Annotated in this window: 95 protein-coding genes (2 of these 95 running past the window's edge); 48 read left to right on the forward strand and 47 right to left on the reverse strand. The window is 67.1% G+C overall.

Going from position 1 to position 115,343, the window contains the following annotated elements:
* Positions 1 to 4,364 carry the end of a calcium-binding protein gene (locus tag J2848_RS15720; protein ID WP_149231833.1) on the forward strand. It extends 15,403 nt beyond the left edge of the window, so only the last 4,364 of its 19,767 coding nucleotides appear in the window; its start codon lies beyond the left edge, outside the window; the stop codon is at positions 4,362 to 4,364.
* A gap of 411 nt (positions 4,365 to 4,775) precedes the next feature.
* Here J2848_RS15720 and J2848_RS15725 read toward each other — a convergent pair whose 3' ends face one another.
* Positions 4,776 to 5,912 (reverse strand): hypothetical protein, encoded by a 1,137-nt coding sequence (locus tag J2848_RS15725; protein WP_149231832.1) that lies wholly within the window; start codon positions 5,910 to 5,912, stop codon positions 4,776 to 4,778.
* Between the two features lie 284 nt (positions 5,913 to 6,196).
* On the opposite strand from J2848_RS15725, the gene J2848_RS15730 reads away from it, so the two are divergent.
* The 5 genes from J2848_RS15730 (at position 6,197) to J2848_RS15750 (ending at position 12,682) form a co-directional block, all read left to right on the forward strand.
* Positions 6,197 to 6,859, forward strand: coding sequence for a calcium-binding protein (locus tag J2848_RS15730; protein WP_149231831.1), 663 nt, complete (start codon positions 6,197 to 6,199; stop codon positions 6,857 to 6,859).
* 331 nt (positions 6,860 to 7,190) lie between these two features.
* On the forward strand, positions 7,191 to 8,975 hold the full coding sequence (locus J2848_RS15735) for a type I secretion system permease/ATPase (protein WP_149231830.1): 1,785 nt from the start codon (positions 7,191 to 7,193) through the stop codon (positions 8,973 to 8,975).
* A complete protein-coding gene (locus tag J2848_RS15740; protein WP_149231829.1) occupies positions 8,972 to 10,282 on the forward strand; it encodes an HlyD family type I secretion periplasmic adaptor subunit in 1,311 nt (436 codons plus the stop codon). The genes J2848_RS15735 and J2848_RS15740 overlap by 4 nt, the downstream gene beginning before the upstream one ends.
* Before the next feature lie 593 nt (positions 10,283 to 10,875).
* The gene (locus tag J2848_RS15745; RefSeq protein ID WP_149231828.1) at positions 10,876 to 11,400 is read left to right on the forward strand and encodes a PAS domain-containing protein; all 525 of its coding nucleotides are present in this window, start codon (positions 10,876 to 10,878) and stop codon (positions 11,398 to 11,400) included.
* Between the two features lie 712 nt (positions 11,401 to 12,112).
* Positions 12,113 to 12,682, forward strand: a complete 570-nt coding sequence (locus J2848_RS15750) for a methyl-accepting chemotaxis protein (protein WP_246193929.1) — start codon at positions 12,113 to 12,115, stop codon at positions 12,680 to 12,682.
* Positions 12,683 to 12,772: 90 nt separating this feature from the next.
* Here J2848_RS15750 and J2848_RS15755 read toward each other — a convergent pair whose 3' ends face one another.
* The 6 genes from J2848_RS15755 to dapA form a co-directional block, all read right to left on the reverse strand.
* Positions 12,773 to 13,189 (reverse strand): DUF3830 family protein, encoded by a 417-nt coding sequence (locus J2848_RS15755; protein ID WP_042700347.1) that lies wholly within the window; start codon positions 13,187 to 13,189, stop codon positions 12,773 to 12,775.
* A 50-nt stretch (positions 13,190 to 13,239) separates the two neighbouring features.
* Positions 13,240 to 14,664: a dihydropyrimidinase gene (hydA, locus tag J2848_RS15760; RefSeq protein ID WP_149231826.1), complete on the reverse strand. Its 1,425-nt coding sequence runs from the start codon at positions 14,662 to 14,664 to the stop codon at positions 13,240 to 13,242.
* Between the two features lie 62 nt (positions 14,665 to 14,726).
* Positions 14,727 to 15,416 (reverse strand): GntR family transcriptional regulator, encoded by a 690-nt coding sequence (locus J2848_RS15765; protein ID WP_149231825.1) that lies wholly within the window; start codon positions 15,414 to 15,416, stop codon positions 14,727 to 14,729.
* Positions 15,417 to 15,430: 14 nt separating this feature from the next.
* On the reverse strand, positions 15,431 to 16,126 hold the full coding sequence (locus J2848_RS15770; RefSeq protein WP_149231824.1) for an amino acid ABC transporter permease: 696 nt from the start codon (positions 16,124 to 16,126) through the stop codon (positions 15,431 to 15,433).
* Between the two features lie 94 nt (positions 16,127 to 16,220).
* Entirely contained in the window at positions 16,221 to 17,048 is an 828-nt protein-coding gene (locus J2848_RS15775) for an ABC transporter substrate-binding protein (protein WP_211103154.1), read from the reverse strand.
* Between the two features lie 34 nt (positions 17,049 to 17,082).
* A complete protein-coding gene (gene dapA / locus J2848_RS15780; protein WP_149231823.1) occupies positions 17,083 to 17,976 on the reverse strand; it encodes a 4-hydroxy-tetrahydrodipicolinate synthase in 894 nt (297 codons plus the stop codon).
* A gap of 139 nt (positions 17,977 to 18,115) precedes the next feature.
* Between dapA and J2848_RS15785 the strand changes: the two genes are divergently transcribed.
* From J2848_RS15785 to J2848_RS15795, 3 genes are all read left to right on the forward strand, one after another.
* Positions 18,116 to 21,070, forward strand: coding sequence for an FAD-dependent oxidoreductase (locus J2848_RS15785; protein WP_149231822.1), 2,955 nt, complete (start codon positions 18,116 to 18,118; stop codon positions 21,068 to 21,070).
* A 47-nt stretch (positions 21,071 to 21,117) separates the two neighbouring features.
* Entirely contained in the window at positions 21,118 to 21,846 is a 729-nt protein-coding gene (locus J2848_RS15790) for an amino acid ABC transporter ATP-binding protein (RefSeq protein WP_149231821.1), read from the forward strand.
* Between the two features lie 131 nt (positions 21,847 to 21,977).
* Positions 21,978 to 22,658: a GntR family transcriptional regulator gene (locus J2848_RS15795; RefSeq protein ID WP_246193903.1), complete on the forward strand. Its 681-nt coding sequence runs from the start codon at positions 21,978 to 21,980 to the stop codon at positions 22,656 to 22,658.
* 20 nt (positions 22,659 to 22,678) lie between these two features.
* Here the strand turns inward: J2848_RS15795 and J2848_RS35925 are convergent, their stop codons facing one another.
* From J2848_RS35925 to J2848_RS15815, 5 genes are all read right to left on the reverse strand, one after another.
* Positions 22,679 to 22,804 carry a hypothetical protein gene (locus tag J2848_RS35925; protein WP_281288582.1) on the reverse strand — a complete coding sequence of 42 codons (126 nt, stop codon included), beginning with the start codon at positions 22,802 to 22,804 and terminating at the stop codon, positions 22,679 to 22,681.
* Between the two features lie 81 nt (positions 22,805 to 22,885).
* Positions 22,886 to 23,380 carry a DoxX family protein gene (locus tag J2848_RS15800; RefSeq protein WP_246193902.1) on the reverse strand — a complete coding sequence of 165 codons (495 nt, stop codon included), beginning with the start codon at positions 23,378 to 23,380 and terminating at the stop codon, positions 22,886 to 22,888.
* Between the two features lie 27 nt (positions 23,381 to 23,407).
* Positions 23,408 to 24,187 (reverse strand): HvfC/BufC N-terminal domain-containing protein, encoded by a 780-nt coding sequence (locus tag J2848_RS15805; protein WP_149231819.1) that lies wholly within the window; start codon positions 24,185 to 24,187, stop codon positions 23,408 to 23,410.
* On the reverse strand, positions 24,177 to 25,061 hold the full coding sequence (bufB, locus tag J2848_RS15810) for an MNIO family bufferin maturase (protein WP_149231818.1): 885 nt from the start codon (positions 25,059 to 25,061) through the stop codon (positions 24,177 to 24,179). Before bufB ends, J2848_RS15805 begins: the two co-directional genes overlap by 11 nt.
* Positions 25,062 to 25,109: 48 nt before the next feature.
* Positions 25,110 to 25,448, reverse strand: coding sequence for a BufA1 family periplasmic bufferin-type metallophore (locus J2848_RS15815; RefSeq protein ID WP_149231817.1), 339 nt, complete (start codon positions 25,446 to 25,448; stop codon positions 25,110 to 25,112).
* A gap of 145 nt (positions 25,449 to 25,593) precedes the next feature.
* Between J2848_RS15815 and J2848_RS15820 the strand changes: the two genes are divergently transcribed.
* Positions 25,594 to 26,544 (forward strand): LysR family transcriptional regulator, encoded by a 951-nt coding sequence (locus J2848_RS15820; RefSeq protein ID WP_170307050.1) that lies wholly within the window; start codon positions 25,594 to 25,596, stop codon positions 26,542 to 26,544.
* A 4-nt stretch (positions 26,545 to 26,548) separates the two neighbouring features.
* Here the strand turns inward: J2848_RS15820 and J2848_RS15825 are convergent, their stop codons facing one another.
* The 6 genes from J2848_RS15825 to J2848_RS15850 all read right to left on the reverse strand — a co-directional run bounded on the left by J2848_RS15825 (position 26,549) and on the right by J2848_RS15850 (position 36,871).
* Entirely contained in the window at positions 26,549 to 29,242 is a 2,694-nt protein-coding gene (locus tag J2848_RS15825; protein WP_149231815.1) for an MGH1-like glycoside hydrolase domain-containing protein, read from the reverse strand.
* 3 nt (positions 29,243 to 29,245) lie between these two features.
* The gene (locus J2848_RS15830; protein ID WP_211103153.1) at positions 29,246 to 31,309 is read right to left on the reverse strand and encodes an amylo-alpha-1,6-glucosidase; all 2,064 of its coding nucleotides are present in this window, start codon (positions 31,307 to 31,309) and stop codon (positions 29,246 to 29,248) included.
* 14 nt (positions 31,310 to 31,323) lie between these two features.
* On the reverse strand, positions 31,324 to 33,417 hold the full coding sequence (locus J2848_RS15835) for an FAD-dependent oxidoreductase (RefSeq protein WP_149231814.1): 2,094 nt from the start codon (positions 33,415 to 33,417) through the stop codon (positions 31,324 to 31,326).
* Between the two features lie 99 nt (positions 33,418 to 33,516).
* The gene (locus J2848_RS15840) at positions 33,517 to 35,133 is read right to left on the reverse strand and encodes an FAD-dependent oxidoreductase (RefSeq protein ID WP_149231813.1); all 1,617 of its coding nucleotides are present in this window, start codon (positions 35,131 to 35,133) and stop codon (positions 33,517 to 33,519) included.
* 34 nt (positions 35,134 to 35,167) lie between these two features.
* A complete protein-coding gene (locus J2848_RS15845; protein WP_211103152.1) occupies positions 35,168 to 36,019 on the reverse strand; it encodes an MIP/aquaporin family protein in 852 nt (283 codons plus the stop codon).
* A gap of 3 nt (positions 36,020 to 36,022) precedes the next feature.
* A complete protein-coding gene (locus tag J2848_RS15850) occupies positions 36,023 to 36,871 on the reverse strand; it encodes a glucose 1-dehydrogenase (protein WP_149231812.1) in 849 nt (282 codons plus the stop codon).
* Between the two features lie 1,200 nt (positions 36,872 to 38,071).
* On the opposite strand from J2848_RS15850, the gene J2848_RS15855 reads away from it, so the two are divergent.
* From J2848_RS15855 to J2848_RS15900, 10 genes are all read left to right on the forward strand, one after another.
* The gene (locus J2848_RS15855) at positions 38,072 to 38,998 is read left to right on the forward strand and encodes a sulfotransferase family protein (protein ID WP_211103151.1); all 927 of its coding nucleotides are present in this window, start codon (positions 38,072 to 38,074) and stop codon (positions 38,996 to 38,998) included.
* 61 nt (positions 38,999 to 39,059) lie between these two features.
* Positions 39,060 to 40,736 carry a methyl-accepting chemotaxis protein gene (locus J2848_RS15860; protein WP_149231811.1) on the forward strand — a complete coding sequence of 559 codons (1,677 nt, stop codon included), beginning with the start codon at positions 39,060 to 39,062 and terminating at the stop codon, positions 40,734 to 40,736.
* Positions 40,737 to 40,772: 36 nt separating this feature from the next.
* On the forward strand, positions 40,773 to 41,738 hold the full coding sequence (gene cysD, locus J2848_RS15865; protein ID WP_149231810.1) for a sulfate adenylyltransferase subunit CysD: 966 nt from the start codon (positions 40,773 to 40,775) through the stop codon (positions 41,736 to 41,738).
* Complete coding sequence (cysC, locus tag J2848_RS15870; protein WP_149231809.1) at positions 41,738 to 43,699, forward strand: adenylyl-sulfate kinase; 1,962 nt, start codon at positions 41,738 to 41,740, stop codon at positions 43,697 to 43,699. Before cysD ends, cysC begins: the two co-directional genes overlap by 1 nt.
* A gap of 6 nt (positions 43,700 to 43,705) precedes the next feature.
* Entirely contained in the window at positions 43,706 to 44,683 is a 978-nt protein-coding gene (locus tag J2848_RS15875; RefSeq protein WP_149231808.1) for a methyltransferase domain-containing protein, read from the forward strand.
* A 506-nt stretch (positions 44,684 to 45,189) separates the two neighbouring features.
* The gene (locus J2848_RS15880; RefSeq protein ID WP_149231807.1) at positions 45,190 to 46,341 is read left to right on the forward strand and encodes an ABC transporter substrate-binding protein; all 1,152 of its coding nucleotides are present in this window, start codon (positions 45,190 to 45,192) and stop codon (positions 46,339 to 46,341) included.
* 97 nt (positions 46,342 to 46,438) lie between these two features.
* Positions 46,439 to 47,314, forward strand: a complete 876-nt coding sequence (locus J2848_RS15885; protein WP_149231806.1) for a branched-chain amino acid ABC transporter permease — start codon at positions 46,439 to 46,441, stop codon at positions 47,312 to 47,314.
* Between the two features lie 3 nt (positions 47,315 to 47,317).
* Positions 47,318 to 48,343, forward strand: a complete 1,026-nt coding sequence (locus J2848_RS15890) for a branched-chain amino acid ABC transporter permease (protein WP_246193901.1) — start codon at positions 47,318 to 47,320, stop codon at positions 48,341 to 48,343.
* Positions 48,337 to 49,101 carry an ABC transporter ATP-binding protein gene (locus J2848_RS15895; protein WP_149231805.1) on the forward strand — a complete coding sequence of 255 codons (765 nt, stop codon included), beginning with the start codon at positions 48,337 to 48,339 and terminating at the stop codon, positions 49,099 to 49,101. Before J2848_RS15890 ends, J2848_RS15895 begins: the two co-directional genes overlap by 7 nt.
* Before the next feature lie 5 nt (positions 49,102 to 49,106).
* Positions 49,107 to 49,859 (forward strand): ABC transporter ATP-binding protein, encoded by a 753-nt coding sequence (locus J2848_RS15900; protein ID WP_149231804.1) that lies wholly within the window; start codon positions 49,107 to 49,109, stop codon positions 49,857 to 49,859.
* Between the two features lie 70 nt (positions 49,860 to 49,929).
* Here J2848_RS15900 and J2848_RS15905 read toward each other — a convergent pair whose 3' ends face one another.
* Positions 49,930 to 51,273, reverse strand: a complete 1,344-nt coding sequence (locus tag J2848_RS15905; protein WP_246193900.1) for an alginate export family protein — start codon at positions 51,271 to 51,273, stop codon at positions 49,930 to 49,932.
* A gap of 556 nt (positions 51,274 to 51,829) precedes the next feature.
* Between J2848_RS15905 and J2848_RS15910 the strand changes: the two genes are divergently transcribed.
* Positions 51,830 to 52,318, forward strand: a complete 489-nt coding sequence (locus tag J2848_RS15910) for a MarR family winged helix-turn-helix transcriptional regulator (RefSeq protein ID WP_246193899.1) — start codon at positions 51,830 to 51,832, stop codon at positions 52,316 to 52,318.
* A 22-nt stretch (positions 52,319 to 52,340) separates the two neighbouring features.
* On the opposite strand, the gene J2848_RS15915 is transcribed toward J2848_RS15910, so the two are convergent.
* The 8 genes from J2848_RS15915 to J2848_RS15950 are packed head-to-tail and all read right to left on the reverse strand — an operon-like array spanning position 52,341 to position 59,139.
* The gene (locus J2848_RS15915; RefSeq protein WP_149231802.1) at positions 52,341 to 52,865 is read right to left on the reverse strand and encodes a flavin reductase; all 525 of its coding nucleotides are present in this window, start codon (positions 52,863 to 52,865) and stop codon (positions 52,341 to 52,343) included.
* A gap of 12 nt (positions 52,866 to 52,877) precedes the next feature.
* Entirely contained in the window at positions 52,878 to 53,858 is a 981-nt protein-coding gene (locus tag J2848_RS15920) for a PDR/VanB family oxidoreductase (RefSeq protein ID WP_149231801.1), read from the reverse strand.
* The gene (locus J2848_RS15925; RefSeq protein WP_149231800.1) at positions 53,855 to 54,607 is read right to left on the reverse strand and encodes an SDR family NAD(P)-dependent oxidoreductase; all 753 of its coding nucleotides are present in this window, start codon (positions 54,605 to 54,607) and stop codon (positions 53,855 to 53,857) included. Before J2848_RS15925 ends, J2848_RS15920 begins: the two co-directional genes overlap by 4 nt.
* A complete protein-coding gene (locus J2848_RS15930) occupies positions 54,607 to 55,101 on the reverse strand; it encodes an aromatic-ring-hydroxylating dioxygenase subunit beta (protein ID WP_149231799.1) in 495 nt (164 codons plus the stop codon). The genes J2848_RS15925 and J2848_RS15930 overlap by 1 nt, the downstream gene beginning before the upstream one ends.
* Positions 55,098 to 56,390, reverse strand: coding sequence for an aromatic ring-hydroxylating oxygenase subunit alpha (locus J2848_RS15935; protein WP_149231798.1), 1,293 nt, complete (start codon positions 56,388 to 56,390; stop codon positions 55,098 to 55,100). The genes J2848_RS15930 and J2848_RS15935 overlap by 4 nt, the downstream gene beginning before the upstream one ends.
* 27 nt (positions 56,391 to 56,417) lie before the next feature.
* Positions 56,418 to 56,783: a hypothetical protein gene (locus J2848_RS15940; RefSeq protein WP_149231797.1), complete on the reverse strand. Its 366-nt coding sequence runs from the start codon at positions 56,781 to 56,783 to the stop codon at positions 56,418 to 56,420.
* Between the two features lie 54 nt (positions 56,784 to 56,837).
* Entirely contained in the window at positions 56,838 to 57,974 is a 1,137-nt protein-coding gene (locus J2848_RS15945; RefSeq protein ID WP_149231796.1) for an acyl-CoA dehydrogenase family protein, read from the reverse strand.
* The gene (locus tag J2848_RS15950; protein ID WP_149231795.1) at positions 57,937 to 59,139 is read right to left on the reverse strand and encodes an amidase; all 1,203 of its coding nucleotides are present in this window, start codon (positions 59,137 to 59,139) and stop codon (positions 57,937 to 57,939) included. The genes J2848_RS15945 and J2848_RS15950 overlap by 38 nt, the downstream gene beginning before the upstream one ends.
* 522 nt (positions 59,140 to 59,661) lie before the next feature.
* Here J2848_RS15950 and J2848_RS15955 point away from each other — a divergent pair.
* A complete protein-coding gene (locus tag J2848_RS15955) occupies positions 59,662 to 60,240 on the forward strand; it encodes a nuclear transport factor 2 family protein (RefSeq protein WP_149231794.1) in 579 nt (192 codons plus the stop codon).
* 46 nt (positions 60,241 to 60,286) lie between these two features.
* Here the strand turns inward: J2848_RS15955 and J2848_RS15960 are convergent, their stop codons facing one another.
* Positions 60,287 to 61,210 (reverse strand): LysR family transcriptional regulator, encoded by a 924-nt coding sequence (locus tag J2848_RS15960; protein WP_149231793.1) that lies wholly within the window; start codon positions 61,208 to 61,210, stop codon positions 60,287 to 60,289.
* 260 nt (positions 61,211 to 61,470) lie between these two features.
* Between J2848_RS15960 and J2848_RS15965 the strand changes: the two genes are divergently transcribed.
* From J2848_RS15965 to J2848_RS35930, 5 genes are all read left to right on the forward strand, one after another.
* The gene (locus J2848_RS15965; protein ID WP_149231792.1) at positions 61,471 to 61,815 is read left to right on the forward strand and encodes a Dabb family protein; all 345 of its coding nucleotides are present in this window, start codon (positions 61,471 to 61,473) and stop codon (positions 61,813 to 61,815) included.
* Between the two features lies 1 nt (position 61,816).
* Positions 61,817 to 62,908, forward strand: coding sequence for a maleylacetate reductase (locus tag J2848_RS15970; RefSeq protein ID WP_149231791.1), 1,092 nt, complete (start codon positions 61,817 to 61,819; stop codon positions 62,906 to 62,908).
* Between the two features lie 10 nt (positions 62,909 to 62,918).
* A complete protein-coding gene (locus J2848_RS15975; RefSeq protein ID WP_149231790.1) occupies positions 62,919 to 63,764 on the forward strand; it encodes an intradiol ring-cleavage dioxygenase in 846 nt (281 codons plus the stop codon).
* A gap of 86 nt (positions 63,765 to 63,850) precedes the next feature.
* Positions 63,851 to 65,359, forward strand: coding sequence for an aldehyde dehydrogenase family protein (locus tag J2848_RS15980; RefSeq protein WP_149231789.1), 1,509 nt, complete (start codon positions 63,851 to 63,853; stop codon positions 65,357 to 65,359).
* 39 nt (positions 65,360 to 65,398) lie between these two features.
* Positions 65,399 to 66,703: a methyl-accepting chemotaxis protein gene (locus J2848_RS35930; RefSeq protein ID WP_149231788.1), complete on the forward strand. Its 1,305-nt coding sequence runs from the start codon at positions 65,399 to 65,401 to the stop codon at positions 66,701 to 66,703.
* 7 nt (positions 66,704 to 66,710) lie between these two features.
* Here J2848_RS35930 and J2848_RS15995 read toward each other — a convergent pair whose 3' ends face one another.
* Positions 66,711 to 67,787, reverse strand: a complete 1,077-nt coding sequence (locus tag J2848_RS15995) for an AraC family transcriptional regulator (RefSeq protein ID WP_149231787.1) — start codon at positions 67,785 to 67,787, stop codon at positions 66,711 to 66,713.
* Positions 67,788 to 67,913: 126 nt separating this feature from the next.
* On the opposite strand from J2848_RS15995, the gene J2848_RS16000 reads away from it, so the two are divergent.
* Entirely contained in the window at positions 67,914 to 69,362 is a 1,449-nt protein-coding gene (locus J2848_RS16000) for an APC family permease (RefSeq protein ID WP_149231786.1), read from the forward strand.
* 63 nt (positions 69,363 to 69,425) lie between these two features.
* Here the strand turns inward: J2848_RS16000 and qhpR are convergent, their stop codons facing one another.
* From qhpR to J2848_RS16020, 4 genes are all read right to left on the reverse strand, one after another.
* The gene (gene qhpR / locus J2848_RS16005) at positions 69,426 to 70,439 is read right to left on the reverse strand and encodes an AraC-like transcriptional regulator QhpR (protein WP_149231785.1); all 1,014 of its coding nucleotides are present in this window, start codon (positions 70,437 to 70,439) and stop codon (positions 69,426 to 69,428) included.
* A 187-nt stretch (positions 70,440 to 70,626) separates the two neighbouring features.
* Positions 70,627 to 71,922, reverse strand: coding sequence for an NAD(P)/FAD-dependent oxidoreductase (locus J2848_RS16010; RefSeq protein ID WP_149231784.1), 1,296 nt, complete (start codon positions 71,920 to 71,922; stop codon positions 70,627 to 70,629).
* A gap of 51 nt (positions 71,923 to 71,973) precedes the next feature.
* Positions 71,974 to 72,396, reverse strand: coding sequence for a RidA family protein (locus tag J2848_RS16015; protein WP_149231783.1), 423 nt, complete (start codon positions 72,394 to 72,396; stop codon positions 71,974 to 71,976).
* A gap of 47 nt (positions 72,397 to 72,443) precedes the next feature.
* Positions 72,444 to 73,583, reverse strand: coding sequence for an ornithine cyclodeaminase family protein (locus J2848_RS16020; protein WP_149231782.1), 1,140 nt, complete (start codon positions 73,581 to 73,583; stop codon positions 72,444 to 72,446).
* Positions 73,584 to 74,349: 766 nt separating this feature from the next.
* Here J2848_RS16020 and goxA point away from each other — a divergent pair.
* Both goxA and goxB read left to right on the forward strand, forming a co-directional pair.
* Positions 74,350 to 76,368: a CTQ-dependent glycine oxidase GoxA gene (gene goxA, locus J2848_RS16025; protein WP_149231781.1), complete on the forward strand. Its 2,019-nt coding sequence runs from the start codon at positions 74,350 to 74,352 to the stop codon at positions 76,366 to 76,368.
* On the forward strand, positions 76,365 to 77,471 hold the full coding sequence (gene goxB, locus J2848_RS16030) for a glycine oxidase maturase GoxB (protein WP_149231780.1): 1,107 nt from the start codon (positions 76,365 to 76,367) through the stop codon (positions 77,469 to 77,471). The genes goxA and goxB overlap by 4 nt, the downstream gene beginning before the upstream one ends.
* A 59-nt stretch (positions 77,472 to 77,530) precedes the next feature.
* Here the strand turns inward: goxB and J2848_RS16035 are convergent, their stop codons facing one another.
* Entirely contained in the window at positions 77,531 to 78,382 is an 852-nt protein-coding gene (locus J2848_RS16035) for an AraC family transcriptional regulator (RefSeq protein WP_149232051.1), read from the reverse strand.
* Between the two features lie 198 nt (positions 78,383 to 78,580).
* Between J2848_RS16035 and J2848_RS16040 the strand changes: the two genes are divergently transcribed.
* From J2848_RS16040 to J2848_RS16090, 11 genes are all read left to right on the forward strand, one after another.
* A complete protein-coding gene (locus tag J2848_RS16040) occupies positions 78,581 to 80,635 on the forward strand; it encodes an FUSC family protein (protein WP_376992983.1) in 2,055 nt (684 codons plus the stop codon).
* Positions 80,632 to 80,847 carry a DUF1656 domain-containing protein gene (locus J2848_RS16045; protein ID WP_149231778.1) on the forward strand — a complete coding sequence of 72 codons (216 nt, stop codon included), beginning with the start codon at positions 80,632 to 80,634 and terminating at the stop codon, positions 80,845 to 80,847. Before J2848_RS16040 ends, J2848_RS16045 begins: the two co-directional genes overlap by 4 nt.
* Positions 80,844 to 81,725, forward strand: a complete 882-nt coding sequence (locus J2848_RS16050; RefSeq protein ID WP_149231777.1) for an efflux RND transporter periplasmic adaptor subunit — start codon at positions 80,844 to 80,846, stop codon at positions 81,723 to 81,725. Before J2848_RS16045 ends, J2848_RS16050 begins: the two co-directional genes overlap by 4 nt.
* A gap of 162 nt (positions 81,726 to 81,887) precedes the next feature.
* Entirely contained in the window at positions 81,888 to 82,652 is a 765-nt protein-coding gene (locus J2848_RS16055; RefSeq protein WP_149231776.1) for an enoyl-CoA hydratase/isomerase family protein, read from the forward strand.
* A complete protein-coding gene (locus J2848_RS16060) occupies positions 82,645 to 83,415 on the forward strand; it encodes a creatininase family protein (protein ID WP_149231775.1) in 771 nt (256 codons plus the stop codon). Before J2848_RS16055 ends, J2848_RS16060 begins: the two co-directional genes overlap by 8 nt.
* A 168-nt stretch (positions 83,416 to 83,583) precedes the next feature.
* Positions 83,584 to 84,723: an LLM class flavin-dependent oxidoreductase gene (locus J2848_RS16065; RefSeq protein ID WP_149231774.1), complete on the forward strand. Its 1,140-nt coding sequence runs from the start codon at positions 83,584 to 83,586 to the stop codon at positions 84,721 to 84,723.
* Positions 84,724 to 84,755: 32 nt separating this feature from the next.
* Positions 84,756 to 85,544 (forward strand): enoyl-CoA hydratase/isomerase family protein, encoded by a 789-nt coding sequence (locus J2848_RS16070; RefSeq protein ID WP_149231773.1) that lies wholly within the window; start codon positions 84,756 to 84,758, stop codon positions 85,542 to 85,544.
* Entirely contained in the window at positions 85,525 to 87,453 is a 1,929-nt protein-coding gene (locus tag J2848_RS16075; RefSeq protein WP_253568665.1) for an AMP-dependent synthetase/ligase, read from the forward strand. Before J2848_RS16070 ends, J2848_RS16075 begins: the two co-directional genes overlap by 20 nt.
* A gap of 21 nt (positions 87,454 to 87,474) precedes the next feature.
* Positions 87,475 to 88,602: a 3,4-dihydroxy-2-butanone-4-phosphate synthase gene (ribB, locus tag J2848_RS16080; RefSeq protein WP_149231771.1), complete on the forward strand. Its 1,128-nt coding sequence runs from the start codon at positions 87,475 to 87,477 to the stop codon at positions 88,600 to 88,602.
* A gap of 91 nt (positions 88,603 to 88,693) precedes the next feature.
* Positions 88,694 to 89,224, forward strand: a complete 531-nt coding sequence (locus tag J2848_RS16085) for a flavin reductase family protein (RefSeq protein WP_149231770.1) — start codon at positions 88,694 to 88,696, stop codon at positions 89,222 to 89,224.
* 324 nt (positions 89,225 to 89,548) lie between these two features.
* On the forward strand, positions 89,549 to 90,871 hold the full coding sequence (locus tag J2848_RS16090) for a spinster family MFS transporter (RefSeq protein WP_246193897.1): 1,323 nt from the start codon (positions 89,549 to 89,551) through the stop codon (positions 90,869 to 90,871).
* 117 nt (positions 90,872 to 90,988) lie between these two features.
* On the opposite strand, the gene J2848_RS16095 is transcribed toward J2848_RS16090, so the two are convergent.
* A complete protein-coding gene (locus tag J2848_RS16095) occupies positions 90,989 to 91,867 on the reverse strand; it encodes an AraC family transcriptional regulator (protein ID WP_149231768.1) in 879 nt (292 codons plus the stop codon).
* Between the two features lie 239 nt (positions 91,868 to 92,106).
* On the opposite strand from J2848_RS16095, the gene J2848_RS16100 reads away from it, so the two are divergent.
* Positions 92,107 to 92,607 carry an Lrp/AsnC family transcriptional regulator gene (locus J2848_RS16100; protein WP_246193896.1) on the forward strand — a complete coding sequence of 167 codons (501 nt, stop codon included), beginning with the start codon at positions 92,107 to 92,109 and terminating at the stop codon, positions 92,605 to 92,607.
* A gap of 174 nt (positions 92,608 to 92,781) precedes the next feature.
* Here J2848_RS16100 and J2848_RS16105 read toward each other — a convergent pair whose 3' ends face one another.
* Positions 92,782 to 94,164 carry an aminotransferase-like domain-containing protein gene (locus tag J2848_RS16105; protein ID WP_149231766.1) on the reverse strand — a complete coding sequence of 461 codons (1,383 nt, stop codon included), beginning with the start codon at positions 94,162 to 94,164 and terminating at the stop codon, positions 92,782 to 92,784.
* A 245-nt stretch (positions 94,165 to 94,409) separates the two neighbouring features.
* Here J2848_RS16105 and J2848_RS16110 point away from each other — a divergent pair, with 245 nt between their 5' ends.
* Both J2848_RS16110 and J2848_RS16115 read left to right on the forward strand, forming a co-directional pair.
* On the forward strand, positions 94,410 to 95,702 hold the full coding sequence (locus J2848_RS16110) for a hydroxymethylglutaryl-CoA reductase, degradative (protein ID WP_149231765.1): 1,293 nt from the start codon (positions 94,410 to 94,412) through the stop codon (positions 95,700 to 95,702).
* A gap of 62 nt (positions 95,703 to 95,764) precedes the next feature.
* Positions 95,765 to 96,994 carry an ABC transporter substrate-binding protein gene (locus tag J2848_RS16115; RefSeq protein WP_318605033.1) on the forward strand — a complete coding sequence of 410 codons (1,230 nt, stop codon included), beginning with the start codon at positions 95,765 to 95,767 and terminating at the stop codon, positions 96,992 to 96,994.
* Between the two features lie 10 nt (positions 96,995 to 97,004).
* Here the strand turns inward: J2848_RS16115 and J2848_RS16120 are convergent, their stop codons facing one another.
* The 11 genes from J2848_RS16120 to J2848_RS16170 form a co-directional block, all read right to left on the reverse strand.
* On the reverse strand, positions 97,005 to 98,759 hold the full coding sequence (locus J2848_RS16120; protein ID WP_149231764.1) for a M14 family metallopeptidase: 1,755 nt from the start codon (positions 98,757 to 98,759) through the stop codon (positions 97,005 to 97,007).
* On the reverse strand, positions 98,756 to 99,610 hold the full coding sequence (locus J2848_RS16125; protein ID WP_149231763.1) for an ABC transporter permease: 855 nt from the start codon (positions 99,608 to 99,610) through the stop codon (positions 98,756 to 98,758). The genes J2848_RS16120 and J2848_RS16125 overlap by 4 nt, the downstream gene beginning before the upstream one ends.
* A 5-nt stretch (positions 99,611 to 99,615) precedes the next feature.
* Positions 99,616 to 100,539, reverse strand: coding sequence for an ABC transporter permease (locus tag J2848_RS16130; RefSeq protein WP_149231762.1), 924 nt, complete (start codon positions 100,537 to 100,539; stop codon positions 99,616 to 99,618).
* A gap of 44 nt (positions 100,540 to 100,583) precedes the next feature.
* A complete protein-coding gene (locus J2848_RS16135; protein ID WP_149231761.1) occupies positions 100,584 to 102,119 on the reverse strand; it encodes an ABC transporter substrate-binding protein in 1,536 nt (511 codons plus the stop codon).
* Positions 102,120 to 102,169: 50 nt separating this feature from the next.
* On the reverse strand, positions 102,170 to 104,035 hold the full coding sequence (locus tag J2848_RS16140) for an ABC transporter ATP-binding protein (protein WP_211103150.1): 1,866 nt from the start codon (positions 104,033 to 104,035) through the stop codon (positions 102,170 to 102,172).
* 146 nt (positions 104,036 to 104,181) lie between these two features.
* The gene (locus J2848_RS16145; protein ID WP_149231760.1) at positions 104,182 to 104,367 is read right to left on the reverse strand and encodes a hypothetical protein; all 186 of its coding nucleotides are present in this window, start codon (positions 104,365 to 104,367) and stop codon (positions 104,182 to 104,184) included.
* Positions 104,364 to 105,515 carry a PepSY-associated TM helix domain-containing protein gene (locus J2848_RS16150; RefSeq protein WP_149231759.1) on the reverse strand — a complete coding sequence of 384 codons (1,152 nt, stop codon included), beginning with the start codon at positions 105,513 to 105,515 and terminating at the stop codon, positions 104,364 to 104,366. Before J2848_RS16150 ends, J2848_RS16145 begins: the two co-directional genes overlap by 4 nt.
* A gap of 35 nt (positions 105,516 to 105,550) precedes the next feature.
* On the reverse strand, positions 105,551 to 108,019 hold the full coding sequence (locus J2848_RS16155) for a TonB-dependent receptor (protein WP_246193895.1): 2,469 nt from the start codon (positions 108,017 to 108,019) through the stop codon (positions 105,551 to 105,553).
* Between the two features lie 168 nt (positions 108,020 to 108,187).
* Positions 108,188 to 109,213, reverse strand: coding sequence for a FecR family protein (locus J2848_RS16160; RefSeq protein ID WP_149231758.1), 1,026 nt, complete (start codon positions 109,211 to 109,213; stop codon positions 108,188 to 108,190).
* A 101-nt stretch (positions 109,214 to 109,314) separates the two neighbouring features.
* Positions 109,315 to 109,839 carry an RNA polymerase sigma factor gene (locus J2848_RS16165; protein ID WP_149231757.1) on the reverse strand — a complete coding sequence of 175 codons (525 nt, stop codon included), beginning with the start codon at positions 109,837 to 109,839 and terminating at the stop codon, positions 109,315 to 109,317.
* A gap of 396 nt (positions 109,840 to 110,235) precedes the next feature.
* Positions 110,236 to 110,898 carry a helix-turn-helix domain-containing protein gene (locus J2848_RS16170; RefSeq protein WP_149231756.1) on the reverse strand — a complete coding sequence of 221 codons (663 nt, stop codon included), beginning with the start codon at positions 110,896 to 110,898 and terminating at the stop codon, positions 110,236 to 110,238.
* Between the two features lie 235 nt (positions 110,899 to 111,133).
* On the opposite strand from J2848_RS16170, the gene J2848_RS16175 reads away from it, so the two are divergent.
* The 4 genes from J2848_RS16175 to J2848_RS16190 all read left to right on the forward strand — a co-directional run.
* On the forward strand, positions 111,134 to 112,660 hold the full coding sequence (locus J2848_RS16175) for an amidase (protein WP_149231755.1): 1,527 nt from the start codon (positions 111,134 to 111,136) through the stop codon (positions 112,658 to 112,660).
* 167 nt (positions 112,661 to 112,827) lie between these two features.
* Positions 112,828 to 114,060, forward strand: coding sequence for an MFS transporter (locus J2848_RS16180; RefSeq protein ID WP_149231754.1), 1,233 nt, complete (start codon positions 112,828 to 112,830; stop codon positions 114,058 to 114,060).
* A 73-nt stretch (positions 114,061 to 114,133) separates the two neighbouring features.
* A complete protein-coding gene (locus J2848_RS16185; protein ID WP_149231753.1) occupies positions 114,134 to 114,481 on the forward strand; it encodes a RidA family protein in 348 nt (115 codons plus the stop codon).
* A 4-nt stretch (positions 114,482 to 114,485) separates the two neighbouring features.
* A protein-coding gene (locus J2848_RS16190) for an NAD(P)/FAD-dependent oxidoreductase (RefSeq protein WP_149231752.1) crosses the window boundary here: on the forward strand, positions 114,486 to 115,343 show its 5' portion. The gene runs 387 nt beyond the window's last position; 858 of the gene's 1,245 nt are visible here — the first part of the coding sequence; the start codon lies at positions 114,486 to 114,488; the stop codon falls past the right edge of the window.

A 115,343-nucleotide genomic window follows, 5' to 3' on the forward strand; every position in this document is an offset into this window, starting at 1 on the left:
CGGAGACCCTGTATGGCTACAAGGACGACGACAGCATCGATGGCGGCGGCGGCAACGACACCCTCTATGGCTATGCCGGCGATGACCTGCTGACCGGCGGGGACGGCAACGATGCGCTGTATGGCGGGACCGGCGACGACACGCTGTCGGGCGATGCCGGGGCCGATTACTTCGAAGGCGGCGACGGCGCCGACAGCCTGTCCGGCGGTGCCGACAATGACACGCTGTATGGCGGCGGCGGCAACGACACGCTGTCGGGTGGCGCCGGCGCCAATTCCATCGATGGCGGTGCCGGCAACGACCGCATCCTCTACGAAGGCGGCGCCGATACCGTGGTCGGCGGCGGCGGCAACGACGAGCTGGTCTTCGGCGAGGGCTACAGCCAGGCCGGCCTGCGGTTCGAGCGCTTCGGCGCAGACCTGCATCTGGTCTTCGACGATCTCGGCAAGCGGATCGTCGTCGCCAACCGCTTCAACGGCAATGGCGAGGGCGCCAACTACGTGCAGACCCTGCGCTTCGCCGACGATACCACGCTGGATCTGTCCCGGACCGATCTGGCGATCGCCACCCGCGACAGCAATGTCGGGCATGTGCTGGAAGGCTACAATGCCGGCGACGTGATCCGCGGCAATGGCGGCACCGACGCCATCTATGGCTATGGCGGCAACGACACGCTGTATGGCGGGGCCGGAGCCGATGCCCTCTATGGCGGTGACGGCAACGATCTGATCGACAGCCGGGACGAGACGGCCAGCGGCGACGTTGCCTATGGCGAAGCGGGCGACGACACGCTCTATGGCGGCGCCGTCAACGATGCGCTCTATGGCGGGGCCGGCGACGACCTGATCGAGGGCAATGCCGGCAACGATTCCATCGAAGGCAATGCCGGCAGGGACAGCCTGTCCGGCGGGGCCGGTGTCGACAGCCTGCTCGGTGGGGCTGACGACGACAGCCTGGATGGCGGCGATGGCAACGATTACCTGAACGGCGAGGCCGGCGACGACAGTCTGCTGGGCGGTGCCGGAGCCGACACCCTGTATGGCGGCGCCGGCGCGGACATGCTGTCGGGCGGCGACGATGCCGATACGCTCTATGGCGAGGATGGCGACGACACGCTGGCCGGCGGGGCCGGCGCCAACTGGATCGTCACCGGGGCCGGCGACGACCTCGTGCTCTATCAGGGCGGAGCCGATACCGTGGTCGGCGGCGGCGGCAACGACAGGCTGTCCTTCGGCGACGGCTACAGCCGCGACGACCTGCGGTTCGAACGCTACGGCAACGATCTGCATGTCCGTTTCAACGGCAAGCCCGACCGGATCGTCATCGCCAACCGCTTCAGCGGTGCCGGCAACGGCGCCAATTACCTGCAAACACTGCTGTTCGCCGATGGGAGCACCGTCGACCTGACCAACCCCGGTCTGGTGATCGACACCCGGGACGATGCCGCCGCCCACACGCTGGAAGGCTATGCCGCATCGGATACCATCCACGGTGGCGGCGGCAACGACGCCATCTACGGCTATGGCGGTGACGACAGCCTTTATGGCGGGGCGGGGAGCGATCTGGTCCGCGGCGGCGCCGGCAACGACCTGATCGACAGCAGCGACGACGACGCCAGCCATGACTCGCTCTATGGCGAGGATGGCGACGACACCGTGTCGGGTGGCGGCGGCGAGGACGCCCTGTATGGCGATGCCGGCAACGACCGGATCGAGGGGCTGGGCGGCCGTGACTATATGGAGGGCGGCAGCGGCGACGACACGATGGACGGAGGTGCCGGCGACGACACCCTGTTCGGCGGCGACGGTGCCGACAGCCTCGATGGCGGAGCCGACAACGACGTCCTGAAGGGCGATGCCGGTGCCGACGAACTGTCGGGCGGACTGGGCAATGACACGCTCTATGGCGGGGCCGACGGCGACCGCCTGTCGGGCGGCGACGGCAACGACATCCTGTATGGCGATGCCGGCAACGACACCCTGATGGGCGGTGCGGGCGACGATGCCATCGACGGCGGCGCCGGCGACGATCTGGTGATCTATGACGGCGGCCGGGACACCGTCCTGGGCGGCGGCGGCAACGACATGCTGCTGTTCGGCGAGGGGTTCGAGGCCGATCAGCTCTATTTCGCCCGTTTCGACAACAATCTGGTGCTGCGTTTCCGCAACCGGCCGGAACAGGTGGTGATCTCCGACCGCTTCAAGGATGGGGGCGACGGCAGCAACTATCTCCAGACCGTCCGCTTCCAGGACGGGACGGAGGTGCTGTTGTCGAATCCGGCCCTGCGGCTGGAGACGGTCGGCGGCGATGGCGGCGAGGCTCTGCTCGGCTATGCCAACGGCGATCTGATCGATGGGCGGGGCGGCAACGACCTGCTGGCCGGCTATGGCGGCGACGATACGCTGGTCGGCGGCACCGGCCGTGACGAGTTGCATGGCGGCGACGGCAACGACCTGCTGGACAGCCGGGCCGATCTCGCCGGCTCCGGCGACTATGACGTCGCCTATGGCGAGGGGGGCAACGACACCCTGCTGGGCGGCGGCGGCAACGACAGCCTGTCGGGCGGCGACGGCGACGACAGCCTCGACGGCGGCGGGGGCAACGACATGCTCTCCGGCGGTGCCGGCGACGACCGGCTTGCCGGCGGCGACGGCGGCGATACGCTGGTGGGCGGCATCGGACGGGACACGCTGATGGGCGGCGACGCCAACGACACCCTGTCGGGTGAGGACGGCGACGACAGCCTCGACGGCGGCGACAGCAACGACGTGCTTGCCGGTGGTGCCGACGACGACCGGCTTTCCGGCGGTGCCGGTGCCGACACGCTGGTGGGCGGCACCGGGCGGGATGTGCTGGAAGGCGGCGACGGCAACGACAGCCTGATCGGCGATGCGGGGTCGGGAAGCGGCACCTACATGTTCGAGACGATGACGACGGTGTTCAGCGGTGCCTTCTCCGTCACCTGGACCTCGCAGGACTATGTTCCCCGCCTGACCGGTGATGTGAACGGCGACGGCCGGGCGGACATCGTCGGCTTCTCCAGCACCTCGGTTCAAATCGCCCTCGGACAGGCGGACGGTAGCTTCGGACCCGTGAAGGTCGCCTACAACGGGGAGTTCACGCCGACCTATGGCGGCTGGACCAGTCAGAACGTCAATCCCCGGCAACTGGCCGACGTCAATGGCGACGGCCGGATGGATATCGTCGGTTTCGCAAGCGGCGTGGTGCGGGTGGCCCTGGGCCAGGCGGACGGAACCTTCGCGTCCGCACAGACGGCGCTGAGCGGGAATCTGACCTCCGGTACGACCTGGACCAACATGGGGCAGTATCCCCGCCTGACCGGCGACGTGAACGGCGACGGCATGGCCGACATCGTCGGTTTCTCCAGCTCCTCCGTGGTCATCGCCCTTGGACAGGCGGACGGAACCTTCGGGACTGTGAAGGTCGCTTACAATGGCAACTTCACAACCGGCTACGGTGGTTGGTCCAACGAAAATGACTATCCGCGCCTTCTTGGCGATGTTGATGGCGATGGCATGGCCGACATCGTCGGCTTTGGTTCCTCCCAGGTCTACGTTGCCCGTGGCCGGGCCGACGGCACCTTCGGCCCGATCATCACCGCCTACAGTGATAATTTCACAAAAGGTTCGGGAGGCTGGACGACCCAGGACCAATATCCCCGTGAACTGGCCGATGTGAATGGCGATGGCCGGATGGACATCGTCGGCTTCGCCACCAATGGGACCTACGTGTCTTACGGCCAGGCGGACGGCACCTTCAGCCGGTTGCGTCTGGCCAGCAGCGACTATGGCTATAACGGCTGGAGCAACTACAACACCTACCCACGGCAGGTCGCCGATGTCGACGGCGACGGACGTGCCGACATCGTCGGCTTCGCCTCCAACAGTGTCGTGGTGTCCAGGTCGGTGGTCAACGACGACACCTTGAGCGGCGGGGCGGGGGACGACACGCTGGCCGGCGGGCTGGGCGACGACGTGTACCGCTTCGGACGCGGGGACGGGCGGGACCGCATCGTCGAGAATGACAGCGACGTCGGCAACGACCGGCTGGTGTTCGAGTCCGGCATCGATGCCCACCAGCTCTGGTTCAGCAAATCAGGCAGCGATCTGGAGGTGCAGGTGGTCGGCACGGCCGACAAGGTGACCATCGCCGGCTGGTACAGCGGTGACGAGCACCATATGGACAGTATCGAAACCGCCGATGGCACCGTGCTGCTGGATTCCATGGTGGACGGGCTGGTCCAGGCCATGGCGGGGTTCGCCCCGCCAACGGCTGGGACGATGAGCATCGACCCCGATCTTTATCCGTCCGTCGAGCACGCCATTACCGCCGCATGGCGGTAATGGGGGATTGACCAGGACAGTGGGAATGGGCATGCCCCTTGGACCGATCCGTCACCGACCGGCACGGGGCTTTGCTCATTTCATACGATGACCGGCATGGACAACCCACATGACAGCCAAGCGCAGAGTTTGGTCGAACGGGCGCTCTTGACCAACCAAGCCGGCGTCCTGGGACGCGTTCTCGGACGTCGATGCCTTCGTCGAGGAGATGCTGGTCGAATTGACCGTCATGGCGGCGGATGGTACGCGACCGTCCCGTCCCTTTTCTCCGTCATTGGGCCGGATCGAGAAATTTGGCTCAGGCTCTCATTGCATTCACAGGAAAGACGCGTTCATGCGCCCCGCTCGTCGGCCTGTTCAGTCCGGGAAGACCGGCCGAGAACCTTCCTCAGCCTCGACCACCAATGTCCGTCAGCTCTCGATCTTGACGGATGGAGAGGACGACGCCCCTCCAGCCTTCAAAGTTTCCATCAAAGATGCGATGCCGGCATCTGCCTCTTCGTCAGTGGTGGCGACGAGGATGCCCCCAGCTTTCCTTCCGGCACCATTGCTCTCCAAGGCATCCCGCAGCATCGAGAGAGCCGCTTTGGCCTTGCCCGGATCGGCGATGGTCGTCGGGGTTCCCGCCGATGGCGATGTGGTCACGGAGGATGCCGAATCGGCGGCACCTGCCGGGGCGATGCTTGCGGGGGTGGCGGGTTCGGTCGGATCGGATGGCGCTGCTTGCGAAGCCGTAGAAGAGGATTTGCGACCGATGCCCGGCACATCCACCGTCGCGGCGAAGTCGTCGAAGGCCGAACCGAACATCTCCGGGCCGAAGCCGAGTTGGAACAGCTTGGCGCCCGCCGCCTTTCCCTCCGAAGAGGTCGGGTTGACGAAGCCGTCCTTGTCCGTGCCGACGGCCATGGCGGCATTGAACCCGTTCACATTCTTTGCGAAACCGCCATCATCCCCCAAATTGGCCAAATCGGCGTCGCGGTCCGCTTTGCCGTATTGGGAATCGAGTTCCTGGGCGGAGGCGTCGAAGCCAGCCTGCAGTGGAGCCAGCTGCTCCTGCATTCCGGCCTCGGACAGCAAGCCGGCAGCCTGCTGTTCGTGCAGTTGGTCCCGCGCCGCGCCGAAAGCGGTGCGTGCGGTTTCAAGGCCGCCCAGATAGGTCTGCATCCGGTCGGAGACGGCGTTCGACGCGGCGAGCCGCCGCTTGTCCTCCTCATCCTGGGGACGCTCGGCGACATACCGGTTGAAGGTCGCTTCACTGGCAGCCGAACGTAGCCCCAACGCCACTTCATCTGCGCTGATCTTGCCGGAATTGACAAGTTTTTCCAGGAATCCCTTTGCCTTGCCGTTCAAATGGTTGAAGGCATCGGCGGCAACTCCCGTCAAGGCTTGGCCGAGCTTGCTGACCGAGACCTGATCGGTCTGTCCCTGTTTCAGCGCGCCAAGCACCGCAGCGCCGTCGTTCCCAGGGCCGCTTCCGCTCGACACCGGTTTCCACGTTGCCGTGGCCGCCGACTGAGCGGCCTTGGTGGTTGCCGAGAAAATGTTCATCCCAACCTCCCTGTGGGGCAGGCGCCCTGCTCAAGCGAATGAACGCGCGATGCCGATCATTGGAAGATCATCGCGAAAAGTTAAAAAACATTGAATCCCAACAATTCAGTTGGTTAGATCTCTAACAATTAGCATTCTAATTTTAAAGTTTCGCAAATGAAGCTTTTCACTTTGATGCATATGCATACGCAGATATTTACGGCCCACTTTGGAGTTTGGCATTGACACGTATCAGAATCTCTGGGATTTGCTTATTGTTTTTGATATTTACCGGAGAAAACATCATGACTACCATTTTTGATGACAACGATCCTCATAATCTTGTCGGATCGACCGCCGCGGACGCCATCTATGGAAATGGTGGAAACGACACCATTGACGGAGATTCAGGAAACGACAGCCTTTACGGTGATGACGGTGATGATCTGATCTGGGGTTGGACGAACGACGACTTGCTGAGCGGGGGAAATGGCAACGATACTCTCGTTGGAGAGTATAACAACGACACTCTTTATGGTGGCGCCGGTAACGACATTCTGTATGGCGATTATAATGGCGATGGCGGCCAAGATGTCTTGTATGGGCAAGCCGGCAATGATGTTCTTTACGGAGGACAGATGAATGATTTTTACGGTTTTACTTTCAACTCCGACGGACGGGACGTGATATACGATTCCCAAGGTGAGTATGACACCCTGCGAATTGACGGCGTTTCAAACATTACGCAACTCACGATCAAGTCTGCATCTGTCATTGGCCATAGCTCAAACCACGTCATTATCTATACGGATGTCGACGCCCAAGACGGGAATCTTGATGAACTGGTCGAGGTGCAGAACTTCTATAATGGAAGTGCTTTTGGCGCAGGGCGTATTGAATATCTGAACGTTAACGGAACCAATTACTGGTTCAGCGACTGGATAAATGTTCCGAATGTAACCGCATAAAAAAATCGCATGCTCACCATCGAAGGCCGTTCGGAGGTCATCATTCGCACCGAAATACGTCCGTATTTCCGAGTGTAGCATGCGGCTTGCTTCAGCCTCGGCATTCGTCGGTCTTCGATGGCATGCGCGGTCAAAAATAAGAACTCCCAATCGGAATGATCGATCCGGTTGGAGTCCGATCCAAACGATCGCCGCATCCCAGTCAAGGAAGAGATAGGTCAAAAAGCAACAGAGGGCCACAACTTACCGGAAGGCCAGTCCTATTGTGTTTAATGCCAATATTACGGAACAGCCGGGGCATCCTGGCAACGTAACAAGCGTGGAAGAAGGCATGGGCGATCTCCTGTCCCGTTGCCGGCCCCCCTTGATCTGGGCAACGGGATTCAGCCTGCTGATCAACGTCCTGATGCTGACCTCGTCACTCTACATGATGCAGGTCTACGATCGTGTTCTGCCCTCCGGCAGCCTGCCGACGCTGCTGTTCCTGTCGCTGATCACCGCTGGTGCGCTAGCCCTGCTGGGCGCACTCGATTTCGTGCGGACCCGGCTGCTGGGCACGCTCGGCGACTGGCTGGAGCGCCGCCTCGCCCCGCCGATCCTGGAACGGATGGTCGAGGGAACTCTGCTTGGACGGCGGGAGGGAACCGCCCTGCTGAAGGACATTGGCACGCTGCACAGCGTTCTCGGCAACGGCGCCACCTTCCTGTTCGATGTTCCGTGGGTCCCGGTCTACCTCGCACTGATCTACGCGCTCCACCCCGTGCTGGGGCATCTGGCGGTGACCTCCGCCGCGCTGCTGTTCATCCTGGCGCTGATCAACGACCGGATCACCCGCGCCTGCCTGCGCAATGCCACGGCCGCCAGCAACCGCGCGATCGCCACCGCCGAGGCGGCCTTGCGCAATGCCGAGGTGGTGGACGCCATGCATCTGCTGCCCGGACTTGCCCGCCGCTGGGGCCGCGACCACAGCCATGCCCTGGATGCGCAGGACCGCGCGCATCGCCGCGGCGCGGTATTGCTCAACATCACCAAGTTCGTGCGCCAACTCGTGCAGGTGGCCTTGCTCGGCGCCGGGGCTTGGCTGGTGGTGCGCCACGAGATGGGAGCCGGTTCCATGATGGCCTCCTCGCTGGTGGTCGGGCGTGCCCTGTCTCCGGTCGAGCAGGCCATCGGCGGCTGGCGGCAGGTCAGCGCCGGGCGGGAAGCCTGGCGGCGCCTGTCCGCCGCCTTCAGGCGACCTCGGCGCCGTGTGCCCGGATTGCCGCTGCCGGAGCCGGCAGGGCAGCTCGCCGTGCGCAACGTGGCCTTCCGGATCGGCGACGGGGGATCGGGCGGGGGATCGGGCGGCGCGGCACCGGGACGGACCGTGCTGCACAACATCTCCTTTGACGCCCGGCCGGGAGAAGCCCTGGCAGTCATCGGACCGTCGGCCGCCGGCAAATCCACGCTGGCGCGCCTGCTGGTCGGATTGCACCCGCCGCTTGCCGGGGTGGTGCGGCTCGACGGGGCGGACCTGTTCCAGTGGCGGCGCGACGACGTCGGCCGGCATATCGGCTATCTGCCGCAGGATGTAGAGCTGTTCGCCGGCAGCGTGGCCGAGAACATCGCCCGGATGGGCGAACCCGATCCGCAGGCCGTGGTGGAGGCCGCGACCCTGGCCGACTGCCACGCCATGATCCTGCGTCTGCCGCAGGGCTACGACACCCAGGTCGGCGACGGCGGCGCCTTTTTGTCCGGCGGCCAGCGCCAGCGGGTGGCGCTTGCCCGCGCGCTGTACGGCGCCCCGAAGCTGGTGGTGCTGGACGAGCCGAACGCCAGTCTCGACGCCGAAGGCGAGCAGGCGCTGAACCGCGCGATCACCGCCCTGAAGGAACGCGGGGCCTGCGTGATCGTCATCGGCCACCGCCCCGGCACGCTGGCCCAGGTCGACCGCATCCTGGCCCTGCGCGACGGCCGGGTCGAATCCTTCGGCCCGCGCGCCGAGGTTCTGGAAGCCTTGAAACGCCGGACGATGCATCCGGTGGCGGCCCAATCGGCGCTTCCTAAAGGTGCAGGCGACCGTCCTGGACCTCCGGCGGCACCGGCACCGAAACTGCACAGCGTGGAGCCGGAATGACCTGTGATCCATTGGCGCACCCGCCGGTCGGGCGCCTCGTCGCCGCAGGGCTGGGGCTCGCGCTGGCGGGCTTCGGCGGCTTCTGCGCCTGGGCAGCCCTTACGCCGCTGGCCAGCGCCGCGGTCGCTTCGGGAACGATCACTGCCGACAGCAACCGCAAGGCCGTGCAGCATCTGGACGGTGGCATCATCACGGCAATCCTGGTGCGGGACGGCGACCGGGTCACCGCCGGACAACCCCTGATCCGCTTCGACGATCTGGAGGCCCGGTCCACCGTGACGCTGCTGGATGGGCAACTCTGCTCCCTGCTGGCTCAGGAGGCCCGCCTGCTGGCCGAACGCGACGGTGCCCTGTTCCTTGCGCCAATCCCGCCCTTGGCGCAACGCCTTGCCGCCGGCGATCCGGCGGTGGCGGAAATCGTCGCCGGACAGGAGCGCATATTCACCAGCCGCCAAGCCAGCCTGGAGGGGCGCATCCTGGTGACCCGGCAGCGCATCGCGCAGCTGGAGGCGCAGATCGCCGGGTTGGAGGAACAGCGCAAGGCCGGGGTCAGGCAGCTGGCCCTGATCCGGGAAGAGACCGACGCCGTCGCCGACATGGTCGGCAAGGGGCTGGAGCGCAAGCCGCGCCTGCTCGCCCTGATGCGGCAGGCGGTCGAGCTGGAAGGCGGACAGGGCGACCTCGCGAACCGGATCGCCCAGGCGCGCGAAGGCATCGCCCAGGCCGAACAGGAGATCCTCACCCTGCGCGACGACCGGCAGAGCGAGGTGGCGGCGGATTTGCGCGATGTGCAGATCCGCCGTGCCGAGACGGAGGAAAAGCTGTCGGCCGCCCGCATCCGCCTGGAGCGGCGCGACCTGCTGGCACCGGAAGCCGGCACGGTGATGGCCTTGCGCCGCTTCGCCTCCGGAGCCGTCGTGGCGCCGGGGGAGACGGTGCTGGAACTGGTGCCTCTGGATGACCGTCTGGTGGTCGAAGCCCGTGTCAGCCTGACGGACATCGACGTGGTCCATGCCGGCCTGCCGGCCAAGGTGGTGTTGAGCGCGTTCAAGAGCCGGACGACACCACAGCTGGACGGCACGGTGTTCCGCGTCTCTGCCGACGCGGTGACGGACGAGCGGACCGGACAGCCCTATTACCAGGCCCGCGTCGCCGTCGATGCCGGCCAGCTCGACCGTCTCCCGGACATCCATCTTCTGCCGGGGATGCCGGTCGAAACGCTGATCGTCACCGGCGAACGCACCCTGCTGCACTACCTCGTGCAGCCCATCGAGGACGGCTTCCGGAAAGCGTTCCGCGAGGAATAGGGAGCAGCAGGCTGGTCTTCCGCTATGCGCTCTCCGCCTTCCATAGAGTCTGTCTGGTGCTTATTGGAGCACCAGACCTTGTTACATGGAGTGGTCAAAGGCCGGCCGGTCGTTGACCTCCTGCGCGACCGCCTGTTTCCTCTTGGCGCGCCCTTCTTATACCAACGGCTCTTGATCCTGCCTTGTCAGGATCAAAAGCTTCGGCGACATGACCGGGGAATGCAGGATCCCATGCCGGAACCGGCTCCCCCTGCGCGACACGCTCGCCATTGCGCGGAGCACCGCACGTCCATGACTTGGATCAAATATTGACCAATTATCACAGCCGGATTTGAAGGAAGTTCCGCCCCGCTGGAAGGGAGATGGGTTTTTGGAAATATGAAATAACCAAACGGAAATACTGGCTTCAGAAACGAAACATGGGAACATTACGGTTCAGTCAGGATTGAAGCACTTGGTTAAGAAAATATTACTTTCCTATTGCGAATTTTCTTATGGAAACCCGATTGGTTCCTATTAAAAATCGATATGGCTTTTGATTGGATCGGCTTGCCGATTGGACGCAAACAAGGTGGTTCTTGGGGGAGGGGCGCATGGTTCGTCCAGTGATCACGCCAAGCGGCGTTGAGAGTCCATTTGGCGAAAATGAAATCATCGTCAGCAAGACGGATCTGAAAGGCCGAATCACTTACGTCAATGATGTGTTCCTCCGGGTGTCGCGGTATGATTTCAAAGAAATCGTCGGAGCCCCGCACAACATTATCCGGCATCCGGACATGCCGGGCTGTGTGTTCAAGCTGATGTGGGACACCATCCAGAACGGCGGCGAGATGTTTGCCTATGTTCTCAATCTGGCCAGCAACGGCGATCATTATTGGGTGTTCGCCCATGTGACACCAAGCCGGGACGTGGATGGCAGGATGATCGGCTTCCACTCCAACCGACGCAAACCCACGCCCGAGCAGGTTGCCCGCATCGCGCCGTTGTACCGGATGCTGCGGGAGCAGGAGGAGCGGTGGCCAAATCGCAAGGATGGGATGGCGCAAGCCCATGCGACGCTGATGGCAACCCTGAGCGAGCGGGGACTCAATTATGAACAATTCGCCTTCTCCATCTAAAATCCAGTGCCTGCTGCTCGGCGCCCTGATGGTGATGTCCGTGCAGGCCCTGCTGTCCGCCGTTGGAGAGGGGGCATCCCTGACGACGGTCGGTTTCCCGCTGCTTGCCGGATCCCTTACGGCGGTGGCGGCAATGATGGTCGGACGCACCGACCGTGCTCTTCTCCGGATGACGGCGGTGTGCATCAAAGCATCGCAGGGCGACCTGGAATCAAGGGCCCTCGGCGCGCCGGACTCCGGTGCGGTCGGCCTGCTGCACCGGAACCTCAATGCCCTGCTTGATGTCACGGATGCCTTCGTGCGTGAGGCAAGCGGCTCGATGGTGGCGGTGAGCCAGGGCCGCTATCATCGCAAGGTCCTGCTGCGCGGGCTGCCCGGAGCATTCCGGGGCGCTGCGGTGGACATCAACCGGGCCGGCGACCTGATGGAGGCGCAGGACCGGGAACTGAAAGCGAGTGCCGACCGCTTCGAGAACGGCGTCGGCCTGGTGGTGACCAACGTCACCCGGGCGAGCCAGAAGATGCGCCAGGACGCCGAGCAGATGTCGGGCATGGCGACGGAGGCCAGTCATCGGGCGGGACACATCGCGGCGGCGACCGAACAGACCTCCGCCAATGTGCAGACCGTGGCGACGGCAACCGAGGAGCTGGCCGCGTCCGTGGCCGAGATCAGCCGGCAGGTGGCGCTGGCCTCCGGCATCTCCGAGGCGGCCATGCAGCGCGCGGAGCATACGAATGTGGTCATCCAGGACCTTACCAAGGTCACGCGCCAGGTTGGCGACATCGTTCAGCTGATCAATGCCATTGCCTCGCAGACCAACCTGCTGGCCTTGAATGCCACGATCGAAGCCGCCCGCGCCGGTGAGCACGGCAAGGGCTTCGCCGTGGTTGCCGCCGAGGTCAAGGCGCTGGCCCGCCAGACCTCCGAGGCGACCGGGGAGGTCAGTGGCAAGCTCGACGCCATCGGCTTCGCGACCGCGCAGACGGTCTCGGCCATGCAGGACATCAGCCGCACGGTCGGCGAGATGAGCGGGGTCGCCCAGACCATCGCGTCGGCCATCGAGGAGCAGCGCGCCGCCACCGAGGAGATCGCCCGCAACATCCAGCAGGCCGCGGTCGGCACGCAGGAAATCGCCACCAGCGTTGTCGGCATGAGAAACGCAGCCGTCGACACGGGAACGGCCGCCCATCAGGTCTTGGCCGGCGCCTCCGGCCTGTCCGATGAAGCCGACCGTCTGCGGCAGAATGTCGACGACTTTCTGCTCAAGGCGCGTGCGATGTGACCGGCCCAGCCGAGCCGACCAGCGCCGACGCGACCTCAAGGTCGGCGCTGCTGCGGGAGAAGGTCGTGTGATCCGGAACCGGCTTCGCCATCAGCGGGCCAGTTCGAAGCGGATCGGCTGCGCCCCCTGCCACAGGGTGCGCTTGCCGAGTTCCGCCAGATTTTCGAGCCCGTCGGTGATGGTGATGAAGTGGTTGCCGGCGAGCTGGCCCATCTTGCTGGAGAACTGGACGCCGCCATAGGCCAGCAGGATCTCGGTCTCGCTGATGCCGCCGGGATAGAGGATGATCTGGCCCGGCGCCGGATGGCTGGTGTGGTTCTCGTAGCCGAGGCCGAAATCGGTGTCGCCCAGCGGGATCCACACGCCTTCGCCGCTCCAGCGGACATGGACGATCTGCCCCTCGTAAGGCAGCAGGCTGCGGAATTTGGCGCAGGTCTTCGGCGCGGCGGCCGTCTCGAAACGGGCGCCGAAGGTGAAGGGGCCGGCGGTGATGGTCAGGGCGTCCATGCTTGGGTGCTCCTCACATGTTGTGGTGATCGGGTGGGGTGACTGTCTCTTCAGGCGGCGCCGACCTTCGGCCGTGCCAGATCCGGCGTGTCGCAGCGCAGGAAGGCGCCGCGGCCGGGCTGGGCCATGCAGGCGCCGCCTTCCACCACCACCTCGCCGCGCGACAGCACGGTCTCCGGCCAGCCGGTCACCTCCAGCCCCTCGTAGGGGGTGTAGTCGACATTGTGGTGGAGCATGGCGTTGGTGATGGTCACCTTGCGGTCGGGATCGTAGATCACGATGTCGGCGTCGGCGCCGATGGCGAGGCTGCCCTTGCGCGGATGCAGGCCGTACATCTTGGCCGGGTTGGTCGAGGACAGCTCGACGAAGCGCTGCAGGCTGATGCGGCCCTTCTTCACCCCTTCGGAGAACAGGATCGGCAGCCGCGTCTCGATGCCCGGAACGCCGTTGGGGATCCAGTTGAAGGGTGTGTTCGCGCCGTGCAGCATCTTGCCCTTGGGGTCCTGGTAGCGGAACGGGGCATGGTCGGACGACACGATGTGGAAGGTGCCGCCGGCCAGTGCGTCCCAGACCGCCGCCTGGTTGGCCTTGTCGCGCGGCGGCGGAGAGCAGATGCACTTGGCCCCCTCCATGCCGTGGCCGTGCAGGTCATGCTCGGTCAGCACCATGTATTGCGGGCAGGTCTCGGCGTAGATGCGCATGCCGCGGCCCTGCGCCCAGTGGATCTGCTCGATGGCCTCGCGGCCCGAGACATGGACGATCAGGATCGGCACGTCGGCCAGCTCGGCCATGGCGATGGCGCGGTGGGTCGCCTCGCGCTCCACCAGCATCGGCCGGGAATCGGCATGGTAGCGCGGCGCGGTGTGGCCGGCGGCGAGCAGCCTGTCGGTCAGCCAGCCGATGAAGTCGGCATTCTCGGCATGGATCATCGCCATGGCGCCGTCGCGCCGGGCGACGCCGAGCAGCTCCAGCACCTGCCGGTCGTTCAGCTTCATGTCGTCGTAGGTCATGTAGATCTTGAACGACGTGTAGCCGTCCTGGATCAGCGCCGGCAGATCCTGGCCGAGGAGCTGGTCGGTCGGATCGCTGACGATAAGGTGGAAGGCGTAGTCGATCACCGCCTTGCCGTCGGCGCGGCGGTGGTAGTCGGTCACCGCGTCGCGCAGCGACTGGCCCTTGAACTGGCAGGCGAAGGGGATGACCGTCGTGGTGCCGCCGCAGGCCGCCGAGCGGGTGCCGGTCTCGAAATCGTCGGCCGATTGCGAGCCGTCGCTGGTCGGCTGGTCGAGGTGGCAATGGCCGTCGACGCCGCCGGGCAGCACCAGCTTGCCGGTCGCGTCGATCTCGCGGGTGCCCGGCCCCAGACCGGCCCCGATGGCGGCGATGCGTCCGCGGATCACGCCGAGGTCGGCGGCGAACACGTCGGACGCGGTGGCCAGCGTACCATGGCGGATTACGGTATCGAACTGCGGCATGGAACTCTCCCTGGGTCCCGAAGGACGGGTTTTGCGGTTGCCGAGATCACGGAAAACTGAAATTACAGGAAATAGCCGGCCGGATTGGCTTCGGCGGCGATGGCGCGGCGGGCGTCGTCCTGGAGGTTGCGCAGATGCGCCAGCATGGCGGCCTTGGCGGCAGCGGCGTCGCGCCGCTCCACCGCATCCAGCACCGCCCGGTGCTCCGCGTCGATCTCGCTCTTGCGGTGGAAGGCGCTGGAGATGCGGAACAGGCGGGCGACCACCCGCATGCGCGTAATGGTCTCGGCCAGCGTCGCGTTCCCGCTGACGCGGGCGAAGAAGCTGTGAAAATGGTTGTCGTAGAGCCAATGCTGCATGTCGTCCTCGCCGCCCTCCAGCGCGTCGAGCCCGCGCCGCAGTTCGGCAAGATCGGCATCGCCGACCAGCGGCACCGCGGTTTCGATGGCGTGGCACTCCAGCAGCTCGCGCATCTGCATGCATTCGAAGAACTCGCGGGCCGAGACGACGCGGACGCGGTAGCTGCGCTCGCTGGTGCGCTCCAGCAGCCCCTCGCCGACCAGCCGGACCAGCGCCTCGCGCATCGGCGTGCGCGACACGTTCAGCCGCTCGGCCAGCCTCCCCTCCGGCACCTCGGCGCCGCCGGGAATCTGGCGGCTGAGGATCAGCTCGCGCAGGTGCGCGAAGGCCCGGTCGCCGAGGTTGGCGGTCCGGGAGGATGGCGGGAGGGCCGGGGAGAGGGGAGAACTCATGGCCGAACGCCTTTTCACTGGCCGTCGACGATGGCGATGTTGCGGTAGGCGCGGCCGAAATGGCGCTCGATGCGGCGCTGGACGATGTCCCACAGCGAAGTCATCAGCAGATAATAGAGGGCGGCGACCGTGAACAGCTCCAGCACCATGAAGCGTTCCTGGATGAGCAGCTGGGTGCTGCGCAGCAGCTCCTCCATCGAGATGACGGAGGTCACCGAGGTCGTCTTCAGCAGCCCGTTCACGCTGTTGCCCAGCGCCGGGATGATGATGCGCGTCGCCTGCGGCAGCACGATGTAGACCATCACCTGGGCCGAATTCAGGCCGAGCGCGCGGCCGGCGTTGCTCTGCCCGGCGGCGACGCCGAGGATGCCGCCGCGGATGATCTCGGCCAGATAGGCGGCCTCGTTGAGGATCAGGCCGATCAGTGCCGATTCCGTGACCGACAGCTTGATGCCGATCTGCGGCAGGCCGGTGTAGATGATGATGAGCTGGACCAGCAGCGGCGTGCCGCGGAACACCCAGATATAGGCCTGCGCCACCCGCGCGACCCAGCGGTAGGGCGACAGCCGCAGCAGCGCCAGCAGGCAGCCGACCACGAGGCCGCCGGCGATGCCCGCCAGGGTCAGCCACAGGGTGGTGATTGCTCCGCTGAACAGGTACCCGTTGAACAGGTACTCGAAGAAACCGTCCCAGTTCCAGCCGCTGGTCATTCCGTCACCTTTTCACTCTTGTCCGATGCGCGGGCGGCGGCGGGGAGAGGTCCCTTCCGCCGCCGCCCGCGTTCCCCCTCCCTTGGCCCGCGTCTCACATGCCGGGGCCGTTGACCTTGAAGGCACCGTCGTTGGGCAGCAGGCCGTACTCATCCATCAGCTTTTTGTACGAACCGTCCTTCTGCATGTCGTTGAGGACGCCGACCACGGCCTCGCTCAGCGCCTTGCTCTTCATCGCCAGGGCGACCGGGGTCGGGAACAGGCCGTGCAGGGCGCGGTCGAAATCGCCGCGCTTGGCGTATTCGGCCGCCGTCGGGTCGATGGCCACCGACGCCTCGGTCTGACCGGCGCGCAGCGCCTGATAGGCGGTGGCGAAATTGTCGAAGGTCTTGATCTCGATCGGCTTCAGCCCCTTGGCGGTCACCATCTTGTCGAGTTCGCGCAGCTTGCGCTCCTCGAAGCCGCCCAGCTCGACGCCGACCGGACGGCCCGACAGATCCTCCGGCTTGGTGATCTTCAGCGGGTTGCCCTTGGCCACCGAGATGCTGACCGCCTGCGATTCATAGTTGATCATCGGCATCATCTTGGCCCGCTCCTCGGTCCAGAAGATGCCGGTGTTGATCAGGTCCCAGCGGCCGGCCTGGAGGCCGGGGATCATCGCCGAGAACTCGATGCGGACATATTCCGGGGTCAGGCACAGGCGCTTGGCGATCTCGTTGCCCAGCGTGATGCGCATGCCCTTCAGCTGGCCGTTCGAATCAACGAACTGCATCGGCGGCAGGGTCGGGTTGGTCGACATCACCAGCGTGCCGGGCTTGACCAGCTCGGAATCGGCGACCGCCGGCTTGCAGGCGGTCTGTGCAGCAGCAGGAAGAACGAACAGGGTCAGGCCGGCGGCGATCAGCAGCGTGCGAATGGTCATCGTGGTCCCCTTCTTTCGTGTTCGGGCGAAATGATCAGGCGAGGGAATCGATCAGGCCGTAGGCCGCCAGATCGGCGCGCAGGGCCTCGGCATCGGCCTCCGGCAGCGGCAGGCGCGGCGCGCGGGGGGCGCCGACCGGCAGGCCCATCATGCCCAGCCCGGTCTTCGAGGCGGCGACGTAGCGGTGGCCGCCGACCCAGCGGACGATGGGCAGCATCTTCCTGTAGAGCGCCAGCGCCTGGTACTTGTCGCCATGGTCGGCCACCAGCTCGAACAGCCGGGCGGAATCGCGCGGGATCAGGTTGGAGCAGACGGCGACCCAGCCCTGGGCACCGAGCCAGAAGGATTCGTAGCCGAGGATGCCGGCGAACACCGTCATGCGGTCGCCGCACAGTTCGATGATGTCGCGGACCCGCGTCACCTCCAGCGTCGATTCCTTGATGTAGAGGACATTGTCGATCTCGCTGAGCCGCGCGACGATCGGCGGGGTGAGGTCGACATTGGCGGTCGCCGGGTTGTTGTAGATCATCACCGGCAGCGAGATCGCCTCGCCGATGCGGCGGTAATGCTCGAACAGCTCGTCGGGCGTGGGCGAGCTGTAATAGGGCGGGATCACCATCACCCCGTCGGCGCCCATGCTTTCCGCCTCCTTGGCGAGAGCGACGGCGTCGCGCGTCCATTCGGCGCCGGTGCCGATCAGCACGGGCACGCGGCCCGCCGCCTCGGTCACGCAGATCTCGATGACCTGGGCCCGCTCCTCCGCGGTCATCGACAGGAACTCGCCGGTGCTGCCGAGCGGGATCAGCCCGTGGATGCCCTGCTCGATCTGCCAGTTCACCAGCGTCTTCAAGGCCGGAACATCCACCGCGCCGCCATCGGCGGTGAAGGGGGTGATGAGGACCGTGTAGGTGCCGCGCAATGCCGTCATGGGTTCCCCCAAACTCCTGCCTAATTTTTAACCTTGCCTAAATACTACTCGTATACTATCTGTATACAGGAATCCAGCGCAATTTGACGCACCCTCGAAAAGCCGCTTTCCACCGCAATCCGGACACAGCCGACCGCCCATGCGCCTCGAACATCCAAGCGTCCGCCGCAATGGCGCTCCCATCGAGATCACCTATGACGGCGAGCGGATTCCCGCGCTGGCGGGGGAGACGGTGGCGGCGGCCCTGGCGGCGCACGGTGTCGCCGCCTACCGCCACAGCCGCGACGGCGGCCGGCGCGGCCTCTATTGCGGCATGGGCGCCTGCTTCGAATGTCTGGTGACGGTGGACGGCAAGGCGAGCCAGCGCGCCTGCCTGACCAAGGTGGCCGACGGCCAGACCATCCGCTCGCAGCCGCCGGCCGGCACGCCGGAGGATCCGCTGGCCCCGCTGGTGCCGCCGCCGGAGGGCGGGGCGCCGGAGGAGCGGGTGGTCGATGTGCTGGTGATCGGCGCTGGTCCTGCCGGTCTGGCGGCGGCGGAAGCGGCGGCGCGGCGTGGCGCCGGGGTGGTGGTGCTGGATGAGCGGCCGCAGAGCGGCGGGCAGTATTTCAAGCCGCTCGCCCCCTCGCACCGATCCGATCGGCCGACCGACCGCCAGTTCCGCGCCGGCCTCGCCCAGCTCGACGCGGCGAAGGCGGCCGGCGTCACCATCGATCAGGAGGCGACGGTGTGGGGCGCCCATGCCCCTGACGAGGTCGTCGCCGTCGTCGCCGGGCGCGAGATCGTTTACCGGCCGCGCCGGCTGGTGATCGCCGGCGGCGCCTATGAGCGGCCGTCCCCCTTCGACGGCTGGACGCTGCCCGGCGTGATGACCACCGGGGCCGGCCAGACCCTGGCGCGCGCCTATCGCGTGGCGCCCGGCCGCCGGGTGCTGGTCGCCGGCAACGGCCCGCTCAACCTGCAACTGGCCTGCGAACTGGTGGAGGGCGGGGTCGAGGTGGCTGCCGTGCTGGAGAGCGCGCCGCGTCCGTCGCCCGCCCAATGGCGGCAGATGCTGACGGCACTGCGCGCCGCTCCCGGCCTGATCGGCGACGGCGCCCGCTATCTGCTGAGGCTGCGGCGCGCCGGGGTGCCGGTGCTGTGGGGGCACGGCATCGTTGCAGCGGAAGGGGAGGGCCGGCTGGAGCGGGTGCGCTACGCTCCGCTCGCTGCCGATGGCGCTCCCCGGCTGGATGAAGCCGTCACCGCTGCGGCCGATGCGCTGTGCCTGGGCTACGGCTTCATTCCTTCGACCGAGATCGCCCGCGCGCTCGGCTGCGCCCACCGGTTGGCCGACCGCCATCTCGGCTATCTCGCCACCGAGATCGCGGTGGATGGCGCCACCAGCGTGCCGGGGGTGTTCGCCGTCGGCGACGGCGTCGATCTCGGCGGGTCGAAGGTGGCGCAGGCGCGCGGACGCCTCGCCGGCATCGCCGCCACCACCCAGCTCGGCCTGAGCGACAGCGACCCGGAGGAGGGCCGGCGGGCGCTGGCCGACCTGCGGCGGGCCGAGGGGTTCCAGGCGGCGCTGTGGTCGATCTACCGGGCGCCGCCGCCACGGCTGGACATTGTGCCCGACGAGGCGATGCTGTGCCGCTGCGAGGAGGTCACCTTCGGCCGGGTCCGGGCCGAGATCGCCGCCGGCCATGACAGCCTCGCGGCGCTGAAGCGCAACACCCGGCTCGGCATGGGGCGCTGCCAGGGCCGCTATTGCGCCGCGACCGCCGCCCTGCTGCTGGAGCAGACGACCGGACGGCCGCGGTCACCCGACCAGTATCTGGCGCCGCGCCTGCCGGCCAAGCCGACGCCGGCCGGGGCCTTCGCCTTCGAGAAGCCGGAATGGGGCGGCCACCAGCGCGCCATCACGCCGAACCTTGCCCGCCCGCTGGAGGACGGCCCGCTGCCCGACCAGGAGGCCGAGATCCTGATCGTCGGCGGCGGCGTGGTCGGCTCCTGCCTCGCCTATTACCTGACCCAGGCCGGCCGCGACGTGCTGGTGGTCGAGCGTGGCGACACCAACCTCCAGGCATCGGGCGCCAATGCCGGCAGCCTGCATGTCCAGCTGCTGTCCTTCGATTTCGGCGTCAAGGCCGAGGCGGGCGGCGGGCCGGCGGCGGCGACGCTGACGCTCGGCCCGCGCTCCATCGCGCTGTGGCGGGAGCTGGAAAAGGCTTGCGGCGCCGACTTCGAACTGGCGGTCACCGGCGGGCTGATGGTGGCGGACAGCCCGGCCGGCATGGAGTTCCTGCGCGCCAAGGCGGCGCTGGAGCGGCGCTACGGCGTCGAGAACGCCATCATCGACGCCGCCGAGCTGCGCCGCCTCGCCCCCGCCTTGTCGGACGGGCTGATCGGCGCCGAATACGCCCCGCAGGAGGGCAAGATCAACCCGCTGCGCGCGACCTACGCCGTGCTGGAGCAGGCCCGCCGTCAGGGTGCCCGCTTCCTGCGCGGGGTCAACGTCACCGGCATCGCCGCCGCTCCGGCGGTCGAGGGCGGCGGCTGGCGGGTCGAGACCTCGCGCTGCCGCATCCGGGCCAGGCAGATCATCAACGCCAGCGGCCCCTGGGCGCGCGAGACCGGTCGGCTGGTCGGCATCGACGTGCCGGTCCACAGCGCGCCTTTGCAGATGATCGTCACCGAGCCGGCGCCCAAGCTGGTCAGCCAGCTCGTCGCCCATGCCGACCGCCATCTCAGCCTGAAGCAGGCGGTCACCGGCGGGCTGATCATCGGCGGCGCCTGGACCGCCGTCTTCGACCCGGCGCGCCGCTTCAACACGGTGTCGCGCTCCAGCATCGAGGGCAATCTGTGGGTCGCCCGCCATGTGCTGCCGCAGATCGCCGGGCTGCATGTGGTCCGCGCCTGGGCGGCGATGAACATCAACATCGACGGCGCGCCGATCCTCGGCCCGGTGCCGGGGTTGCCGGGATTCTTCAACACGGTGACGTCCAACGGCTTCACCCTGGCGCCGGTCGTCGCCCGCATGACCGCCGACCTGCTGCTCGACGGCCGCACCGACATCGACCCGACCCCCTTCCTGATCGACCGGTTCGGCTGAGCCGTGCCCTCACCCGTCCAACGCCCCCATCGCCAAGAGATTCCCCCATGATCGCCATCGAGAATGTCAGCAAGAACTATGGCACCTTCCAGGTCCTGAAGGACTGCACGACCACCGTGCGGAAGGGCGAGGTGGTGGTGGTCTGCGGCCCCTCCGGGTCGGGCAAGTCGACGCTGATCAAGTGCGTCAACGGGCTGGAGCCCTTCCAGTCGGGCCGCATCCGGGTGGACGGCATGGATGTCGGCGCGCGGGGTACGAAGATGTCGGCGCTGCGCGCGCGCGTCGGCATGGTGTTCCAGAATTTCGAGCTGTTCCCCCACCTGACCATCATGCAGAACCTGACCCTGTCCCAGCGCAAGGTGCTGGGCCGCCGGACGGACGAGGCGGAGGCGAAGGGCGAGGCGCTGCTGGCGCGGGTCGGGCTGGCCACCCAGGCGCACAAGTTCCCCGGCCAGCTTTCCGGCGGCCAGCAGCAGCGCGTCGCCATCGCCCGCGCCCTGGCGATGGACCCCATCGCCATCCTGTTCGACGAGCCGACCTCGGCGCTCGATCCGGAGATGATCAACGAAGTGCTCGACGTGATGGTCGAGCTGGCCAACGAGGGCATGACGATGATCTGCGTCACCCACGAGATGGGCTTCGCCCGCAAGGTCGCCCACCGGGTGATCTTCATGGACCATGGCAGCATCATCGAGGACTGCACCAAGACCGAGTTCTTCGAGACCCAGCGGTCGGAGCGCGCCGCCCAGTTCCTCGCCAAGATTTTGCAGCACTGAAACCCGCCCGGACGCGGCGTCGCCCCCTACCCCGGCGGACAGGCCGATCAGAACCTTTGCAGGACAACGGTTCGTCTGCTTTGTTAGGGGAAGATCAGCGTCAGGTGGCAGGACTTGGTATGAGCATGGACATGGACGATTCCAAAGCCGCGACGCCGGCCGCAGCAGGTGCGAATCCGGCCGGCGTGAATCTGGCGAGCATGGCCTACCGCACCATCCTGGAGATGATCCTCGACCGCCGCATCCCCAGCGGCGAGGTGATCGTCGAAGACCGGCTGGCCACCGCGCTCAGCATCTCGCGCACGCCGATCCGCGAGGCGCTGGTGCGGCTGGCCAGCGAGGGGCTGATCCGCAAGGAGTTCAACCGCCCCTACCGGGTGCGCGAGGTCTCCAACCGCGAATATTTCCAGAGCATGCGCCTGCGCGAGATCCTGGAGGGGGAGGCCATCGCCGCCGCCGCGTCGCGGATCGATCCGGTCCGGCTGCAGGCGATGAAGGCAGAGATGCTGCGGCTGCGCGACGAGCCCAAGATCCGCTTCGAGGACCATTGGGCGGCCGACGAGGAACTGCACACCCTGATCGCCGAGGCGTCCGGCAACGCGGTGCTGGCGCAGATCATCCGTGACCTGCGGGTGACGACGCGCCTGTTCGAGCTGTCCGGCCTGCCGTCGCGTATCCGTCCCGACTGCGACGAGCATCTCGACGTCATCGCAGCACTGGAGACCGGCGATGCGGCGGAGGCCAGGGCCGCCATGGAGCGGCATATCCGCAGCCTCGCCAAGGATGTGCTGGGCGAGATCGCCAAGAGCTGAGCGGTCCCCGGCTCTGGCCTTCAGGCCGCTTCGCAGGCACGGTAATGGGCGGAGATCTCCGCGCCGGTGGCGATCCAGACATCGTCCCTGGCCAGCACGTGACGCAGGAAGTCGCGCAGCAGGTGCCATGCTTTTCCGTTCCACAAGACGGCCCGGCCGCGGAGTGCGTGCCGGGCTTGCCGTGGTCCCTGCCTCCGGGAGCGTTCAGCCTTGATGCGCAACCCGGGTCATGAGCGGGTGATCCGGTTTCGGATCATATGGTCGAGCGAGAGGCGGCCGGGTCCGTGCACGAGGATCGCCAGCAGCAGGAACATCCAATAAAAGTGCTCGATCGAATTGTAGGCCGGATTGGCGGCGCCCAGCACGAACTGGATGACGAGCGACATGCCAAGCAACGGGAGCGCGGCCACCCGGGTCATCAGGCCGGCGACGAGCAGGATGGGCATTCCGAGTTCGAAGGCTGTGCCGAGCAGTGCGGCCAGGTCCGGTGGCAGGAGTGGAACCTTGTACTCTTCCTGAAACAGCAGGACGGTCGTGTCCCAATCCTGGATTTTCGTCAGGCCGGAATTGAAGAAGACACGCGCGATCCACAGCCTCAGGGCGAGTTGCAGGAGCGGCGCTCCCCAGGCGTTCAGGCGGCCGATTGCGGTGTCCATCAGGGCGGACACCTCACGGAGGGCGCGCCGGTTGCGAAGACGACGGTCGATGGCAACGTGCGACATGGTTTGTTCCTCACGCAGCGGTGGGCCTTACAGCGGGGCCTCGGCCAGGGGGTCGGTGAAGGCGGTGAAGGTTCCCAACTGCAGGTGCGTCAGGAACGTGACTTGGAGATCAAAACCGGCTTCCGTTTCGGACGCCGCCATGGCGGCGTGGGCGAGGTCCGCGCCGGCCGACAAGGCCATGAGCAGGGTCAGCTCACCCTGCCCGAGCATGACGGACTGCACCTCCAGCAGCGGGCGGACGACCAGGATTTTCTGCGGCCGCGCGGCGGGCGCCACGCTTTCACCACGCTGCAGAGCGTCCCACAGTTCCAGCGCAGGGTAGGCGCAGGTCAGCAGATGGGCCGACGGGTGCAGCGCCAACCGCAGCGTGGGATAGCGTTCGGTCGGCAGGGCGCGGACGGCGGCCACATTCAGGACCGGCGCATCAGCCGCAAAATAGGCGGTGTTCCACGCCCATTCGAAACGGGCCAGGTCTCCGGCCGCCGGTGAAACCACGGTTGGGCGGGCCGCGGCCTTGCGGTCGAGGTGATCGGGAAAGCGGTCACCGTAGGCCAGAAGCTGCGGCACGCGTGGCGGATGCCGACGCACGAACCGCAGGGCCTCGGTGCGGAAGGCGGGTCGCCCCATCAGCCTTGTCGTCATCGGAAAGGCCGCCTCCAGCACCGCCACCAGCGAGCCGACGACGTTGTTGGCGTGGATCGCGAAGCGTACCGGCGCCGGAATGGCGTCCCCGACCACGCCGGGTGGCAGGCCGGTCCCGGCGCTCAGCAGCTCGCGCCGCATGGCGGCTTGCAGGTCACGCAGCATCGCGAGCCTCCTTGTCGATGCGGGCGAGCAAGCGGTCGGCCGTCGCGGCTTCGTCCAGCAGGACCGGCAGCTCCGGCACGCGGGTGTCCCATTCGACCAGTACCGGACGCGGGCCGGTTCGGCGCAAAGCTTGGGCCAGCAGGGTCCAGACCGGATCGGCGACGGCGCTGCCATGGTCGTCGATCAGCAGGGTGCCGCAGCCGGTGTCGTGCACCGCGTGTCCGGCAACATGGATTTCGCCCACCGCACCGGCGGGGATCGCGGCGAGGTAGCCCAGCGGATCGAAGCCGGTGTTGTGGGCGCTGACATGGATGTTGTTGACGTCCACAAGCAGGCCGCAGCCGGTGCGGCGGACCAGTTCGGCCAGGAACTCCGCTTCCGGGATGGTGGATTGTGCGAAATCCAGGTAACGCGAGGGATTCTCGACCAGGATCGGGCGCTTGAGGGCTTCCTGCACCCGCTCCACGTTGCGGCGGACGATTTCCAAAGCTTCGTCCGTATAGGGCAGCGGCAGCAGGTCGTTCAGGAAGGTTCCCCCCGCCGTGCTCCAGGCCAGATGGTCGGAGACCAGGTCCGGCTGGAGGCGGTCGTACAGTGTCGCCAGCCGGTCCAGGTGGCGGGGATCGATCCCGTCGGCGGAGCCCAGCGACAGGCCGACCCCATGGCAGCTGAGCGGGTAATCCCGACGGATCGTCTCGAGCGCCCGCAGGCGGGGGCCGCCGGCCGCCAGATAGGTCTCGCTGTGCACCTCGATCCAGGCCACGTCGGGAGGATCGGTGAGGAAGTCCGCGACGTGACGGTGCCGCAGCCCGATGCCCGCACGCGGGGGGATGGAGACGGACGGGACGGTGGCTGCGTTGGTCGAGGGAAGCATGGCGGGGGGTCTCCGGCGGTCGGCGGTGGTCCGGGACTGCGGTCCGGATCAGCTCTTCTTCGGGGCGGCGGGGGTCGCCGCCCTGGTCATGTCCTTGGGCATGCCGACGCCGTTGAAGGCGGCGAGCTTGCCGCCCATCTCGGTGCAGACGCCGGCCCGGACGGCACGCCACTCACCGCCGTCATAGTCCTTGGCCGACTGGCCGGCGCAGGAATGGGTGCCGGCCTCGTTGGCGCAGCTGTTCTGCCCCGCCTTGGAAATGCCGTAGCATTTCTCCAGCCCGCCGGCCTCGGCCGCGGCGGCGCCATGGGCCGGCAGCAGGGACGCCATGGACAGGGCACCGGCCAGAGCGGCGGCAATCGTCAGGCCATTAATCTTTTCGGACATTGCTCATCTCCTTTGGTTGTTTCTCCCGCCATGGGGAGTGGTTGACGAAGCCAAAGTATTCGTTGTCCGGACCTGCATGAAATGCTTTGGTCCTATTGTCCGCATAGCCGTCGGCTATGGGCGAACCAACCGCTTGGAGGTTGCGATGGAGATGCACCAGATCCGCTACTTCCTCGCCGTTGCGGAAACGCTCAACTTCACGCGCGCGGCGGAGCAGTGCAACGTCACCCAGCCGTCGCTGACCCGCGCCATCCAGAAGCTGGAAGACGAAATGGGCGGCCCGCTGTTCAGCCGGGAGCATCACAACACCCACCTGACGGAACTCGGCCGGCTGGTGCAGCCGCATCTGGAGGCGATCTACAGCACCAACGCCGCCGTGCTGGCCGAGGCGAAGCAGTACCGATCCATGGACCGCGCGCCGTTGAAGCTCGGCGTGATGTGCACGATCGGTCCGGCGCGCCTCGTCGGCTTCCTGGAGCAGTTGCGGACCCGCATCCCGATGCTCGACCTGATCATCCGGGACATGCCGGCGAAGCCGCTGGTGGAAGCGCTGCTGGCGGGCGACCTGGACGTGGCGCTGGTGGCGCTGCCCTCATTCCCGGAACGCTGCACGGCCAAGCCGCTCTTTTCGGAGCGTTACCTGATCGCTTTTCCGAAAGGGCACCGGTTCGAGGGCATGAACGCCGTTCCGCTCGGCGAACTGGATGGCGAGGATTACCTGCAGCGCGTCCACTGCGAGTTCCGCTACCATTTCGAGGCGCTGGGCATCCCGAAGCGGCACAGCGTGAACATCCGCTATCACAGCGAACGGGAGGACTGGGTACAGGCGATGATCGCCGCGGGCATGGGCTGCGCCGTGATGCCGGAGCATCTGCCGATCCTGCCGGGCCTCTCGACGCGGGTGATCATCGAACCGGAGGTGTCGCGGACCATCCATCTGGTGACGGTCGCCGGCCGCCGCTTCACCCCCGTGGAGCAGGTCGCCATCCGCATGGCCCAAAGCTATCGCTGGGACGCGACCGAGCCGAGGGGGGCAACTCCCGGATGGTGCGACTTGGTGACGGACACCCTATCCCCCGGAGGGGAGAGGGCGTGAACCGTCAGGCTCCCACCACCTCCACGCTCCGCGCCTGCGCCCTCCAATAGTCCGGAATGTCCGTCCGGTGGCGCCGCATCACGAGGTTGGCGAGCAGACCCGTCCAGCCGGTCTGGTGCGCGGCCCCCAATCCCTGCCCGGTGTCGGCATGGAAATATTCGTAGAACAGCAGAAGGTCGCGCCAGTGCGGGTCTTCGTGGAAGTTCGGCTGCGTGCAATAGACCGGCCGCCGGCCGGCCCCGTCGGGGCGGTAGAGCGATACCAGCCGGTCGGCGATCAGCGTCGCGATCTCCTTCAAGGTCAGCTCCCGGCCGTCCAGGCACGGCACCGGCACGCGGTAGGCGTCGCCCAGGAAGCGGTGGAACTTCTCGATGGACTGTACCAGCGTGTAGTTCACGGGCATCCACACGGGACCGCGCCAGTTGGAGTTCCCCCCGAACAGGCCCGAGGTTGACTCGCCCGGCACATAGTCGATCAGCGCCTGTCCGACGCCGGGCAGATCGCCGAGGTGCCGGTGCTCCGCGTGGATGCGGCTGACGCTGCGGATGCCGTAGTCGGACAGGAACTGGTCGCGGTCGAGCAACCGTTGCAGGATGCGCGGCAGCATGGTGTGGTCGACCAGGGCCAACAGATGCTCGCCGCGGTCGTTCTCCCAGTCCGGGCAGGCGCAGACATAGCTGCCCTGGAACTTGCCGCCCTTGTGGGTCGTGAGCATGCGGCGGAAGCGCGGCACCCGCTCCAGCAGGCGGCGGTCCACCACCTCCGTGGCGAACAGCGGGATCAGCCCGACCATGGAATAGACGTTCACGCGCGAGACCTTGCCGTCCGGGCACACGATCAGGTCCTTGAAGAAGCCGTCCTCTTCGTCCCACAGCGACACCGCTCCCGGCACATGGCCGCCGATGGCATTCGCGATGCCGAGAAACTGCTGGTAAATCTGGATGGCGATGTCCTCGTAATCCGGATCCTCCGCCGCCAGTTCCAGCGCCATCACCACCATGTTCAGCGCGAACATGGCCATCCAGCCGGTGGCGTCGGCCTGCTTCAGGCTGAAGCCGGGCGGAAGCGGCTGCGAGCGGTCGAAGACGGAGATGTTGTCGAGGCCGAGGAAGCCGCCCTCGAACACGTTGTGCCCGTCGGCGTCCTTGCGGTTCACCCACCAGGCATAGTTCAGCAGCAGCTTGTGGAAGACGCGATGCAGGAAATGCGTGTCGCCCTCGCCGCGCTGCACCCGCTCCGCCCGGAAGACCTTCAGCGCCGCCATGGCGTGCACCGGCGGGTTCACGTCGCCGAAGGCCCACTCATAGGCCGGGATCTGGCCGTTCGGGTGCAGGAAGCGTTCGGACAGCAGAACCTCGATCTGGTCCTTGGCGAAGTCCACGTCCACCAGCGCCAGCGCCGCGCAGTGGTAGGCGAGATCCCAGGCGGCGAACCACGGATACTCCCAGGTGTCGGGCATGGAGATGATGTCGGACGATGCCAGATGCCTCCAGGACCGGTTGCGTCCCCCCTTGCGGCCGTCCGGCGGCGGCAGCCGGTCGCCGTCCAGCCAGCGCGCCACGTCGTAGTGGAAGAACTGCTTGCACCAGATCATGCCGGCCAGCGCCTGCCGCAGCACCCGCTTGTCCTCCGCATCCGCGTCGGGCAGCAGGGCGTCATAGAAGGCGTCGGCCTCGCTGCGGCGTGCGGCGGACACGGTGGCGGTGCAGGCGAAGGGCTGGGGCAGGGGGGTGGCGGAAAGCACGAGGTCCACGGCGCGGGCCTCGCCCGCCGGCACGTCGAGGACATACCAGGGGGCGGCCTTGGTGCCTTCCCGTGCCGGATTGACCGCGCCGGTCTCGCCCTGGATCACGCGGCGATGGAAGCCGTCCTTCACATAGGGCATGGCGTTGGGGATGCCCCACAACCGCTCCGCGTTGCTGTCATTCTCGGTGAACAGCAGCTCGGCCGGGGCGGCACCGTAGAGGTGGTAGGCGCCAAGCTCCGGATGCTCCGCCCGGATCGCCCAGGCGGCGCCGGCCGGCGGGTCGATGGCGCGGAGCCGCGGGCGCGGCGCTCCGTCGGTCCAGGACCATGTGTTGCGGAACCACAGGGTGGGCAGCAGGTGCAGGGTGGCGGGTTCGGGGCCGCGGTTCGCGGCCTCGATGCGGATGTGGATCTCGTCCGGGCCGGCCTTGGCGTGGGTCACTTCCACATCCCAGTTGCGGCCGTCATCGAACACCCCGCTGTCGAGCAGCCCGAAGGGCGGGTCGGTGCGCCCGCGCATCCGGTTCTCGAAGATCAGGCGGCCGTAGGGGAATTCGGCCTGCGGGTATTTGTAAAGGTAGCGCAGCCAGGAATGGCTCGGCGTGGCGTCGCGGTGGAAATAGAACTCCTTCACATCCTCGCCGCGGTTGCCCTCGTTTCCGGTCAGGCCGAAGGCGCGCTCCTTCAGGATCGGGTCGCGGCCGTTCCACAGGGAGAGCGCGAAGCACAGCCGCTGCCGGTCGTCGCTGATTCCGGCCAGTCCGTCCTCGCTCCAGCGGTAGGCGCGGGATCGCGCCTGATCGTGGCTGAAGTCCTCCCAGGCGGTGCCGTGGGGGCTGTAGTCCTCCCGCACCGTGCCCCAGGCCCGTTCCGACAGGTAGGGGCCCCACAGCCGCCAGTTCCCGGTGCCGGAGCGCTGGGCTTCGAGCCGTTGCCGTTCCGCGTTTCGCATGGTTCAGATCCTCCCGTTCGATGATTTTGCTTGTTCCAGCCGCCACCACGCCTCCAGCACGCAGGCGGCCGACCAGGCCTGGACGGGGCAGCCGCGCGGCGTGTGCGGCGGATTCCCGTCGAAGATCTCGCTGACCTGACCGAGGGCCGCGTCGGTCAGGTGGTCGGCGATGGGCTCCAGAAGGCGCTGCGCGGCCTCCGCATCACCGGTGACGCGATGTACGGCCAGCGCGAAGGGACCGAGCAGCCACGCCCAGACCGGTCCCTGGTGGTAGCCGCCGTCGCGCTCCCACACGCCGCCGCGGTAATGGCCGCGGTAGTCGGGATGGTCCGGCGCCAGGGAGCGCAGGCCGTGGCTGGTCAGAAGCTCCCGCCGGCATTCCGCGACCACGCGGGCCTGCACGGCGGGCTCCAGCGGGGAGTGCGGCAGGCTGACGGCAAAGATCTGGTTGGGGCGGATGGAGGCGTCGTCGCCGTCCGGTCCGTCGATCACGTCGTAAAGGCCGCCGCACGATCGGACGAAGCGCCCGAAGGAACGCCGCACCCGCTCCGCCGCCTCGCGGTAAACGGCGGCGGGTTGGCCGAGCCGGTCCGCGAAGCCGGCCATGGCACGCAGCGCGTTGAACCACAGCGCGTTGATCTCCACCGGCTTGCCGTGGCGGGGGGTGACCACCCAGTCGCCGATCTTGGCGTCCATCCAGGTCAATTGCAGCCCCGGTTCCCCCGCGCGCAGCAGGCCGTCGGCCGGATCCTCGCCGATGCCGTAGCGGGTGCCGCGGCGGTGTTCGCCGATGAGGCCCGCCAGCACCGGGAAGGCGCCGGCCAGGGCCGTCACGTCGTCGGTGGCGTCCAGATAGGCCCGCCACGCCTCGACATACCAGAGCGCCGCGTCCACCGTGTTGTAGTCGGCCCGCTCCCCGGCGCCGGGGAAGACGTTGGGCAGCATGCCCCGGTCGATGAGGCGGGCGAAGGTCTCCAGGATGCGCCGCGCGCTGTCGGCCCGCCCGGTGGCGAGCGTCAGGCCGGGCAGGGCGATCATCGTGTCGCGGCCCCAGTCCCCGAACCACGGGTATCCCGCGATCACCGATTGCCCGTCCGGCACCCCCGGCAGGGGCCGCGCGAAGAGGAAGCTGTCGCAGGCCAACACCAGCCGCCGCACCCAGCCGGGGGACGCGGCCATGTCCGGCAGCGCGTCGTCGGCCGTCGCCAGCACCGCGGCCTCCTGTGCGCGGCGGCGGGCAAGGGATGCGGCGATGTCCATGTCGGCCTCCGCCTCCAGGCTGCCGACCACGCCGACCCAGTGGCCGGGGCGCAGGTCGAAGACCGCCTCGCCCACGCACAGGTGATGGTCCACGGGCGGAAGGCCGCGCTCCTCCTCCACGGGCAGCAGGAAGTCGGCGTGCCAGTCGCGGCGGGGCTCGATCCGTCCGCCAGGGGCGTGGAGGGTCAGCGTGAATCCGCCGGGCTCGACCACGCGCAGGCGGTCGGGGCCGTCCACGCGGACATCCGGGGTGAAGCCGTGGCGGTCGGTGGTGCCGTGGTGGTCGCGGCCGTTGACCAGCAGGGACACGCGCAGGGAGACGCCGTTCCCGTCGTCCGTGTCGGAATGCAGGCGCCACGCGGCGGTGACGGTGTTGGCGCCCTGCTCCAGCCACACCCGCGCCTCGACCCGCCGGCCGGCGATGGCGAAGGTCCAGGCCGGGATGCGCCCGTCGAGGTGGAAGCGCTCCATATGGTCGTATCCGGCCGGGACCACGGCACCGCTGGCCCAGCGGTTGGTGGAGAGCGGCCAGTCATGGCCGTCGGCGACCAGCGTGGCGTCGGCCTTGGCGAAGACCAGCCGGCGACCGAGCGGCGGCTCCACCGGGGCGACCAGCAGGCCGTGGTAGCGCCGCGTCAGGCTGCCGGCGATGGTCCCGGCGGCGTATCCGCCGAGCCCGTTGGCGAGCCACCATTCCCGCCGTTCCGCCTGGGGCAGGTCGCCGCAGACCGCACGGCCGAAGCGGATCGGCATCATGTCCAGGTCGTCGGCGAGGGTGGATGGGGGACGCGTCATGACCAGCGTCATGGCCCTTCTCCTCTCTATGAAGCGCGTTCGAGCGCGGGGACGGGCGGGGCGGCGGCGGCCGGATTGGGCGCGCGTTCCGCCGGGCCGGTGATCAGGCGGGTCCCTCGTCGCAAGGTAAGGTAGGCCCAGAACCACTCCACGGCCACACCCAGCCGGTTGCGCATGCCCGACAGGAACAGGATGTGCACCACACCCCACAGCCACCAGGCGGCGGCCCCGGTCAGGCGGACCCGGCCGAACTCGGCGACCGCCGCCTTGCGTCCGATGGTGGCGAGGCTGCCGGCGTGGCGGTAGCGGAAGGGCGCCGGGGCGGGGCGGCCCTCCAGCCGGGCACGGATGACCTTGGCGACATGGGCGCCGCCCTGCTTGGCCGCCGGGGCGAGGCCGGGGACCGGCTGGCCGTCCCAGCCGTGGCTCAACGCCGTGTCGCCGATGGCGAAGACCTCCGGCAATCCGGGTACGGACAGGTCGGGGCCGACCGGCACCCGGCCGGCGCGGTCGGCCGCCACCCCCAGCCAGCGCGCGGCCGGCGAGGCGACGACGCCGGCAGCCCAGAAGACGGTGCGCGCCGCGATGCGCGTGCCGGAGACGGTCACGCCGCACCCGTCGACCGCCTCCACCGCACTTCCGGTCAGGACGGTGACCCCCAGCGATTCCAGGGACGCGGCGGCCTTTGCCGACAGCGGTTCCGGGAAGGTCGGCAGAAGGCGCGGGGCCGACTGAACCAGCAGGACGCGGGCGTCGGCCGGGTCGATGGCGCGGAACTCGCCCATCAGCCCATGGCGGGCCAGCTCGGCGATGGCACCCGCCAGTTCCACGCCCGTGGGGCCGCCGCCGACCACCACGAAGGTCAGGAAGGCGCGGCGCAGATCCGGGTCATCGCTGTTCTCCGCCTCCTCGAAGGCCAACAGCAGGCGGCGGCGGATCTCCGTCGCGTCCTCGACCTTCTTCAGGCCGGGGGCCAGGGGCTCCCACTCCTCGCGGCCGAAGTAGCCGTGCCGGGCGCCGGTGGCGAGCACCAGATGGTCGTAGGGCACCGTGCGCCCGTCCTCCAGCCGCACCGTGCGGGCGTCGGTGTCCACGCCGACCACGCGGCCGAGCAGCACGCGGGCGTTCGCCTGGTCGCGCAGCAGGCTGCGGATCGGCGTCGCGATGTCCGCGGGCGACAGGCTGGCGGTCGCCACCTGGTAGAGCAGCGGCTGGAAGAGGTGGTGGTTGCGCCGGTCGATCAGCGTCACCCGGCAGGGCGCCTGTGCCAGCCCCCGCGCCGCCGCCAGCCCGCCGAACCCACCGCCGACCACGACAACATGCGGCGCGTCCTCCGGCAGCGGCGGCGTGACCCCGGCCAGCCGCGGCCAGCGGCGGGCAATGGCGCGACCGATGATATGGTCGAGCGACAGCGGTCCCGGGCCGAAGACCGCGATCACGCCCAGCAACAGTGGCAAGGAGAGAGCCGCACCCGCCGTCACCAGCCCGACCAGGGTCAAGGCGACCAGCCGCGAGCCCAAGCCAAGGGCGAGCAAGGCTGCGCAGGCCAGGGCGACGGGGGAGGCGGAGCGTGCGACGATGCCCGCCAGCAGCAGCCGCAGCGCCATGTGGACAACGGGCCCGCCATGACGCGTGACCGCCTTCAGCAGATATGCGGCGGGTTTGGCGAAGGGCAGGGCGCTGTCGGGCAGGCCACGCGCCAAACGCCGGTCGAGCGACAGCGACCCGGCGCCCATGACCATCAGCCGGGTCAGCAGCGCCGCCTGCACGAGATGCGCGTCGAGCGGCCGGTAGGCGAACTGGGCGACCAGCACGAGCGCCAGCATGGGCAGCGCCGCGAGGCGCGTGGCGAGGCCCAGCGCCAGCAGCGGCGGGCACAGCAGCTCGATCCCCGCCCCGGTCCAGGCGGCGGCCACCGGGTCCAGCCAGGACACCGGATATTCGGACCGGGCGAGATAGAGCGCCTGGTCCCAGTCGTGCAGCTTGACGATGCCCGACACCCAGAAGGCCTGGGCCAGCCACAGCCGGACGGCAAGGTCGAGCGCCGGCCCGGCCGCCTTCCGGGCAAGCGACAGAGTGTCGCGCGTTATGACGGCGGTGCGGAGGAGGCGGTCACCCATGGCTCAACTCCGTGCGCAGGGTCTGCGCCCCGACGGCCGCAGCCGACAGCAGGACGACGAAGCCGGCGAGGAAGAGGACGGGAAGGGGGGAGCGCCGCGTCATGCCGCACCTTCCTGCACGCCCAGGCACGCGGTAAGGGGTTGCGCGCCAAGACGCGCGGCAATGGTTTGCGCGCCAAGACGCGCGGCCAGATGGTCACCGACGCGCAGCGCGTTGGCGATGATGGTCAGCGTCGGATTCACCGCGGCGCTGCTCGGGAAGAAGCTCGCGTCCACGACATAGAGGTTGTCGAGGTCATGGGCCTTGCAGGTCACGTCCAGCGCCGACGTTTCCGGGTCGTGCCCGAAGCGGATCGTGCCGTTCTGGTGCCCGGTGCCGGCGATGGGGATGCGCTTGCCGAAATAGGCCTCGCGCGGGATCAGCGTGCGCTCGCAGCCGATGTGGCGCAGCAGCTGCTTCAGCTTGGCGGTCAGCCGCTCGTGCGCCTCGACGTTGTTGGGGGTGTAGCGCAGGGTGATGCGCCCGTCGCGGCCGACCTCCACGCGGTTGTCGGGGTCGGGCAGATCCTCCGACGTCAGCCAGAAATCCAGCGCGTGGGAGGCGAAGCGCTCCGCCGCACCGGCCGGCAGCAGGCCGTGGCTTTCCGCGGAGACCATCGCCGCGTCGGTCTTGCCCAGCATCTGGATATGGCCGAGCGGGAAGTCCCAGTCGTCCGCCCCGAAGTAGAAGTCGTTGAGCCCCAGCGTCTTCTGGAAGCGCGTCGGGTTCGGCCGCCGCGATACGGCGATCAGGGCGGAGTTCAGGTGGCACATGTAATGCCGCCCGACCACGCCCGACCGGTTGGCGAGCCCGTCCGGATGCCGGTCGTTGGCGGAGCGCAGCAGCAGCGCCGCGGAGTTGATGGCGCCGCAGGACACCACGACGATGTCGGCCCGGTATGTTGCCTCCAGGCCGTCGCGGCGGACCACCACGCCGGTGACCTCCCGCCCCGATGGGCTCGTCTCCAGCCGGTCCACATAGGCGCCGGTCAGCAGCGTGACGTTCGGGTGCTCCAGCGCCGGGGCGACGCAGGTGACGTGCGCGTCGGCCTTGGCCTGGACGAGGCAGGGAAAACCGTCGCAGGTGGAACAGCGCACGCAGTCGCTGCGGTGCGGGCGGGATTCGTCCAGACGGATGCCGACCGGCAGGGGGAAGGGACGGTGGCCGGCGCGCCTCAGGTCGTCGAACAGCGCCTGGATGCGTGGCTCATGGCTGACCGGCGGGTGCGGGTAGGGATCGTCGCAGGGCGGCTCGGTCGGGTCGCTGCCCCGCTCTCCGTGCACGGAATAGAGCCGTTCCGCCCGCGTATAGTAGGGGGCGAGGTCGGCGTAGCCGATCGGCCATGGCGGCGAAACGCCACCCTTGTGGTACAGCGGTCCGAAGTCCCGCTCCCGCAGGCGGAACAGCACGGCGCCGTAGAACTTCGTGTTGCCGCCGACGCAGTAATGGATGCCGGGGTGGAAGGCGTGGCCGTTCTTGTCGGTCCAGGTTTCCGGCGCCTTGTACCTGCCCTCCACCACCACGGCGCGGGACTCCCAGTTCTCGCGCTCGCGCGGCAGATGTTCGCCGCGCTCCAGCAGCAGGATGCGCTTGCCGGTCGGGGCCAGATGGTAGGCCAGCGTGCCGCCGCCGGCGCCCGAGCCGATGATGATCACGTCATAGCGGTCCGTGGGCATGGGATCTTTGGACCCGGAATCACTGGACCCGGAATCACTGGACATGGACTCCTCCCTGTTCGATTGGCTTTTCGACGCTGTGCAGCGGGCTGCGGGCCGGCTGGCCGCAGAAGATGCAGCGGCTGCGCGGGTCGTGGTTCAGCTTGGCGCAGCGCACCGGCCGCCGGCCGGGCAGGCGCCGGTACAGCTCCACCGCCAGCAGCATCCCCAGCGGCGGCGCCACCCCGTAGATCCAGGCGCCGGTCCACAGGCCGCTGGGGATCGCGGAGGCCAGCGTGCGGGCCGGGTTGATGCTCATCCCCGACAGCGGCGCCGCCGCGGTGATGAAAAGCGCGACCAGAAGGCCGGCGCCGACACCGGTGAAGCGCTCCCACCCCGCGCGGTTGGTGGTGATCAGCACCATGCCCATCAGCAGGAAGGCCATGGTCACCTCCGCCGCGAAGGCGACGGCCGGGCCGGCCACGCCCGGCACCGTGGCGATGGCGGCGACGGGCGGGCTCGTGAAGCGCCGCCCCAGCAGTGCCGCCACCAGCAGCGCGCCGGCCAGCCCGCCCAGGCACTGGAAGGCGATGTAGAAGGCCGCGTCCACCGCCCGGACCTTGCCCAGCCGCAGGAAGCTCAGCGTCACCGCCGGGTTGATGTGCGCCCCGGACCGCCGCCCCCAGGGGGAGAGGATGATGGCGACCGCGGTCAGCCCCATCGCCGCCCCCATCAGCGCGCGCCGCAGCAGGGGCGAGGGCAGGGCCGCGTGCAGCGGCGAGCCCGGATGCTCCAGCAGTGTGGCGCACAGCCCGGCGGACACCATGAACAGGCCGAGCCCCGCAGCCTCCATCAGGTATTCGGGCCAGTGGTTACGGAACGGGTGGTTTCGGAGCGGATCGGCCATGGCTCAGCCTCCCGCTTCGAAGCCGGGGTAGAGCGTCATGCCGCCGTCCACGAACAGGGTCGTGCCGGTGATATAGTCGGCGGCGTCGCTGGCCAGCCAGGCCACCGCATGGGCGATGTCCTCCGGCTCCCCGATGCGCTTGGCGGGAATCAGCTTCAGCAGTTCCGCGTAGGCTTCCGGCGTTTCCCAGGCCTCGCGGTTGATGGGGGTGCGGACGGCGCCCGGCGCCACGCCGACGACGCGGATGCGGTCGGCCGCCAGTTCCTGCGCCAAGGTCTTCATCATCAGCATCACGCCTCCTTTGCTGGCCGCATAGTTGACGTGCCCGGCCCAGGGGATGACCTCGTGGACGGAGCTGACGCAGACGATCTTGCCGAGCGCCCGCGACACCTCCGGCCGGAGCCCCTGGCGCTTGAAGGCGCGCACGGCGGCGCGGGCGCACAGGAACTGGCCGGTCAGGTTGACGCCGATCACCGTGTTCCACTGCTCCAGCGTCATCGATTCCACAGGCGCGTCGCGCTGCAGGCCGGCGTTGTTGACCAGGATGTCCAGGCCGCCGAAGGACTCGACGGTGCGGGCGAACAGCGTCTCGACCTGATCCTCCCGCGATACGTCGGCTTTGACGGCCAAGGCTTTGGCGCCGGAGGCGCGGATGCTCTCCGCGACCATCTCCGCGGCTTCGTCGCCCGAGACGTGGTTGACGATGACGTCCGCCCCGGCCGCACCCAGGGCCAGCGCGATGGCGCGCCCGATGCCCGAACTGGCGCCGGTGACCAGCGCCCGCTGCCCCGCGAGCGGACGCAGCTTCCCGATCGCCGGCCCACGGTGGGCCAGCCCGAAATTGCCTTCCATGTCTGTCTCCCTCGGACGTTCCGGTTGGGTTATGCGGCCGTCACAGCAACCAGGTGGCGGGGGACACCAGAGCCACGACGGCGAAGACCACGGCGGCTTCGCGCTCGGCCTTCGACCAGCGGGCCCAATCGCGGGCGAAACTGCGCAGGATGCTCATGACGCCCTCCCTTCGGTGACCATGTCGTCATGTCCCAAGGGTAGGACGGGGGCGGGGCTCGTGTGAAATCGCCTTGATCAATCGGTTCGATGCAGGGCGGCTATGCCCATGCCCAGCCTCTATGCAGCCAATGGGTACCGTCGGCTTTGCCACGGCAACCGAGTTGGTGGATAGAACTTGCGAAATTCGCAACTCCGGGTCGGCCCGGTGCTGAGCCATCCGCTTCTCAAGCTCAAGGATTGCCCCGGAGATCTCGGCCCGCTTCTCCCGCAAGGCGCTGACGACGTGCGGCTCGCCCATACTCCATGCCCCTCCCGTTCGGCTTCGGGGCGACAGGGTCGCTGCCAGGGCGGCGACTCTATGGATTTTTTCATACAGCAATTGATCAACGGTCTGATCGTGATCGGCTGCATGATTCTTATCGGGCGTCCCGGCTGCCGGACGGACGAGCCAAGCCCCCGAAATGCGCAAGGCTGAAGATCATTTTCAGGCTGCGTCCCCCTTTGCCGCGTGGGCAGCAGGGGGAAACACACGAGTACAACGTTCAAGACATTGATGTCACAACCCTGACATGCCGTCTTCGGCAGCATGCTTATTCAACATTTTTAATGGCTTATAGGAACAGCAGGCGCGCAAATGAATACAAGTTTATGCGACCCGCTCATGGCAAAGTAGATAATAAATAATGTCGCACAAATGTTATGTTTCCAGATCAATATATAATCCCGATAACTGATTGTTAATAAAAATGGTCAATCATCCGCATGGCGGCTCGCCATAATTATAGATTTTCCGCAACCAGATTTACGTCAAAGAATATGGCGTAGTTTGCGCTGAAATTTTTATTCATAATTTGTAGTTCCTTGATTCGAGGCGGCCAGGCGTTCCAATATCAAGGAGACATGATCATGAGTGTCCTTACGACGCGTTTTGGCGATCTCAATCGTTTGGCGGAACTCATGCGCCGGGACGATGCTTCCCTTCTTACGTCATGGCTTGAACCTGATGGGAAGTACCAACTGCGCCGGACCAGGCTCGACAAGGTGACGAACGGCATCGCCGGATCGCTGGCCGAGGTGTTCCGCCGCATCCCGTCGGAGGAGTTTCCGATGCTGCATTATGGCTGGGGGCGCTGCCGCGTCGGATCGACGGCGCTCGCCAACCTGTTCGGCGTCGCCGGTCTGCCCGCCTATTTCCAGCCGGTGAAGGCGGCCATGCGCAACTTTCTCACCGACTGCCCGCAGACGCCGTGGGTGCCGCCGTCGGCCGCCGACCAGCCGCATCTGTTCAGCAAGGAGGTGGCCGGCCCCTACCTGATGGCCGAATGTCTGTTCATTCCCTTGCAGATCCTGATCGAGGCCGGCTATCCGGCGGATCGCCTGCACCTGATCATGCTCGATCGCGAGCCGGCGCTGTCGCTCTCGTCCTGGTTCACCAAATGGAGCGACCGGGTGCCGCGCAGCCGGTTGCTGAAACATTTCGTCATCGCATCCCTCAACGCCATCCGCGTCGAGGCCTACGCCCGGCGGGAGGGTGTGCGGACCACCCACTATGTCCATGAGGCGAGCCGCCAGCCGGAGAAGGCCGCCGCCGCCCTCTTCCGCCGTCTCGGCCTGTCCGACCGCTTCTCCGCCGGGGCGGTGACCGACTGGAACGGGATCGAGGAGTTCACCTCCGACCGGTCGAGCCTGATCTTCACCAGGGAGCCCGACGTCTATTTCGTGCCGGGAGTCCATCGCGCCGGCGGCAGCTATCGCTACCTCGACCGCGGTCTCGGCTCCGTCACCGACGGCGATCTCGACCTGCTGGACCGCATGGGCATTCAGGATCTCTACCGGGCCAGCGCCGACGCCTGTGCCCGCGAACTCCGGATCACCCTGGAACCGGCCGGCATCACCGCGCTCTTGCCCGGCCCCGGGATGACGGCGATCCGGCCGCGACCAGCCGGATCGCCGATCGCGGCACCCTGATCGCCCCATCGCGATCCTTGCATCCAACCTCGCTTCCAGCCGCAAGAGTAGAGAGACGTCCATGCTCAAGAATTTGCGCATCTCCCATCGCCTGATGCTCTTCATCCCTCTTCTCCTGATCACGCTGGTCATCGTCACCGGGTTCAGCCTGAGCGTCCTGAAGGACAGTCTGCTGGAAGACCGCAAGGAGCAGCTCCGGCAGACGGTCGGCGTGGTGCGCGGCATGGTGGAAGGCTGGTACGAGAAGGAGAAATCCGGACAGCTCACCCGCGAACAGGCCCAGCAGGCGGCGCGCGACCAGCTGCGGCCGCTGCGCTTCGGGGCGGGCGATTATTTCTTCGCCACGCGGTACGACGGCGTCACCATGGTGCATGTCAACCCCGCCTTCGAAGGCAAGAACCGTCTCGACTTCAAGACGGTCGACGGGGTGCCGACGGTGCGTCTGCAGATCGAAGCGGCACAGCGCGGCGGCGGCTTCTACAGCTTCCGCTTCCCCCGCTCCGGCCAGAGCGAGCCGGTGGACAAGATGGCCTACGCCGCCGGTTTCGAGCCCTGGCAATGGTCGATCGGCACCGGCCTCTATCTGGACGATGTCGATGTGATCTATAACCGCATCCTGGAAATCTACATCGGGATCGCGGCGGTTGTCATCGCGGCGGGCGGCGGCTTCGCCTTCATGCTGGCCCGCAGCATCAGCCGCCCGGTGTCGACCATGGCGGAGAGCATGGGGGCGCTCGCCGACGGCGACCTTTCGGTCGAGATCCCGCACATCGACGACAGGCACGAGGTCGGCAAGCTCGCCCGTGCCATGGAGGTCTTCAAGACCAGCCGCCGCAAGGCCGACCAGCTGGTCGCCGAGCAGGAAATCGAGCATGCCGCCAAGGAGCGCCGGCAGGCGGCGGTCGAGCGGTCGCTGGCCGATTTCCAGCAGCGGACGGCCGAAGTGGTCACGGCGGTGGTCGCCGCCGCCGAGCAGGTCCGCTCCCACGCCGGCAATCTGGCCACCATGGCCCAGCAGAGCCGCAGCATGATCGCGACGGTGAACCACGCCGCCAGCGACACCACCGGCAACGTGCAGACCATCGCCAGCGCCGCCGAGGAGCTGTCGGCGGCGGTCAGCGAGGTCAACCATCAGGTCGCCCGGTCGACCGACGTCGCCGAACGCGCCGTGCAGGAGGCCGAGCAGACCAACGTCACCATGAAGGGGCTTGCCGAGGCGGCGATGCGGATCGGCGCCATCGTCCAGGTGATCCAGGAGATCGCCACCCAGACCAACCTGCTGGCGCTGAACGCCACCATCGAGGCCGCCCGCGCCGGAGAGGCCGGCAAGGGCTTCGCCGTGGTCGCCAGCGAGGTCAAGGTGCTGGCCAACCAGACGTCGCAGGCCACCCAGGAAATCCAGACCTACGTCGGCGGCATCCAGGATGAGACGCAGCGTGCCGTCCTGGCGATCTCCTCCATCGGCTCGATCGTCGCCGACATGCGGACGATCTCGATCGGCATCGCCTCGGCGATGGAGCAGCAGGGCGCCACGACCCAGGACATCGCCCGCAACATCGGCCATGCCGCCGACGGCACGCGCGAGGTGTCGGCGAACATCACCGGCGTCGCCGATGCGGCCGAAGTCACCAGTTCCGCCGCCAACGACCTGCACAGCGCCTCGGACTCCCTGCGGCGCGAGGCTTCGGTGCTCAACGATCAGGTCAACAGCTTCTTCAGCCAGCTGCGCGCGATCTGACCGGGACGGACCATGGACGGAACGGAGGAACGGGGTATGACGGCATTGGCGACGAGGCCGGCGGCGGCCGGCCGGACATCGCAGGCCACCACGTCCGGGCACCGCCTGGACGGCCACCTGCAAAGGCTGGAGGCGGAGAGCATCCATATTCTGCGCGAGGTCGTGGCGCAATGCCGCAACCCGGTGCTGCTCTACTCCATCGGCAAGGACAGCGCGGTCCTGCTGCATCTGGCGATGAAGGCCTTCTACCCGGCCAAGCCGCCCTTTCCGCTGCTGCACGTCGACACCGGCTGGAAGTTCCGCGAGATGATCGCCTTCCGCGACCGGCGGATGGCGGAGCTGGGGCTGCGGCTGATCGTGCATCGCAACGAGGAGGGCGTGCGCCAGGGGATCGGCCCGTTCAGCCACGGTGCGGCGCTGCACACCGACGTGATGAAGACGCAGGCGCTCCGGCAGGCGCTCGACGCCCACGGGTTCGACGCCGCCTTCGGCGGTGCCCGGCGCGACGAGGAGGCCTCGCGCGCCAAGGAGCGGGTCTTCTCCTTCCGCACCTCCTCCCACCGCTGGGATCCCCGCAACCAGCGGCCGGAGCTGTGGCGCCTCTACAATGGGCGGGTCAATGCCGGCGAGAGCATCCGCGCCTTCCCGCTGTCCAATTGGACCGAGCCGGACGTGTGGCGCTACATCCTGCGCGAAGACATCCCGGTGGTGCCGCTCTATCTGGCCAAGCCGCGCCCGGTGGTGGAGCGCGACGGCACCCTGATCATGGTCGACGACGACCGCATGCCGCTCGGCGCGGGCGAGGTGCCGGCGATGCGCTGGGTCCGCTTCCGCACGCTCGGCTGCTACCCGCTGACCGGTGCGGTGGAGAGCCGGGCCCAGACGGTGGCGGACGTGCTGCGCGAGACGCTGACGGCCACGGTGTCGGAACGGCAGGGCCGCACCATCGACCATGATCCGGCCGCGTCGATGGAGATGAAGAAGCAGGAGGGATATTTCTGATGCCCGATGGTCGCGGTATCGGTCCAGCCGATGACGGTCCCCTCGACGGCCTGCCGGGTGGGTCGCCCGGATCGTCGCCCGGATCGCCGCAGCGCGGTCTACTGCGCTTCATCACCTGCGGTTCGGTGGATGACGGCAAATCGACCCTGATCGGCCGCCTGCTCTACGACAGCCGGCAGCTGTTCGACGACCAGATCACCCAGCTCGACGGGGCATCCCGGCGCTTCGGCACCACCGGCAGCGGGCAGCTCGATCTGGCCCTGCTGGTCGACGGGCTGGCCGCCGAGCGCGAGCAGGGCATCACCATCGATGTCGCCTACCGGTTCTTCTCCACGTCCCGCCGCGCCTTCATCGCCGCCGACACGCCGGGGCATGTGCAATACACCCGCAACATGGCGACCGCCGCCTCGACGGCCGACGTCGCGGTGCTGCTGGCCGATGCCCGCAAGGGCGTGTTGCCGCAGACCCGCCGGCACAGCCTGATCGCCCATCTGCTGGGCGTCCGGCAGATCGTCCTGGCGGTCAACAAGATGGATGCGGTGGACTGGGATCCCGCGGTCTTTGAAGCCATCGCGGCGGAATACACCGATTTCGCCGGGCGGCTCGGCATCGGTGCCGTGACCTGCATCCCGCTGTCGGCGCTGACCGGCGACAATGTCTGCTCCCCCTCTCCGGCAGTCGGCTGGTATCGCGGGCCGTCGCTGCTGGGATTCCTGGAAACGGTGGAAAGCGCCGATGGACCGGCCGGACCGTTCCGCATGCCGGCACAGTGGGTGAACCGGCCGCACGCCGATTTCCGCGGCGTGGCCGGCACCGTGGCGGCGGGGCGCGTGCGGCCGGGCGATCCGGTCGTCGTCCTGCCCGCCGGCCGCGCCGCCACGGTGGCGCGCATCGTCACCATGGACGGCGACCTGGACGAGGCGGTCGCCGAACAGGCGGTCACCCTGGTGCTGGCCGAGGATGTCGATGTGGCGCGCGGCGACCTGCTGGCCGCCGCCGAAGCACCGGTTCCGGTGACCGACCGCCTCGAAGCCCGCATCCTGTGCCTGGACGACGGCGCCCTGCTGCCCCACCGCTCCTATTTGCTACAGATCGGCACGGCGATCGTCGGCGCGCGGATCGCCGCCTTCGTTCACGCCATCGATGTCGACACGCTGGAACAGCGGCCGGCCGGGGAACTGGCGGCCAACCAGATCGGGCTGTGCCGTGTTGTCCTCGACCGTCCGGTGGCATGCGAGACCTATCGGGAGAGCCGCGACCTCGGCGGCTTCATCCTGATCGACCGCGTGAGCAACGCGACGGTCGGCTGCGGCATGGTCACCGCCACCCGCTGGGCGGCATCGGACCTGCACCCGCACCCGATGGTGGTGGACCGCGCGGCCCGTGCGGCAGCCAACCGCCAGCAGCCGTGCGTGCTCTGGTTCACCGGCCTGTCGGGGGCCGGCAAATCGAGCGTCGCCGACCGGGTGGAGCAGGAGTTGCACCGGCGCGGCCACCGGACCATGAGCCTGGATGGCGACGCCCTGCGCCACGGTCTGGGCCGCGATCTCGGTTTCACCGACGCCGACCGCCGCGAGAATGTCCGCCGCGTCGCCGAGGTGGCCCGTCTGATGGCCGAAGCCGGCCTGATCGTGCTGGTCAGCCTGATCGCCCCCTTCCGCCGCGACCGCGAGGCGGCACGGCTCTGCATCGGCGAAGGCGATTTCATCGAGATCTTCGTCGACGCGCCGCTCGACATCTGCGAAGGGCGCGACCCCAAGGGCCTGTACCGCAAGGCGCGGGCCGGCACGCTTCCCGGCTTCACCGGCATCGACAGCCCCTATGAAGCCCCGGTCGAACCCGACCTTCACCTTCACGCCGACCGCGAGACGCCCGAGCAGCTCGCCCGGCGGGTCGTCGCCCATCTCGACGCGCGCGGCGCCCTGGCCCCCTTCCCCCAGCCGATTTCCCATCTGGAGTGACATCCCATGAGCGACCAGTCTGTCGATACGCCGGCGCCCCCGCCGGTGCACGATGTCCATTTTTCCGTCGCGATGCATCTGAGGAACCTTCTGCGGCTCGACCGTACCTTCAGCATCAAGCAGGCGGTGCGGGCGGCGGTGAAACCCGGCGACCGGGTGCTCGACGCCGGATGCGGCATGGGGATCCTGTCTTTCCTGGCGCTGGAGGCCGGCGCGTCCGAGGTGATCGCCGTCGACCGCGATCACGTCGATCTCGCCCGTGCGCTGGCGCGGGCCAACGGCTATGGCGACCGCATCCGCTTCCTGGAAGCGGATCTCACCACCGTCGACTCCTCTCAGGTGCCCGGCCTGTTCGACGTGCTGTTCGCCTTCATCTACACCAACCACATCGTCGTCGACGAGCCGCGTTCGGCCACCGTGTGCGCCCTGCGCCGCCGCTTCGGCAAGCCGGGCTGCGTGACGGTGCCGAACCGCGTCCGCTATCTGGCGATCCCCTGCGACTGGCCGCAGATCGACGCCTTCTCCGAACTGGCCGATCTGCGGCGGTCCGTCACCGATCTGGAAAACCGCTACGGCCTCCGGTTCGGCCCGCTGCTCGACGCGATGACCACCGAGCTGTGCTACAACCGGTCGCGGCCGGTGACCTTCGGCGATTATGACTGGTCGCCGGGATTCACCAACGGCGGCTACCGCCATCGGCGCGGGGGCGGGCGCTTCCTGGGGGATCCGACGCCGGTCGAGGATATCCGCTATGACACCGGGGCTTCCTTCGCGCGTCTGCCCGAGCGTGCTTCGCTCACCATCCAGTCCGCCGGCACGTTGAACGCGGTGATGTGGGTGCAGGAGCTGTGGTTCAACGACTTCCTGATCTGGTCGACCGAAGTGTTCAGCCCGCTCGCTTCCGCGGTTCCGGTGCGCGCCGGCGAAAAGGTGGCGGTGGCGCTGGACGACGCCTGGCGCTCGACCAACAGCCTGTCGATCTGATTTCACATCTGATTTCAATGGCGAGCGTCGGCCCGGCCGTCACCTGGACGGCCGGGCCGCTGTTCTTGCGCTTGCCGCCGTGACCCCGATCCAGGAAATCCCTTCCTCAGTCCTGGTCCGCACACGGGCCGCCTTCTTCCGGAATTTTCCCAGCGGTGCGCCCCCACCGCACAGTGCGGCGGGATGCCCCGCCCTGCTCCCGCAGGCCGGAAGCAAGACTATATTTTTGCAGATCGAGAAAAACTGGTTCCCATAATTTTAAAATCCGAATTCTTGACAGACCGCAGTGTCGATTCGGAAAATGAACTCCCTTCCGCCTGGAGGCGGAGGATCGGGTTTTACCCGCTTCATCAAGAAGATGCGGCCGGGCCTGCCACGGGTACGGCTTCGGACAAGCACCAACGACGCGATCCACGGTTGGACGGCTCTCCATCGGAGGCCCTCGCCGAAGGATCTTGCATGAACGAACGGGGCTTTCGGGCGTCCTTCAGGGAGACAAGAGATCCATGCGTTTTTTCAATATGATGGTGGGCGTCGTCTGCGCGCTGGCGATCGGGGCGTCGGCCGCGCAGGCGCCGGCCGCGGACCCGGTGAAGGTCGGGGCGGTCCTGTCCCTGACCGGCAGCGCGTCGAGCCTGGGCGACCCGGAACTGAAGACCCTGGAAATGATGGTCGACCAGACCAACAGGGCCGGAGGTCTGCTGGGACGCCTGGTCGAACTGGTCCATTACGACGACGGCAGCGAGCCTGGCAAGGCCAATGTCCTGGCCAAGCGCCTGATCGAGGACGACAAGGTTGACATGCTGATCGGCGGCACCACCACCGGCGCCAGCATGGCGATGTACCCGCTGATCGAACGGGCGCAGATCCCGTTCATCTCGCTCGCCGGCGCCCTGGTGATCGTCGAGCCGGTCAAGCGCTGGATGTTCAAGCCCGCCCATCACGACCGGATGGTCGGCCAGCGGGTGATGCTGGACATGAAGGCCAGGGGCTACACATCCATCGCCATGCTGTCGGACACCAGCGGCTTCGGCCAGTCCGCCCGCAAGGAGATGCTGAACGTCGCCCAGAAGGTCGGCATCACCGTGGCGGTGGACGAGACCTTCAACCCGAAGGACACCGACGTCACCACCCAGCTGGCGAAGATCAAGAACACCCCCGGCGTTCAGGCCCTGTTCGTCGTGACCTTCGGCCAGGGTGCGGTGGTCGTGACCAAGAACATCGCGCAGCTCGGCATCGAGTTGCCGCACTATGAAACCTCGGGCGTGGCAACGCGGGAATATATCCGTCTCGCCGGGCCGGCGGCCGAAGGGGTGCGCCTGCCGGCACCGGTGCTGATGGTCGCCGCCGACCTGCCCGACAGCGATCCGCAGAAGAAACTGTCCGTCGATTACGTCAGGGAGTACGAATCCCGCTACCAGACCGACGTGTCGTCCTTCGGCGCCTATGCCCGCGATGCCTGGCATATCTGGGTCAATGCGGTGACGCAGGCCAGAAGCGTCGACAAGGCCAAGGTCCGGGATTTCATCGAGAACACGACGGGCCTGCCCGGAACGTCCGGCATGATCAACATGTCGCCCCAGGACCATCTGGGCCTCGACATCTCAGCCTTGAAGATCGTCACGGTGAGGAACGGCAAATTCGCGATCGCCGACTGAGCCGTCTTCATCGTCCGCTCCCGCTCCGGTCCGCCGCGCCTGCCGGGACGCGGCGCGAGGGGACGCGCCGGCACGTCGCCGAGAGGAAAAGGACCCCATGCTGCCAGAGCTTCTTCAATTCATCCTGTCGGGCATGACGCTGGGCGCCATGTACATGCTGTCGGCGCTCGGCTTCTCAATGATCTACAACGCCAGCGGCGTGATCAATTTCGCCCAGGGCGAGTTCATCATGGTGGGCGGCATGGCGGCCTCCTTCCTGTCGGCGGCGGGCGTGCCCCTGCCGCTGGCGTGCGTCGCGGGAGTGATGATCGCCGGGCTGGTCGGCGGTCTGGTGGAGCGCATGGCAGTCGCCCCTGCCCGCGACGCCGAGGTCGCCAGCATCATCATCATCACCATCGGCGTGTCGATGATCCTGCGGGGGCTGACCGAGATCCTGCTGGGCAAGAGGCCGCACGCCCTGCCGCATTTTTCCGGCGAAGCGCCCCTGGCGCTGCTGGGGGCGACCATCCTGCCGCAAAGCCTGTGGGTGCTGGCGGCCGGTGCGCTGATCGTGCTGGGGCTGTCCCTGTTCTTCGGCCGCACCCGCATCGGCAAGGGCGTGCTGGCGACATCCTACGACCGGCTGGCGGCCCAGCTGGTCGGCGTCGACGTCCGCCGGGTGCTGACGCTCAGCTTCGCGCTGTCGGCGGTGATCGGTGCCGTCGGCGGCGTCGTGATCGCCCCGATCTCCACGGTGGCCTACGACACCGGCATGATGCTGGGGTTGAAGGGCTTCGTGGCGGCGACGCTGGGCGGTCTGGGCAGCGGGCCGGGTGCCGTGTTCGGTGGCCTGTTCCTGGGCCTGATCGAGGCATTGACCGCCGGCTATGTTTCCTCCGCCTACAAGGACGCGGTGCCGTTCGTCCTGGTCTTCATCGTCCTGGTGCTGCGTCCGCAAGGGCTGCTGGGCGCCAAACCGACGGATCGGATCTGACCCATGACCCATCATCCCGACCAGTCATTGCCGCGCAGCCGGCAATCCATTTCGGGGCCCATCCTGGGCCCCGGCTCGAGGCGCGTCGTCGGACTGGCGGCGCTGGCCGCCGTCGTGGCGCTGTTGCCGCTGCTTCTGCCCAACGCCTTCTATTTCGACGTGGCGATCCGCATCGCCATCCTGGCGGTGAACGGCATCGCCCTCAATCTGCTGATGGGCTACACCGGCCAGATCAGCCTGGGCCATGCCGGCTTCTTCGGACTGGGGGCCTATGGCTCCGCCGTGCTGACCACCCATTTCGGCTGGGCGCCACTGCCGGCCCTGCTGGCGGCCGCCGGGCTGACGGCGGTGATCGCCTGGGGGGTGGCACGGGTCATCCTGCGCCTGCGCGGCCATTATCTCGCCATGGCCACCCTGGGGCTGGGCATCATCATCTCCATCGTCCTCGGCAACGAGGCCGCCTGGACCGGTGGTCCCGACGGCATGCCGGTGGACGGCTTCAGCCTGTTCGGGCTGACGCTGTCGGGCGAACGGCAATGGTACTGGGTGTTCGGCGGCCTGCTGATCGCCACCGTGATCCTGGCGCAGAACCTCATCGATTCCCCCGCCGGGCGGGCGTTGCAGGCGCTGCACGGGTCGGAGACCGCGGCGTCGGTCGCGGGCATCGACGTCGGGCGCCGCAAGATCGCCGTGTTCGTCCTCTCCGCCACCGTCTCGGCGATGCTCGGCAGCCTGTCGGCCCATTATTCCGGATACATAAACCCCGGCATCGCCGGTTTCCTGCAATCGGTGGAACTCGTCATCATCGTGGTTCTGGGCGGCATGGCGTCGATCTACGGATCGATCTTCGGCGCGGTGGTCATGGGCCTGCTGCCGCAGATCCTGGCCGGCTACGAGGGCTGGGATTCGGTGCTGTTCGGGGTGATCCTGGTGGTGACGATGATCTTCCTGCCGCGCGGCGTCGTTCCCAGCCTGGCGACGCGCCTGCGCTCCGCCGGCGTCACGGGCAAGGGAGGTGCCGCATGCTGACGGTCGCCAACCTGTCCAAGCGGTTCGGCGGGGTTCACGCGGTTCAGGATGTGAGCTTCACCATTCCCAGGGGCTGCGTCTATTCGGTGATCGGGCCGAACGGCGCCGGCAAGACGACGCTGTTCAACCTGATCTCCGGCCTCTACACGCCGACCTCCGGCTCGATCGGTTTCGAGGGGCAGGAGATCGGCGGTGCCGCACCCGACCAGCTGGCCCGGCGGGGCATGAGCCGCACCTTCCAGAACCTGCAGATCTGCCGGAATCTCAGCGCCATCGACAATGTGATGGTCGGCGCCCATCTGACGCTCAATTCCTCCATGGTCGCCGGAATGCTCCGCTGGCCGGGCCTGTCGCGCGCCGACAGGGCCTGCCGCGAACGGGCCGCCGCCCTGATGGAGCGGGTGGGCTGCGGCGCCTTCATCAGGGCCGACGCAGCCGCGATGCCCTATGGCGCCCTGAAGCGGCTGGAGATCGCCCGCGCCCTGGCGTCGGAGCCGAAGATCCTGTTCCTGGACGAACCGGCGGCGGGGCTGAACCACACCGAAACCCACGGGATTCAAACCCTGGTGGCGGATTTGGCCCGGTCGGGGCTGACCGTGGTGGTGGTGGAACACGACATGAAGCTGGTGATGAGCGTGTCCGACCGCATCCTGGTCCTGAACTACGGCCGCCGTCTGGCCGAGGGCACGCCCAGCGAAATCCGCGAAAACCCGGAGGTGATCGCCGCCTATCTGGGCGCCGACGCCGAGGAGGACTGACGACCATGCGCGCACTTGCCATCATCGAGTCGAAACCACAGGCGGCAGGGGATGCATTGCTGACGGTCGATGGGCTGACCAGCGCCTACAGCCGCATCCAGGTCCTGCACGGCGTGTCCATCCAGGTTCCTCCGGGAGAGCTGGTGGCCCTGGTCGGCGCCAATGGTGCCGGGAAGACCACCTTGCTGCGCTGCATTTCCGGCGTCCAGCCGATATCCGCCGGATCCGTCCTGATGCAGGGCAAGCCGATTACCGGCGCCAGCGCCGATGCGCGGGTGCGCGCCGGCGTCTGTCAGGTGCCGGAGGGGCGGCATGTCTTCGCCCCCATGACCATCGAAGACAATCTGCGCATGGGTGCCCATACCCGTCCGGCGGCGGAGATCGCGGACGGGCTGGAGGAGGTGTTCACCCTGTTCCCGGTGCTGCGCGAACGGCGCCATCAGCCCGCCGGGGTGCTGTCGGGCGGCCAGCAGCAGATGGTGGCCCTGGGCCGCGCCCTGATGGGCAAGCCCAGGCTTCTGTTGCTGGACGAACCGAGCATGGGGCTGGCGCCGCTGATCGTCGCAGACATCTTCCGCATCATCCGCATGCTGCGGGACACGGGCATGACCATCCTGCTGGTGGAACAGAATGCGCGGGCGGCACTGTCCATCGCCGATCACGCCTATGTCATGGAATCGGGGCGGATCGCCTTGCAGGGACGCGGCCGGGACCTGCTGAAGAACGACGAGGTCCGCCGCGCCTATCTCGGTATGTAGGGGCGACGCCACGGAATAGCACAGCAAAGAGCAGTGCGGACGGGTGCATCCACCCGTCCGCAGCGCGTTGTCAGTAGGTCAGGGTCGCCATCACCTCGAAGACCGAGCTGTCCTTGTTGCCGCCGAAGAACTGCTTGCCGCCGTCCCCGGCGAAGAAACGGCCGGCCACGCCGCTGACCAGCAGATTTTCCGTCGCCGCCCAGTCGACCGCGAGGTTGATCTCATTGCCGACATGGCCGCTGGTGACGCCGGCCGGCTTGCGGTCGAAGCGGAAGTCGTAGAGCAGGGCGGTCAGCGTCACCGTCTCGGTCGGCTGGACGGCGAACTGGGCATTGTGGACCTTCACGTTGCTGTTGGAGGTCGGGAAATACTCGCCGTTGATCTCGCCCTGAAGCCAGGTGCCCCAGCGCGGGAAGGCCATGTGAAGCGGGTCGAACGCTTCGCTCTTCGCCGTGCCGGGCTTGTCGCCGCTGAACCGGCTGTAGCGGTAGCCGACACGCGGCGTCCAGGCGACGTCGGCGAAGCTGTAGCCGGCCTCGCCATACCAGGCCGACGCGTCGACCTCGGCTCCGGCACGGTTGTTATGCTGCTTCACGTACTCCGCCGACAGGGTCAGGCCGGGAACCGACGGGATGGTGAGCCCGAGGGCACGCAGGTTGTAGATGTCCATGCCCTTGCGGGTCGGCAGGTTCGACTGGTCGATGCGCATATAGGAAGCGCCGAGCGAGCTTTTGCCTTCCGCCCCGCCCTCTGCCCCGAAGCGCCATTCCAGATTGCCGCCATAGATGACGTCGGTGTTGCTGTACTTGTCGCTCTTCAGGCGGAACAGGTCGGCATGGACGGGTGCCACGTCGAACTTGGCGACGGCGGTGCCGGTGTTCCAGCCGCGGCGCGGCCCCAGCCAGTAGGTGCCCTGCCGCCGTGAATCCAGCGTGCCGTCGCCGATGATGAAGCCGTCACCGATCACGAAATTCTGCCGGCCATAGGCGAGATCGACGGCATCCTTGCCCAGCGCGGACAGTAGATCGCCGCTCTTCCAGCCGACATAGAGGTTGTCGAGGTCGGTGCGGCCCTGGCGGCCCTGGGTGAAGCCGCCGGCATCGCCGTCACCGACCGTTCCGCCCGACACCGCACGCACGCCGCTGTAAAAGGTGCCGGCGCCTTCGGTGGCATAGGTCAGCTTCAGGCTGGGGGCGACATAACCTTCGGCCCAGTTGCGGTCCTTCTGCACCTTGCCGTCCGGCGTCACCACGCCGGCGCCGAGATTGGCGTTGGTCACGGCGACCGCGCCGATGCCGGCGGTGAAACCGCCTTCCAGCGTGACTCCGTTCTGCTCATGGAGCGTCACATCGGCCTGGGCGGTGGTGGACATCGCCAGCAGGGGCATCGCGAGCAGGGCCGTGCCGGCGGGCATCCTTCTCCGGGGCGGCCGATGGGGGCGGGGGGCGTCGCTCGGCCGGGCGGTGCCTGTTCCGGCGAACGTCAGGGCGGTGACCATGAAGCTGTCTCCGTTCGGGTGATTTTCTTGTTTGGAGCAGGGGCGGGGCAAAGGCCGGCCGCCATGCGTGCGCCATGCATGCTCTCGATCCGTGAAACCGTGTCCGGTCCGAGCGCAGCCATTGCGTCGGGCGCGGGGCTTTGCAAATCCAGTCATGTCATTGATTGATGGCGGTGCGGATTATATCCATATCCGCGAGGTACATCCGCTGTATTTCTCTGGACATTCTCTTGTGGACTGCAAAACTGTTTTTCCAGAATAGGAGAAGTCTCATCGGCCTTTTCGGAAGGGCTCCGATGAGTCCTGGATATTTTCCATCAGCTTTGCGTGCGGCAGGGTGTCCGGCTGCCAACCGTCTTGTGATGCGGCGGCTTTTCCGCTATTCACCCGGCATCTCCACATGGTTGTGTCGAGCGTGGCCGGACCGGCCGGCAGCCCGTCCGCCCCGCCACAGCCGGATGAAGGGCGCAGCATGAGCGGCAGCAGTTCACCCCAACTCCCGGTGCAGGCGGGGGGCACGGCGTTCTCCAAGAAACGCATGCGCCGCGACTGGCCCTTCTACTGGATTTCGCGGGTGAACGGCCGCTATGTGCAGGCGCTGGAAAAGCGGCTGAAACCGCTGAACCTCGACATGCCGCGCTGGCGCGTGCTGATGTGCCTGTATGAGGACGAGCATCAGAGCATTTCCGAGATCGCCGAATTCAGCGTTCTCAAGCTGAACACCGCGACCAAGATCGTGCAGAGGATGGTCGCCGACGGGCTGGTGACGACACGGGTGCGGCCCACCGACGGGCGGGCGACGGATGTCGGCCTGACGCCTCACGGCGACCGGATGCGCCAGCTCGCCATGGCCGAGGCCGACGGCATCCTGGCGGCATCCTTCGTCAACATCTCCAGCGAGGAGATGGCGGCGCTCAACGGGCTGCTGGAGAAGGTCTTCGACCGGCTGGGCGAGGTCTGACCGCCCATCAAGCCACCGCCCATCAAGCCGATGTCCCGAGCGTGTGGAAGCTCCGGTTGAACCAGATCAGACCGCCGCCGGGACCGTCGCGGAGCGTCGTCGCCTGAACCTCGCAGAACAGCACGGTGTGGGTGCCCTTGCGCTGGTGATCGACGATCCGGCAATCGAAGGAGGCCGAGGCGCCGGACAGCACCGGGGCGCCGGTTCCGTCGCTGGTCCAACTGCCGCCGGCGAAACGGTCCTCGCCGGTCCATCGGGCGAAGGAGCGTGACAGCTCCTGGTGGTCGGCGTTCAGCACGTTGACGCAGAGCACGCCGTTCTCGAGGAACGCGTCATGGGCGAAGGCGTTGGCGTTGATGCAGACCAGCAGCGTCGGCGGCGTGTCGGTGACCGAACAGACGGCGGAAACGGTCAGGCCGTGGCGGCCGGCCGGGCCGTCGGTGGTCACCAGATTGACGGCGGCGCCCAGGCGGCTCATGCCGTCACGGAAGGCCAGCGCCTCTGGCGGCAGGGGGGCGGGCGGAAGCGGGGCGGCGGTTGCGGACATGGTCGCTTCTCCTCAGATATCGAGAACAAGTGCGTTCGATCGGGCGCGCGAGCAGCAGACACAGATCATGCTGTTCTCGGCGCGCTCCTCGTCGGTCAGGAACTGGTCGCGGTGATCGGGGGTGCCGTCGAGCACGTCGGTGACGCAGGTGCCGCAGACGCCCTCCTCGCACTTCACCGGGATGGAGATGCCAGCGCGGGCGAGCGCCTTGGCGATGGTGTCTTCCGGGCCGACGGTCACGGTCACGCCGGACCGGCTGGCCGTCACCTCGAAGCCGTCGCCCGTGCTGTCGACCTGGGCCGAGAAATATTCCCGGTGGATGTTGGCCGGGGCGTGGCCCGCGGTCTTCGCGGCGCCGATCAGCCAGTCCATGAAGCCCTGGGGACCGCAGACATAGAGGTGGGTTCCGGCCTCCGGCGGCGGCAGGTCGCGGGCGGGGTCGAGACGCTGCGCTTGCGGCAGATCGTCGTGATGGAACACCACCCGGTGCCCCCAGGGGGCCGTGGCGATGGTGTCGCGGAAGGCGGTGGCCCGTTCCGACCGGGTGCAGTAATGCAGCGTGAAGTCCCGGCCCAGGGCGTGCAGCCGCCAGGCCATCGCCAGCATCGGCGTGATGCCGATTCCGCCGCCGAACAGCACGGTGTGGCGGGCGCCCTCAACCAGTTCGAAATGGTTGCGCGGCCCTTCGATGGTGAAGCTGCCGCCCAGAGCCGCAAGGCGGTGGAAGGCGACGGAACCGCCGCGGCTGTTGGGGTCGCGCAGGACGCCGATCTCGTAGGAGCCGGCCTGGGCCGGGTCCGAGCAGAGCGAATATTGCCGCCACAGGCCGGTGTCGCCGGCGGTCAGGCGGATGTCGATGTGCGCTCCCGCGGTGAAGGCCGGCAGGGCGGCGCCGTCGGGCGCCGCCAGCTTGACCCGCAGGATGTCGCCCGGCTCCTCGATCCGTTCGATGACGGTCAGGATGCGGGACTGGCTGTCGGTGTCGTCGCTCATCGCATGTAAATCCCTCCGTTGACGTCCCAGCAGGCCCCGGTGACGAAGCCGGACTCCGGCTTGGCCAGCAGGGTGACAAGGTCGGCGACGAAACCGGGATCCCCGAGCCGGCCGACCGGGATCGCCGCCAGCGCCGCCGGCAGCCGTTCCGGCGTCAGCACCGAACGGACCATCGGCGTGTCCATCGGACCCGGAGCGATGGCGTTGCAGGTGACGCCGAACGGAGCGAGGTCGCGGGCGAAGATCTTGGTCAGCGTCAGGATCGCCCCCTTGGAGGCGGCGTAATGCGCCCCCGTGGCGGTCCCGCCATTCTGGCCGGCCAGCGACGCCATGTTGACGATGCGGCCATAGCCGCGCTGCTTGAAATGGCGGCCGAAGATCTGGCAGCCGGCGAAGGTGCCGCCGGCATTGGTCGCCATCACCGCGTTGAACTCGTCGACGCCGATCTCCAGCACCGGCTTGACCTCGGTGCGGGCGGCGTTGTTGACGATCACCTCGACCGAGCCCCAGCGCTCGACGCAGCGGTCGAGGATCCGCTGGAAATCCTCGGGCCTCGACACGTCGAGCGTGCCGGCCGCCGCGGTTTCGCCGGAAAGGTCGAGGTCGCGGGCCAGCCCTTCGGCCGCATCGGCGGCGAGGTCGGTGACGACGACGCGGAAGCCGGCCCGGTGCAGGGCGCAGGCGGTGAGCGCGCCCAGGCCGCTGGCGCCGCCGGTGACGACCGCCGTCTGGAGAGACGGGGCCGTCATCAGAACAGATAGCTGAACGCCGTCAGCTCCCCGTCCGAATTCAGCAGCCGCGCCACCTTGTTGCGGATGCGCAGGCCGCTTCCGGTGCGCACCAGCGTGTAGGTCAGGTTCGCCGCATAGATCCGCTGGCGGCCGAACTTGTTCTCCACCACATGCTCGGCGCAGTTGAGGAGGATCTCGTCGCCCGTCGCGCCCTGAAGCACGAAACGGGAGACGGTGCGCACCGTATCGGCCGGCGGCGCCGACGAGATCGAGAAGCCCTGCTGGAAACGCTCGACGCGCATTTTGCGCATCTTGGCGTCGTCGTAGCAGACGTTGACCTGATCCTCGTAATTCTCGCCCTTGCCGATCGGAACGATGTAATGGCCGTCCTCGGTCCACAGCGCCAGCCAGGCATCGTAATCGCAGCGGTCGAGGATATCGGCTTCCCGCCAGACGAAGGCGGCCAACTCTTGCAGGTCGACATCCCTGTCGACAGTCGTGATCCCGTTCATTGGGCCATCATCCTCTTCCACATCTGATAGGAGGCGCGCATACCGGTTTCGGCGCTGAGATGGCCGCGCGGGCCGTCGACGCCCGGCACCTCGTCGACGAGGCCGCGGTTCACCAGGATCGGCAGATCCTTGCCGCCCAGCGTGCCGCGCTGGACGCGCTCCCACACCTCGGCGTCGTCGGGGGTGCCGAAGCCCATCGGGCCCTGGAAATGCTCCTGAAGGCGGATGCGCATCCGGTTGGCGGCGGCCGGCCCGCCATCCATGCCGAGGCAGACATGGCGGATGGCGGTCTCCTTGACGCCGACCGGCCGCAGGACGCGGAAGAAGGCCAGCGACAGCGACACGTTCGGGAACAGGTTCAGGTTGAAGCCGGCGCCGCCGGTGGCGCGGACGATCTTGCGCACGCGCGGCTCGTCGAAGCCCTCGTCGCGCAGCGCCTGGGCCAGCTCCTCGAACCGCTCCGGGATCGGGTCGTCGAGGTTTTCATCAAGGTCGATCAGTTCGGGGATCATGACGGCGACCGAATGGCCGTTGCCGAGATCCTCGACGAAGCCCGCCTTGTCGAAGAAGTTGAAGGTGGCCTCGGCCTCCTTGTCCAGGCTCTGGATGAAGGACTTGTGGACGACCGGGAAATGGTAGGCGTCGGTGGTGTTCTCCAGCTGGATCTTCCAGTTCATCGGCACGGTGAACTGATGCTCGCCCAGCACCTTGACCGGATAGCCGCCGCCCTGCTTCATGAACAGGTCGATCCACTTCTTCGCCGGGCCGAGGAAATCGACCAGCGGCTCGATGCCGTCGTCGAGCGTGGCGAAGATCATGTTCTGGTAGGATTCGACGCGCAGCGCCTTCATCCCCAGCGCCGACTTGTCGAAATCCTTGCCATACTGCTCGGGATAGGGGACGCCGCGCAGCGAGCCGTCGAGGCCGTAGCCCCAGCCATGGTACGGGCACTGGAAGGACGATGTCTTGCCCTTCTTGACCTCGCACACCGTGGCGGCGCGGTGGCGGCAGCGGTTCACCAGGACGTTGATGTCGCCCTTGCGGTCGCGCACCACGATGACCGGCTGCTGGCCGACCCAGGACAGGATGAAGGATCCCTTCTCCGGCACTTCCGAGCCGTGGGCGACGAACACCCAGCTGTGGGCGAAGATCTTCTCCATCTCCTGCTCGAAGAGGGCGGCATCCTCGTACAGCGGCGTCTGGACCCGGTCATGCTCGACAAGGTCTTCCGGGCGTACCGAACTGTGGTGGGCCGGGCCATGGTGGACCGGGCTATGATCGAGAGACATGGTTTCTCCTCTGGGCTTGCCGGGGGATCAGAGTTCGGGCGTCGGCAGCGGCCGGCCCATGCGCGCCTCGATGCGCATGTAGCGCCACAGCCGGTGTCCCTGGTCGCCGACCTCGATGGTGCGGAACAGGTTGCAGGCGGCGACCACCGCGTCGCGGTCGGGAAAATCGCCCAGCAGGTAGCAGGTCCAGGGGAACCCGGTGGGCGAAGTGCCGACCATCGTCTCGTCGTCGTCGATGGTGCCCAGCACGGTGACGCCCGGCATCCTGTGGACGGTGGCCAGGAACTGCTTCGTCGCCGTCCATACCGGACCGGTCTGATCGAAGGGAAGGTCGAAGAAATTCTGCTGCACGGCGATGCACAGCAGGGTGCGGATCGGCTTCTTCTCGCTCATCGGGTCTGTTCCCTGTTCTGAGTTCGGTTTGGCGGCCCCACGGAAAGGGCCGGATCACGGGAAGCCGGGGGCCGCCGGCTGGTCGAGCAGGGCGGCGCCGGCCATCTGCCAGCTTCCGGCGCCGATGAAGGCGTGCTGCGCCACGCAGGCGGCGTCGATCATGCAGCGACCCAGCGGGTGGCCGCTGTTCATCGAATCCGAGCCACCCAGCACGAAGGCGATGCGCGCGGCCTCGGCCCCGTCCTGCGCCGCCTTGGAGGCGACCTGCCGCAGGCGGATCTGCATCGGCCGGTCGACCTCGCCCTTGGTCAGCATCAGGTCCCAGGCCTGTTCGATGGTGTCGTAGAAGGCCGCCCGCGCACCCAGGAGCAACCCTTCCGCCTGGGCGATGCCCATCTGGACATAGCCGCGCGCCGCCGGGCTGGGGGCACCGGTGATCGAGTTGCGGCGGATCGCATCCTGCCGCACCCAGTCGATGGCGGCCCGCGCCGTGCCCAGCGCCACCACGGCCAGCACGTGCGAGGCGAGCGCCATCGCGGGATAGCGGAAGATCGCGTCGTCCATCGACGGCTTGCCGCCGCGGATGAAGGTCCATTCCTCCGGCACCACGATGTTCTCGACCGTCACCTCGTGGCTGCCGGTGGCGCGCAGGCCGATGGTGTCCCAGGTCTCGTGCACCGTGACCTCGTTGCGCGGCATGACGGCGGTGCGCAGGAGCGCGCTCGACTCCCCGTCCACCTTGATGCCGCCGCCGACGATCGAGGCGCCCATCACGCCCGAGCACCAGGGCCAGCGGCCGGAGAACTCCAGCCCGCCCGCGACCTTGCGCGTGGGCTGCGGCGGATACATGCCGCCGGCGAAGACGGTGTCGGGATCGGCGCCGTAGATGGCGGCGTAGGTTTCGGTCGGCAGCGCCGCCAGATATGTCGAGGAGACGCCGAAGCTGGCGACCCAGCCGGCCGAGGCGTCGGCGGTCGAGATCTCCTCGACCAGCCGGCAGAATTCCGCCGGGGAGCAGCCGTCGCCGCCGAAGCGGGTCGGGACGAAGGCGCGATAGACGCCGGCCTCCTGGAACTTGCGGACGATGTCGACGGGGATATGGCGGAGCTTGTGGAACTCGTCGCGCCGCGCGCGGATTTCCGACTTGAGGGTTTCAAGCGCCGTCGCGGCCGGCGCGTTGCGTGGAGTCATGGGACTGGTCCTTCGCCTGGAAGTTCGGTTCGGCCATGCAGAGCCAGGCCGCAATGGCGCAGAGCTGGGGGTCTTCGGATTTGCGGCCGACGATCTGGATGCCGCGCGGCAGGCCGCTGGCATCGACCGCCGGCAGGACGATCGCCGGATGTCCGGAAAGGTTGAAGGGACGCAGGAAGCGGGTCAGCGGCAGGACGGCCTTCGGATCGCGCGCCGCATCGAGACCGGGCGGCGGCATCGGCAGGGCGGGGGTGACCAGGGCGTCGCAGTCCGCCAGCAGCGTGTCCACCGCGACGGTGAAGCGCGTCCTGACATCCTCGGCCCTTGCCAGTTCCTCGTCGGTGACCGTTCCGGCGGCGGCCAGACGGGCGCGGACGTCATCGCCCAGTGCCGCCGGGTTCGACAGGAGATGACCGAAAGTCCGGTGGGTCTCGCGGGCGATGACGGTCATGCCGGCCTGGAAGGCGTCGTCGAGCAGCGGCAGTTCCACCCGGGGCATCCCGGCAACGGATGCGGGCAGGAGACCGGCCCACTCGCGATCCGCCTCCACACCATCGGGGTGGCGGAGCAGGGCGAGGCGGGGAGGGCGGTCAAGGCCCTTCGCCGGAAGGAAGCTCGGATCCATCGCCGCCATCGCGCGTTCCAGCATGGCGACGCTGCGCGCCAGCGGGCCGATGCAGTCGAGCGAGCTGTCGGAGGGGCTGGCGCCCCGGCGGTCGATGCGGCCGAAGGTCGGCTTCATGCCGAACACCCCGCAGCAGGCCGCCGGCTGGCGGACGGAGCCGCCGGTGTCGGTGCCGACCGCGAAATCCACCAGACCGGCGGCCACCGCCACCGCCGATCCCGAGGAGGAGCCGCCCGGAATCAGGCTGGGCCAGCCGGGATTGACCGGGGTGCCGAAACGGGCGTTGATGCCGGTCATGCCATAGGCCAGTTCGTGCATGGTCGTCTTGCCGACGATCCGGCAGCCTGCCGCCAGCAGCGCCTCCACCACCGCGGCATGGCGGGACGCCGCCGGGGCATGGTCGAACGCCGCCGATCCGCAGCGGGTCGGAAAGCCGGCGATGTCCAGGCAGTCCTTCACCGCGACCGTCAGACCGCCGGGAGCGCCAAGCTCCAGCAGATCCGTGAAGATCGCCCCATGATTGTTGCGTGGCGTTGCCATGGTGTCGTCCGGATGAATGGGAGGGGAACTTCGGCTTTCGGCCGCCGGTCGTTACGTGAAAATTACCGTAAATCGGCGCACGGTCAATCGGAATCTTGAAGGGATATCTGAAAATATTCTTTTGTTTTCAGTTGTTTACTGTTCGCCCACGACGAAGGGCCGCCATCCCTGTCAAGGCGGGAGTGGCGGTTTTTAAAGATCGTCCAGTTTGCGGACTGTCTTGAAATTGAACATCACGGTAACATGATTGATGACGTAAGATTCTCCCATTTTCTGCAAAAGTACTTTGCACGCACCGGGAACCGGCCTGTCGGGGTGCAAAGCCGTGGAAGGGCAGGGATTTCCACCCCGACGGCCTCGAATGGAAATAAAATTACGTGATTATTACCGCTTGACGGTAAAGGGGGTGGCGCTACCGTGTCTTGCGAATCCCGCTTTGCGGATGCTGGTGGACCGTGCGTCGCATTCGGCCGCCCACTGCGAACCATTCCCCTTCCCGACAATCAAGCGAGACCCAGAGCGATGACGAACTCAACAGGTGGTGCTGCCGATGTTGCGACCCTCGTCCGGCGGATCGAGGTTCTGGAGGCCGAGGCCGATATCCGCCGGTTGCAGGCCCGCTACATGTTCCTGTGCGACACGCCCAATCCCGAATTCGGCGTCGCCGACGATCTGGCCCGTATCGAGCTGATCCTGCAACTCTACAGCGAGGATGCGGTCTGGGAAGGGGTGGGGGAATATTACTCCAACCAGTTCGGCCGCCTGGAAGGCAAGGAGGCGCTGCGCGGCCATTTCCGGAATTTCTGGGGCAGCCGGCAGGATCCGGCGCTGATCCTCAACTGCCATTATCTCACCTCGGAACAGATCCATGTTCACGGGGATGGGCGCACGGCGGATGGGCAATGGGTCCACATGCAGCCCTGGCTGTTCTCCGACGGCAAGGCGCTGCTGCGCTCCTCGCGCCTGAACAACGGCTTCCGCAAGGAGCCGGACGGGACCTGGAAGATCACCCGGACCCGGACCGAGAACGTGTTCGTCGCCCCGCTGCCGGCGACCTGGGCGTCCGATTACCCGACCAAGTCGGTGCTGATGCAGCCGTAAAAACGGGAACGGGAGCGCCGCCGCGGCGGCGCCAACCCCGGCCCTCTCATTTCGGACCGGCGTCCCACTCCGCCTCGAAATCGTTCCGCGAGAAATACTCGACCAGGGCGTTGATGAACAGCCGGGTACGGGCCGGAAGATGGCTTCGCGACGGGAAGGCCAGATTCATCGTCAGGCGCGGCAGCTCCCAGTCCGCGAGGATACGGACCAGCCGCCCGGCCTTGATGTCGGCATGGATGATGTAGGCCGGCTGCACGATGATGCCCAGCCCGTCGAGTGCTGCCTGGCGAAGCACCTGACCGTCGTTGCAGACCATCTGCCCGACCAGGGGGATACGCACCAGTTCCCCGTTGCGGGCGAGGTTCAGGTGTTCGGGATCGTCGGAGAGGCTGTAGAGCAGCATGTCGTGCTTGAGCAGATCCCTCGGTTCGGCCGGCGTGCCGCGGTCGCGCAGATAGGCGGGAGCGGCGGCGATCAGGCGCCTGGTTTCGGCGAGCTTGCGGATGGTGACGCTGCTGTCCATCTCGACCCGGCGGGTGCGGATCGCGAGATCCAGGCCGCTCTCCACCAGATCCTGATAGCGGTTCGAAACCTTGAGGTCGATCTGGACCAGCGGATGACGGGCACGAAACTCGCGGATGACCGGCATCAGGTGCAGCAGCGCGAAGGACAGCGACGCGCCGACGCGCAATGTCCCGCGCGGCTGTGCGACGACCATGCTGACGCTCGCCTCCGCCTCGCGCAGCGTCGCCAGAATCTCGCGCGCGTTCGCGGAGAAGCTTTCGCCCTCGGGGGTCAGGAACAGCTGGCGGGTGGTTCGCTGGACGAGGCGGACGCCGAGCCGGTTTTCCAGGCTGGCCAGATGCCGGCTGACTCCGGAGACCGAGATGCCCAACGCATCCGCAGCCCGGCTGAGATTGCTCTCCTCGGCGATCTTGGTGAACACCTCGAGTTCGGTGAGTCTGTCCATTGTTGCGCCGTCCGGGATGAATTACGGTAATGTTCACATATCCAGCAGTTTTGGCAAGGGGCTGAATCAGGGAGGTTGGAGGTTTCCGGCGAGCGCCGAGCCGATCCGTCTTTGCAGAACCTGCAACGCTCTTTCCCAAAATACGTGATTTATCCCGTAATCGTCCGGTGTCAGCCTCTGATGATCCGTGTGGGCCTCAATCCCCGTTTCCCGCTGTTTCGGCGGCCAGAGTTTCCCCGGTAAAGCCCAAGGAGCTGCATATGAGCGATCCTGCAATCGTCCGCCGCCCCATACGCCACATCGTCATGTGGCGTGTCGCCGGGGCGACGGCCGACGAAAAGAGGATCAATGTGGAGAGGGTGAAGCGCGGCTTCGAATCCCTGCGCGGCATCATTCCCGGAATGACCCATCTGGAGATCGGCATCGACGAGAGCCGTATGTCCTATGCCTGCGACATGGTTCTGGTCACCGACTTCGAGAGCGCCGACGCGTTGCGGAGCTATGCCGATCATCCGGCCCACCGCAGCGTGCGCGACGCGCTCGACGGGTTGCGGGTAGAACGGCATCAGGTGGATTATCCGCTCTCGCACGCCGGAGGATTCTGACATGGACACGCCCAAGGATTTCCGCGCGGAACCGCGCAGCTTCACCTATGTGGGCAATCCCGCCCGCGTGATCTTCGGCGCCGGAACCATCGCCCGGCTGCCGGACGAGGTCGACCGGCTGGAGGCGAAGCGGGCGCTGATCCTCTCCACCCCGGCACAGCAGGACGAGGCGGACAGGCTCGCCGCCCTGCTGGGTGCGCGTGCCGCCGGCGTCTTTCCCGGCGCGGCGATGCACACGCCGGTCGACATCAGCGACTTCGCGGCCGACCGGGCGCGCAGCCTCAAGGCCGACGTCCTCGTCGCCATCGGCGGCGGATCGACCACCGGCCTCGGCAAGGCGATCGCGCTGCGCACCGACCTGCCGCAGATCGTGCTGCCGACCACCTATGCCGGGTCGGAGATGACGCCGATCCTGGGCGAGACCAGCAACGGGCAGAAGCGGACGCAATCGTCGCCCCGCATCCTGCCGGAGGTGGTGATCTACGACGTCGAGCTGACGCTCGGCCTGCCGGCCGGCCTGTCCGGCACCAGCGGCATCAACGCCATCGCCCACGCCGTCGAGGCGCTCTACGCCCGCGACAGCAATCCGGTCATCGACGCGCTGGCGGTGGAGGCCGTCGGCGCGCTGGCCGGCGCGCTTCCGGCGATTGCCGCCGATCCCCGCGATCTGGCCGCCCGCAGCCGGGCACTCTACGGCGCGTGGCTGTGCGGCATCTGCCTGGGGTCGGTCGGCATGGCGCTGCATCACAAGCTGTGCCACACGCTGGGCGGCAGCTTCGACCTGCCCCATTCGGAAACCCACACCATCGTGCTGCCCCATGCGCTGGCCTACAACGCGCCGGCGATTCCCGGCGCGATGGAGAAGCTTTCCCGCGTTCTCGGCCCCGATCCGGCGGCGGCGCTGTTCCGCCTCGGCCGGGCCGTCGGCGCCCCTGCCGGGCTGAAGGATCTCGGAATGCCGGAGGACGGGATCGACCGCGCCGCCGATCTGGCCCTGTCCAACCCCTATTGGAATCCCCGTCCCCTCGAACGCCCGGCCCTGCGCGATCTGATCGCGCGCGCCTGGGACGGGGCGGAACCGCTGTCCTCGTGAAGGAGGGACGATGTCCGGTTACTTCAGCGAAGCCCGCTCCGCCGAGACGGTGATCGACCGCATCGGCGCCGGGGCGGATCCCCGTCTGCGGCGCATCATGGCGTCGCTGATCACCCATCTGCACGGCTTCATCAAGGACGTCGCGCTGACCGAGGCCGAATGGGAGCAGGCCATCGGCTTCCTGACCGAGACGGGGCGGATGTGCAGCGGGACCCGGCAGGAATTCATCCTGCTGTCGGATGTGCTGGGAGTGTCGATGCTGGTCGACGCCATCAATCACCGCGCACCGGCCCCGGCGACGCCGAGCACGGTCTTCGGACCGTTCCATGTCGACGGCGCACCGGTCCGTCCGATGGGGGAGTCGATCAGCCTCGACGGCAAGGGTGAACCATGCCTGTTCCGCGGGCGGGTGCTCGACACCGACGGCAACCCGGTCGCCGGTGCCACGGTCGATGTCTGGTCCGACAATGCGGACGGCTTCTATGACGTGCAGCAGCCGGACATCCAGCCGCCCTTCAACAACCGCGGCGTCTTCCTGACCGGGGAGGACGGTCGTTACGCTTTCCGCGGCGTCAAGCCGGTGTCCTATCCCATCCCGTCCGATGGACCGGTGGGGCTGATGCTGGCGGCGCTGGGGCGCCATCCCTGGCGGCCGGCCCACATGCATTTCCTGATCGGCGCTCCGGGCTTCGAGCGCCTGATCACGCACATCTTCGTCGCCGGTGACGGCTATCTGGAGTCCGACGCGGTGTTCGGGGTCAAGGACCAGCTGATCGTCGATTTCAAGCCGGCTGAAAACCCGAATGAAGGATGGCTGGCCGAATACGACTTCGTCCTGGTCCGCCGGACGCAATGACCGCCGCACCGCCGGGCGGTCAAGCCGCGGTGTGAGCGAAGAACGCAATTGCCGGCCCCGCCGCCGGCCATGAACAGGAAGACATCATGAAAATCGCGCAGCCCGACAGCGTCGTGGAGCAGCTTTCCCCTGCGGTCGTCGAATTTCTCAAGGCGCCGGCGATGGTGATCGGCACCGGGTCCGTCCCGGCGCTGAGCGGCCGCACCTATCCGGTTTACGACCCGGCGACGGGACGGATCCTGGCGCAGGTTCCGGCCGGCGCCGCCGAGGATGTCGATGCCGCCGTCACCGCGGCGCAGGCGGCGTTCGAAGGGCCGTGGTCGCGCCTGCTGCCGACGCAGCGCCAGGCGGCCATGCTGCGGCTGGCCGATCTGATCGAGGCGAACGGCGAGGAGCTGGCCCAGCTGGAGACGCTGAACAACGGCAAGTCGATCATGATGTCGCGGCTGCTGGAGGTCCAGGGGGCGGCCGAGTATTTCCGCTACATGGCCGGCTGGGCGACCAAGATCGAGGGCTCCACCCTCGACGTGTCGATCCCGCTCCCGCCGGGCATGCGCTATCAGGCCTTCACGCGCAAGGAGCCGGTCGGCGTCGTCGCGGCGATCACGCCGTGGAATTTCCCGCTGACCATGGCGGCCTGGAAGGTGGCGCCCGCCCTGGCCGCCGGCTGCACCGTCGTGCTGAAGCCGGCGGAGGAGACGCCGCTGACCTCCATCCGGCTGGCGCAGCTCTGCCTGGAGGCCGGCATCCCGGAGGGCGTGGTCAATGTCGTCACCGGCATGGGCGAGGCGGCGGGTGCGCCGCTGGTCGCCCATCCCGGCATCGCCAAGATCAGCTTCACCGGCTCCACCGAGACCGGCAAGCTGATCGGCGTCCAGGCGGTGCGCGACATGAAGCGGGTGACGCTGGAACTCGGCGGCAAGGCGCCGATGGTCATGTTCGACGACATGGACCTCGATCTGCTGGGCGTCGCCGCCGGGATCGGCAGCTTCTTCAACACCGGGCAGACCTGCTGCGCCGGCGTGCGCATCTATGCGCAGAGGGGCGTTTACGACCGCGTGCTGGATGCGGTCGCCGGCCTGACGCGCGGCCTGTCCATCGGCTCCGGACTCGACCCGCGCAACCAGATCAACCCGCTGGTCTCGGCCCGCCACAAGGCCCATGTCCAGGCCTGCATCGCCCGCGGCATCGAACAGGGCGCCAAGCCCGTCATCCGGGGCAGCGCGCCCGCCGACGGCTTCTATGTCGCGCCGGAACTGTTCGTCGATGTGCGCCAGGACATGGCGCTGATGCAGGAGGAGGTGTTCGGCCCGGTCGTCACCGTCACCCCCTTCGGCGATGCCGACGAGGCGATCCGGCTCGCCAACGACACCCGCTTCGGGCTGGGGGCGTCGATCTGGACGACCGACCTCAACAAGATGATGCGTTACGTTCCCAGGATTCAGGCCGGGACGGTGTGGGTGAACAGCCACAATCTGCCCGACCAGAACATGCCCTTCGGCGGCTTCAAGCAGTCGGGGATCGGCCGGGAGCACGGGCGCGGCGCGCTCGACAATTATCTGGAGACCAAGTCGGTCTGCGTCGCCTACCGGTGAGACGACCATCGGCGCCGCCGCATTGTGGAAAGTAGAGACATGCTGGATGCGATCCTTGCAGGCCGGCCGGGCGGCCGGCGGTTCCGGCGGCACCTGTTCCGCCATATCTTCGAATCGTCGCCCGACGCCTTCATGCTGGTGTATCGGGACGTCGTCGTCGACTGCAACGATGCGGCGCTGCGCATGCTGGGCTACGACAGCCGCGAGGCCATTCTCGGCGTGTCGCCGGACGATTTCGATCCGGAATACCAGCCGGACGGCCGGCGGTCGGCCGATGTCAGCCTGGAGATCGTCGAGCTGGCGCAGCGCAACGGCCACCACCGCTTCGAATGGCAGCATGTCCGCAAGGACGGCACGCTCTTCCACGTCGTCATCACCCTGATGACCTGCCGGATCGCCGGCCATGGAGTGATGCTGAGCTTCTGGCAGAACATCGACGCGCTGGTCGCCGCGCGGCAGGCGGAACAGCGCAGCCAGAAGGAGCTGGGCGACTTCCTGCGCGACCTGTCCGGCGCCTTCAGCACCACCGTCAGGACCGTCGAGGCGGACCTGACGCGGAAGGTCGGGGCGGCGGTGCGGGAAGCCGCGAGGCTGTCCGAACTGGCCGTCGATGCCAGCCGGCTGGCGAAGGTCGGCGCCGATGCGGTGTCGTCGGCGAACGGTGCGGCCGACGGGGTCGCTTCGGCGGCGATCGAGCTTTCGGCTTCGATCTCGGAAATCGGCCGGCAGCTTCTGTCGGGTCTGGAGGTGACGGAACGGTCCGACGGGCAGGCCGGACAGGCCCGGCAGATCGTCGGGCGTCTCGATGCCGCCGCCCGGCGGATCGACGGCATCGTCGATCTGATCCGCACCATCGCCAACCAGACCAACCTGCTGGCGCTGAACGCCACCATCGAGGCGGCGCGCGCCGGCGAGGCGGGACGGGGCTTCGCGGTGGTCGCGACCGAGGTCAAGGCGCTGGCCGGGCAGACCGCCCGGGCCACCGAGGAGATCGGCGCCGAAGTCGCGCGCATCCAGGCGGTCGCGCGGGAGGCGGCGGACTCGACCGGCGCCCTGGCCGGCGCCATCGGCAAGCTGGGGCAGGTGATGGCCGGCATCTCCGCCTCCGTCGAGCAGCAGCGCACCGCGACGGAGGAGATTTCGCGCGGAATCCAGCATGTCGCCGGCCAGACGGCGAGTGCCGCCGACCGCATCGGCGCCTGCGAGGCCTTGACGGGCGACACCCGCGACGCGGTCGGCGGGCTGGCGCGCGACGTCGGCGACGTGAAGGCGCTGGCCGATGCGCTGGGCGGCCATACCGAAGAGTTCATGCGCTCCCTCGGCCGCCGGCAATCCCGCGGGTGAAGAGTTTTCAGTCGGGGTCGGCTTCGCCGGCCGTCCCGTCATCGTCCCGCCGGGCGTCCCGGCGGAAGGCGCTCGGCTCCACCCCGGTCCATTTCCGGAAGGCGCGCCAGAACGCCGTTTCGTCGGAGTAGCCGAGCGTGCTGGCCACCTCGGAGATCCGTGCGCCCTTCTGGGACAGGTAGACCTGCGCCATCTGCTGCCGGTGCTGGGTCAGCAGGTCGCGCAGGCTGGTATTCTCCTCGGCCAGCCGGCGCTGGAGGTTGCGCGACGACATCCTCAGATCGCTGGCGAGCGTTTCGACCGTGATCGGCTTCTGTCCAAGATAGAGGGCGATCAGCGCGCGGACCTGCTCGACGATGGTTTCCTCGGCATATTCCTGCCCGATCAGGTCGGTGATGTGACGTTCGAGGATGGTGGTCAGGCCGCGGTCCTCCGTCCGATGGACGCGGGAGGCATCGTCGCGGCGCATGACGAAGCGGTTTCCCGATTGCCGGAACAGCACGGGCGCCCGGAAAACGCGCTGGAGAAGGGCGGCGTCCCCTTCCTCGGCATGTTCGAAATGCACCTCGACCGGTCGCCAGTCCGGCGCGAAGCAGGACCTGACCAGCTGGCAGTTGGCCACGAGCGTGTATTCGGCATCCTGACGGCGCGGCCAGAGTGCCGCATCGGCGATCCGGTAGCTCCAGACCAGATCCTCGCCCACCTCGAACAGGGTCGACTGGGTACCACCCTGCAAGGCCTTCGCGTAAGTGGAGAGCCGTTCGAACCCGACTCTCACGGTGGGGGATAGCGAGAACAGCACCCCCATCGGACCGATGTCGGCCGGCCGGATCTTCAAACCCAGCTTGATTCCCAGATTCGGCTCCTTCAGGTCGCTCGCCACGCTCTCGAACAACCTGACATATTGCGCCAGAGGGAGTCGTGAGTAGGGATCGGTCACCATGCCCTGAATCAAGCCATGTCTGCCCAAAAACTCAGCAATATCCATCTTGTATTGCAACAGATGGGTGAAGAGGGGAGCAAGAGCAGAGGCCCGGATCAGCGCCGATCTCTGGCTTGAGGGTAGAGTATTGGACGGAGGCATGGAGGGCGGTCCGCAGCCGGGAGCTTGGCGCACTCTATCGGAAAAATGGCGCGGAATACAATGGGTCCTCCGGAAAATGCGTTCATAGTCCAGAACCAATAAAAACCTACACAGGGAGTCAGTCTCATGTCCCTCGACGCAACCGCCCATGCGCCCAAAGGGGAGCGCCTGTCGCGGAATTCCATCGGACTTCTCCATATCGTCTTCTTCGTCGTCGCCGCCGCCGCCCCGCTGACCGCGGTGGTGGGGGCGTCGCCCGCCGCCTTCGCCTTCGGCAACGGCGCCGGGGTGCCGGGCGCCTTCGTGCTGGCCGGGCTGCTCTACATCGTCTTCTCCGTCGGATTCACCGCCATGAGCCATCATGTCGGCGGCACCGGGGCCTTCTATGTCTATATCGCCCAGGGGCTCGGCCGGCATCTGGCGGTCGGCGGCGCGCTGATCTCGCTGCTGACCTACAGCTCTGTCCAGATCGCGGTCTATGCGCTGGCGGGCGTCTTCATGTCCGGCATGCTGGAGGGCCACGGCGTCGCGGTGCCGTGGTACGCATGGTCGTTCGCGATGCTTCTGCTGGTGCATCTCTGCGGCCAGCGCAACATCTCCTTCTCCGGCAGGATCCTCGGCGTCGCGATGATCCTCGAATTCGTCGTGCTGCTTCTGCTGGATCTCGGCATCCTGTTCCAGGGCGGCGGGCCCGAAGGGCTGACCCTGAACAATTTCTCGCCCTCGGTGGTGTTCGGGCCGGGGCTGGGCATCGCCCTGGTCTTCGTCGTCGGCTCCTTCATCGGTTTCGAATCGACGGCGATCTTCGGCGAGGAGGCCCGCGATCCGGCGGTGACCATTCCGCGGGCGACCTATGTCGCCGTGCTGCTCATCACCCTGTTCTACGCCTTCTCGACCTGGGCCATCGCCCAGTATTACGGCTTCTCGCAAATCCAGCAGGAGGCGATGAACAACAAGGAAACCCTCTATTTCGTGGCGGCGGAGAAGGTGCTGGGCGGCTGGTCGGTCGCACTGATGAACGGGTTGCTGGCGCTGTCCTTCTTCGCCTGCGTCCTGTCCTTCCACAACACGCTGAACCGCTATTTCTTCGCGCTCGGCCGCGAGGGGGTGGCGTGGCACAAGCTGGCGGCGATCCATCCGGTCCACAATTCCCCCCATGTCGCCGGCACCGTGCAGACCCTTTCCGCCGGGGGCATTTTGCTGGCCTTCGTGCTGGGCGGCGCCGACGGGTTCGCGGTGGTCTTCTCCTGGATGTCGGCGCTGGCGGTCCTCGGCATCCTGGCCGTGCAGATCATGGTTTCCCTGGCGATCATCATGTATTTCCAGCGCAACCACCGCGGCGAGCATGGCCTGCTCTCCACCCTCGTCATGCCGGCCGTCGCCACCGCCGGCCTGATCGGGGCCTTCTTCCTGGTCACCGAGAATCTCGAACTGCTGACCGGCAGCGACAGCCACATCGTCCAGGCCTTCCCGGTGGTGGTGCTGGCCTTCGGGCTGGGCGGGCTGCTGCTGGCCCGGGTGATCCGGCTGTGCAAGCCCGACCTGTACGAGAATCTCGGCCGCGTCTTCGACTGAACCGTTCGCGATTACGCCGTCGAGACAGGGGCCGGAAGTCGGGAGAGACTTCCGGCCCCCGCGTCATTCCGCATCCGCCATCCGCTCCTGCACTCTGTGCCGCTTCCGGTACATCGACGGCGTCATGCCGAACCAGCGGCGGCAGGCGCGGGTGAAGCAGGCACCGTCGGCATAGCCCAGGACATGGGCGATTTCCGTGATCGACAGGTCCGATCCGGTCAGGTAGTTCGCCGTCAGCGCCCGCCGCTTGTCCTGCTTGATGGACGAGAAGCTCTCCCCCGCCCGGCGCAGGGAGCGCTGCAAGGTACTGGGCGACAGGCCGAGGGCGTGGGCCGTCGATTCCATGCCGAAGCAGCCGTCGCCGGGGAAATGGTCGGAGGCCATGCGGCGGACCTTGTCTTCCAGCGACTGCGTGGGCGCCGCCCGCTCGCGCAGCATGCCGAGGTAATGCTCGACGAAACCGCTGACCCGCTGGTCGACGCCGCTGCGGGAAATCGCGAGGTCGGCGGCGGGGAAGATCAGCTCGTTGGCCGGCTGGTTGAAATAGAGGGGCGCCTTGAAAACGGCGTCGTGGGTCCTGAGGCCGGCGGGGGCCGCATGCTCGAAATGCACCTCCAGCGGACGCCAGGCCGGGCCGGCCAGCGACCGCATCATCTCGACGACGATCGCCAGCGAGAACTCCGCGTCATGTCGGCGCGGAAAGATCCGCTTGTCCTCGATGCGGTAGCGGAAGACGCAGGCGTCTCCGTCCCGCGTCATGCTGCAGGTCGTTCCCTGCTGGACCAGCCAGTTGTATTCGATGAAGCCCTTGAGGGCCGCCCCCAGCGTGGGGGCGGTGGTGAACAGCAACCCCACCGGCCCGAGGGTGAGCGGCGAGAGGTTGCGGGCGACGGACAACCCGAAATTGCCATCCTTGACATGGACGGCGGCGGCCTCGAAGGCGGCGACATAGTTGCGCAGGGGAATGTCGCGGTAAGGATCACGCGGCGTCGCCTCCGACAGCTCGAAGCGGCCCAGCAGGCTGTCGGGTGCATAGCCTCTGTTTTTCAACGCATCGATCAGGCTTTGCGTCACCATCGCCCAAATCTTGGGCTCATCGCCAGAAGACGCTTTCTTCGGCATGATCGGCATCCGGCTTGCGGGATTATGACCTTGAATATCAAATCCATGCCGGCCGGTGGCAAGCGCAAAAGCCGCCTGCGACCGACCGCGAGGCGGGTCGATCGAGGCGGCCGGGAACCGGACCGTCGGAGGAACGCTCCGATTATTGCAGCCGGCCGAGGCGGTAGGGGGCCGGATCGACGATCGGCGTTCCACCGGTCACGAGATCGGCGGCGAGCTGGCCTGCCGCCGGGGCGGTGCCGAAGCCGTGGCCGGAAAAGCCGGTTGCCAGAGTCAGGCCGGGAATCGCCCCGACCTTGTCGATCACCGGGAGGGAGTCCGGCGTGATGTCCATCGTGCCGCCCCAGACCTCCTCGATCCGGGCATTGGCGAAGACGGGCCAGGCCGACCTGATATTCTCCATCGCCTCGGCATTGATGCCGTGATCGACGCGCGGGTCCATCGTCCGCAACTTCTCGAACGGCGTGGTGGCGGAGGGACGCCAGCGGCGCGCCAGCATCAGATCCTCGAAGAACTCCCTGCCGAAGCTGATGCGCAGCTGGCTGCGGCCTTCGCGGAACATCGGCAGATAGCGCAGGCCGAGCAGGGCATGGTCGAGGACCAGGGGCGAGCCGACCGCGCCGCGCTGGCAGATGGTGAAGCCGCCGTCCCTGCGCTTGCGGAAGGAGAAGTCCGGGGCACCGACGGCAATCTCGGTCGGGCCGTCCATCGGGGCGGTGCGGATCGCGTAGCACACCAGCGGCAGGGTGGGCAGGAAGACGCCCAGATTGCCGAGAAAGCGGCGGGACCACAGGCCGCCGGCGAGAATGACCTCCTCGCAGGCGATCTCCCCCCGTTCCGTGACGACGCCGCTCACCCTGCCGCCGGACCGGGACAGGTCGCGGACGGCGCAGTTCTCCACGATGACGGCGCCCTTCGCCATCGCCGCGGCGGCGATGGCGCTGGAGGCGAGGGTGGGCTCGGCGCGGCCGTCCGACGGGGTGTGGATGCCCCCGGCCCATCTGCCCACGCCTCCCGGCACCAGCCGGTCGACCTCCGCCGGCGAGAGGATGCGCGTGTCCAGCGCCAGGGCCTCGGCCGTCTTCATCCACCGGCGATGGACGTCGAGTTCGGCTTCGGTCCTGGCGAGGAACATGATCCCGGCCTGCCGGTATCCGACATCCCCGCCGGTGCGGGCGTTCATTCCAGCCCACAACCGGTCCGATTCCAGGGCGAGCGGCAGGTCGGGGGCGGAGCGGGAGGTCTTGCGCACCCAGCCGAGGTTGCGGGACGACTGCTCTCCCGCCAGCCGCCCCTTTTCCAGAACCACCACCGGGACGCCGCGCTCGCTGAGGGTGAGGGCGGTCATCAGCCCGACGATCCCGCCCCCGATCACGACGACGGTCGTCGATTTGGGCAGAGCCGTGGATGTCTGGACGGGAGAGATGACCGGGGCCATGGCGGATGTCCTTGATGCGGAAGGTGCGGGGAGGGGAGGCGGGCGGGGGGATCAGGGGGAGACGGTGATCCGCTCCACCTCCGCCCTGCCGCTGCCGCGGTAGGCGGTCACCTCGATCTCCACCTTGTAGACGGTCGAGCCCAGCGGCGGGCAGGTCACGGTCGTGGTCGGATCGATGCCGCGGAACCGGTCGCCGAAGATCGCCATGACGGTGGGGGTGTCCTCCGGATTCTGGATGAACACCCGGGTCGACACCACGTCGGCCAAGCTGGCGTCGACCGCCTTCAGCGCCCGTTCGATGTTGTCGAACACCTGATGGGTCTGGGCGGTCACGTCGGCCGGAATTTCCTTCGTCTCGGGATTGCGGCCGGCGGTGTTGGACACGAAAATCCAGTCATCCACCGCGACGATGCGCGAATAGCTGCTGACCTCCTCCAGCTTCGTGCCGGTTTTGACCTTGGTGATTTTCACCATTTCGGATGCTTTCAAATGCCAGGGGAAAGGGGCAGGGGAGAAGAGGATCAGCGCAGCACCGGCGTGTCCCAGAGATTGAGCGTGACGCCGATCCCCTTCTTCACGGCATTGCGGTAGACGACCGTGCCCCAGGCGACGTCCTCCACCGGCATGCCGCCGACCGACAGGATGATGATTTCCTCGTCGTTGCGGCGGCCCGGCCGGGCGCCGGCGCAGATGGCGCCCAGATCCTCCAGTTCCTCGCGGTCCATCTTCCCTTCATGGATCATGTCCATGAAGCGGACGCCGATCACCGGGACATGGACATGGGCGGGCTTGGGCAGTTCCTCGAACCACGCCTCGTAGAGGCCGATGTTGTCCATCACCTTGCGGATGTCGGACTTCTCCATGCCGGCATCGATCTCGCAGGAGGCCGGCATCGACAGGAACGCGCCGGGCTTGACCCAGTCGCGCTTGACGACGGGATATTTGGAAACGTCGCCGGTCTCGCCGGATGCGCAGTAGGTGACGATGTCGGAACCGCGGACGATCGTCTCGATGTCGTGGACGATCTCGATCGTCGTGATCTGCGGATAGGTCTCCCGTGTCCAGGAGATGAAGCTGTCGAGGCTTTTCTGCCCGCGGCCCTGGACCTTCACCGTATCGATGTTCGGGCAGGTCGCCATGAAGGCCGCCAGCGAGGTCTTCGCCATGACGCCGGGACCATAGACGCCGACCACCCGCGAGTCCCGGCGGGCCAGATGCCGCGCCCCGACGCCGGGAACAGCACCGGTCCGGTAGGCGGACAGCAGGTTGGCGGACATGTGCGCCAGGGGAGCGCCGGTATCGGCGTCGTTCAGCGTGAACATCAGGATCGAACGGGGCAGGCCTTTCTCGCGGTTCGCGATGTTGGAGCCGTACCATTTCATTCCCGCGGTACAGTATTTGCCGCCAAGATAGGCGGGCATCGCCATGAAGCGGCGGTCGGCCGTCGGCTTCGGCATGGTCGGGAACGGCGAGTTTTCCGGGAAGACGACCATGGCGCCGTGGGAATCGTTGTTGGCGCCTGCCATCCGGTAATCGCCGGTGTGCAGCAGCACGAACATGTCTTCCATCGTGTCCACGCAGGCGGCCATGTCGGTCACGCCGGCTTTCACCATGTCCTGTTCCGAGAGATAGAGGAAATCGATCCGGGGCAGGTCGCTCATTGCGTCGTTCTTTCCTGAAAACGCCGGGGGCGAGCGTTCCGGCGCTCACGATGGCGGCGGAGGCCGCTCGCCCGGCAGGTGCGGGTGGTCGGGAGGGGGCGTTCGAAGAAATGCGATCAGTTTCCTGATCTTCCGGATGCTTTATTTTATTAATATGACTTGTGGAGGAAAATAATAGGAAGAGATTTTGAAAATAAATAAAAATATGCGGCGTTATGTTATTTATTATTGATTGCAACAACTAAGGCTGCGTTCTTGTTTCCTGATAGTCCCGCTTCGTTTCCCTGGCCGGAATACCGGGTAGCCAATGATTTTCCTGGGCTTGATCGCTGTGTCACGGATAGCGCCCTTCCTGGCAGAAGCTTGGTCAGTGGGGTCTATTGCTGCTGATGCCGATAGACGTTTTGCCCAATCAAGATTTGGGAAATGGCTCCAAACTGCTTGATAGAAGCAGTCATATTTTTGATATTTCAGGTCAATCGACAGTTTCGGCCCTTCAAGCCGCTTTGCAGCCCCAGGGCAATGGCGTCAACGAGACCACCGGGTCAGCCAGGGACCCTGCCAGGGCGGCCGGCCTCGCTGGCGAGTGACGCCGCGAGGATCATAGGATCGCGGCGATTGGAATGCGCAATTTGTATCGGGGAGCACCTCTCTTAAGGAGATTTTAGTTTCAATAATGCACGCATATGGGAATGTGGTGATTTGCTATGGTCCGTCACAGGATCATCAACCAGCCAGACAACCTATTTGCGATGGGGGAACGACGATGAGCGCCGATCACAACGACCGCCCGGCAACCGGACTCAAGCGGCGTGACTTCCTGGCCACCGCCGGGACCATCGCCGGCCTGGGGCCGATGGCGCTGCCGTTCCTGGCGCGCGCCGCCTTCGCCCAGAACGCCCCCTCGGCACCGCCCGCCGACAGCGCGGTCGCGCGGCTCGCGGTTTATCCGCCGCTCGGCATCTGCCGCGTCGGCAACAGTCCCGAATGGTTCTACGCGCCGGAGGTGCCCGGCTTGCCGCCGCAGGCCGATGGCCGCTACAAGGATGGCGACCAGAAGGTCAAGAAGCAGGTCCAGCGCTTCCGCGTCTACGCCTTCAACAAGGCGGGCGAGGTGATCCGCGAGGTGACGGCGGCGGAGGCGACGATCGACTGGACCGTCCATGTCGCCAACACGAAGGCCGCCTGGTACGGCTTCAACAACCCGCTCGACAATGGCGAGAAGGCGCCCGGCCTTCCCGGCCAGAAGCGCAACCAGTTCATCACCGGCGACCGTGACCGCGCCGACATGCTGGTGATCAACCCCGGCCCGAAGAGCATCTCCGGTGTCAGCACCAACCAGGCCGGCACGGACCGCGCCTTCGACATGGTCGGGCGCTTCTGGAAGAAGCTGGACGTCAAGCTCGGCCACCTGCGCACCGACGCGGCGGGCCGCCTGCTGGTCTTCCCCGGCGACGGCGTGTCGCAGTCGGCGGTGCCCGACAACCCGATCAGCAACTTCTCCGACAATGACGGCTGGCACGACGACTGGTGCGACGGCGTCGTCCAGGCCAAGGTCACCTTCAAGTCCGGCGGCCCGGCGATGGAGGCCGAAAACGGCTGGGTCGCCGCCTGCGGCCCCGATTTCGCGCCCGACATCCCGCCCTTCGTCTCGCTCTACGACGTCATCAACGACGTCACCGGCACGCCGCCGAAGACGCAGGACGGCAAGCTGTCCTTCCAGAAATACATCTACCCCTTCTTCCACCGGCTCGCCCTGATGGACTGGGTGGCGGCGGCCTCCAACCTCGACCAGGCCTGGATCAAGGTCGGCAATTTTGCCGATCCCGCCTATGTGGCGCAGCTCGCCGACCCGTCGCCGGCCAACAAGGCTTTCCGCGACAGCGTGCTGCAGGCGATCCGCGACCCCAACTCCGACGAGCTGCAGCAGTACAAGCTGCCCTACATGCTGGGCGACGGCATCAACTACAGCGCCTCGCCGCTGCGCTGGTTCAAGATGCCCAAGCAGCAATACGCCATCCTCCAGGCCTGGGCGGCCGGCGACTTCGTCAACGACATCGATACCAAGGCGGCGCCGGTCACTACGCTCGACCAGATCCCGCTGTCCGAACAGCCGGAAGCGCTGACCCGCGCGGCGCTGGAGCCCTGTTCGGGCGGCGCCTTCCACCCCGGCGTCGAGCTGACTTGGCCGCTGCGCCACGGGGAGCTGTACCGCGGCCCCTTCCGCATCGCCCTGTCGGAGACCCGCGACAAGTCGCTGGTGCAGAATCTCGGCCTGCTGCTGACGCCGGAGAAGGCCTTCGGCGGCTACGAGGGGGTGCCGCCGGCGGTGGCGCCGCAGATGCCGGGCGACCTGACCCGCTGGATGGGCCTGCCCTGGCAGTGCGACGCCTTCAGCTGCCAGCAGGTGACCTTCGCCAACGACTTCCCCAACGCCACCTGGTGGCCGGCCCTGCTGCCGATCGACGTGCTGCCGCAGCTCTATTACGAGCAGGTGATGGACAAGGATCTGGAGCCGGCCCAGCGGGTGAAGTTCTTCGAGAGCCGCGTCGCCTGGGCGCGCGGCGTCGCCGGCATCGGCTACCACGCCGAGGCCAGCTACACCGACGGCCTGAACCAGATGATCTATCTGTGGGACCGGATGGGCTTCGTCGTGCGCCGCGACGGCCCGATCGACGAGAACCGCCCGAAGCAGATCCCGCCGGTGCTCTATGTCGAGGTCGACCGCGGCTCGATGGACCTGTTCACCGACCAGCCGCCCTTCAAGGGGCTGAAACGGAAATGAGCCTGTTCGACGTCGCCGTCATCGGCGGCGGCATCGCCGGTGCCGCCGCCGCCCTGACGGTGGCGGGTGCCGGCCGCTCCGTCCTGGTGATCGGTCCGGAGGGGGAGGCGGGCGACCGGCCGGGGGAGTTCCTCTCGCCGGCCGCCAATGCCCTGCTGGCCGAACTCGGGCTGGCGGATCGGATCGCCGCCGGTCCGCACCGGGTGGCGAACGCGACCTACGCCGCCTGGGCGGCGCCGGTGCTGGCCCAGCGCAACGCCATCACCCATACCGAGGGGCCGGGCCGGGTGCTCGACCGCCGGGTCTTCGAGCGGGCGCTGACGGCCGCGGTGGCGGAGGCCGGCGTCCCCCGGCTGGCCATCCCGCTGGCCGGCGCCGAGCGGGACGGCGTGAGGCGGGATGGCGCTTTGTGGCGCCTGACCCTGGAAGACGGAACCGAGCGGGCCCCGCGTTTCCTGGCCGCGCGTTTCCTGATCGACGCCAGCGGCCGGGCAGCGGTGGTGGCCCGCCGTTTCGTCCGCCGCCGCCGCGCCGACCGGCTGGTGGCGGCCTGCGATTTCCTCGCCCAGACAATCGACGATGTCGAGCCGACTCCCGCCACCCTGATCGAGGCGGCGGCGGAGGGCTGGTGGTACGCCACCCTGCTGCCCGACCGGCGGATGGGGCTGGCCTTCTTCTCCGACCCCGACCGGCTGCCGCGCGGCCTGTCGCGCGATCCCGCGCGCTGGCGGGCGATGCTGGCGGAGACCGAATGGACGGCGCGCTGGCTCGACAGCGCCGGCTACCGGATCGCCGCGGCACCGCGTCTCGCCAGCGCGGGCACCACGTGGCTGGAGCGGGCGGCGGGGGAGGGCTGGGCGGCGGCCGGCGACGCGGCGGCGGCCTTCGACCCGCTGTCGTCGCACGGCCTGACCTCGGCCCTGTGGGCCGGCCGGCGGGCGGCGCAAGGGGCCTTGGCGATGCTGGACGGCGATTCCCGGCCGCTGGAGCGCTACGCGACGACGCTCGATGAGGCGGTGCGCCAGTTCCTCAGCCAGCGCCGCGCCGTCTATGGCGAGGTCCGGCGTTTCGCCGACCGCCCTTTCTGGAGCCGACGGCAGTAATCCGGATCATCGCCGCCGCGGAATCTCCTCGCTACCGTCCAGATCACTGCTCTCGTCGGTTATCGGCTATGAGTTCCGGCCCCAACACCTATGGGCCTTGTTTTGATTCGGGATTGTGACAACTTCACCCTGCGTCGACTGAAATACTGTGCCGGTGTACTTCCCAGAGCTTTCTTGAACATCGTGATGAAAGCATTGACCGACTCATAACCCAGCGAATCCGCCACAGTCTGCACCGTCGCCCCGCTGGCCAATTCACGAAGTGCGACGACAAGGTGCAACTGCTGTCGCCAGCGTCCGAAGGTCAGGCCCGTCTCCCGGATCATCAAACGAGCCAGCGACCTCTCGCTCATCGCGACGCGCTTCGCCCATTGCCCCAATGTGCTGCGGTCGGAGGGTTCGATCGTCAGGGCGTCGGCGATCGCCCGGATCTTCGGATCGTTGGAGATGGGCAGGTTGAAGTGTTCACGCGGCATCCCGGCCAGTTCGTCCAGCGTCACCCGTGCAAGCCGGGCGGCATGGCTGTCCGGCGGATAGTCCGATACTTCGCCGGTCAGCCGGTTGACCAGTTCCCGCACCAGGGGAGAAATCGACAGGGTGCAGCAGACATCGGGCAGGCTTGCGGCTCCCGGTTCCACGAACAGGTAGCTGAGCCGGGCATTCGCCGTCGTCCTGACGCTGTGCGGCATACCGCCTGGAATCCAGACTCCGCAGTCGGGCGGCACGATCCAGATTTCATCGTCGACGGTGCAGGTGACGGCGCCATGCAGAGCCAAAATCAGCTGACCCCTCCGGTGCACATGCACAGGCACTTCCGCCTCGTATTCCGCGAAGTCGAGCAGGCGTGCGACCGCAGGCCGATCCGCCAGATCGGGGTCGAAGACGGAAACGGCCGACCGGGACGCGGACATGGGTTTCGGCATGATCGACTTTGGCATGATTCAGGGATTTTTTGACAGGGTACCTAATTTATCTGGTTGCGCAACGCACCGATACTCTCCGGCATGAGAACCGAACATCCATCAAACCGGCTTTTCGCCGTCACCGGCATCGCCATCCGGATCGCGGCAATCGGACACGCATGGTCACTGCAATCCCGGTTCCCCGCGTTGCGGACGGATGCGGATGCGCTGCTCTTTTCGGCGAAGAGCTTCGCCGCGGCGATGCTGGCCTACTACATCGCGCTGCGTGCGGGTGTGCCGAAACCCTCCTGGGCCATCGTCACCGTTTACATCGTCTCGCAGAACTCGGCCGGCGCGTCGCTCAGCCGCGGCGTCTATCGCTTTGCGGGGACGGTCGTCGGTGCGGTGGCCACCGTGGCGATCATCCCCAGTTTCGTGAACGATCCGATTGTCTGCAGCATGGTGCTCGCCGGCTGGATCGGCCTGTGCCTCACCCTCTCGCTGCTCGACCGCACCGCGCGGGCCTATGCCTTCGTTCTGTCCGGCTATACCGCCAGCCTGATCGGCTTCCCCGGCGTGTTCAATCCCGCCGCCATCTTCGATACGGCATCGGTGCGGGTCCAGGAGATCTCCATCGGCATCCTCTGCGCCGTCCTGGTCCATCGCTTCGTCCTGCCGAAGCGCATGACCGGCCAGTTCACCGCCAAGCTGTCGGCAACGCTGCGGGACGCCCGCCGGCTGGCGGGCGACGCACTCCGCGGAAACTCAGGGCAGGAGACCCGCCGCGACCGCGACCGGCTCGCGGGGGATCTTCTCGCCCTGCAAGGGCTGGCCGGTCACCTGCCATACGATCCGGTCCCGGTAACGCCGAGCCTGGAGACGCTGCAACTGATCCATGACCGGCTCGCGCGACTGCTTCCGCTCGCGACGGAGGTCGAGGAGCGCATCCATGCCCTCCGCACCGGAAACCACAGCCTGCCCGATGACCTGACCGCGCTGCTGGGTGGACTGGATTGTTGGTTCGCTGCCGCCGATGCGGTCGGGCGGGACGCCGGTGCGATCCAGCTGATCCATCGTGCCCGGACGGTGCGGACACGCATCGCCGCGGATGCCGTGACGGTCGGCGACAGGCTCGCGGCCAACCTCGCCGGGCACCTCGCCGAGATGATCGGCCTGCTTCACGAGTGCGACCGGCTTGAACGGAGCCTCGCACGCGCCGCCGCCCGGCCGCCGGACTCCGCATCGCACCTCCGATCCGGGCGTGCGACAGGCTATGTCTATCACCGCGATCCCTGGATGGCGGCCCGGTCTGCGCTCGGTGCGGTCGTCGGCATCGTCATCGGCTGTGCGTTCTGGATCTGGTCGGCCTGGCCGGAGGGCGGACTGGCGGTATCGATTCTGGGCGTCTGCTGCGCCCTGTTCGGCAATGTCGACACGCCGGCGCCGAATGTCGTCAAATATATGGCCGGCTCGGTCGTCGGCGTGGCGGTCAGCCTGGTCTACAGCTTCGTCGTCCTGCCCCGCGTGACGGATTTCGCCGGTCTCGTCGCGGTGCTCGCGCCGGCCTTCCTGGTCGCCGGTTCCCTGCAAGCGCGGCCCCCGACGGCGTTCATGGCGCTTGGCATCACCCTGACGATCCCGATTCTTTCGGGGCTGGGCGCCACCTATGCCAGCGATTTCGCCGGGTCGCTCAACAGCATCGTCGCGCTGTTTGCGGCGACGGGATTCGCGGTCGTGAGCATGAGCCTGTTCCAGACGATCCCGGTCGATGCGGCGATCGGCCGGCTCCTTCGGTTGAATCGGCAGGATGTCAGGCGGCGGGCCCTGGGCGGCGGACCCGACGAGGCGCACTGGACAAGCCTCATGATCGACCGGACGGCGCTGCTGCTGCCGAGGCTCCGGCTGTCCGGGACATCCCACCCGGATGTGCTTGACGACACCTTGCACCACCTCCGTGTCGGTCACGCCGCCGGTCGGCTTCATCAGGCGATCCGGCAGGTCGATGCCGATGACGGTGCCGACAATGACGGCCGGATCGGCAATGACGGGTTCGAGCTTCTCACCGCGATTGCCCTGCGCTTCGGCCCTGGATACCGGGCGGAACCTTCCGATGCCATCGCTCTGCACCGGCGCATCGAAACATTGATGGCGCGGATCGCCGAAAGCCCGACTGTGGACCGCGTTCGGCTGCTCGACCTGCTCATCGACCTTCGGTTCGCCCTGGGTCCGAGCGGCGCAATGAATTGGGAGAACGACCGATGATTCCCGATCTCGACATCGGAGGCGTCTTCCTCCCCGGTCTGCTGGTGCTCGCCCTGGCCGCCCTCGCTGGCACCGTCGCGATGGTCCGCCTCTTCGCGGCCGCGGGACTCTTCCGCCTGACCGCGAGCCGGCCGCTCGTCGAACTCGCCACCTTCGCCATCCTCTACGGCCTGCTCCTGCAGGCTCTGCCATCCAGCGGAACATTCCAATGAAACCTGTGCTGTCCCTGCTCGGGCGCTACGCCCTGACCCTTTCCTTCGGCACGGTTGCCACCCTCGTGGCATTGCAGGTATGGACTCGTCACGAGCAGACGCCCTGGACGCGGGATGCCCGGGTGAGCGCGGAAGTCGTCCAGATCGCGCCGGAGGTATCCGGGACCGTGGGCGCCGTCTCCGTCGTCGACAACCAGTATGTGCGTCGTGGCGACATCCTCTATGTGATCGATGCCAAGCGGTTTTCGCTCGCGGTGGCGTCCGCACAGGCCGAGGCGGAAGCCAGACGCCAGGACATGCTCGTTCGCCAGGCGGCGGCGCGGCGGCGAAGCCAGCTCCGCGAGGTCATTTCGCAGGAGGATCTGCAACAGACGGCCGGCGCCGCCGCACAGGCGGCAGCGACTTACGAAGTTGCGGTGGCTGCGCTCGATCTTGCCAAGCTCAATCTCGCACGGGCGACGATCCGGGCGCCGATCGACGGGTATGTCACCAATCTGCGGCTGCGGCCCGGCGACTATGCCACGGCGGGCGTGACGAAGATCGCCATCCTCGATGCGGCCAGCTTCTGGATCACCAGCTATTTCGAGGAAACGAAGCTGCGCCGCATCCGTGTCGGCAAACCGGCGCAGATCATGCTGATGGGCTTCGATGACGCGCTCTCCGGCCATGTCGAAAGCATCGGCCGGGGGATCGAGGACAGCAACGGAACGCCCGGCCATCGCGGCCTGCCGAACGTCGAGCCGACCTTCAGCTGGGTCCGCCTCGCCCAGCGCATCCCCGTGCGCATCCATATCGACCGGGTGCCGCCCGGCGTCGAACTGGCGGCCGGCATGACGGCGACCGTCGCCATCGAGTCCGCAACCGCCGACGCGCTGTGACCGGCGGCGGGAGTGCGCGGCATCTTCGGCTGTCAAACACTTGGGTCGCGCCAGAACATCCTTTCACGGGCACGCTGGCGGGGAGTCTTCGGAAGAACCCCTTGAGAGGCACGCGCTAACCTCCGGTGCCACGGAGCCTCGCGCGACCTGAAAGGATGCAACATGCTGAGGATGGATCGTTTATCCACGACTCTGGTCCGGCTGACCATCGACAGGCCACCCGCCAACGCGCTTTCCCTCGATCTGATCCAGGCGCTGGCGGACGATCTTGCCCGGTTCGGCGAAGAGGCCGACGCGCCGGCGGTGATCCTGACCGGGGCCGGAGAGCGCTTCTTCAGCGCCGGCGGCGACATTCGCGAGATCACCGCCAGGGCGGACGCCGCGATTCCGCGCATGCGCGCCTTCCATCGGCTGCTTGTCGCACTCGAAGGCTACCGCTGCCCGCTGCTGTGCGCCGTCAACGGCTATGCGGTGGGCGGGGCGCTGGAACTGGTTCTGTTTGCGGATCATGTCGTGGCGAGCGAGGGGGCCAGATTCGGCTTTCCCGAGATCAATCACGGCCTGCTTCCCGCCGCGAAGGGCATGCGGCAGGCGATGAACCGCCTCGGGCGCCGGGCTGCCGAGCGCCTGCTCTATTCCGGGGACCTCGTTTCGGCGCAGGAGGCGCAGGCGATGGGCCTCGTCGACGAAATCGTCGGTTTCACCGATCTGCAGGACCGGACCTGTGCCGTCGCCGAGACGCTTCGCCTCAAGGACATGGCTCTGTTCTCGGCGATCAAACGGACCTTCACCGATGCGCCGCGGATGACCGACGAGGAACTTGAAGCGCGCACGCTCGGCGACATGCAGGATTACCTGAACCGCGGAGAGACGGCCGCGGCTCGTGAACGATTCCTCCAGCGCAAGGCGAGGCAGCAGCATGACTGACGGCGATCATCTCCGGCTTGAGTTCATGACCTCGTCCGAGGTCGCTCTCGCCATCGCGGGCGGCACCCGGACCATCGTCATCCCCTGCGGGGCGGTGGAGCAGCATGGACCGCACCTGACCCTCAGCGTCGATGCCGATCACGCGGACCACTTGGGCATCCTGGTGGCGAAGGGCGTGGGAGGGGCGCTGGTCGCGCCGACCATCAGGGTCGGCTGCTCGTCCCATCATCTCGCATTTCCCGGCACGATCTCCTTGCAGGACAGCACGTTCGAAATGATCTGCCGGGACTACTGCACCAGCCTGGCGAGGCATGGCTTCGAGCGGATTCTGATCTTCTCCGCCCATGTCGGCAATTCTCCGCCCTTGGCCAGGATGCTGCCGCGCTTGCGGTCGGCCGTGCCCGCCTCCTGCCGCATCTCCGCCTTCACCGATGCGAAGGCATGGCTGGAGTGCTGGCGCGATGCGGTGAGTGAGGCGGGTGGCGAGCCGATCAGGGTCGGCGGCCATGCCGATATCGCCGAAACCTCGCTGATGCTCGACATCCACCCCGGGCGGGTGCGCACCGGGCGCTATGAGGCCGGACGATTGGGGCTTCTTTCACAGGGCGACCTGGAACTGATGTGGCGCGACGGGCTTGCGGCCGTCAGCGCCAACGGCATTCTCGGCGACCCCACCGGTTCCTCGGCGAGCATCGGCAGGCATTGCATCGAGCGCATCGCCTCGCTTCTCGTCGAGAGCTTTTCCCGGGACGATCCGGTTTGACACCGCGTCGCCGTTGCCGCGCGGCTATCCGGTCGATCATTCCTACACAAAATAATGTTCTGAACACACAGTCGGCATAACGGATCTTTGGCAGGTTCTGCCGCCGACTTCGTGACAAGCTTCCAGTCACCGAAGAGGCATCCCAAACAAACCCGAGAGGGCATCCAAATGGCAGTCAAGTTCGGCTTCTGGTCCGAGCAGGAAACCCTGGTTGGCCAAAGCTATTCGCGCCGGCTTCACGAGCTTGTCGAAGAGGCGGCGTTTGCCGAGAAGATGGGTTTCGACATCGTCAGCCTGTCCGAGCAGCATGTCGCCTTGGGCGGGATCTCTAGCTCGGCTCCCGAAGTCGTATATGGCTACCTCGCGGCGGTGACGTCCCGCATCCGGCTGAGGCCGGCGGTTTCGCTGATGCCCAAGAAGATCAACCACGCCCTCCGCACGGCGGAACGTGCGGCGGTGACCGACATCCTGTCCAACGGCCGCATGGAGCTGTATTGCGGCCGGGCAAACACCACCATCGCCATGCGCGCCTTCAACGTGGAACCCGCGGAAACCCTTGAGCAGATGGAGGAGGGGATCGCGCTGATCCGCGAAGCCTTCAGCAAGGACATCTTCACCTTCGAGGGCAAGCATTATCAGGTTCCGCCGCGCATGCTGGTGCCGAAGCCGATCCAGAAGCCCTATCCGCTGATGGGCATCGCCGCGACCAGCGAGCGCAGCCATGTCTGGGCGGCCCGCCAGGGGCTCGCCGTCCTCAGCCACACGCTCTACCAGGGCTGGGACGCCCAGGCGAAGATGGTCGAAGCCTACCGGTCGAACTGGCAGCGGGATCCGAACGGCCCGCTCGACCGTCCGCGTCTCGGCATGCCGGTGTTCCTCGGGATCGCCGAAACCGATCAGGCGGCGAAGGACATCTATGCCGAGCCGCTGATGCAGTACGCCCGCATCTCGACCGACGCCTATCCGCGGCTGGCGAAGATCGCCGACGACTACGCCTATATGGGGGAAGGGCTGGAAGCGCTCCAGCGCGCGGCCACCGACTGGGATTATCTGCTCAACGACTCCGCCAGTCTGGTCTGCGGCAGCCCGGATACGGTCATCCGCCAGCTGGAACGCTTCATCGAGACCGGCGCCGAAGAAATCCTGTTCCACATCGACTCTGTTTCGCACGCCGAGATCATGAAGGCGATCGAACTGGTCGGCCGCTACGTCATCCCGCATTTCAACGACCGCAGCAATGTGGTGCGTCCGACCGACGAGATCCTCGACCAGATCCGCAGGATGCGGAAGGTGAGCGCTTCGGCCTGATCCCCTGTCGACCGATCTGAAGAGAGTCTCACATGACCGACAAGACCTATAGGGGCCTGCTCGTCGAGAAACGCGCGAGCGGCGTGGCCATCGTCACCCTGAACCGGCCGGAAATCCTCAACGCCATCGACTGGCCGATGCATTCCGCGCTGGAAGAGCTGTTCGCGGACCTCGACAATGACCGGGCGGTCAAGGCCGTCGTCCTGACCGGTGCGGGTCGCGGCTTCTGCTCCGGCGGCGATCAGACTGCGCTCGATGACAATCTGGGGCCGATTTCGCCCACCCGTTCCGGGCGTCACCTCATCCGCAACATGCTCGAACTGGAATGCCCGCTGATCGCCGCCGTGAATGGCGTCGCCGTCGGGCTGGGCGCCACGCTCGCCCTGTTCTGCGATGTCGTCTTCGCCGAGCCCGCTGCCCGCTTCGCCGACACCCATGTGACGGCCGGCGTCGTCGCCGGGGACGGCGGTGCGGTGATCTGGCCGCTCCTTCTGGGGCCGGTGCGGGCGAAGCATTATCTGATGACCGGAGACTTCATTTCGGCGGAGGACGCGGCTGCGGCCGGAATGATCAACGGGGTCGTGCCGGAAGGAACCGTCGTCGAGCATGCGGTCCGCTACGCCGAGATGCTGGCCTCCGGCCCCCGCGATGCCATCGTCTGGACCAAATACGCCGTCAACAAGCTGATCAAGGAGCAGATGCACCTGAATCTCGACACCGCCATGGCGCACGAGATGCTCACCTTCCACAGCCCGGAGCGCCGGGAGGCCGTCGCCGCCTTCCGCGAGAAGCGCAAGCGCTTTGCAGAAGGCGGCAATTGAGATGGGCGGGCCGCATTCCTTTTTCCCGCCCGTCCCATCTACGATTACCTCATCCCCAATCGACCCTCCACCGACCGCGCATGAGGACGGGACGCTGCCGTCGCTGCTGCGCGACCGCCGGGACGGCAGGGGCGAGGCCGTGGCGTTCTTCCAGAAGCGTGCCGGTACGTGGCACGCCACGACCTGGGGTGAATTCGCCAGGGACGTCACAGCGCTATCGCGTGCCCTCCTCGACCATGGTCTGGAGAAGGGGGACCATGTCGCCATCATGGGGGACATCTCGCAGGACTGGGTGGCCGCCTACATGGCGACGGTCTGTTCCGGCGGCGTGGCGGTCGGGATCTATTTCACCTCCTCGACCGAGGAGGTGGAGTATTTCCTGGAGGATTCCGGGAGCAAATTCGCCTTCGTCGCCGGAGAGAAGGAACTCGCCGTCCTTCTCCGCAGCCGGCAGGCGGAGACGCTGAAGAAGATCGTGGTCTTCGATCCGGCGGTTCCGTCATCGAAAAACATCGTCTCGCTGCCGCGGTTTTCCGCCTCGTCGTCCGACTGTGCGTCACTGCTCGACGAGCAGGCCGGAATGGCGCGGCCCGAGGACAATGCCAGCATCGTCTACACCTCCGGGACGACCGGCAATCCCAAGGGTGCGATCCTCACCCACCGCTCGCTGATCGAGGGTCTGGTGACCATCCGAAGCTTTTGCCCGGCGCTTTTCCGCGAACCCCAGCGGGTGGTCGTCCATCTCCCCCTCTCCCATGTCGTCGGGCTCGGGCAGGGAATCGTTCTTCCTCTCATCAGCGAGGTCACGCCTTATTTCGGCGAGACCGGAGCGGACTTCGCGACGACCATCCGCGATGTGAGGCCAACCTATTGGATGGCGCCGCCGCGCTTCTATCAACGCTACGCCGCCGAACTGGTCAGCAGGATCAATGCGTCGGCTTCGGTTGGCAGGAAATCCTACCGCTTCGCGATGTCCATCGCCCAGAAGGCGCTGGCGGACCGGCAGACGGACGGCCCGGACGATCCCTTTCTCCAGGCGCTTTTCGCGACCTGCCGCGATCAGGTCTTCCTGCCGCTCCTGGCGGAGATCGGTCTGGACCAGCTCAAATACCCGTACACCGCCTCCGCGCCGATGCCGCCGGACGTCGTGAAGCTGTGGCAGACCTGGGGGGTGAACCTCAAGGAGGTCTATGGGCAGACCGAACTGGTCGGAGCGAACACCGGGCAGATGCGGGACTGGTCGAAGCCCGGCACCATCGGCGTTCCGATCGCCGATCCCCGCTGGAAGACCAGGGTCGCCGGCGACGGCGAGATGCTGGTGACGGGACCCGGCCTGTTCACGGGGTACCTGAACAAGCCTGACGACACGCTGGAGGCTCTGCGCGACGGATGGCTCCACACCGGCGACATCGTCGAGGTCCGGCCCGATGGCCAGCTGGCGATCATCGACCGGAAGAAGGAGATCATCAACACCTCCGGCGGCAAGTCGATCAGTCCGGCGCAGATCGAGAACGAGTTGCGGCGAAGCCCCTACATCTCGGAAGCCGCGGTCTGTGGCGACGGGCGGAAATACCTGGTGGCGCTGATCGAGGTCGACCGCATCGCGATGACGGACTGGGTGAAGGAGCGGAACGAAACGATCAACGACTACGCGGATTTCTGTTCGTCGGAAGCGGTCATCCACCTGATCGAAGGGGAGGTCGCCAAGGCGAACCAGAGGCTGGCGCCGGTCGAGCAGATAAAGTCGTTCCGGATCCTTCCCGAAGAGCTGTCGGCCGAAAATGGCGTCATGACGGCAACCCGGAAAAAGCGGCGCAAGGTACTGAACGAACGTTACGCGGCGTTGATCAACTCACTCTACGACGATTCCGAGGATTCGCTGATCCGTCAGGCGCTGTCGAACATGTGATGCGGTGATCGAAGGAAGATCATGACGATGCTGCCCAGCAACCCACGCCATTCATTCCTGTCCTCGACGATGGAGATCATCGAAGAGGCCCGCAATGGCCGAATGTTCATCCTTGTCGACGACGAGGAGCGGGAGAACGAGGGCGATCTCGTGATCCCGGCGCAGATGGCGACGCCCGAGGCGATCAACTTCATGGCGTCGCATGGCAGGGGCCTGATCTGTCTGGCGCTCGGCAAGGAGCGGGTCGACCAGCTCGGCCTCAAACTGATGAGCCCGCAAAACGGCACCCGCCATGGGACGGCCTTCACCGTTTCCATCGAGGCGCGTGAGGGGGTTTCCACCGGCATTTCCGTGGCTGACCGGGCGCGGACCGTGGCCGTGGCGATCGACGCGGCCAGGGGGCCCGATCATATCGTCTCGCCGGGCCACATATTTCCCCTGGTCGCGCGGCCCGGCGGCGTCCTGGTCCGTGCGGGACATACCGAGGCGGCGGTGGACGTCGCGCGCCTTGCCGGCCTCAATCCCTCGGGCGTGATCTGCGAGATCATGAAGGAGGACGGGACGATGGCCCGTCTCGACGATCTCGTCGCCTTCGCCCGGCGCCACGCGCTCAAGATCGGCACGATCCGCGACCTGATCGCCTTCCGCCGCCGCCACGATCACGATGTCGAACGTGTCGTCACCACGAAATTCGACAGCCGATGGGGCGGCGAGTGGAGCGCCATCATCTTCCGCATCAAGGCAATCGGGACGGAAGCGATTGCGCTGGTGAAGGGCGTGATCGACGAGAGGCCGACCCTGGTGCGCATGCACGCACTGGACATCCTGTCGGACGTGCTCGGCCAGACCGGCGACCGCAGCGATATCGTCGCCCGGTCCATGCAGGAAATCGCCGCCGAAGGGACGGGCGTGATCGTGCTGTTCAGCCGTGATGTCCCACTCTCACAGCTTCTTCGGGTGAAGGCGGGGGAGCCGCTCGTCGACAAGGCCGAACTGCGCAACTATGGCGTCGGTGCCCAGGTTCTGGCGGAACTCGGCATTCACGACATGATCCTTCTGTCCAACTCGCAGCATGTCCCGGTGGCACTCCGGGGCTATGGGCTGAACATCGTGGAGCACCGGACGCTGCCGGTCGTCTCTGCCCCGTAACACCGCTGCCAACACAGTTTCTGGACGGCCAGCCCTGCAGTGCCAGCCAGGGTCGGCGGCATGCCCTTCCACTGCCTTGCGTGAGGTCACCATGTCAGGACAAGATTTCCGTGTTCCAGAGTATGTGGAGACGGCGGCCTTCAAGAGTGCGTTGCGGACTGTCGTGGGGTCGGTCTCGATCGTGGCGTCGGGCCAGGGTGCCGACAGGCGTGGCCTGACCGTCACCGCCGCGGTTTCCCTGTGTGTCGATCCGCCGATGGTTCTTGCCTGCATCAACCGCAGTGCCGAGGCCCACGACGTCATTCTCCGGACCGGCGCCTTTTCCTGGAACGTCCTTTCCGCCGATCAGGTCCAGCTGGCGGAACGCTTCGCGGCGCTGGACGGCAGCAAGGGCGCCTCCCGTTTCTCCCCCGCAGACTGGGGCGAGACGGTTACCGGGGTTCCGGTCCTTCGCCAATCCGTTTGCAGCTTCGATTGCAGACTGCAGGACGCCGTGGAAGTCGCCACCCATACGATCATGATCGGTGCCGTTGTTTCCCAGAGCCATGCTCAGGACAAGGTTCCGCTGATTTACTCTTCGGGCAGGTTCGGACGAATGGAATATTTTGAATCCGACGAATAATATGGCTTCTCCGCTTTCATAGACGTTCCGTAACGGCGCATCCAATCAGGGACGCCGGATCCTCCGCCTCGCGCTCGGTGGCACGGTCAAGGGCGCCATCTCTTCAATCTCGCCTACCAGGCGACCCTGGCCGGCCCCTGCGACCCGCGCGCCGACTGCGGCGTGTTTCCCATCGGCACGGGCGTCAAACTCCGACCGCAGGCCGGCTGCACGCAAACCCCAGCACCTCCCGACACCGCGTTCCGACCGAAACCGACCCGGCCCCCCGTGCCCGGTCTTTTTGGAGACTGCCGTATGATCGAAGACGCAACGACCACGGTGTCGATGCCGCAGCCGAAACCGATGGGCCTGTCGATCCACTATCGGCGCTATGCCCTGACCATGCTGTTCCTCGTCTATATGCTGAACTTCGTCGACCGTCAGATCGTCAATATCCTGGCGGAACCGATCAAGCGCGAACTCGGTCTCGCCGACTGGCAGTTGGGGTCGTTGACCGGACTATCCTTCGCCATCTTCTACGCGACCCTGGCCCTTCCGATCGCGCGATGGGCGGAACGTGCGAACCGGGTCAGGATCGTCGCGCTGTCGGCGATCACCTGGAGCCTGTTCACGACGATCTGCGGCGTGGCCCAGACCTTTGCCCAGCTGTTCCTCGCCAGGGTCGGTGTCGGGGTCGGCGAAGCCGGCTGCACGCCGGCATCCCAGTCCCTGATCAGCGATTACACGACGAGAGAGAGGCGGGCCTCGGCGCTGGCGTTCTTCTCCATGGGCATTCCGGCCGGTACCCTGGTCGGGATGGTGGTCGGCGGCCTGATCGCGGACAGTCTCGGCTGGCGCGCATCCTTCGCGCTGGTCGGGGTGCCCGGCATCATCCTTGGGCTTCTGGCCTATTTCACGCTGCCCGAGCCGCGAAAGTCCTTCGCGGCCAGCGAGGTTCAAGCCGCACCCAGCCTGAGGGAGGCACTGGCCGAACTCGGCAGCAAGCGGACCTACATCTGGCTCACGGTCGCGATGGCGGCCATGAGTTTCGGGATTTACAGCAATCTCGCCTTTCAAAGCTCCCACTTTCTGCGCAATCACGCGGAAGGGTTGGGCACGCTGGCGGTCAGGCTGAACGATCTCACCGGAATCCGACTGGGCGCCACCGGTTTTCTCGGTACGGTGCTGGGCCTGATCGTCGGCATCTGCGGAGCAGCCGGCACCTGGCTGGGCGGCTGGTCGACGGATCGCGGCGTACGCAGCAGTCTGAACGCCTATGCCACCATCCCGGCAGCGGCGGCCCTGTGCATGCCCTTTGCGCTTTTCGCGACTTACACCGCCTCGAACACCGTAGCGGCGCTTTGCCTGATGGGATTGCCGATGATGCTGCAGTCCATCTATTACGGTCCCATCTTTGCGGCGGTGCAAAGCCTGGTGCGTCCGCGCACCAGGGCAACGGCCACCGCCATCTTCCTGTTCTTCGCCAATCTGATCGGGCTTGGCCTTGGACCGCTGTCGGTCGGCCTGATCAGCGATCTTCTCGCGCCGTCGATGGGCTCCGGTGACGCCATCCGCTGGGCGCTGATCAGCACGTCGCTCGTCTATGTGCTGGCGGCGGCAGCCTTCATGGCAGCGCGAAAGAGCATCAGGCAGGATATCGTCAGCTGACAGGGTAAGCGGCGGCAAGCATCCGGGGGACCGCAATGCCGGTCCCCGACACGCCAACGGCCCTTGATCCCGGCAGGCAGGATCGAGGGCCTTTGGCATGACAAGGGCGATGCCGTGTCAGTTCGTCGTGCCTTCGGCCCGATCCTGCAGATACCGTCGCGGGGGCTGCCCCATGTGCTTCCTGAACATGGCGGTGAACGCGCTCGGAGAATCGTATCCCAGTTCCTGGGAGATCGCCTGAACGGTGGCACCCATCGACAGCCGTTGAACGGCGATCACGATATGGAGCTGCTGGCGCCACCGGCCGAACGACATTCCCGTCTGTTTCAGGATAAGCCGGGCCAGCGTACGCTCGCTCGTGGCGACCGCTGCCGCCCAGTCCCGGATGGTCCTGCGGTCGTCCGGCGCCTCCAGCAACTGGGCGGCGATGCGCTGTATCCTGGGATGGCTGGAAACCGGGAAGTGGAGTGGCTCCGTCTTCATCTGGGCAAGCTCGTCCAGGATGACCTGGACCAGACGGCTCGTCGGACCTTCCAGAGGATAGAGCGGCGGCAGGTTGGCCAAGTGAAAGATCATCTCGCGCAACATCGGGCTGATCGAGAATGTCGCGCAGGAATCCGGCAGGGGCGAAATCCCCGGATTGATGAAAACGCAGTATGACCGGCCCTTGTCCGACATCGAAACGCTGTGGGGAATCTCTCCCGGAATCCAAACCGCTCCATTGGACGGGACGATCCGAAGCCCATCGAGCGTCCGGCACATGACCGAGCCTTCCGCCGCCACCACCAGCTGGCCTTTCCGGTGCCAGTGGATCGGCAATTCGTCATCATCCACATTGCGCCGGACAAGGAAAGAGACCAGCGGGCGGGCAATCTCGTCGGGATCCAGCGTGGTGAAGCTGACGCGCAGGCCGGTGGGATCCCACGGCCTCGGGGCGGCATCGCCGGCCGCCGAGGCTTCCGGCCACTTCGCACCAATCCGCGCAATCTTCGGCAATATTGCGGCCCCCGTGCATTCTGACGCGGATCATAGTGGGAGTTTGACAGTTTCGCGACATAAAATGGCAATCCCATAGATTCTGCCACTGGCCGGCCTCGGGTACACTCTGCCGTATGCACACCCGATTGGCAGAAGGAAGCGCGTGCTGAACCCGGATGGGTTTGTTCCGCGGAATTTCCTGCCGCTCTTCGCTTCGGTTCCAAGCCAAGCCGTCAAGGATACAACAGGGAGTCATCATGATGAACACGCTGACGCTCGACCGAACCGACATCAAGATCCTCAACGAACTGCAGAAGGACGCAAATCTGACGAACGTCGAGCTTGCCGGCAGAATCAACCTGTCTCCCTCACCCTGCCTTACGCGGGTGAAGAAGCTGGAGCAGACCGGCATCATCGATCGACGGGTCACCCTTCTGAATCCAAAGGCGATGGGGCTGGAAATCAATGCCTACATCCAAGTCAAGCTCGACAAACAGCCGCAATCGGCGCTGGAGAATTTCCGGGATGCCGTCGAGAGGATTCCCGAGGTGATGGAATGCAATTGGATGACAGGCGACTGCGATTTCCTGCTGCGCGTCGTTGTTCGAGATGTTGAAGAGCTTGAACATCTGATCACAAACAAAATATCGAAAATAGAATTCGTTGCCACCATCCGATCCAATTTGGTTCTGAAACAGATAACCTATAAAACTGAACTGCCTATCAGTACATCACAGACGATCGTCATCCGGTATTGACAGGGGCCTGTTCGCAGCGAGGCGGTGATTGCGGATGGTAGGGCGGCAAAGGGGGAAAGCTCGCTCCAGCTTCCGAGCCGACCGATCTCGTTCAAAGCCATAAACAGCGGTCGCCTTCACATCCAGGCAGCGATGCGCTTCCCTTTGCAACGGAACCGGTCAGCGCGGCATCGGTCACCGCGCGCCGTGTGCGTGCAGACGGTCGCCGAGAAATGCGATGAAGCGGGGATCGCCGGCATAGGCGATGTTGATCCGCATCGCTGGCGCGGTCGCCGTCCGCGTCGGCAGGAACAGCGTGCCGGGCGCCAGGAAAATCCCCTGTTCCGCGGCCTGGCGCACCAGCTCCGCCTCGTCGATGCGGTCGGGAAGCTCACCCCACAGATAATATCCGCCGGGAGCGGCCGGCGGCAGCCGGACACCGATGCGGGTAAGGGCAAGCGTCGCCTTTTCCGTATGCTCCCCGATCAGCGTCTTCAGCCGGCGCAGATGCCGGAGATACTGGCCGGAGGCAATGAAGGCGTAGACGATCCGCTCGACATAGTCGGAGGTGCTGACGATGGTCAGCATCTTGACGTCGCACAGCCGGTCGATCAGCGGGCGTTTCGCCGCGACATAGCCGACACGGAGGCTGGCCGACAGGGTTTTTGAGAAGGTGCCGACATAGATGACCCGCTCCAGTTGGTCGAGCGCGGCGAGCCGTGGGCTGGCGGCGGGCAGGACATCGGCGAAGGGGTCGTCCTCGACGACATACAGGCCGTGCTGCTCGGCAATCCCCAGCAGGCGGTGGGCGACCGCGGGCGTGATCGAGCCGCCGGTCGGGTTGTGCGCCAGCGACTGGGTGAAGAACAGCTTCGGCTTGTGGGCGGCGGCCTTGGCGGCGAGATCGTCGAGGTCGGGGCCGTCGTGGCGCCGCTGGACGCCGACGATGCCGATGCGCGACAGCCGGAGCTTGCCGAACAGCGGATAATAGCCGGGGCTGTCGACCAGCACGGTGTCCCCCGGTTCCAGCATCTGGCGGGCGACGAGGTCGAGCGCGTGGTTGGCGCCCTGGGTCAGCAGGATCTGGTCCGGCGACGCCGTGATCGACCGTTCACCGAGCGTCAGCGCCAGCCGCTCGCGCAACGGCAGGAAACCCCAGGGGGAGCCGTAGCCGTGGTCCGGCGTCAGGCCACGCGTCGCGGCCAGGAAGCGCGGGTTGCCACCGACTTCGAACCGCTCCATCCAGGACGGCGGCGGCCGGCCGTCGCCGATCCGTACCGCGTAGCTCTGCACCAGCTGTTCGCGAAGCAGGGAAACGAAGTCCACCGCCTCGGCGACATGGGCGGACTGCTGCCCGGCCACCGCATGGCGGACGCGGGCGACGTAATAGCCGGCCCCCTGCTTCGCCTCGACATGGCCCAGCGCCACCAGACGGTCGTAGGCCTCGGCCATCGTGTTCTTCGAGACGCCGTGCTCGACGGCGCCGGCCCGCACCGACAGCAGGCGCTCCCCCGGCTTCAGCAAGCCCTCGCCGATCAGGCCGGCGATCCTGTCGACGATGCTGCCCACCCGTGTCATCGCATCACCGCCTCAGTGTCCCAATGAATGCGCTGGTACAGTGTCCCGGAGATTCCGGGGAACTGTCCCTTGTGCCGTCCATTTGTATCACTGATCATCACGTGAACGAACGGTGATGGCGGGGTGGCCCGCGGCGCCGGTTCGGCCAGCACCACCCCGGCACCACCCCCATTCTCCCATCCGGTCGCGCCGCCTTGCGGCATCGGAGGGGGATGCATCCGCAAAGCGCAAGACAGGGTTCAGGAATGACTGACACCACCCGCAGTTCCCGCATTCCCGGATTCCACAAGAAATCGCCGGCGGAGCGATTGGCGCTCGTCTCGGACTTCGCCGGCCTCGATGCCGCGGCGGCGGCCCGGCTGTCGGACACCGGGAACCTGGATCTGGGCCTTGCCGACCGTCTGGTCGAGAACGTGATCGGGTCGATGAACATCCCCCTGGGGATCGCGACCAACATGAGGGTCGACGGCGAGGATGTGCTGATCCCGATGGCGACGGAGGAGTCGTCGGTCGTCGCCGCGGTCTGCAACGCGGCCCGGCAATGCTATGACGCCGGCGGCTTCACCACCTCGATGTCCGGCACGCTGATGATCGCGCAGATCCAGGCGGTCGACGTCGCCGATCCCCATGCGGCCCGCCTGCGCATCCTCGGGCGGCGCGAGGAGATCAAGGCGATCTGCGATGGCTGCGACCCGGTGCTGCTGTCCTTCGGTGGCGGCTTCCGCGACGTCGAGGTGCGTGTGCTCGACAGCCGGGGCGGCCCGATGCTGGTGACCCATCTGATCGTCGATACCCGCGACGCGATGGGCGCCAACGCCGTCAACAGCATGGCGGAGACGCTGGCCCCCCACATCGCGGCCTGGAGCGGCGGCCGGGTGTATCTGCGCATCCTGTCCAATCTGGCCGACCGCCGGCTGGCGCGGGCGCATGCGGTGTGGCCGCTGGACCAGATCGGCGGCCAGATCGGCGGCGAGGCGGTGCGCGACGGCATCGTCAGCGCCTACCACTTCGCCGCCGCCGATCCGTATCGCGCCGCCACCCACAACAAGGGGATCATGAACGGCGTCAGCGCCGTCGTGCTGGCCACCGGCAACGACACCCGCGCGGTGGAGGCCGGCGCCCATGCCTATGCCGCCCGTGGCGGCCAGTATGGCAGCCTGACCCGCTTCGAGGTGACCGCCGACGGACAGCTCAGCGGCTCCATCGAACTGCCGATGGCGGTCGGGCTGATCGGCGGCGCCACCAAGGCGCATCCGACGGCGCAGGCCTGTCTGGCGATCCTCGGCGTGACCAGCGCCGAACGTCTCGCCCGCATCATCGCCGCGGTCGGGCTGGCCCAGAACTTCTCGGCGCTGAAGGCGCTCGCGACCACCGGCATCCAGAAGGGCCACATGGCCCTGCATGCCCAGAACATCGCGATGATGGCCGGCGCGGTCGGCGACGAGATCGACCGCGTCGCCGCGGCCCTGGTGGAGCGCGGCAGCGTGCGCCAGGACGTCGCCCAGGCGGTTTTGCAGGACCTGCGCGGCGAGGCCTGACGGCAGCGGGCAAAAGACGGCGGGCAAAACCAAAAAGCATCAGAATGAATAAGGGGAGGACCATGATGAAGACCGGATACGTACTGGCCGGCATGGCCGCGGTCAGCCTTGTCGCATTGTCGATCGGCATAGCCCCGGCCTCGGCCGAGATCGCGTCCCGGCGGGTGAAGCTCGGGGTTCTGACCGACATGAGCGGCTTCGCGTCCGACAGCACCGGCCGGGGCTCGGTGGTGGCTGCGGAACTGGCGGCGGAGGATTTCGCCAGGGAACTGCCCGGCGTCACCATCGAGGTCATCCACGCCGACCACCAGAACAAGCCCGATATCGGCGCCGCCACCGCGCGCCGCTGGCTGGACCAGGAGCATGTCGACGCGATCCTGGACGTGCCCTTCTCGTCGGTGGCGCTGGCGGTGAACGAGGTGACGCGCAAGTCCAAGGCGGTCTTCATCGCATCCGGTCCGGGCACGACCGAGCTGACCGGTCCGAAATGCTCCCCCAACACCATCCAGTGGACCTACGACACCTGGGCGCTGGCCAACGGCACGGCGCGGGCGGTGACGGAGAGCGGGGGCAAGCGCTGGTTCTTCATGACCGCCGACTATGCCTTCGGCCATGCGCTGGAGCGCGACGCCTCGGCGGTGGTCAAGAGCCTGGGCGGCACCATCGTCGGCAGCGTCCGCCATCCGCCCAACGCGTCCGATTTCTCCTCCTACCTGCTGCAGGCGCAGGGCAGCGGCGCGCAGATCATCGGGCTCGCCAACGCGGTGGGCGACACCATCGGATCGGTCAAGCAGGCGACAGAGTTCGGCATCACCGGCGGCGGCCAGCGGCTGGCCGCCCTGCTGATGCAGTTGAGCGACGTCGCCGCCGTCGGATTGAAGGATGCCCAGGGGCTGTATCTGACCGAGGCCTTCTATTGGGATCTGAATCCCGGTACCCGCGCCTTCGCCGACCGCTTCGCCGCCCGGATGGACGGGCGCCGTCCCACCGGCAACCAGGCCGGCGTCTATGCCGGCGCCCTCCATTACCTGAAGGCGGTCAAGGCCGCCGACAGCACCGACGCCACCATCGTCGCTGCCAGGATGCGGGACCTGCCGACCGACGATCCCCTGTTCGGCAAGGGCAATGTCCGCGTTGACGGCCGGGCGGTCCACGACATGCTGTTCTTCGAGGTCAAGAAACCCGAGGAATCGAAGGGTCCCTGGGACTTCTACAAGCTGGTCAGGACCATCCCCGGCCCGGAGGCGTTCCGTCCGCTGTCGGAAGGCGGCTGCCCGCTGGTGCAGAAGTAGGGCGGGCCGCTCAGCTCACGATAAGCTCCTGCCAAGCCTCGTAGGCGGCGAGCACCGTCTCCATCTGCGCGGTGTGGCCCTGGATGAAGGCATCGCCGTAGATGGTTTCGTCCGGATATTCGGTGATCAGGGTTACCGGCACCGTGCTGCGTTCGTCCAGCGACGACAGGCAGGGGAAGCCGTTGATGATGCGGAACCCGGTCTCGCCGGCATGGGTTTCGTACAGCGCGATCTGGTCTGCGTTGCGGGCCGCCAGCCCAGGTATCGTGCCGAGATGCGCCGTCACCCGGTCGAGTAGGCGTTCCGCCGCCGTCTCCCAGCCCGCGTGGTGGCGCATCACCAGGAAGAAGCCCTTGGGCAGGGTCCACATGGCGAAGTTGCGCGGCACATAGCCCGACAGCGGCCGGGTCCATTCATGCGCGGGGTAGCCGTGCAGGTTCAGGTGGAGGCGGGCACCGCTCCGCCGCTCCGCCTCCAGCCGGATCGCCTTCTCATTGAGATGGGGACCGGCCTCCACCGGGTTGCGGTATTCCAGGTCGTCGCCGAGCGCGGTGTAACGCGCCGCGTGGTGCATGTGGCGCGGGTTGCCGGCCCGCAGCCGGTGATGCAGGGCGTAGCCGTCCGGATTCTCCAGGGGCGACACGGTGAAATGCGCGCCCGGACGCTGCGCCAGCCGGCTCGCGGCCCGCAGGGCGCCCACCACGCCGGTCGTCTCGTTCGCGTGCTGGCCGCCGCTGATCATCACCGCCGCGTCGCTGCCCCGCACATGGCGGGCAAGCACTTGGCGCCCGCTGCGCGTCTCCGCCTCGAACGGCTCGCCGCCGATCCGCTCCAGTCCGGCACGGATCGCCGCGTCGCCGACCGGAGCGGCGGCGCGGTCCAGCGAGGGGGCGTCCAGCGGCTCGTCGGCGGCCGTGATGGCGCCGCGCGACAGGGGACGCAGTTCCACCCGCACCTGCACCGCGCCGTCGCTCAGAGCAATATCCGGCGCGATCTGGCCCGGCTTCAGCCCGCGGTCGCCGAGCGGCCGGCCGGACTTGCGCTGGAACACCTCCAGCAGGGAGAAGTAGAAGTCCTCGTGCAAGGCCTCGCGCAGGCTGACCACCTCGTCGGCGAAGCCCAGCGGTTCGTCCGTCGCCGGAAACTCGGCGCGGATGCTCAGCTCCTCGAAATAGGGCTCGGCTCCGGTCCAGGGGTGATTGGCGATGGCCGTCATGGCGCCTTCGAAAAGCTGCTCGTAATCGGTCTCCAGCCGTTCGCCGTCGCCACCATCGCCGAGGCGCAACCAGCCGGTCGGCGACACGCTGGTCTCCCCCGCCATGTCGGTGTGGATGCGGTTGGGCGCGGCGACCCGCCGCTCCTCCCGCCGGCCATCCTTGAAAATCAGCGTCACGTCGTAATGGAACGCGCCGTCCGCCCGCGGACGGAACGCGACCTCCGCCCCCGCCAGCAGGGCGGCCAGCGGATAGGCCTCCAGCAGGAAGCGGTTCGCCGGAGCCTGCGGGTGAACCGGATAGGCGACGGTCACCGCCGCCAGATCGCGGGACTCGACCTCCTCCAGGAAGAAATGCAGCATAGGCTTGTAGGCGCTGCGGATGCAGACGGACACGCCGCGCTCCGCGAGGCGCCGTTCGCAGGCCCGGCGGCTCCGCGCGTCGTCGAAGGTCCAGGCCTCCACCAGATGGCCGCTCCGGGGGCTTCCGCTCAGCCGGGCGCACAGCCGGTCGAGCGTCCGCTCGAACGAGGCTTCGAACAGGACGGTCATCGAGACGTTCTCCCGGTGGGATCCAGGCTGTCGCGCAGCCAGTCGCCGAGCAGGTTCAGGCCCAGCACGGTCAGAAGGATGGCAAGGCCGGGGAAGACGCTGACCCACCAGGCGACCTGGAGATAGGTGCGCCCGGAGGCCAGCATGCCGCCCCAGCTTGGGATGGTCGGATCGATGCCGAGCCCGAGGAAGGTCAGGCTGCTTTCCAGCAGGATGTTGTTGGCGACGTTCAGCGTCAGCAGCACGATCACCGAGCCGATCAGGTTCGGCAGCAGATGCTGGACGATGATCCGCCAGTCCTTCACCCCGATGGCACGGGCGGACTGGATGAACTCCCGCTCGCGCAAGGCCAGGACGGAGCCGCGGACGAGGCGCGCGTACTGCACCCACTGCGACACGATCAGCAGGATGATGGTGTTGGTCAGGCTGCCGCCGACGATGGCGATGAAGGTGATCGCCAGCAGGATGAAGGGCAGCGCCAGCTGCACGTCGGCGAAGCGCATCACCACCATGTCGCAGATGCCGCGGTAATAGCCGGAGATCAGCCCCATCAGCACGCCGATCACCACCGCCCCGGCGACCGAGACGAAACCGACCAGCAGCGAGATCCTGCCGCCCGCAACCACACGGGCCAGCACGTCCCGGCCCAGGGGGTCGGTGCCCAGCGGATGTGCCGCGTTCCGGAAGGGCGGGGCCAGACGGGCCAGCAGGTCCATCTTGTCCGCACCCCCGGGGAACAGCTGGTCGGAGAAGAGCACGGCGAGGCAGATGACCAGGGTCAGCGTGGCGCCGACCAGGAATTCCAGATTGCGGAAGTGCTGTGAGCGCAGGAAGGAAAGGACGGCGGCCATGGCGGTCACGAGGTCCGGATGCGCGGATCGACCAGCCCATAGGCGATGTCGACCAGCAGGTTGACGCCGACAATCAGCAGCGACAGGACGGTGATGACGCCCTGGAGCACCGGGTAATCGCGTGCGGCCACCGCGTCGAAGGCCAGCGTGCCGAGCCCCGGCCAGTTGAAGACGCGCTCGACCACGACGATGCCGCCCAGCAGGCCGCCGAACTGCAGGCCGAAATAGGTGATCAGCGGGATGGCGCAGTTGCGCAGCGCATGCTTGTAGAGGACCTTGCCCTCGCTCAGCCCCTTGGCGCGCGCCACCATGACATACTGCGACTGCAGGGTCTCCAGCATGGCGCTGCGCACCAGCCGCACATTGGTCGCGGTCAGGATGACGCCCATGGTGACCGCCGGCAGGATGAAGTTCGCGGGGCCCTCCATCCCGCTCGGCGGCAGCCAGCCCAGCGTGATGGCGAACAGCAGCACCAGCATCGTCGCCAGCCAGAAGTTGGGCACCGACAGGCCGACCAGCGACAGGATGCGGATCGCCTGATCGGCGACCCCGCCCCGCGCCGTCGCCGCCCGGATGCCGAGCGGGATCGACAGGGCGATGGAAATGGCCATCGACACCAGCGCCAGCAGCAGCGTGGCCGGCAGCGCGTCGGTAATCAGCCGCGACACCGGCGTACCGCCGAGGAAGCTGTTGCCGAAGTCGAACCGCAGCAGTCCGGCCAGGAAGCCGCCATACTGGACGAGGAAGGGCCGGTTGACCCCCAGCGCCTCGCGGATGCGCTCCAGATCCTGTTCGGTGATGCTGCCCGCCCCTTGCGTGAGCATGAGGGCCGGGTCACCCGTCAGGCGGATCGCGATGGAGACGACCAGCGTCACCACGATCATGACGAAGACCGCCTGGATCAGGCGCTTGAGAAGGAAACCGGCCAAGACATGCCATCCTGAAAAAACGGGCCTGAAGAACGGATGCGCGGTCAGTCCACCGTCACCTCGGTCAGCTTCGGACGGTTGTCCGAGGCCGGCGGGAAGTTCTTCACCCGCTTGGCGACGCCGTAGATGGCGTTGGAATTGTAGAGCGGCATCTCCAGCGCCTTGTCGGCGACGGTGTGCGCGATCTGCTTCAGGATGCGCTCGCGCTCCGTCCCGTCGGTGATCGCGCGCTGCGATTCCAGCAGCTTGTCCAGATCAGGGTCCTGCTCGTACGGGTTCCACTTTTCGCCGGAATGGTACATGGCGTAGGCGGTGTTGTCGTAGTCGAAGGTCCAGCCGCCCCATTTCTGCTGGAACATCGCACCGGTCTTGCCCTGCGGGATGACGTCGTTCAGCAGCACGTTGGTCTCGTACGGCTTGATCGTCGCGACGACGCCGACGGCGCCCAGATAGGCGGCGACGGCCTGGGCCACCTCGTTCATCGTGGCGTCGTTGCCGCGGATGTCGATCTGCACCGTGGCGCCCGGCTTCACGCCGGCCTGGGCCAGCAGGGCCTGCGCGCCCTTCGGGTCATAGGGCAGCGGCTTCAGCGCCGGGTCGTAGCCGAAGGACAGCTCGCCCTGGAAGCTGGCGATCTGCGAGGCCTGGCCGGCCAGGATCGACGAGACGATGGCCGCGCGGTCCACCGCCATCGTCAGCGCCTTGCGCACCCGCGGATCGGCGGTGATGCCGCTCTTGGTGTTGAAGCGCAGGGCGTCCACCGTCGGCCCCGGAACGCTCAGCAGCGTCAGCTTCGGGTCGGCCTGGATCACCGGGACCATGCCGATGGGAATGGTCGGCGGCAGCACGACATCGACGCGGCCGGCCTGAAGCTCGGCGACGGCGGTCGCCGGCTCGGTGATGAAGCGGTATTCGACCTCCGACAGCTTCGGCGCGCCGCCCCAGTAGTTGGGATTGGCCTCCAGCCTGATGCCGGTCTTGGGGGCGTAGGAGACGAACTTGAACGGTCCGGTGCCGACCGGGTTGACGTTGAAGAAGGCGTCGCCCTTTTCCTTGATGTAGTTCGGCGGCACGATCATCGCACCGTAGCCGGCCAGCTTGGTCAGCAGGACCGGGTCGGGTGCCTTCAGCTTGAGATCGACGGTGGTGTCGTCGATGACCTCGACGCTGTCGATGGCGGTGTAGTTGGAGCGCTGCGGCCCCTTCGCCCCTTCCTCGCCCAGCAGCCGGTCGAAGGTGAACTTCACGGCGGCGGCGTTGAACGGCTCGCCGTTGTGGAAGGTCACGCCACTGCGCAGCTTGAAGCGGATGCGCTTGCCGCCGTCCATCTCGGTCCAGGATTCGGCCAGCCCGGGCACCAGCTTGCGGTCCGGGCCGCGGTAGGTCAGCCCGTCGAAGATGTTGGTGCCGACCGAGGCCCAGTTGACCAGGAAGGTGTCGATCGGGTCCCAGCTTCCGGGATCCTGCGGCGACGAGATCGTCAGCTTCCCGGCGGCCTCCGCGGGCGTCGCCATGAAGGCCGTCCCCGCCAGCAGCGCCGCCATGAACGCGGCCTTGAATCCCCTGACTCCCAATGCCATGACGCCTGTTCCTTGATCGATGGTTGTTGTTGGTTGACGAGGGCGCCGGGTCATGCGCTCCGGCGGACGAAATGCCCCGGCTGCACCTCTTCCAGCGGCAGGACCGCGGGATCGTCGCCGACGGCGCGGACCGGGCTCGGGATCTCGCCGTCCAGCAGGGCGCGGCGGCTCCGCCGCGACGGGTCGGCGACCGGGACCGCGGACAGCAGGCGGCGCGTGTAGTCGTGCGCCGGGCTTTCGAAGATCTGCCGCCGGCTTCCCATTTCCATGATCTGGCCGAGGAAAAGGACGGCGACCCGGTGGCTCATCTTCTCCACCACCGCCATGTCGTGGCTGATGAAGAGATAGGCGAGGCCGCGTTCGGCCTGGAGATCCATGAACAGGTTGATGACCTGCGCCTGGATCGACACGTCGAGCGCCGACAGCGCCTCGTCGGCGATGATCAGCTTGGGGTCGGAGGCGAGCGCGCGGGCGATGCAGACGCGCTGGCGCTGGCCGCCGGAGAATTCATGCGGGTAGCGGGCCGCATGGGCGGGGGCGAGCCCGACCCGCTCCAGCAGCCCGTCCACCCGTTTGCGGATCTCGCGCTCGCCGTCGAGCAGGCCATGGGTGCGGATCGGCTCCGCGATCGAGAAGCCGACCGTCTTGCGCGGATCCAGCGACGCGAAGGGATCCTGGAAGATGTACTGGACGTCGCGCCGCAGCCGGTTGCGGTCCGCCGCCCCCATCTCCGACAGGGGGCGGCCGCGGAACGAGATGCGGCCCGAGGTCGCGTCCTGCAACTGCTGGATGGTGCGCCCGATCGTCGATTTGCCGGAGCCGGACTCGCCGACCAGCGCCAGCGTTTCGCCCGGATGGATGTCGAAGGAGACCTGCGTCACCGCATGGACCTGATGCGTCGCGCGGCCGAGCCAGTTGGTCCTGGACTTGAACCGGACGGACAGGTCGCGGACCGACAGGAGGGGCGGGGCGCCGTAGTCGGCGGTGTCCTGCACCCGGGCCTCGCCCATGGTGGTGACATGGTCGCCGTCGAGAACGGTCAAGGGCAGGCGGCGGGGATGATCCTGCCCCGCCATGGCGCCCAGCCGCGGCACCGCGGCCAGCAGGGCGCGGGTGTAGGGCTGGCGTGGGGCGGCGAAGAGGTCGGCGGCGCGGCCCTCCTCGACCTTGCGGCCCTTCCACAGGACGACGACATCGTCCGCCATCTCGGCCACCACGCCCATGTCGTGGGTGATGAACATCATCGCCATGCCGAGTTCGGCCTGGAGGTCGCGCATGATGGTCAGGATCTGCGCCTGGATCGTCACGTCGAGCGCGGTCGTCGGCTCGTCCGCGATCAGCAGCCGGGGCCGGCAGGCCAGCGCCATGGCGATCATCACCCGCTGGCGCATGCCGCCCGAGAGCTGGTGCGGGTAGCGCTTGAGGATCTGGGCGGCGTCCGGCAGGCGGACCATGTCGAGCAGCCGCCGGGCCTCCTCCGCCGCCGCGGCCTTGGCCATGCCTTCATGCAGGACCAGCGTCTCGCCGATCTGGTCGCCGATGGTGAAGACGGGGTTCAGCGAGGTCATCGGCTCCTGGAAGATCATGGCGATCTCCTTGCCGCGGATCGCCCGCATCTCCTTCTGCGTGGCCGTCAGCAGGTCGCGCGGCCCCCGGCTGCCCTCGAACAGGATGCGGCCGGCGGGATAGTGCGCGCCCACCATGTCGGCGAGCCGCATCACCGACAGCGACGTCACCGACTTGCCCGACCCTGATTCGCCGACGATCGCGAGCGTCCGGCCGGGATGAACACGGAAGCTGAGATCCTCGATGACGCGTTGTCCGCCGAACGCGACGGACAGGTTCTCGACGCTGAGCAGAGGTGGCATGGCTGGCGGTGTGGGAGCCGACGAGGCGTTCCGGGTGGATGACTGCATCGGGCGCGGAACCTTGCTGTCCCTATTGTCAAGGGGTTGAGGTTTCCCGGATTCACCAGTCCCGTCAATGTATTATTTCGGATCGATAACGGCACCGGATGTTATGATTCGGCCCTGCCGGCCCTGCGGAATCGGCGGGGCACGCTTCAGCGCTCGCGTTTCCGCCAGGCCCAGACCGCAGCCAGCACGGGGACCGACAGCGCCGCCCAGGACACGGCGTCCACCAGTCCGTCATCCAGCAGGGCGGTCATCAGCCCGGCGGCGGTGACGAACGCGATTGCCAGGGGAATGCCGAAGATCGCCAGCAGGGGGAGGGGAGTGCGCGGCTTCATTCCGCAGCCTCTCCAACGGCGGCGCGCAGGTTGGCGGAGCCGGCCGCGGCGTGGTCCTGCACGCTGCGGCGGCGGGCGAGCCACAGATACAGGCCGCTGCCGAGGATGATGATGGTCAGCAGGTCCAGCACCGCCCACAGGATCTTCATCGGCAGCCCGCCATAGTCGCCGAAATGCAGCGGCTGCGACAGCCGCAGCGCCAGCATGTACCAGGGCATGGAGCGCATGTCGGTGAAGGCCCCGGTCTCCGCGTCAATCAGGGCGGGGGTCAGGATCCGGTTGGTGGCCGGCGTGGCTCCCTTCAGCCACACCGCGTAATGGTGGTTGCTGGAAAAGCGCACGCCGGGGAAGGCGATGAATTGCGGGCGCATGCCGGGAGCGGCCTCCATGGCGGTGCGGACGGCGGCGTCGACCGAGGCGAAACGCTCCGGAACCGGCTTGCCCTCGTAGGGGGCGATCATCGCCGCCAGCTCGTTGGCGCGCCAATAGGCGACCAGCGGCACCGACAGGGTATTGATGACACCGGTCAATCCGACCACCACCACCCACATCAGCGTGACGATGCCCAGCATGTTGTGCAGGTCGAGCCATTTCAGCCGCCTGCTGCGTCCGGCCCGCACCGTGCCGAAGGACAGCTTGCGCATGAAGGGGGCATAGATCACCACGCCCGACAGGGTGGCGATGAACAGCAGGAACCCCATGAAGCCGAGGAAAAGCTCGCCGGGGAGCCCTGCGAACATGTCCACATGCAGGCGCAGCATCACATGCATGAAGCCCTTGTCGTCGTTCAGGTCCGCCAGGATCCGCGTGCTGCGGAGGTCGATGGCGGAGATGTGCATCTGCGACACCGGCGGGCGGGCGCCCGGACCGGTCGTGACGTTCACCACCGGCCGGTCCTCGTCGAAGCTGAGGAACAGCGGACGCTCGCCGGGGTAGGTGGCCAGCGCCGTGGCCACCGCCTCGTCCAGCGACTTCAACGGCGTTTCGGCCGGCATGGGCGGCAGGGTGTCTTCCGCCGTCAGCGCCTCGATCTCGTCATGGAAGATCAGCGGCAGGCCGGTCAGGCACAGCAGCAGCATGAAGAGCGTGCAGATCAGGCTGGTCCATTTGTGGATCAGCGTCCAGACCCGGATGGTTCGGTTGGTCATCGGGCACTCCTCATGCCGCCGTCATGGCTCCGCCTTTAGAAATCCACCGACACCGACAGCTTCGCCGTCAGCGGGGCGCCCTGGGTCAGGTAACCGCCATAGGCGGACGCCCAGTAAGCCTTGTCGGCGACGTTCTCCACCGCCGCCCGGACGGTGACCGGACGGTTCTGGATGTCGGCGATCATCCGTGCCCCGACGTCGAAGCGGGTCCAGCTCGGGATCTTCAGCGTGTTGGCGGTGTTGAGATACTGCGCTCCGGTGTGGATCACGCGCCCGGTCAGCGTCACGGTCGGGAAGGAGGCGGGGAGGAAGGGCAGGTCCCATTCGACGTTGGCGTTGAACTGGTGGCGCGGCACGCCGACCGCGTCCTTGCCCTCGGTCGCGGCGCTGCCGGTGTTGGTCAGCTCCGGATCGATGAAGGTGGCGCCGCCCAGCAGGCGGACGCCCTGCACCGGTTCGCCATACAGCATCAGCTCGATGCCGCGGTTGCGCTGTTCGCCGGACACGCTGTAGACGCGGCTGAACGCGTCGGTGACGCCGCTGGGCTGGGTGGTCTGGAACAGCGACAGCGAGCCGCCGAAGCTGCCGAAATCCAGCTTGCCGCCGACCTCGTACTGGACCGAACGGTAGGGCTCGAAGATTTCTCCGGCATTGACCGCGGTGGACGGGGCGGTCGGCCCCTGCGCCAGCCCCTCGATCCGGTTGGCGTAGAGCGACAGCTCCTTGACCGGCTTGACCACCAGCCCGACCACCGGCGTCAGTGCCGACTGGTCGTAATCGGAGGTGCGGGCGCCGTTGGCCCGGTTGTAGCCGCGGACCTGGATGTTCTGCTGGCGCAGGCCGGCGGTGACCATCACCCGGTCGTCCAGGATCGACAGCGTGTCCGACGCATAGACGCTGCGCAGCACCGACTCGCTGACCTTCGGCAGATCGCCGGACATGCCGCTGGACGAGGTCGTCGCCGAGCGCGGCAGGCCGACCATGTGATAGAGGTTGATGGCGGTGGTCGTACCGAATTCGAAACCGTTGTTGTTGGTCGTCCGCAGCGCCGAGGCGCCGGCATTCAGCTGGTGCCTGACCGGGCCGGTGTGCAGGTCGGCCCGGATGCCGGCCTGACCGGTGCTGGTGAAATCCTCGCGCGGCACGGTCAGGCGCCTGACCGTGCCGGTGCCGTCGACCCGCGTGATGGTGGGGGAGGCATAGTCGCCGTCCTCGCGCATGCTGCGCATGCCGAAGGCGCCATAGGCGGTCAGGTTGGGCAGGATGTCGTATTCGGCGCGGATCTGGCCGAAGGTGTCGCGCATCTGCGAATAGGACCAGGGCTGCGCATAGTTCTGCGCGGCCGACGGCACCGCCGGGACGAAGCTGCCGAAATAGACCACCGGGCGGCCCTGTTCCACCCGCTGGGTCTGGGTGCCGACGTCGAGCGTCACGCGGGCGCGCTCGCCGCGGTAATCCAGCGCCAGGGAGCCGAGCTTCAGCGTCCGCTCCTCGTCGTCGACGGCGGTGTCGCCGCCGCGGACCGCGGCGTTGACGCGGACGCCGAACTGGTTGGCGTCGCCGAACCGGCGGCCGACATCGGCGGACAGGCCGAACCGGCTGTCCATGGCGTAGCTGGCGGTCAGCCGGGTCAGCGGTTCATCCTCCGCCCGCTTGGGCACGAGATTCACGCCGCCGCCGATGCCGGACCCGCTGGGGGCGGCACCGTTCAGGAAGGCGTTGGCACCCTTCAGCACCTCCACCCGTTCGAACATGTCGGTGGCGACGATCTGGCGCGGAGCGGTGCCGTAGAGCCCGTCGACCGACAGATCCTCGCCCGTCAGCTGGAAGCCGCGGATGACGAAGCTCTCCGCGAAATTGCCGTAGCCGAGACTGCTGCGCACCGCCGGGTCGTTGGCCAGGACGTCGGCGATGGTCTCCGCCTGCTGGTTGCGGATGGTCTCGGCGGTATAGCCGGTGACGGTGAAGGGCACGTCCATCGCGTCCTGGTTGCCCAGCGCGCCGATGCGCCCGCCGCGTGCCACCTGACCACCGGCATAGGCCGGGGGCAGGACGCCGGGGCCGGTCGCGGCGCGGTTGCCTTCGATCTGCACCGGATCGAGCTGGACGGCGCCGCCGGCGGCCACCCGTTCGACCGTGACGGTTTCGGTGTTGAGGAAGCGGGCGACCAGCCCGGTGCCGGACAGCAGACGGTTCAGCCCCTCGCGCGCGGTCATCGATCCGCTGACGCCGGGAGAATCGACGCCCTGGGTCATCGCGCCGGGGGTCAGCACCTGGATGCGGGTGGCGGCGGAGAAGGCGGCAAGCGCCCCGTCGACGGATTGCGGTGCGATGGCGAAGCTCACGGCGCCGGCCGGGTTCGTCTGCGCCATCGCTGCCGGGACGCCGGACAGCAGAAGCTCCGGCGCGATCAGCACCGTCGTCGCCAGAAGCCGCCCGAGGAACATGCGGCCGAACAGACCGCCATGGACGCCGCCCCGGCGCCCGACTGCTACGCCTGTCATTCCCATCTTTGCCAATGCCATCGCTCGCCTCAGTCATCCGGTGAGAGACGCGCCGCTTTCTGCGACTGCGTCTCATTCTCTTCTTTCCCGGAGATGACGATGGGACGGCGGAGATCCCTGGGAAGTTTTTTCAGGGCGGTCGCATTTTTCTAGATCCTGGGCATTCTTTCAGCGGAGCAGGGTCAGATAGGGAGTGATGCGGGTGGCGCGCACGCCGAGGCCGCGCTCCAGCGCATCGAACACGGCCTCCGGCCGGTCGAGCGCGAAGACGCCGGAGACCACGCGCTCGGCCGCCTCGTCGTTCAACAGGACAACGCGGCCCGGCCATTGCCGGTTCAGCGCGGTGATGACGGAGGCCAGCGACTGCTGGCGGAAGACGATCTGCCCCTGGCGCCATGCGAAGGCGACGGCGGGATCGGCTGCCCGTGGCCCGGTCAGGCCGAGCGGGCCGGCCTCCGCGCTTTCGCCGGGGCGCAGGCGGACGCTGTCGGGCCAGGGGGCGTGGCTGTCGGTGCCGGGATGGGCGGAGACCTCCACCAGCCCTTCGCCGACGGTGACGACCGTGCGGTCGTCCTCGCGCCGGACGCTGAACTGGGTGCCCAGCACACGGGCGGCGCCAGTTCCCCCATCGACGACGAAGGGCTGGTCGGGATCGCGCGTGACGTGGAACCACGCCTCTCCGCGCAGGATCCGGACATGCCGCTCACCATTCCGGAAATCGAGAGCCAGCGCGGTGTCGCCGTTCATCTCGGCGGCCGAGCCATCCGGCAACGTCAAGGTCCGGCGCTGTCCGGTCGAGGTCACCTGATCCGCAATGGCGTTCTGGTAGAGCGTCGGTCCGCGCCAGACGCCAAGCGCGCCGACCACCAGCAGGATCGCCGTCGCCGCAGCGAAGCGCCGGGCACCGGCCGCTGCCCGGCGGCGGGGAGACGCAATGCGGGACCCGGCATAGGCGGCGCGGGCAGGTTCCTTCAGGTCGTGCAGGAGGGTCCGCAGGTCGCTCCAGGCGCGGGCATGAGCCGGGCTCCGGTTCAGCCACTCGGTGAAAGCGACACGCTCCGCCGGGCCGAGGTCATCGGACTGCAGGCGGAAGAACCACGTGTTGGCTTCCGAGAACAGCCGGTCCTCCTCAGGTCCGCCATCCGCCGGCTCACCGTCTGCCGGGCCCCTGTGCCGTTCATCCCGATGATCCATCGCGTCTTGCCGCAAGCTCCTGTTGCCTCGTGTTTGGTAAGACGACCAGCGGAGGCCGATCCCTCAAAGAAAATGACCTGTCGGGAAATGGGCTCTGCCGATCACCGGAGCGGACGCCGCTTCATGTGCGCACGGCATTGTTCGATGGCCGTGCGCAGATGGTACTCCACCGTACGCGGGGAAATGCCCAGCCGTTCGCCGATGGCGCGGTAGGGCAGGCCTTCGACATGGTAGAGCAGGAAGACCTCGCGGGTCTTGGGCGGCAGGGCGTCGATGGCACCGCGCAGCCGGGCCATGGTCTGGGTCCGCTCCACCACCGCGTCGGCGCCGGGGGCGCCGGCAGGCAGGTCCTCCGCGGGCGGACCGGCCTCGCGCTGGCGCTGGCGCCGGGCTGCCCGGCAATGGTCCAGCGCGATCCGGTCGGCCACCACATAGAGCAGACCGGCCGGGTTCTGCACCGCCTCGCCGTCGGGCAGGCGGGCCAGTCGCAGGAAGGCGTCCTGCGCCAGATCGCCCGCCGTCTGCGGATCGCCGGTTCGCCGGGCGATGGCACGCTCCAGCCGCAGCCGATGGGCATCGAACAGCTCCGCGATCCTGCGCGCCCAGGTGCCGACAGGGCCGGTCATCGGGCACGCCAGGAACGGAGGTCATCGGGCAGGGCAGGGCAGGAGGTATCGGTCACGGAGGGGGGAACTGCCGGATGCAAGGGAACCGGCACCCGTGGGGACATCGCCCGGGACGCCGGTCACACCGGTATAGCCGCACTGAGCTTAGAATGCGAACCATTCTTATTATCGCAGGATGTTCGTCTGCTCGATGATTCCGATGCCGCCGGTCTGGCCGCGCTTCCTCAAATCGGAAGAAGCGTCATATTCCTGCCAGCCCAGCTTTCGGTGCGGCAATAGAGATCAACGAAGACGCATTGCTGGCAGCAAGATGTTGCGAGGAACTGACATTCTGACATTGCGCTTACAAAGCTGAAGCGCATAATTTTGATTATGGAAATATGGCTCGCCGCGAGGTCAGGCGTCCACGGATCGCGTCTCGGCCTCGGAAATGGAGCGCAGTTTCTGGTAAAGATCAGGTTCTTCGCTGGTGCAGACGCAGATGGCGCGGGCCGGTTCCTCGCCGGCGTTCAGATAGGCGTGGCCCATGCTGCTGTCGAGATAGATGCCATCCCCCACCTCCAGGACCGCCGGCTCATAGAATTCGGTATGGACGGCGACGCGGCCGGACGTGACATAGAAATACTCTTCTCCGGCGTGCCGCAGGAGCGCTCCGAACTCCTCCAGCGTGCGCGCCCTGATCTCGGCCAGGATCGGCACCATCTGCTTTCCCACCAGATCGGTGCATTGATACCGGTAGGAATAGAATGTCGTGTCCACCAGATGCCCCTGTCCGGCCCGGCTGATGCTGCGACGGGCGGTGATGACCTCCCGGCGCTCCGGCCGCGAGCCGGCCGGTTCGAACAGCTCGGCGATCTCGATCTTCAGTCCGGCGGTCAGCTGCAGCAGCTTGTCGTAGGTCAGCGACATCTGGCCGTTTTCCACCTTCGACAAGGTCGACAGGGCCATTCCGGTACGTTCCGCCACCTGCTTCAATGTCAAGCCGCGCGCCCGGCGGGCTGCCTTCAGGCAAACGCCCAGCCGCGACGTGGTGTTGGCCAACTCATCGTGATCCTGCATCGCCCTTCCCGTTTCCCTGCCGCCGGTGCTGCCAATTTTCCAGGCAGGCTTTATTGCATGCGCTAAACAATTTTCATGGACCGTTTCGGCTACCCGGCCGCCGAGATCCTTTTCTGCCATATGTTTGCGCAATGCAGCAAGACAAGCGCCTATTTGCTGACCATATAAACTATTTGACCGATACGCTAAATCCTGTGACGATGCGTCAAATTGAAGCCGGACGGATGTCACCGCCATGCCCGATTTGCCCAAACCCGATCTGTCCGCGGCCAGCGTTGCCGATCTCTCCCTGCTGGAGATGCGCCGCCGGATCGCCGGGAAAAGCCTGTCGCCGGTCGAACTGCTGGAAGCCTGCCTTGCCCGGATTGATCTCGTCAATCCGGCCGTGAACGCCGTCGTAGCCCTCGACGTCGATAATGCCCGGAAGGCTGCGGAACAGGCCGAGGCGGCGATCCGGCGCGGTGACAGTGTCGGGCCACTGCATGGAATCCCGCTTCTCGTCAAGGACACGCAGGACACCGCCGGGCTCCGCACCACCTATGGGAGTCCGCTCTTCGCAAACCATGTGCCGGCCGCCGACCAGGGATCGGTCGCCCGGCTGCGTGCCGCCGGCGCGATCATCTTCGGCAAGACCAACACGCCGGAATGGGCGGCGGGTGGCAACACCCGGAACCCGGTCTACGGCGCGACCGGCAACCCGTTCGACCCGTCGCGCTCGGCAGCCGGATCGTCGGGCGGATCGGCGGTGGCGCTCGCCTGCGGAATGGCGCCGCTGGCCACCGGATCGGACACCGGCGGCAGCCTGCGCAATCCCGCGGGATATGCCGGGATCGTCGGAATGCGCCCTTCCTATGGCCTGGTCGCCAGCGAACGGCGCGCCATCGGCTGGTCGAACCTGTCGACCGACGGCCCGATGGCCCGCAACGTAGCTGATCTGGCATTGATGCTGTCCGTCATGGCCAGCGACGACAGCCGCGACCCGCTCGCCTACAGCCTGCCGGATGAAGCGGTCCGCAGCCGGGCCGAGCGCTGGTTCCCGACACCCGCTGCCGACCTGTCCCGGATGCGCATCGCCGTGACCGAGGATTTCGGCTTCGCCCCGACAGCGCAGGACATCCGCCGCAGCTTCCGCGACCGGGTCAGCCACATCGCGCCGCTTGCCGGCGCCTGCGTGGAGGCGACGCCGGACTGCACGGGCGCCGACGATGCCTTCGCGGTGCTGCGCGCCTCGGTGTTCCTGGCGATGCATGCCCGGACCTTCCGCGAACGCCCCGACATGCTCGGCCCCAATGTCCGCGCCAACATCGAGGAAGGGCTGGGTTACAGCCTGGAGGACTACACCCGCGCCGCGACGACCCAGACGCGGATCTACCGGTCCTTCCAGTCCTTCTTCGAGACGCACGACCTGCTGATCAGCCCGACCATCACCCTCAGCCCGCGCCCCTGGAGCGAACTCTACCCACGGGAGATCGACGGCCAGCCGACCCGCTCCTATTTCCACTGGCTGGCCCTGGCCTACGGCGTGACGCTGGCCGGCCATCCGGCACTGAGCCTGCCGGTCGGGCTGGATGAATCCGGAATGCCCTTCGGGCTGCAGATCGTCGGCCCGCGCGGCGGCGACGCGCTGGTGCTTTCCGCGGCCGCCGCGCTGGAAGCGGCCTTCGCCGACGATCCGGCCCTGTGCCGGCCGGTGCCGGATCTGGGGAAGCTGGCCGCGGCGAAGCCCCTGTCCGAGACCCCCGGCTTCCGCGCCTGGGACTGAGCGGCTCTTCAGCCGAACCTTCGTTCCGACGTCGATCGACGACCCGGCTGCCGGCAACCCGCCGCGCTGCAACACCCTGTCCTTGCCCCCGCTTTGCCCGCCGCTCCGGCAAACCCCACCGAAAACCGATGGAGCCGAGCTTCCTCTACATCTGACGGAGATCGCGCATGTCCGCCCTCAAGACCCATAAGACCAGCATCATCGGGTTCTCACTCCTCTATCTGGCATTCTGCATTTCCTACATCGACCGGGCGGCGATCTCGATCGCACTGGGGCAGATCGGGAAGGACTTCAATCTCCAGGCCTCGGAACTGGGCGTGGTGATCAGCGTGTTCTTCCTCGGCTATTCGCTGATGCAGATTCCGGGCGGCTGGCTTGCCGACCGCTTCGGCTCCAAATACGTGATCGTGATCTCGATCGCCCTGTGGTCCGTCTTCACGGTCTCCACCAGCTTCGCCTGGTCCCTGGGGTCGCTGATCGCCATCCGGCTGGTGTTCGGCATCGCCGAAGGCGGATTCCCGCCGGCGGCCATCAAGGCGGTGGCGGAGATGTTCAGCAAGGACAACAAGCCGAAGATGACGGCTTTCCTGACCTCGTCCAACTATGCCGGCAGCATGATCGCGCCGCTGGTGATGGCGCCGCTGATCCTTGGCCTGGGCTGGCGCCATGCCTTCGAAGTCATCGGCTTCGCCGGGATCGCCTTCGCCGCCGCCTATCTGCTGCTGGTTCCCAACGATCCGAAGCCGGCATCCGGCCAGGGCGACCGCCAAACGGCATCGAAGCGCATCGACTGGGCGACCACGCGCATGCTGCTGAAGACTCCCTTCCTCTGGCAGCTGGTCGTCGTCTGGTTCGGGTTGAGCTGCGTGAACAAGGGGCTGGATTCCTGGATGCCGCTCTATCTGCTGCAGCAGCGCGGCCTCGACCTCAAGTCGGTCGGCGTTCTCGTGCCGATCCCCTTCCTGCTCGCCACCATCGCCACCGCCATCGGCGGCTGGGTGATGACGCGCTTCTTCCCCGATCGGGAAAAATACCTGCTGGTCGGCAGCGCGCTGCTGACCGGGATCTTTCTCTTCGCCATGTACCGGTCGGAGACCATCGCGGCACTGATCGTCTTCCAGTCCCTCGTCTACTTCTTCAAGTCCTTCGTCCTGGCGACGGTCATCGCCCTGCCGACGAAGGTGCTGCACGAGAGCCAGATCGGCACCGGCATCGGCATGGTCAATCTGGGCGGGCAGATCGCCGGCTTCATCGCGCCGATGGTCATGGGCTTCCTGGTATCGGCCAGCGGCTCTTTCGACACCGCCTTCGGTTTCCTGATCGTCATGACCGCCCTGTCGGTGGCCGTCGCCACCACGCTGCGGACCGGCCAGCAGCGCCTCGCCGCCAGCGTCGCCTGACGCGCGGCACCTTACCTGACTTTCCGCCTGATCCGTCTGGAATCCCGATCAATCTGGAATTACGGAGTTCCCCTTGGCCATCCCCACCCTTCCCTTCTCGAAATCACGCCGGGCCGACGGCCTCGTCTTCCTGTCCGGCGAATTGCCGTTCGGCCCCGACGGGACCATCCCCGAGGGTATCGGCGCGCAGACCGATCTGGCGCTCGACCGCATCGCCGCGACGCTGGAAGGCGAAGGCCTGTCCCTGGCGGATGTGGTGTCCTGCCTCGTCCACCTGACGGACAAGGCCGATTTCGCCGCCTTCAACGAAGCCTATGCCCGCCGGTTCCCCGAACCGCACCCGGTCCGCACGACCGTGGTGGCAGGGTTGCTGGTGGATGCCCGCATCGAGATCACGGTGACCGCCAAGGCCCGGACCTGACATCATGAAACAGGCACTCGTTCTCGGCGCTGGCATGGTGGGAATTTCCACCGCCCTCCAACTCCAGAAACGGGGCTGGACGGTGACGGTGGTGGACCGCCGCGGTCCGGGCGAAGAGACAAGCTATGGCAACGCCGGCATCATCCAGTGCGAGGCGGTCAGCCCCTATCCGATGCCGCGCGACATCGGCAGCCTGGCCGCCGTCGCGGCGGGACGGACCAACGATGTCCATTACCTTGCCGCGGCCATGCCCGATCATGCGGAAGCGCTGGCCCGCTACTGGTGGCATTCCGCCGAAAGCCGCCATGCCCGCATTTCCGACGCCTATGCGCGGCTGATCGTCCAGGCGACGGCCACGCACGAGGACCTGATGCGGGATTGTCCGACGGACGGGGGAATGGATGGTCTGGTTCGGCGCGATGGGTATCACGTGCTGTTCCGGCGCCAGACCCTGTTCGACAAGGCGCTGGCCGCCGCCGAGGAAAACCGGAAACGCTGGGGTGTCCGCTTCAAGGCCCTGACACCCGGCGAACTGGCGCGGGCAGAGCCGGCCCTGAAACAGACGGGCGTCGGTGCCATCCACTGGCTCGACCCCTGGACGGTGTCGGACCCCGGCGCCCTGGTCGCCGCTTACGGGCGGCGCTTCGTCGAGGCCGGCGGCCGGGTGCTGGAGGGGGATGCCCGCAGCCTGACGGCCACATCGCAAGGGGGATGGGCGGTTGAAACCGCGGGCGGGCGGTTGGAGGCCGACACCGCCGTCGTGGCGCTGGGGCCCTGGTCTCCGGAACTGCTGCGGCCGTTCGGCCTGCGATTCCCGATGGTCCGCAAGCGGGGCTATCATCGCCATTACACCGGCGGCGGC

The sequence above is a fragment of the Azospirillum lipoferum genome (assembly GCF_024170005.1).
Classification (GTDB): Bacteria; Pseudomonadota; Alphaproteobacteria; order Azospirillales; family Azospirillaceae; genus Azospirillum; species Azospirillum lipoferum.

Coding starts and splice junctions, on each gene's coding strand:
- J2848_RS15725 (WP_149231832.1), bottom strand. CDS start 5,912: ATGAACATTTTCTCGGCAACCACCAAGGCCGCTCAGTCGGCGGCCACG.
- J2848_RS15730 (WP_149231831.1), top strand. CDS start 6,197: ATGACTACCATTTTTGATGACAACGATCCTCATAATCTTGTCGGATCG.
- J2848_RS15735 (WP_149231830.1), top strand. CDS start 7,191: ATGGGCGATCTCCTGTCCCGTTGCCGGCCCCCCTTGATCTGGGCAACG.
- J2848_RS15740 (WP_149231829.1), top strand. CDS start 8,972: ATGACCTGTGATCCATTGGCGCACCCGCCGGTCGGGCGCCTCGTCGCC.
- J2848_RS15745 (WP_149231828.1), top strand. CDS start 10,876: ATGGTTCGTCCAGTGATCACGCCAAGCGGCGTTGAGAGTCCATTTGGC.
- J2848_RS15750 (WP_246193929.1), top strand. CDS start 12,113: ATGCAGCGCGCGGAGCATACGAATGTGGTCATCCAGGACCTTACCAAG.
- J2848_RS15755 (WP_042700347.1), bottom strand. CDS start 13,189: ATGGACGCCCTGACCATCACCGCCGGCCCCTTCACCTTCGGCGCCCGT.
- hydA (WP_149231826.1), bottom strand. CDS start 14,664: ATGCCGCAGTTCGATACCGTAATCCGCCATGGTACGCTGGCCACCGCG.
- J2848_RS15765 (WP_149231825.1), bottom strand. CDS start 15,416: ATGAGTTCTCCCCTCTCCCCGGCCCTCCCGCCATCCTCCCGGACCGCC.
- J2848_RS15770 (WP_149231824.1), bottom strand. CDS start 16,126: ATGACCAGCGGCTGGAACTGGGACGGTTTCTTCGAGTACCTGTTCAAC.
- J2848_RS15775 (WP_211103154.1), bottom strand. CDS start 17,048: ATGACCATTCGCACGCTGCTGATCGCCGCCGGCCTGACCCTGTTCGTT.
- dapA (WP_149231823.1), bottom strand. CDS start 17,976: ATGACGGCATTGCGCGGCACCTACACGGTCCTCATCACCCCCTTCACC.
- J2848_RS15785 (WP_149231822.1), top strand. CDS start 18,116: ATGCGCCTCGAACATCCAAGCGTCCGCCGCAATGGCGCTCCCATCGAG.
- J2848_RS15790 (WP_149231821.1), top strand. CDS start 21,118: ATGATCGCCATCGAGAATGTCAGCAAGAACTATGGCACCTTCCAGGTC.
- J2848_RS15795 (WP_246193903.1), top strand. CDS start 21,978: ATGGACGATTCCAAAGCCGCGACGCCGGCCGCAGCAGGTGCGAATCCG.
- J2848_RS15800 (WP_246193902.1), bottom strand. CDS start 23,380: ATGTCGCACGTTGCCATCGACCGTCGTCTTCGCAACCGGCGCGCCCTC.
- J2848_RS15805 (WP_149231819.1), bottom strand. CDS start 24,187: ATGCTGCGTGACCTGCAAGCCGCCATGCGGCGCGAGCTGCTGAGCGCC.
- bufB (WP_149231818.1), bottom strand. CDS start 25,061: ATGCTTCCCTCGACCAACGCAGCCACCGTCCCGTCCGTCTCCATCCCC.
- J2848_RS15815 (WP_149231817.1), bottom strand. CDS start 25,448: ATGTCCGAAAAGATTAATGGCCTGACGATTGCCGCCGCTCTGGCCGGT.
- J2848_RS15820 (WP_170307050.1), top strand. CDS start 25,594: ATGGAGATGCACCAGATCCGCTACTTCCTCGCCGTTGCGGAAACGCTC.
- J2848_RS15825 (WP_149231815.1), bottom strand. CDS start 29,242: ATGCGAAACGCGGAACGGCAACGGCTCGAAGCCCAGCGCTCCGGCACC.
- J2848_RS15830 (WP_211103153.1), bottom strand. CDS start 31,309: ATGACGCTGGTCATGACGCGTCCCCCATCCACCCTCGCCGACGACCTG.
- J2848_RS15835 (WP_149231814.1), bottom strand. CDS start 33,417: ATGGGTGACCGCCTCCTCCGCACCGCCGTCATAACGCGCGACACTCTG.
- J2848_RS15840 (WP_149231813.1), bottom strand. CDS start 35,133: ATGCCCACGGACCGCTATGACGTGATCATCATCGGCTCGGGCGCCGGC.
- J2848_RS15845 (WP_211103152.1), bottom strand. CDS start 36,019: ATGGCCGATCCGCTCCGAAACCACCCGTTCCGTAACCACTGGCCCGAA.
- J2848_RS15850 (WP_149231812.1), bottom strand. CDS start 36,871: ATGGAAGGCAATTTCGGGCTGGCCCACCGTGGGCCGGCGATCGGGAAG.
- J2848_RS15860 (WP_149231811.1), top strand. CDS start 39,060: ATGCTCAAGAATTTGCGCATCTCCCATCGCCTGATGCTCTTCATCCCT.
- cysD (WP_149231810.1), top strand. CDS start 40,773: ATGACGGCATTGGCGACGAGGCCGGCGGCGGCCGGCCGGACATCGCAG.
- cysC (WP_149231809.1), top strand. CDS start 41,738: ATGCCCGATGGTCGCGGTATCGGTCCAGCCGATGACGGTCCCCTCGAC.
- J2848_RS15875 (WP_149231808.1), top strand. CDS start 43,706: ATGAGCGACCAGTCTGTCGATACGCCGGCGCCCCCGCCGGTGCACGAT.
- J2848_RS15880 (WP_149231807.1), top strand. CDS start 45,190: ATGCGTTTTTTCAATATGATGGTGGGCGTCGTCTGCGCGCTGGCGATC.
- J2848_RS15885 (WP_149231806.1), top strand. CDS start 46,439: ATGCTGCCAGAGCTTCTTCAATTCATCCTGTCGGGCATGACGCTGGGC.
- J2848_RS15890 (WP_246193901.1), top strand. CDS start 47,318: ATGACCCATCATCCCGACCAGTCATTGCCGCGCAGCCGGCAATCCATT.
- J2848_RS15895 (WP_149231805.1), top strand. CDS start 48,337: ATGCTGACGGTCGCCAACCTGTCCAAGCGGTTCGGCGGGGTTCACGCG.
- J2848_RS15900 (WP_149231804.1), top strand. CDS start 49,107: ATGCGCGCACTTGCCATCATCGAGTCGAAACCACAGGCGGCAGGGGAT.
- J2848_RS15905 (WP_246193900.1), bottom strand. CDS start 51,273: ATGCCCGCCGGCACGGCCCTGCTCGCGATGCCCCTGCTGGCGATGTCC.
- J2848_RS15910 (WP_246193899.1), top strand. CDS start 51,830: ATGAGCGGCAGCAGTTCACCCCAACTCCCGGTGCAGGCGGGGGGCACG.
- J2848_RS15915 (WP_149231802.1), bottom strand. CDS start 52,865: ATGTCCGCAACCGCCGCCCCGCTTCCGCCCGCCCCCCTGCCGCCAGAG.
- J2848_RS15920 (WP_149231801.1), bottom strand. CDS start 53,858: ATGAGCGACGACACCGACAGCCAGTCCCGCATCCTGACCGTCATCGAA.
- J2848_RS15925 (WP_149231800.1), bottom strand. CDS start 54,607: ATGACGGCCCCGTCTCTCCAGACGGCGGTCGTCACCGGCGGCGCCAGC.
- J2848_RS15930 (WP_149231799.1), bottom strand. CDS start 55,101: ATGAACGGGATCACGACTGTCGACAGGGATGTCGACCTGCAAGAGTTG.
- J2848_RS15935 (WP_149231798.1), bottom strand. CDS start 56,390: ATGTCTCTCGATCATAGCCCGGTCCACCATGGCCCGGCCCACCACAGT.
- J2848_RS15940 (WP_149231797.1), bottom strand. CDS start 56,783: ATGAGCGAGAAGAAGCCGATCCGCACCCTGCTGTGCATCGCCGTGCAG.
- J2848_RS15945 (WP_149231796.1), bottom strand. CDS start 57,974: ATGACTCCACGCAACGCGCCGGCCGCGACGGCGCTTGAAACCCTCAAG.
- J2848_RS15950 (WP_149231795.1), bottom strand. CDS start 59,139: ATGGCAACGCCACGCAACAATCATGGGGCGATCTTCACGGATCTGCTG.
- J2848_RS15955 (WP_149231794.1), top strand. CDS start 59,662: ATGACGAACTCAACAGGTGGTGCTGCCGATGTTGCGACCCTCGTCCGG.
- J2848_RS15960 (WP_149231793.1), bottom strand. CDS start 61,210: ATGGACAGACTCACCGAACTCGAGGTGTTCACCAAGATCGCCGAGGAG.
- J2848_RS15965 (WP_149231792.1), top strand. CDS start 61,471: ATGAGCGATCCTGCAATCGTCCGCCGCCCCATACGCCACATCGTCATG.
- J2848_RS15970 (WP_149231791.1), top strand. CDS start 61,817: ATGGACACGCCCAAGGATTTCCGCGCGGAACCGCGCAGCTTCACCTAT.
- J2848_RS15975 (WP_149231790.1), top strand. CDS start 62,919: ATGTCCGGTTACTTCAGCGAAGCCCGCTCCGCCGAGACGGTGATCGAC.
- J2848_RS15980 (WP_149231789.1), top strand. CDS start 63,851: ATGAAAATCGCGCAGCCCGACAGCGTCGTGGAGCAGCTTTCCCCTGCG.
- J2848_RS35930 (WP_149231788.1), top strand. CDS start 65,399: ATGCTGGATGCGATCCTTGCAGGCCGGCCGGGCGGCCGGCGGTTCCGG.
- J2848_RS15995 (WP_149231787.1), bottom strand. CDS start 67,787: ATGCCTCCGTCCAATACTCTACCCTCAAGCCAGAGATCGGCGCTGATC.
- J2848_RS16000 (WP_149231786.1), top strand. CDS start 67,914: ATGTCCCTCGACGCAACCGCCCATGCGCCCAAAGGGGAGCGCCTGTCG.
- qhpR (WP_149231785.1), bottom strand. CDS start 70,439: ATGGTGACGCAAAGCCTGATCGATGCGTTGAAAAACAGAGGCTATGCA.
- J2848_RS16010 (WP_149231784.1), bottom strand. CDS start 71,922: ATGGCCCCGGTCATCTCTCCCGTCCAGACATCCACGGCTCTGCCCAAA.
- J2848_RS16015 (WP_149231783.1), bottom strand. CDS start 72,396: ATGGTGAAAATCACCAAGGTCAAAACCGGCACGAAGCTGGAGGAGGTC.
- J2848_RS16020 (WP_149231782.1), bottom strand. CDS start 73,583: ATGAGCGACCTGCCCCGGATCGATTTCCTCTATCTCTCGGAACAGGAC.
- goxA (WP_149231781.1), top strand. CDS start 74,350: ATGAGCGCCGATCACAACGACCGCCCGGCAACCGGACTCAAGCGGCGT.
- goxB (WP_149231780.1), top strand. CDS start 76,365: ATGAGCCTGTTCGACGTCGCCGTCATCGGCGGCGGCATCGCCGGTGCC.
- J2848_RS16035 (WP_149232051.1), bottom strand. CDS start 78,382: ATGTCCGCGTCCCGGTCGGCCGTTTCCGTCTTCGACCCCGATCTGGCG.
- J2848_RS16045 (WP_149231778.1), top strand. CDS start 80,632: ATGATTCCCGATCTCGACATCGGAGGCGTCTTCCTCCCCGGTCTGCTG.
- J2848_RS16050 (WP_149231777.1), top strand. CDS start 80,844: ATGAAACCTGTGCTGTCCCTGCTCGGGCGCTACGCCCTGACCCTTTCC.
- J2848_RS16055 (WP_149231776.1), top strand. CDS start 81,888: ATGCTGAGGATGGATCGTTTATCCACGACTCTGGTCCGGCTGACCATC.
- J2848_RS16060 (WP_149231775.1), top strand. CDS start 82,645: ATGACTGACGGCGATCATCTCCGGCTTGAGTTCATGACCTCGTCCGAG.
- J2848_RS16065 (WP_149231774.1), top strand. CDS start 83,584: ATGGCAGTCAAGTTCGGCTTCTGGTCCGAGCAGGAAACCCTGGTTGGC.
- J2848_RS16070 (WP_149231773.1), top strand. CDS start 84,756: ATGACCGACAAGACCTATAGGGGCCTGCTCGTCGAGAAACGCGCGAGC.
- ribB (WP_149231771.1), top strand. CDS start 87,475: ATGACGATGCTGCCCAGCAACCCACGCCATTCATTCCTGTCCTCGACG.
- J2848_RS16085 (WP_149231770.1), top strand. CDS start 88,694: ATGTCAGGACAAGATTTCCGTGTTCCAGAGTATGTGGAGACGGCGGCC.
- J2848_RS16090 (WP_246193897.1), top strand. CDS start 89,549: ATGCCGCAGCCGAAACCGATGGGCCTGTCGATCCACTATCGGCGCTAT.
- J2848_RS16100 (WP_246193896.1), top strand. CDS start 92,107: ATGATGAACACGCTGACGCTCGACCGAACCGACATCAAGATCCTCAAC.
- J2848_RS16105 (WP_149231766.1), bottom strand. CDS start 94,164: ATGACACGGGTGGGCAGCATCGTCGACAGGATCGCCGGCCTGATCGGC.
- J2848_RS16110 (WP_149231765.1), top strand. CDS start 94,410: ATGACTGACACCACCCGCAGTTCCCGCATTCCCGGATTCCACAAGAAA.
- J2848_RS16115 (WP_318605033.1), top strand. CDS start 95,765: ATGATGAAGACCGGATACGTACTGGCCGGCATGGCCGCGGTCAGCCTT.
- J2848_RS16120 (WP_149231764.1), bottom strand. CDS start 98,759: ATGACCGTCCTGTTCGAAGCCTCGTTCGAGCGGACGCTCGACCGGCTG.
- J2848_RS16125 (WP_149231763.1), bottom strand. CDS start 99,610: ATGGCCGCCGTCCTTTCCTTCCTGCGCTCACAGCACTTCCGCAATCTG.
- J2848_RS16135 (WP_149231761.1), bottom strand. CDS start 102,119: ATGGCATTGGGAGTCAGGGGATTCAAGGCCGCGTTCATGGCGGCGCTG.
- J2848_RS16140 (WP_211103150.1), bottom strand. CDS start 104,035: ATGCAGTCATCCACCCGGAACGCCTCGTCGGCTCCCACACCGCCAGCC.
- J2848_RS16145 (WP_149231760.1), bottom strand. CDS start 104,367: ATGAAGCCGCGCACTCCCCTCCCCCTGCTGGCGATCTTCGGCATTCCC.
- J2848_RS16150 (WP_149231759.1), bottom strand. CDS start 105,515: ATGACCAACCGAACCATCCGGGTCTGGACGCTGATCCACAAATGGACC.
- J2848_RS16155 (WP_246193895.1), bottom strand. CDS start 108,019: ATGACAGGCGTAGCAGTCGGGCGCCGGGGCGGCGTCCATGGCGGTCTG.
- J2848_RS16160 (WP_149231758.1), bottom strand. CDS start 109,213: ATGGATCATCGGGATGAACGGCACAGGGGCCCGGCAGACGGTGAGCCG.
- J2848_RS16165 (WP_149231757.1), bottom strand. CDS start 109,839: ATGACCGGCCCTGTCGGCACCTGGGCGCGCAGGATCGCGGAGCTGTTC.
- J2848_RS16170 (WP_149231756.1), bottom strand. CDS start 110,898: ATGCAGGATCACGATGAGTTGGCCAACACCACGTCGCGGCTGGGCGTT.
- J2848_RS16175 (WP_149231755.1), top strand. CDS start 111,134: ATGCCCGATTTGCCCAAACCCGATCTGTCCGCGGCCAGCGTTGCCGAT.
- J2848_RS16180 (WP_149231754.1), top strand. CDS start 112,828: ATGTCCGCCCTCAAGACCCATAAGACCAGCATCATCGGGTTCTCACTC.